This is a genomic window from Pseudomonas sp. F-14 TE3482 (genome assembly GCF_053629455.1).
On sequence record NZ_JBRJII010000001.1, the window covers coordinates 6,031,087 to 6,146,429 of the forward strand.

Below are 115,343 nucleotides of genomic sequence, written 5' to 3' on the forward strand. Positions count from 1 at the left end.
TGATTCTGGGCCGCGTGCCGTTCTAGGGGGCGTTCTCAATTAGTTTCCCCTCCCCTAGGCTCCATGGGCCACAAAAGCGTCTTGTGTAGCCAATGCAGCGTGGGATCCGAGTCCTACACTCAAAACATCCCTTTCGATCAGAACAAGAGGATAGCCGATGAATGCCCATGCCCGTTTTACCCATATGCAGGACGGCACGCAGGAAGACTGGGCGATCATCGCCGCGGATTTCAGCGCCTATGCCCGGCAATTGCCCAAACGGATCGTGGCGCACCTGAAGTTACTGGAGGGGGATTTCGGCGGTTTCCCGGTGGATCGTCTGACCCACTCCCTGCAAACCGCCAGCCGCGCCTGGCGCGATGGTCGCGACGAAGAATACGTGGTCTGCGCCCTGCTCCATGACATCGGCGACACGCTGGGCTCCTACAATCATCCGGACATCGCCGCGGCGATCCTCAAGCCGTTCGTCAGCGCCGAGAACCTGTGGATGGTAGAAAAACACGGGATCTTCCAGGGTTATTACTTCTTTCATCACTTGGGCATGGATCGGCATTTGCGCGAGCAATTCAGCGGTCATCCGCAGTATCAGGCGACCATCGAGTTTTGCGCCCGGTACGATGCGGCGGCGTTTGACCCGGCGTACGACACACTGCCGCTGAGCTTCTTCGAACCGATGGTGGAACGGCTGTTTACGCAGCCGAAGAACTCGATTTACAAGGCGGCGATGGAAGAGCATTCGCCGGCCTGATCAATGTCAGAGTTCTGTGGCGAGGGGGCTTGCCCCCGTTCGGCTGCGCAGCAGTCGTAAAAACCGAAAAATGCGGTCTGCCCGATACAACCGGGATGAATGGTTTTGGGGTCGCTTCGCGCCCCAACGGGGGCAAGCCCCCTCGCCACAAAGGCTAAACCTCTGGTTCATGCCGGCTCGGCGACCTTGACCGCCTTCAACTCGGCCTCCCGCGCCTGGGCATCGGCCAATCGATACAACTCGATCGAACCGTCCCAATGCTCGATCAGCGCCGTGCACGACTCCACCCAATCCCCGCAATTGAGGTAATCCACCCCGCCAACCTTGCGAATCTCGGCATGGTGAATGTGCCCGCACACCACCCCGTGCAACTCGCGTTTGACGCATTCGTGGGCGATGGCTTCTTCAAAATCGCTGATGAAGCTGACGGCGGTTTTGACCTTGTGCTTGAGGTACGCCGACAACGACCAGTAGCCGTAGCCATAACGGGCACGCCAATGGTTGAGCCAGCGGTTGAGCGTCAGGGTGAATTCGTAGGCCGAGTCGCCGAGGAACGCCAGCCAGCGGTGGTAGCGGGTAATTACGTCGAACTGGTCGCCGTGAATCACCAGCAGATGACGGCCATCGGCGGTCACATGCACGGCTTCGTCCACCAGCTGGATGTTGCCCAAAATCAGCTTCGAATAACGGCGCAGGAATTCGTCATGGTTGCCGGTAACGTAAATCACTTCTGTGCCGCGCTTGCTCATGGTCAGCAGGCGACGGATTACATTGGTGTGTGCCTGCGGCCAATACATGCCGCTGCGCAGTTTCCAGCCATCGATGATGTCGCCGACCAGGTAGACCTTGTCCGCGTGGTAGCCCTTTAGAAATTGCGACAGGTGTTCGGCCTGGCAGTCCCGGGTGCCCAAATGCACATCGGAAATCCACAAGGTCCGCACACGTTGCTTACGGCTGGGTTTGGCGAGCTCGGCGCTGGTCATGGGCAACCCTCAGGACAAGTTTTGGCAAGCTTGCGCCGGTCGAGTTAACTGCCCATGACAATCGCAAGTCAGTCCTGTGACAACGCGAGTCGGGCCGCACCCGGTGTAGACTGGCGACCTGCACAGGAGACCTGCGATGAGACCGATCCTCACGCTACGCCAATACACCCACGACCTGATCGTCCACAGCCATGACCACGCGCAACTGGTGTTCGGGCTGTCGGGTGCGCTGGATTTCGAGGTCGACGGTCGTGGCAGTCAGGTGGTGCAACAGAGTTTCATAGTCGTGCCGTCCGGTTTTCATCATGCCTGCGGCAGCGCCAACGGCAGTCGTTGCCTGGTGCTGGATGTGCCGAGCGACCAGTGGGTTTCGCAGTCCCTTGGCGATCACGCCGAAGCCAGCCGCCGCTTGCTCGACAATGCCGGTCGCCTGTCGCTGGACGCCGGGCAAAGCCAACTGGTGAGTTGGCTGGCGGGCAGTCAGATCAGTGATCCGCTGATTGCGCAGCAAGGCGCGGTGCTATTGCTGGCCAGCCTGAACAACGCCAAACCCGACAGTGTGGGCGGTCGGCGCCTGCCCTATGCGGCGTTGAATGCGCACATCGATCAATACGTGGCCTATCCACTGCAAGTCGCCGACCTGGCGCGCATTGCCGGCCTGTCCAGTGCCCGGTTGCATGCGCGGTTCGTGGCGGAATGCGGGCAAACGCCGATGGACTACATTCGCAGTCGTCGTCTGCACATTGCCGTGGGCCTGTTGCGCGATTCGGCGTTGCCCATTGGCGAAATCGCCTGTCGGGTCGGCTACAGCTCGCAGAGTGCGTTCGCCGCGGCAATGCTGCGTGAGTTCGGAGCCTCGCCCGGTAAATTACGCCGCGAGGCGAATACCGGTTGGCTAATAGATAGAACGAGCAATCAGTAACCTGTGGCGAGGGAGCTTGCTCCCTCGCCACAGGTACAGTGCCAGGCCTGACTGGCAGGTGTTAGGGCAAAAAATCCGTCAGGCGCGAGGCCGGCGACAAGAGACGATAGTTTGCCGACAGACACGGCAAGTCATTGCGCGGTTCAATGGTCTGGTCCAATACATTTATCAAGGATTGCAATGACTCCCCGTACCGCCCTTGGCGCTCTGCATATCGGTGCACTGATGTTCGGCCTGACCGGCGTATTCGGCAAACTCGCCGCCGCTTCGCCGGCCATCATCGTGTTCGGCCGTGCCGCGTTTGCCGTCCTCGCCCTGGCGTTTTTCGCACGGTTCGCAAGCGGTACCCGTTGGCAGAAACTCGACGCCGTGGACCTGCGTCGCCTGCTGCTCAGTGGCTTGCTGCTGACCGGGCACTGGGTGAGTTTCTTTATCGCGGTGAAGGTCGCCGGGGTGGCAATCGCGACACTGGGGTTTGCCAGTTTCCCGGCGTTTACCGTGATCCTCGAAGGGCTGATCTTCCGCGAGCGCATCCGCGCCAATGAAATCCTGCTGGTGGTGCTGGTCAGCATCGGATTGGTGCTGGTCACACCGGATTTCGATCTGGCCAGCGGCGCCACCACTGGCCTGCTATGGGCGGTGGCTTCCGGCTTGTTGTTCGCCCTGCTGTCCCTGACCAACCGTGCCAGTTCTGGACGAGTTCCGCCAGTGCAGGCTGCGCTGTGTCAGAACGTGGTGGTTGCGATCTGCCTGCTGCCGGTGGCGGCCCCCCAATTGAGCGAAGTGAGCACCATCGACTGGCTGTGGATCGGCCTGCTCGGGGTGTTCTGTACCGGCGTCGCCCACAGCCTGTTCGTCGCCAGCCTGGCGGTGATCAAAGCCCGTACCGCGTCAGTGGTGTTTGCTCTGGAGCCGGTTTACGGCATCACCCTGGCCTGGTTGTTGTTCGATGAAAATCCGACCCTGCGCATGTTGATTGGCGGCGCGCTGATCATCGTGGCCATCGTGGTTTCCAGCCGGTTGTCCGGCAGTTCAAGCAAGAACGCCGTGGCGGCGCAAGCCCCGTCTCACTGAGTGCGGTCGTTGTGGCCCAGGTCGCGGTCCGGATCGATCTGATCACGGACCCGCTGCTTGAGCACCTTGGCCTCGGGAAAACCACCGTCGGCCTTGCGCTCCCAGAGCTGCACATCGTCACAGAAAATGTGAAAAACCCCGCCGGTGCCGGGCACCAGAGATACTTTGCCCAGATCGTCGCCGAAGGTACTGAGCAGTTCCTGGGCCAGCCAGGCAGCGCGCAACAGCCATTGGCATTGCGTGCAATAGGTGATGACGATTTCCGGTTTACGTACGGTCATGATTGGCAAAACTCCTGGGCCTGGGGGCGTCGCCATGATAAACCGCATAACCGAAAATCTTCAGCGAATACCGGCCAACAGAGTCCGCGCTGTCTCTTTGAGCGGTTCGTCACCTTCTTTGAGCAGCTCGTTAAGCAGTTCGATGGCGCTGTCCAGATCGCCGTCGTCGATGCAGGTCTGGGCCTGTTCAAGTTTACCCGCACTGCTAGGCCCCGCCGGTTCAAGATCCATCAATTCAGCACTGAGCGGCTCAAGCTCCAGCGGCTGGCCGGGATCGCTGAATTCGTTGAGAAAGGTCTCGTCCAGAGATTGAGCGTCAGGTTCTGCGATCCATTCAAGCTCGGGCTCGTCCAGCGTCGGCTCCTCGGGCATTTCGAAAACATCGGGCAACACATGTAGATTCGAGGTGAACCCGGGGTCGTCTACCTGCTCTGGCTCATTCGACGGTTTAGCGCTGGATGATGAGTTTTCGAAGGGGCTGATCAGGTCCCAATTCGAATCCATCGACAGGTCATCGAGGTTCAACTGGAACTCATCGCTCGGTGCCGCTTCAGGGATTGCAAGCGTGGGAGGAACCACTGCCACGGCGGCGACCACCGGTGCGGCGCTGATCAGTTTCGGATGCCGGGCGCGGATGTCCTGAAGTTGCTGTGCATCGAACCCGGCGTCGCGCAGGCTACTTTCCTGCGCGTCATAAGCTTGCACATCACCCTGTTTACCGAGGACTTCCAACAACTGCACAGCCAGATCGGTGCGCTGGGGTTCCCTGACCAACGCATCTCGCAACAAACCGGCTGCCTCGGACAAACGGCCATATGCCAGATAGATGCCCACCCCTTCCAGCACGTCGCCTGCGGGAATCTCTTCGGCCGCTCCGGCTAGCGGTTGCGGCCGGGGCGCCGGACTGGCCGGTTCTGTTGCGCGGCTGAGCACCGGTTCATGACGCGACGGCAGCACGGGGAACGGCTCGGACTGGACCTGAGCCTGAGCCTGCTGTCGTTGGCGGCGAATGTAGACGGCGAGCGATAGCAACGCCACCAGTGCCAGCAACCCGATGATCAGCAGCCACGGAGTCGATTCAGATTCCTCTCCTACAACGGGCACCGGTGCCGTCACCTGGGGCACGACCGGCTCTACCGGCGCCTGTTTGACTTCCGCCAATTGGGTTTGCAGCTCGATCACCTGCTTTTTCTGGCCGGCGATCTGCTCGTCCTGAGCCTGAAGCTTGGCATTGAGTTCATCGATGGTCTTCTGCAACTGTTGGTTCTGCAGCACGCTGGCGGCCAGCTGTTCGGCAATAGCATCATTCCCGGGCACGGCAGCTGGTTTATCGATATCAGGCTTGGGCGTCGCCGCCTTCGCAGCAGGTGGCGGTGCAACAGCCGGTTCGACGGACGGGAACGCGGAAGACTGAGGGCGCGGCGCGGGGTCGTCGTTGACGGGAACAATGCCCGGTGACCCCGGAGGATCGATCAGCACTGTGTACTCGCGCAGCAAACGCCCGTTGGGCTGATTGAGCTGCACCAGAAAATTCAGGAAGGGTTCATTGACCGGTTTGCTGGAAGTTACCCGGATCAGGCTGCGGTTACCCCGCAGGATCGGTGTGAACTTCAGGTCGTTGAGGAAGAACACCCGCTCAACACCGGCGCGGCTGAACTCGTCCGCCGTCGCCAGGCTGACCGATAGCTCGCCCTCCGCCAGGCCGCCAGCGTCCACCAAAGCAATGTCGGCATTGAACGGCTGATTCAACGCCGAATGCTGGGTGATCTCACCCAACCCGAGCGCAGGGGCCAATGCCGAGTAAGTGACAGCACCACCGACCAGCAGCAGCCTGGTGCAACACCGCAATACAACGTGCCAACTCTCGAGCATGAGCATCCCTTAGATAACCTGAACCAACCTGTACGTATTCGCACATCCGGTACGAACACGATATTGCCTAGTAGTTCTTTATAGTCTGCCCAACGGGGTATCTCAAAAGTCCGGCGCGTGGTTATGCCTCAAGATTTTTCCAGGTTACCCAGGATGTGCCCGTGGACGCGCATGCAGATTTTCAAATCCGCCTCATCAACGCCTTCGAACAGTTCGTGGCGCAATTGAGTGGCAATGGTTTCAATTTGTTCGATCAAGGGCCGGGCCGGGGCACAGAGGACGATTTTTTTTGCCCGACGGTCTTCCAGCACGGATTGGCGTTGCACCAGGCCCTGACTTTCCAGGCTGTCGAGCAGTCGGGCCAGAGTGGGCCCTTCGACGCCGACGCTTTGCGCCAGTTCACGTTGGGTGGGGGCAGTCTCGAAACGTGCCAAATGCAGCAGCACCAGCCAGCGCGCCTGGGACAGACCCAGGCCAGCCAATCGGCGGTCCAGTTCGGCACGCCAGCCCCGAGACATCTGGGCCAGTTGCATGCCAAAGCGGTGTTGATCGGTTAACGGCATAAAACACTCATGGTTAGACTGAAAATAGAGAAAAGCTAATTATTAGTCAGCTAAGCATGACCTTTGGCTATAGGCAAGGCTTGCTCCTGTACTGAATCGTTACATCTATGCCGCAGGTCATTCAGACTTCGAATTCCGACTGCAGGGCGGCACGAACGCAATACAAAACGCCTTCCGGAACTCTTCCCGCGAACAGCGCGGCAATCTCTGACACCGATGGCAACTCGCCCTCGCCGTCGAGGAAAGCGTCCTGAACTTCACCCATCAACTCTTCAGGCAAGTCCAGCGCCTGTTCCAGTGACAGCTGCTGCTTGCCGATAGCCTCGGCAAGCATTGTGTAAACGTTCTTTTCCGAGCATTGCAACTGACCGGCGATCTGCAGCGGAGTCATGCCGGCCCGGGCCAGCGTGATCAACTCGTGACGCACATCGGCCACCACTTTCGGCGCCTCGACCTGGCCGCCGAGCACTTCGAGGAAGGCCTCGCCGTAACGTTCCAGTTTGCGCGCGCCGACACCGCTGACCGTGGCCATTTGCGCCAGCGAAGTTGGCTGGCTGCGGAGCATTTCCAGCAGCGTCGAGTCGGGGAAGATGACGTACGGCGGCACGCCATGCTCTTCGGCCAGTTTGCGGCGCAGTGCACGCAAGGCTTCCCACTGTTCGCGTTCTTCACCGCGAACCAGTTGGCTGGCCTGGCTCTTGCTGCTTTTGGCGGTGGTTTGCGGCTTGAGGTCGCGGCGCAGTTCCAGGGTCACTTCGCCCTTGAGCAATGGCCGGCAGGTATCGCTCAGGCGCAGGCCGCCGTAGCCTTCGAGGTCGATGTCCGCCAGACCACGGGCAACAAGTTGTCGGAACAAGGAGCGCCATTCGCTCTCCCCCATCGCTTTGCCTACGCCGTATACCGACAAATGCTGATGACCGAAGCTGCGGACCTTTTCGTTGTCCTTGCCCAACAACACGTCAACCAGATGACCGACGCCATAACGCTGACCGGTGCGGTAGATTGCCGACAGCGCCTGACGGGCCGGCTCGGTGGCGTCCCAGGTCTGCACGCCGTCGACGCAGTTGTCGCAGTGGCCGCAGGGCTCGGGCATGTCTTCGTCGAAGTACGCGAGCAGGGTCTGGCGGCGGCAGCGGGTTTCTTCGCAGAGCGAGAGCATGGCGTCGAGCTTATGCTGCTCCAGACGCTTGTGGCGCTCGTCGCCTTCGGAGTTTTGCAGCATCTGCTTGAGCATCACCACGTCTTGCAGGCCGTACGCCATCCAGGCATCCGCTGGCAGGCCGTCACGACCACCGCGACCGGTCTCCTGGTAATAGGCCTCAAGGGACTTCGGCAAATCGAGGTGCGCGACAAAACGTACGTTAGGCTTGTCGATGCCCATGCCGAACGCTACGGTGGCGACCATGATCAGCCCTTCCTCGTTGAGGAAGCGCTTCTGGTGATGGGCCCGCGTGTCGTTGGCCAGGCCGGCATGGTATGGCAACGCCGGAAAACCTTGCTCGCTGAGGAACACCGCTACTTCATCAACCTTCTTGCGCGACAGGCAGTAAACAATGCCGGCGTCGCTGCGCCGCTCGGCGAGGAACGCCAGCAACTGCTTGCGCGGCTGTTCCTTGGGCACGATGCGATAGAAAATATTGGGGCGGTCGAAACTCGAGAGGAAACGCTCGGCATCCTGCAAATGCAGGCGATCGACGATTTCTTCCCGGGTGCGCTTGTCGGCGGTCGCGGTCAGGGCAATGCGCGGAACGTTGGGGAACAATTGCGCCAATTGGCCCAGTTGCAGGTATTCCCGACGGAAATCGTGACCCCATTGGGACACGCAGTGCGCTTCGTCGATGGCGAACAGCGCGATTTCAAGGCTTTGCAGGAAGGCCAGCATCCGTGGCTGAACCAGGCGCTCGGGCGCCAGGTAGAGCATTTTCACCTCACCGCGCTTGATCCGCGCTGCCAGATCACGCTGTTGCTCAGCGCTCAGCGTGGAGTTCAATGCCGCCGCGGCGACACCCAGCTCTTCGAGGGTCGCGACCTGATCGTCCATCAGCGCAATCAGCGGCGACACCACCACCGCCAGGCCTTCGCGCAGCAGCGCCGGCACCTGAAAGCACAAGGACTTGCCGCCCCCGGTAGGCATCAGCACCAGGGCATCGCCGCCACTGGCCACGCGCTCAATGATTGCACCCTGACGGCCACGGAAACTGTCGTAGCCGAAGATGTCCTTGAGGACGCGTTGAGCCTGTTCGAGCATAAAAACTCCAAAAATCACCGAAACATCCCTGCAAGGCTGGTTCAGAATCATGAAAGCTGCACCGACAAATCGTAAGTGCGCATTGCATGACGCTGCATATCTCAGCCGTGACGCCAGCAGGGCATCACAAAACGCGCGAGTATACCCGAGCCCTCCCCTGCAAAGGGCGCCGCTGAGAAGAGGAACGCAATGCAATACCTGTGCGGGCTTGCCCGCGATGGCGGCGTGTCAGGCGAAAAATGTATTGGAAGTACCGGCCTCATCGCGGGCAAGTCGAATCGTCGCACCGCCGCTCCCACAGGGATTGGGCCAGACTGGCGGTATCGACAACCACAGAATCCCCCCGCAAGGCTGCAAATATGCCGCGCGGCTGGCCCAAGCGCTCAAGAAGGCCTAGAATTCCCGCATCGTATATTCCCCAAGGTAGCCCTTTAATGTCCTTCGCTGAGCAACTAACCCGCCTGCAAGTCTTCCTCGACGCCGACGAGCTGCATGACGAGGCGCTGGACTACGTGGCCGCCCACGGCTACCTCACCGCGCTGTCGATCTGTTCCGAGAGCGTTCCCGACCGTGAATGGATCGACGCGCTCTTCGCCGAAGAGCCGCATTACGCCGACGACACCGAGCGTGAAGCGATCGAATCCACCCTGCTGCTGCTCAAGGCACACATCGCCCGCCAACTGGCGTCCGACGAAGAGTTCGAGCTGCCATGCGAGCTCGACCTGGGCGACGACCCGGACGATTCCGACCTGCGCGGCTGGTGCATCGGCTTCATGGAAGGCGTGTTCCTGCGCGAAGCGGCCTGGTTCGAAACCGCCGAAGACGAAGTCAGCGAAATGCTGCTGCCGATCATGGTCGGTTCGGGTCTGTTCGACGAACAGCCTGAATTCTCCGACATCGCGGCCGACGCCAACCTGATGGACGACATGATCGTGCAGATCCCGGAAGCCCTGACCGCGCTGTACCTGCTGTGCAACGCGCCAGACGAAAAACCGGCGATTCTCAAGCCACGTCACCACTAAGGTTTTGCCTATGGACAACCCCATAGGCAACCGCCCCCTGATGTTGCGCTACGTGCTGCTGGCCATCGGCTGGCTGAGCGTAGCGCTGGGGGTGATCGGGATTTTCCTGCCGGTGCTGCCCACCACACCGTTCCTGTTGCTGGCGGCCGCCTGTTTCGCCCGCAGTTCGCCACGCTTCTATCAGTGGCTGGTGGAGCACCCACGGCTTGGGCCGTGGGTTCGCGATTACCTGGATGGCAATGGCATTCCGCTCAAAGGCAAGGTCTATGCGATCGGGCTGATGTGGGCGAGCATCCTGTTCTCTTGTTATCTGGTACCGCTGCCGTGGGCGCGGGGGTTCATGCTGACCAGTGCGGTGCTGGTGACGGTTTATATCCTCAAGCAGAAAACCCTGCATAAACCCTGATCCTTCTGCAATGAAGGACTTCTGTGGCGAGGGGGCTTGCCCCGTTGGGTTGCGAAGCGACCCCAAACCCTGCGACCCAATTTTTCCTGACACATCGCATGAGCTAGTTTTACGACTGCTGCGCAGCCGAGCGGGAGCAAGCTCCCTCGCCACAGTAAGCAAACTGCTGACGTCCTTTCGTCCGACGACCTGCCCTACCCCGCCCAAATCAACGCCTAGACTTCAGACATCTGCACTCGAGCAGCCAGACATGTCCCGCAGTCCGCGTAGCCCAGGATGGTCAACGCTCCGACTTCGGTTCGGCGGATGGCTGCTGCTGATGAGTTTTCTGCTGGTCGGGTTGGGCAGTGTCCGGGCCGACCGTGATTTTGCGCAGATTCTGCAAACGGCTGAAAAACGCTACGGCCCCCTTGGCCCGGCTCGGGGGCGGATCGAGGCCTGGAGTCAATTGCTGCAAAGCGAACTGAACCAGCCTGAGCGCGAACAACTGAACGCGGTTAATCGCTTCTTCAATCAACAACTGAATTTTCAGGATGACATGCGCATTTGGCGTCAGACTGATTACTGGGCCACGCCGGTGGAATCCTTGATCAAAGCCGCTGGCGACTGTGAAGACTACGCCCTGGCGAAATATTTCAGCCTGCGTCACCTCGGAATTCCCAGCGAGAAACTGCGCATCACCTACGTCAAGGCCCTGAACCAGAATCAGGCGCACATGGTGTTGACCTTCTACAGCAGCCCCACAGCCGATCCGCTGGTGCTGGATAACCTGATCGGCGAGATCCGCCCCGCGTCCCAACGCAAAGACCTGCTGCCGGTGTATGCCTTCAACGCCGAAGGCCTGTACTTGCCGGGAGCCCATGGCGGCAAACGCAGCAGCGACTCGAAAAAACTGTCGCGCTGGCAAGACGTGCTGCAAAAGATGCAAATCGAAGGGTTCGCCGTGGGCGAAGGCTAGCCGCTACAGCAAGGAGCGTTTTATGTCACTGCGCAAACAGTTGTTCCTGGCCATTTGCCTGTTCTTGCTGGTGGCTTTCAGCGGCAGTTTTTTTGTCAGCCTGGAGAGCTCCCGTGAGCAGGTGCTTAGCCAGTTACGCTCCCATGCCCAGGACGCCGCCACGGCGCTGGGCCTGTCATTGACGGCACAGATCGACGACCCGGCGATGATCGAATTGATGGTCAGCTCGATTTTCGACAGTGGTTATTTCAGCAGCATCCGGGTCATCGACATCGAAAATGAACAGGTGCTGGTGGAACGCAGCGCACCCGCACAAATAGAAGGCGTTCCGCAGTGGTTTGTGAGCGTGGTCAATCTGCGCCCGCAAGGTGGTGACGCACTGATCACCCGTGGCTGGCAGCAGGCGGCGCGAGTCGAAGTGTTGAGCAATCCGCAATTCGCCTTGGCCAAACTCTGGGACAGCACCCTCGGCAGCCTGATCTGGCTACTGATTTGCGGACTGCTCAGCGCTGTGTTCGGTGGCTGGTTGTTGCGCCGACAACTGCGCCCGCTCGACAACATGGTCAAACAGGCAGAAGCCATCAGCAAACGCGAATTCCGCAGTTTGCCGAAACTGCCGCGCACACCGGAGCTCAAACGCGTGGTGCTGGCCATGAACCAGATGGTCGAAAAGCTCAAAGCGCTGTTCGCCGAGGAGGCCGCGCGCAGTGAAAATCTGCGAGCCGAATCTTATCAGGACGCCCTGACAGGCTTGGCGAACCGGCGCTTGCTGGATGAACAATTGGCCGACCAATTACTGGTTTCCGAGCAAAGCCGCGACGGTCATTTGCTGATGCTGCGGATCAATGACCTGATCGGCCTCAACCAACGCTTGGGCGGCCAGCGCACCGATGCCCTGATCAGTGCCGTCGGCGAATTGCTCAAGCGCCTGACGCAACCGCCGGAGCGTCGAACCTGGCTCGCGGCACGCAATCGCGGCGGCGAATTCAGCTTGTTGACCCCAGGCCTGGACAGCAAGGATGCTGCACGCGTGGCCAGCGAAATCAGCGCCACCCTGGAAAACCTGCGTCTTACCGGCGCCAGCGACTGTATGCCGGTGGCGCACCTGGGCGTGGTCGCCTATCACCCCGGCGAACCGGCGAGTGAGGTGCTGCTACGCCTCGATCAGGCGCTGACCCAGGCCCGGCAACATCCCGAGCGCCCCTGGATATACCAGGCCCACGCCGATACCGCGCCGAACCATTCCCAACACGACTGGCGCAGCTGGATCGACGAGGCACTGACCGAGGGCAAGATGCAGTTGTATTTCCAACCGGTGGTGCAGTGCGCCGACACTAGCCAGGTGCTGCACCACAAAGTCCTCGCTCGCCTGCTCGATCCGCAGGGCGAGGCGATTGCCGCCGGGCATTTCCTGCCGTGGATCGAACGCCTTGGCTGGTCGGCGCGATTCGATCTGGCGATGCTCGAAACAACCCTCGAATACCTGGCCGCCAACCGTTGGCCCCTTGCGCTGAGTCTGTCCGGCAGTACCCTGCGCGATCAGGCGCAGCTGCAACATATCCTCGACCTGCTCGAATCACTGCCAGAACTCGCGCCGCTGCTGATCCTGGAAATCGACGAACGCCAACTGCCGCCCCCCGAAGAATTGCAACGCCTGAGCCACAGCCTGCTCAACACCGGTTACCGCATCGGGTTGCAGCATTTCGGCGGCAGCTTCAGCCAGATCGGCAACCTGACGCAACTGGGGCTGGCTTACCTGAAAATCGACGGAGCCTACATACGGGGTATCGATGAACAGACTGACAAGCGCCTGTTCATCGAGGCGATTTTCCGGGCGACCAACAGCATTGATTTGCCGTTGATTGCCGAGATGGTGGAAACGCAGGGCGAATTGGAGGTCATTCGGGAGCTGGGTTTGTTTGGGGTGATGGGAAGATTGATTGGGCCGCCGGAGCCGATGTGAGCCAGCCACAAGCAGGCTCCCATAGGTCAGGGCCGGCGATCCTCAACCCGAACCTGACTCTTGCTCCAATCGGTAAGCAGGCTGTAAGCCACGGCCAGCAATGTCGGGCCGATGAATAAACCGATAAATCCAAACGCGATCAACCCGCCAAACACCCCGAGCAGCACAATCACCAACGGCAAATTCCCGCCCCGGCTGATCAGGTACGGCTTAAGCACGTTGTCGACGCCGCTGATAATGAATGTCCCCCAGCATCCAAGGAACACCGCCATCCCGTACTCGCCCTTCCAGGCCAACCACGCCGTGGCCGGAATCCACACCAACGGCGGCCCCATCGGAATCAGGCTGAGCAGGAAGGTCACGACCCCCAGCACCAACGCTCCGGGCACACCGGCAATCAGGAAGCCGATCAACGCCAGAATAGCCTGAGCCGCCGCGGTGCCAATCACCCCATTGACCACTCGCTGCACGGTACCCGCCACCAGCTCGATGTAATAGCCGGCACGGTCACCGATCAGCCGCTCCAGCAGCCCATGAACAAACACCGCCAACCGTGGCCCGTCGCGGTAGAAAAAGAACACGAACACAATACTCAGCGTCAGCTCGAGAATTCCGCCGCCAATCTGCGCACTGCGCGCCAGTAACCAGTTACCGACCTGCCCCAGATAAGGCTTGATCGCCAGCATCATCGCCGCGCCTTGCTGATCGATGCTGTTCCAGATACCCACCAACCGCTCGCCGACCAAGGGAATACCGCCCAGCCAGGTCGGCGCCTCAGGCAGTCCATCGACCTGTATATCCTTGATGAGCACCGTGGCATCGCGCACATGGTCCGCCAGATTGAACCCCAGCCACACCAGCGGCGCCGCCACCAGCACCATCCAGCCGAGTGTCAGTACCAGCGCCGCCAGGGATTCACGGCCATTGAGCCAACGGGTCAACAAACGCATCAGCGGCCAACTGGCAAACGCCAGCACCGCGCCCCAGAACAGCGCCGACCAGAACGGCGCCATCACCCAAAAGCTCGCGCCAAACAGCACCAGAAGCAGAATTTGCACCAACAGCCGATCGTTATTGGGCATGTATGATCCTGAAAAAAGTCAGACGAAAAAGTCAGTCAGCAAAGAGTAGGCGAACGCGCAGAACGCGCTCGCCCAATGAAGCTTATCGCAACAGCTCGAAGTGCAGACCAGAGCCTTCGACGTTGCCGGTTTCCATCCGTGCCGCCCGTACGCCCTGGCCGATCAGCGCCTGACGCCAGGTTTCGGCATTGGGCCCCGAAACATTAACGCGCAGAGTGGTGTCCAGGTTCAGGCCTCGGGAAATCAGACGCAGCCAGGTTTCGTCCGGGTCGCCGCCGAGTTTGGGGAAATCGAGTTTTCCAGTGCTTTTTAGCTGTCGCAGCAAGGTCGCGGAAGTGGGCACCAAATCGCCCAATGGTGCAGCAGCGTCGAACTGCTCGACGTGCAGATAGGCTTTGCGATTGCCGCGAGTGATGCTGTAGAGCGCCACCAGTGTGTTGTCTTGAGGGGCTGCCAGACGCAGCAGTAGATAAGCCTGCTGATTATCGGCGCCATACAGCTTGGCGTTGCCGAAGACTTCATTGGCCCACAGACTGCTTTCGCCACAATCCCGGGCCTGGCACCAGAACAGCAACTCGGCGCCCTGTTTCTGCAAGGCTTCGCGAGCGGTGGTGAAGGCATCGGTCGAGGAATGCTCCGGTGGCAACTCGTAAGTCACCGAGGTGGTTTGACCCCGGGCGGTGACTTGGCCGTCAAAGCGCAGCTGGCCACTGATCTTGCGGATCGAACCCAGCGGGTAGATCCGCTCAAGCTCGACAGCCGGGCGATAGTCGACGATCTGCGCATCGGCCATACGCGGCACGATCGGCAAGTCCTGACTGCCAGGGATATCAGCGGCAAATAACAGAGGACTGAAACAACACAGCGCCAGAAGACTGAGAGAACGCATGGATAGACTCATCGAATCAGCATGGCCTGGGCGCCCTTGATGACACTGTCGTCATCGATGCGCTCGGGCACCAGTAGACCGCGTTGTACCGCAGGGCGCGCCTCCATGGTCGCCATCCAGCGCTGCAAGGCTGGCAAGCCATCCACCGCGACACCGGACCATTCATGGCCACGTATCCACGGAAAAGTCGCGATGTCGGCAATGCTGTATTCGCCCGCCAGGAACTCTACGGCTTGCAGACGGGTGTCGAGCACTTCATACAAGCGCCGGGTTTCATGTTGATAGCGGTCGATGGCGCCCTGGAGCTTTTCCGGAAAATAGCGGAAAAACACATTGGCCTGGCCCTGCATCGGGCCGATTCCGCCCATCTGGAACATCAGCCACTGCAGCACCACCGAGCGCCCTTTCGGGTTCTGGGGCAGCAGTTTGCCGGTCATCTCGGCGAGGTAAATCAGGATCGCACCGGACTCGAACACGGCGAAATCGCCATTGGCGCGGTCGACAATCGCCGGAATCCGTCCATTGGGATTGATCTTGAGAAAGTCCGGGGACTTCTGTTCCTTTTTGTCGAAACTCAAGGCATGCACCGTGTAGGGCAGGCCGAGTTCCTCGAGCACGATAGAGACCTTGTGGCCATTCGGGGTCGCAGCGGTGTACAGATCTATCATGGTTGTCTCCCATTTCAACCCGCCCAGCCTCGACAGTTGCCCGACGCAAGTCAAGGAATGGCGAAGAACCGATTGAAACAGTCTGCGACAAGGTCTGCACCGGATTCGTCATTCAGGTGCAAATGATGGCCGCCAGGCAACTGTTCCCGGCTAAAGGGTAGACGCTCCAGCAACTCTGGATGTTTGGCGAGCATTCCGTCAGCTGCAACCACCAGGTGTGCGGGACAACCGACGCGCTGGACGAAGGCCATAGCCTGTTCCGTGGTCAGACGTAGCGGCGATGGCAGGGTCAGGCGGTTGTCGGTGCGCCAGGTATAACCGCCGGGCACCGGCATCAAGCCGCGCTGGGCCAGCAGTTCGGCGGCTTCGCGACTGACCGCCACCAAGCCTTTCATTCGTGCTTCGATGGCGCGGTCGAGGGTGTTGTAGACCGGCTTGCGTTTTTCCCGCAGATCCAGCTGCGCTTGCAGGGCCATGCCCATGCGCTCGGCGGCGTTTTCGCCTTTGTCTGTAGGAGGAATGACGCCATCGATCAAGGCCAGATGCGTGACCCGCTCCGGCAACGACCCGGTCAGCACCAGCGAGACGATCGCCCCCAGGGAATGTCCCAGCAGCGCAAAACGTTTCCATCCCAGCTGCTCGGCTACTTGCAGCACATCGTGGGCGTAGTCCCACAACGCATAACCGGCGCCGTTCGGCCGATGCCCCGAGTGACCATGCCCGGCCATGTCCAGCGCGATGATGCGCAAGCCTTTGAGCTTGGGCGCCAGCCGGGCAAAGCTGTTGGCGTTGTCCAGCCAGCCGTGCAAGGCGATCACCGGCAAGCCGTCCTCGGGACCGAACAAGTGCGCCGCCAACTCGATATGCGGCAGGCTCAGGCGAACTTCTTCGACGACGCTGTTCATGCGCAATCCTGTTGGCGGCGACCTTCCCAGCGACTGAACAGATTCTTCAGCAGCGTGGCCGTGTCTTGTGGACGTTCGAGGGGAAACATATGGCCACCGGGCATGGTCAAGGACTCACCCAGGGGCATGCGCCCGACGGAACGGGCGTGATGACGCATCACCACGCGGCTCTTGTGCCCGCGAACCACCGCCAGCGGCACTTTCAACTGCCGTGCACGGCCGGGGCTGGTATGGGGCACACCGCGGTAGATGCTGATTTCCGTGGCCGGGTCGAAACGCAGGCGCAGCTTGCCGCCGACAGTGTGCAAACCATGTTGAAGATAGGCGTCGAAGCATTCCGGATCAAAGCCACGAAACAGGGTTTTACCGGCGAAATACAGGCGGGCCGCGTCCAGATCGGCGAACTCTTCCCGTCGTCCCAATGTGCGGCCGGCCGGAGTGAGGCGATCGATGAAACCGAAGCGCTTGGCGGCGCGGATTACCCATTGATCGGCGCGGGTCAGCACCGGCGAATCGAGCATCACCACGCCGCGATACAGCTCGGGGCAACGTAACGCGGCGTGTAAATGCAAGACGCCGCCAAAGGAATGGCCGACGCCCCAGACCGGTTCCGGTTGCTGCTTGAGGTGATGGATCAGTTCGTCCACCAGATTGTTCCAGTTGTCGTCCGCCGGAAAACGCGGGTCATGGGCGTGCTGCTCCAGATGCGTCACCTGATACTCGGGCGCCAGCGCCGCGAACAACTTGCCGTAGGTCCCCGAAGGAAAGCCATTGGCGTGGGCGAAAAATATCTGTTGCGACATACCTGCAAATCCATGAGCGAGAACGGGGGTTGATTGTCCGTAAGACGGAGTCCTACAGCAATGACCGTAACTGACAGGAATGATGACAGTCGGGTCAGGGCTATGACCATTCAGCATTCACTGAAAATCTTGTGGCGAGCGAGCTTGCTCGCGCTCGGTTGCGCAGCAGCCGCAAAACCGGCGAATGCGGTGTGACCAGAGAGCGGTGTATTCCGGGTTGGGGCCGCTTCGCGACCCAGCGGGAGCAAGCTCCCTCGCCACAAAAATTTTCCAGCCATGAGTCTTTGACTTGATCAGGAATCAACGCGCCGGCGGGTTCTCACCCAATGGCACCACCGCCATGGTCAGCCGCGACACGCAACTGGCCTTCCCTTCATCACTGCTCAAACGGATATCCCAGACATGAGTGGTGCGACCAATGTGAATCGCCTTGGCCACCGCCGTCACTCGCCCACTGCGCAGGCCGCGCAAATGGTTGGCGTTGATTTCCAGGCCCACGCAATAAAACTTGCTGGCGTCGATGCACAGGTAACTGGCCATCGAGCCGACGGTTTCGGCCAACACCACCGAGGCGCCGCCGTGCAGCAAACCAAAGGGCTGATGCGTGCGATGGTCGATGACCATACTGGCAGTCAGGGACTCGTCATCGAAGGCTTCAAAGCGAATATCCAGCACTTCGCTGATGGTATTTTTTCCGATTGCGTTCAACTGCTCGACGTTGGGAATGGTGCGCCACAGACTCATCGTTACGTTCCTTTGCTGGAGTTGTTCGTGGCTCAATCCTGCCACAGCACCGCCTCGCTACGCTCGCTCCATTCTTCAAAGCGCGCACCGTAAGCCGCTTCGATCATGTTGCGCTTGATCTTCAGGGTCGGTGTCAGGAAGCCGTTTTCCACCGCCCAACTGTCCTTGACCACCACCAATCGACGCAAGCGCTCATGCCTGTCGAGGACGCCGTTGACTTCCTCCAGCAATTTTTCCAAGCTTGAATGCAAGCCTGCCCGGGCCGATCCCTTCGCGTCCTGTTGACCGACCGCCGACAACACGCACAACCCCAGCGGGGCGCTCAGCCCATCGCCAACCACGCACACTTGTTCGATCCGCGCATGCACCGCCAGGCGATTTTCAATCGGTGCCGGGGCGACGTATTTGCCTTTGCTGGTTTTGAAAATTTCCTTCAGGCGCCCGGTCAGGCGCAGGTTGCCTTCGGCATCTTCCTCGCCCTTGTCGCCGGTACGCAGGAAACCGTTCTCGGTGATCGCTTCGGCGGTTTTCCCGGGTTCCTTGAAATAGCCGAGCATGGTCGCGCCGCTGCGTACCAGAACTTCGCCAGACGGTTCGATGCGCACTTCGACTTCCGGGCATGGCTTGCCGATCCAGCCGGGTTTGTTCTGACCCGGCAAGCCGATGTGGGAATAACCGCAGCTTTCGGTCATGCCGTACACCTCCAGCACATCCAGCCCCAGTTTTCGGTACCAGAGCAGCAAGGTCTGCGGCACTGGCGCCGCACCGGACAAGGCGATGCGCAAGGCGTCCAGCCCCAGCCCGGCAAGGACTTTGTGCCCTACCCGTTTGCCAATGAAGGGCAAGCCGAGCAGGAAGTCGAGGCGTTTAGCCGGGATCTTGCTGTAGACGCCCATCTGGAATTTGGTCCAGATTCGCGGCACGCCGAACAGCGCGGTCGGCCGGGCACGTTTTAGATCAGTGAGAAAGGTATCGAGGCTCTCGGCAAAAAATACCGTTTGCCCGGTATAAATCGACGCCAACTCGACAAACATCCGTTCGGCGACGTGGCACAGCGGCAGGTAGGACAGCAGACGATCCGACTCATTCAAGCCAAACAACTGCGTGCCGCGAGTGGTGGCAAATCCCAGCGTGCCGAAACTGTGCATCACACCTTTGGGCTGACCCGTGGTGCCGGAGGTGTAAATGATGGTCGCCAGCTGATCGGCGGCGGGTTTTGGGTCGTCCTGAATTGGCGAACTGCGCTGCAGATCGGCCCAGCTGAAATCGAAGGGGCCGGCCGGGCACAGCGGCAGGCTGATGGTTGGCAGGTCGGATCGGACCCCGGCGGACATGCCCGGCCAGTCATCCAGCTTGCCAATGAATGCCAGCGCAGCTTCGGAATGATCGAGCACCTGGGCCACGGAATCGGCGGTCAGATTGGGATACAGCGGCACCGAGACATGCCCGGCCATCCAGATCGCCAGGTCGGCGATGATCCAGTGGGCGCAGTTTTTCGAGATCAGCGCGATGTGGCTGCCTTGCGGCAATTCGCGAGCCCGCAGCCAGTGGGCGGCACAGCGCGCCTGATGGCCGACGTCGGCCCAGGTCAGCGTCTCGACCTGACCGCCCCCCGTCGGCTGCACCAGAAAGCGCTGGCGGGGATGACGGGCTTCACGCTCGTAGAAGGCGTCCAATGGCAAACGGGAAGCAGCAGACATGCGACTTGCTCCATTATTTTTTGTCTGGAGCAAGCGTAGTCAACCAAGCAAGTGCTTGGTTAAATTATTTGAGGGTGGAGCAAGATCAAAAGATCGCAGCCTGCGGCAGCTCCTACAGGGGAATGCAAAACCCATGTAGGAGCTGCCGCAGGCTGCGATCTTTTGACGTTAAGGGTGCTTGATGCCGTTGAGCTTCATCGACCCGATCAGCAGTTCATTGTTCTCAAGCTCAGCCAGGCCGGCGGTGCTGACTTTTTCCGGTGGATGGCCGGCGCCATGCTGCAGATAGCTCAGCAAGTTGCCCACCAGCGGATTGTGACTGACCAACAGGACTTCACTCACCGATACGAGCTGCTCCGCCACCTTGTCCGGATCGGTATCCGGGGTCAGCCAGTCGACGGTGCGAATCTCCGGCGCGAAACCGAGCGCCGTGCGCACAATTTCTGCCGTCTCCTGCGCTCGCTGATAAGGACTGGCATAAATGGCGGTGAGCGGCTGGCCGATCAATTGGGCCGCAGCACGCAACACCTCTTCACGGCCGTGGGCGGTCAATGTCCGCTCGGAGTCGGGGCGAGTACCGTGAGGCTCGGCTTCACCATGACGCAATACCCAGAGTTTCATAGTTTCGGTTCCTCATCTCGAGCCGGATGCGGTGCTGGCGCCACAACGTGCGGGGCTTCACCTTCCGGTGTACGCGGCGTCGGCCAATCGGCGAACGGCCAAGGCTTCTGGTCGCTGTGAAAGCTGCCGAAACGACCGATCTGCGCCAGGAACTGGCTCAGGCTGTCGCCGAAGTTCATCAGGCTGGCGCTCGGGGCGCCATAAATCAAACGATAGATCAGCTGCACAAACACCACCGCACCGAGGATCAATTGCGCCACTTGCCAGACCAGCACATAGACAATCATCCACAGCACCCGCAGCAGGATGGATTCGTACTTGGCTTCTACCTTCGGATCATTCATGTTTCGCTCCCTGCCCTGTAGATGGGGTATTTAGTTGAAACCGCTGGTGGAGATAAAATCGACGTCGGTTTTAGGCTCGGCACGCATCAGTAGACCGATGACCTGCTCCAGCGTGCGCCCTTCGAAGAGGATGGCATGCAATCCGGCGACCAGCGGCATATACACGCCTGCTTCCTGCGCCTTGGCCTTGAGTACCTTCAGGGTGTTCACGCCTTCGGCGACTTCGCCAAGACGCGTCACCGCATCCTCAAGGCTCAAACCCTGACCGAGGGCAAACCCGACCTGGTAATTCCGGCTTTTGGGCGAGGAGCACGTCACGATCAAGTCGCCCACGCCCGCCAACCCAAGGAACGTCATTGGGTTGGCGCCCTGATTCACCGCGAAGCGGGTCATTTCCGCCAATGCCCGGGTGATCAGCATGCTCTTGGTGTTTTCACCCATGCCCAACGCCACCGCCATGCCGGCGATGATCGCGTAAACGTTTTTCAACGCCCCGCCCAACTCCACGCCATAGCGGTCGGCGCTGGCGTACACACGAAAGGTCTTGCCGTGCAGCGCTTCCTGGACTCTTTGGCAAAGCGCTTCGTCTTCGCTGGCGACCACCGTGGCGGTCAGCGCGTGCTCGGCGATTTCACGGGCCAGATTCGGGCCCGACAGCACGCCGATGCGCGCTTGCGGGGCGATCTCTTCGAGGATTTCGCTCATCAGCTTGAACGTATGGGCTTCGATGCCTTTGGTCAGGCTCACCAGCAGTTTGCCGCTCAAACGTTCGGCGTGAGGGACCAATACCGAGCGCAGCGCGCTGGACGGCAGCGCGACGAAGCACAGGTCGCAGGCCTCCAGGGTGGCTTGCAGGTCTGTGACCGCTTCCACTGCCGGAAGAATCTTGATGCCTTTGAGGTAACGCGGGTTCTCACGATTGACCCGAATGGCTTCGGCCTGTTCGGGGTCGCGCATCCACAGCCGGACCTGATGCCCATTCTCGGCCAACAGATTAGCCACGGCGGTACCAAAACTTCCGCCTCCCAGGACCGCAATTGGGCGCTGTTCAGTCATATGCAATCCGTTAATCCATACCAGTGGCGATGCCGGCATTATACGGAGCGGCCCGGTCGCGGCCAGCCCCAGCGTCAATTACCGACACTTGTAGGAAGAAGACCAAGAAAACCGAGGAAAATGCCCATAACGTGACTGGAAAAGTCTTTGCGCTCGGTTAACATGCGCGCCAACTAACCGCTATCAAGGCCGTGCCGTGTCTTTTGGCTTTCCCCGTGCTCGCTCGCCGCTGGTATTGGCGCTGATCTTCAGCTCGCCATTGCTGGCCGACGATCTGTTCCTCGACAATGATCCGCTGCCGCAAGTGCTGACCGCGACGCGCCTGAAGCAATCGCCTGCGGCCGTGCCGGGAAGCATGACGGTGATCGACAGTGAACTGATCAATGCCAGCGGCGCGCGGGATATCAGCGAGCTGCTGCGGCTGGTGCCGGGAATGATGGTCGGCAATATCAGCGGCAATCAGGCGGCGGTGAACTATCACGGCACCAATGCCAGCGAAGCGCGGCGCATGCAGGTGTTGATCGACGGCCGCTCGGTGTACCGCGCCGGCCTGGCCACGGTGGACTGGAGTGATATTCCGGTGGCCATGGAAGACATCGAACGCATCGAGGTTTTCCGTGGCCCGAACACCGTCAGCTACGGCGCCAACGCGCTGATGGCGGTGGTCAATATCATCACCCGCAAACCGGCCGACAGCCACGGCACGCGGCTGAAAGTCACCCGTGGCCAGCGCGGTATCAATGATTTCTACGCCAGCCAGGGCATGGGTTGGGACAGCGGCGACTTGCGTCTGTCGTTGTCCGGCCAACAAGACGACGGCTTCGACTCGGATCGCACCGGCGCCGATTACCGCGACAGCCGTCGCTTGAACCGTTTCAATCTCGCCGTCAGCCAGACGCTCAACGAAAACCAGAGCATCGACTGGCAATTGAACGCCAAGGACGGGACTAACCAGCGGCCCTATACCTACCGTCCGGTGTTCTCAGGAATTACCGCCGCCGGGGACAATTCCGACGTCATCGCCAAGGACTATGCCGGCTCGTTGCGCTGGAACCTGGACATCAACCCCAATCACAGCCTTTATATTCAAGGCTCGGCGCAACATTGGGATCGTCAGCAGACCTGGCGCGCCTGCGATGCCGAGATCTCGTTCAGCCCGGAACTGACCCAACTTTGGCAGCTCAATCCCAATTACACCGAACGTCTGGCGCGCAACATGGACCGCTACACCGCTTCGGGCGCACCGGCAGGAACTGCGGCTGAACGTGCGCTGGGCAATCAGGTACTGAGGCAATGGCAAAACGGCGCCCGGCAAACCCTCTGCGGCGACATTGACCAGAGCGCCAGGGAATCGCGCTACGACCTCGAGCTGCAAGACACGCTCAGCCTGTCCGACAGTCTGCGGCTGGTCAGCGGCATGAACTATCGTTACGACCGGGCCAACTCCGAGACCTACTTCAATGGCACGCTCGACGACACCACCTGGCGGGCGTTCGGCCAACTCGAGTGGCGCGCCACCGAGCACTGGTTGTTGCAGGGCGGGGCGATGTACGAAGACACGCAATTGACCGGCGACTCGCTGACCCCGCGGGTGGCGGTCAATTACTTGATCAACCCACGCCACGGCTTGCGCGCGGTGTATTCGGAAGCCATCCGTTCGCCGGACATGTTCGAGAACAACGTCAACTGGAGCTACCAGGTCACCAACCTGAAGCCCAGTGCCTACGGCCAGTCCAGCGCCCGTTATTTCGTCAAGACCCGTGGCCCGGGCGACCTCGAACAAGAACGCATGCGCTCCCGGGAATTGGGTTACAACGGCTACTTCGCAGAGTGGGGGCTGGCGGTCGACGTGAAGCTGTTCTACGACGAAATCACCGGCATGATCAGCGAACCGCTGCGCAACAACCAATACATCGCCAGCAACTCGAACAGCTCACGCTTCACCGGGACTGAAACCCAGCTGGATTGGCGCGTCAGCAGCGCCGATCGTCTGCGCCTGACCTATGCCTACGTCGATGCCGAGGCCAGCAACCCGCTGGATGCACAACAGACTGCGCGCAACAGCGGCTCCGCCGGTTGGCTTCGCAACTGGGGCCTGGGCTGGAACAGCGCCCTCTTCTACTATGGTGCCGACGCCCTCAACGGTTATCGCTTCGAACGGGTCGACACCCGCATCGCCAAACGCATCGGTCTGGGCAAGGCCAATCTGGAGCTGGCCGGGGTCCTCCAGCAACGCCTCGACAATCAGCCCACCACCTTCGTCGACAACAACTACGACGATCGCCGGGTGCTCTACTTCAGCGCGGAGCTGGAGTTCTAAGATGCAGCATCGCCCGTCACCAAAGACGCCAACCCTTGGCCGCCTGCTGGCGGGGTTGTGCCTGGTGTTTATCGGGCTGCTGTGCCATCTGCCGGCACGGGCCGCCGACATTCTGCTGACTGGCGCCGAGGACAATCCCGGCGTGCAGTCTTTCGTTCAAGCCCTCAGCGAGTTGCGCCCCACCGACAATGTGCGCTTCCAGCCTGTCGCCAGCCTGCCGGCGCCAGGCCAATTGCCCGTCGGCACCCGCCTGGTTCTACTCGACTTGCCCAGCCTCGACTGGCGCTTGCAAGACGCCCAAGGCCCGGCGACGCTGGTGTTGCGCATCAGTCGTTTGCAAGCCCATCAACGCTTGGGCAATGACTTGCCATCGCACCTGAGCCTGCTCTGGAGCGATCCGCCGCTGGAGCGACAGTTGCGCCTGACCCGACTGCTTCTGCCTGAGGCCCGCCGGGTCGGTGTGCTTTTCGACAGCCACAGCGAATTCCTTTTGAAAGAACTGCGTCAGGCTGCCCTGCCCCTGGGCCTTGAAGTGGTCACCGAGCGTTGGGATAACACCCATGACAGCCGCCCCTTACAGGCCCTGCTAAAAAACAGTGACGTGCTGTTGGGCCTGGACGACCCTGATCTGTACAACCCGAAAACCGTGAAAAACTTGCTGCTCAGCAGCTATGCCCGGCAACTGGCGTTGATCGGTCCCAACGCAGCCTTTGTCAGGGCCGGTAGCCTGGCCAGTACTTACAGCGACCAGAACGATTGGCTGAAGATTCTCGACGAACTGCTCGACCGCCCCTCGAGCACCTGGCCACGCGCACTTTATCCGCAACACTTCAAGGTCTTAAGCAACCCGCAAGTGGCTCGTTCACTGAGTATTGAACCGATGAATGAAGCCTCTGTCGCAACACAGCTGGCCGAAGGAGAACGCCGCCCATGACCTTCCGTCGCGGTTGGGACATCAATACCCGCACCCAGATCATCAGCCTCGGCCCGGCCCTGTTGCTGACCTTGCTGCTGATCAGTTTTTTTACCTTCGTGCGAATCCAGGACCTGCGCCAGGAACTCAATCACACCGGTCAGCTAATCGCCAATCAACTGGCGCCGGCCACCGAATACGGGGTGATTTCAGGCAACAACGAGGTGCTCGAAAGTTTGCTCAAGGCCACCCTGGCCACGCCCAACGTACGCTTTCTGGAAGTACAGGACAGCGCCAACCGGATTCTGGTGTATGTCGAGCAACCGTCGGAAGCACACAACCGCTCGCATCAAGTCGAAGTGTTCCAGGCGCCGGTGCGCCTGCAACGCATCGCGCTCAACAATGACTTTTTCCAGAACAGTCGTACTGTTGCCAGTGCACCGGGTGAGGATTATCTGGGCCGGGTGATCGTCGGCCTGTCCAATGACGCGTTCAACCAGCGCCAGCAGGAAATCCTCTTCAAGGCCGGGATCCTGGCCTTGTTCGCTCTGCTGTTTACATTTCTGCTGGCCCGGCGCCTGGCCAGCAGCCTGTCTCAACCGATCCACGACATCGGCAATGCGGTCAAGGCGATCCAGGAAGGCGACTACAAAACGCCCCTGCCGATTGTCGACGACACCGAACTGGGCGCCCTGTCGCAACACATCAACAACCTTGCCCAGGGCCTTGAGCAAGCCAGTCGCGAACAGCATCAGGCCATGGCGCAATTGATCCAGACCCGCGAAGAAGCGGAAAAGGCCAACAACGCCAAATCCGATTTCCTGGCGATGATGAGTCACGAGTTGCGCACGCCGATGAATGGCGTGCTGGGCATGCTGCAACTGCTGGAAACCACCGAGATGACCGAGGAGCAGATCGAGTACGCGGCGCTGGCCTCGGAATCCACCGAACACCTGCTCAAAGTGATCAACGACATTCTCGATTTCTCGCGCATCGAGCGCTCGGAACTGGAGCTGGAACATATTCCGTTCAACCTCGCAGACCTGATCAGCAGCTGCGCCCAGTCGTTCCAGCACAGCGCGGTGCAACGCGGCCTGGACATGCAACTGCGCATCCCCGAGGACATGCGCGCCCTTCAGGTTCAGGGCGATCCAACGCGAATCCGGCAGATTCTGGTCAATCTGGTCGGCAACGCGCTGAAGTTCACCGAACGGGGCCGCGTCACGATCGAACCGCAGTGGCAGTCCCTGGATCATGAACTGCTGTGGTTCACCTGCACCGTACGCGACAGCGGAATCGGCATCCCGCCCGCTAGCCTGGAGTTGATGTTCAACGCGTTCCAGCAGGCCGACAGTTCTATTTCAAGACGTTACGGCGGAACCGGGCTGGGGCTGCCGATTGCCCGCACCCTGGCTGAGCGGATGGGTGGCACCTTGCGCGCGCAGAGCGAAGAAGGCGTTGGCTCGGTGTTCACCCTGGAAATCCCTTTGGCGTTGTATAAGCAGCCAATGCCGGTACTGACCCCGCGAGGGCATACCGGCGATGACCACGGCGAAGGTCGCAATGTGCTGCTGGTGGAGGACAACCCGGTCAACCGCACTGTTGTCGAAGCAATGTTGCGCAGTCTGGGCTTTACTGTCAGCGTCGTCACCGATGGTGCACAGGCAGTGCGCAGTGCCGAGAGTCTGACTTTCGAAGCGATTCTGATGGACTGCCGATTGCCGGTCATTGATGGCTACGAGGCCACCCGACAGATTCGTCGATTGCCCGGCTGTGCTGACGTGCCGATCATCGCCCTGACGGCCAATGCGTTGCAGGGCGATCGCGAAGCCTGCTTATCGGCGGGAATGAACGATTACCTGGCCAAGCCCTTCAAACGCACTGATCTGCAGCAAATTCTGCAGCGATGGGTGCAGTAGAACAGGCCATTCGGCTATCTGCGACTGGCGTGAACGACGAAAGTGCGGCAGTCTTAGGCACCCGAACAGGCCCGAAAAGGGGCTTGAATAATAATTTCAGTGCACAAGTGTACATTCATGTCCTTGGTGCTGTGACTTTCACCACAACGCAATAGTCTATGAGTAGGCTGCTGACTCGAGGCATGAACGCTTCGATCGGCCGGGAAGATTCGCCCCACCCTGCCGCATGGACTATTGAGGAGCTCGCATGACCAAACAAAACGCCTTTACTCGGGAAGACCTGCTGCGCTGCAGTCGTGGTGAGCTGTTCGGCCCAGGTAACGCGCAATTGCCCGCCCCGAACATGCTGATGGTCGATCGAATCACCCATATCAGCGAAGAGGGTGGCAAGTACGGCAAAGGTGAATTGGTCGCCGAGCTGGATATCACTCCGGACCTATGGTTTTTCGCCTGCCACTTCGAAGGTGATCCGGTGATGCCGGGCTGCCTGGGCCTCGACGCCATGTGGCAACTGGTCGGCTTCTTCCTCGGCTGGCAAGGTCTGCCGGGCCGCGGTCGCGCCCTGGGTTCCGGCGAAGTGAAATTCTTTGGCCAGGTACTGCCGACCGCCAAGAAAGTCACCTATAACATCCATATCAAACGTGTCCTGAAGGGCAAGCTGAACATGGCTATCGCCGATGGTTCGGTGACCGTTGACGGCCGCGAAATCTACACCGCCGAAGGCCTTCGGGTCGGCGTTTTCACCTCCACTGACAACTTCTAAGGGTTATTCGCATGCGCCGCGTCGTTATCACTGGTCTGGGCATCGTTTCGTGCCTGGGCAATGACAAAGAGACCGTCTCCGCTAACCTGCGTGCAAGCCGCCCTGGCATCCGGTTCAACCCGGAATATGCTGAAATGGGTCTGCGTAGCCAGGTTTCCGGCTCCATTGACCTTCCCCTCGAAGAGCTGATCGATCGCAAGATCTATCGCTTCGTCGGCCATGCGGCGGCTTACGCCTACCTGGCCATGAAAGATGCCATCGCAGACTCCGGCCTGACCGAAGAGCAGGTTTCCAACGTGCGTACCGGCCTGATCGCCGGTTCCGGTGGCGCGTCGACCTTGAACCAGATGGAAGCGCTGGACATCCTGCGCGAAAAAGGCGTCAAACGCGTAGGCCCGTACCGCGTCACGCGGACCATGGGCAGCACCGTTTCGGCTTGCCTGGCGACGCCGTTCAAGATCAAGGGTGTGAATTACTCGATCTCCTCCGCGTGCGCCACCAGTGCTCACTGCATCGGTAACGCTGTGGAGCAGATCCAGTTGGGCAAGCAGGACATCGTGTTCGCCGGCGGCGGTGAAGAAGAACACTGGAGCCAGTCGTTCCTGTTCGACGCCATGGGCGCACTGTCCAGCCAGTACAACGAGACCCCGGAAAAAGCTTCCCGTGCCTACGACGCCAAGCGTGACGGTTTCGTCATCGCCGGCGGGGGCGGCATGGTCGTGGTCGAAGAGCTGGAACACGCTCTGGCCCGCGGCGCGAAGATCTACGCGGAAATCGTTGGCTACGGCGCGACCTCCGACGGCTACGACATGGTCGCCCCAAGCGGCGAAGGCGCCATCCGCTGCATGCAGATGGCCATGGCCACCGTCGACACTCCAATCGACTACCTGAACACCCACGGCACCTCGACTCCGGTCGGCGACGTCATGGAAATGAAAGGTGTGCGTGAAGTGTTCGGCGACAAGGCTCCAGCCATCAGCTCCACCAAGAGCCTGTCGGGTCACTCCCTGGGCGCCGCCGGCGTTCACGAAGCGATCTACTGCCTGCTGATGATGGAAGGCAACTTCATGGCGGGTTCCGCCAACATCGACGAACTGGACCCGGAAGTGGCAGACATGCCAATCCTGACCAAGACTCGCGAAGACGCCACCATCAACACCGTAATGAGCAACAGCTTCGGCTTCGGTGGCACCAATGCCACGCTGGTACTGAAGCGCTGGGCCGGTAAGTAATACCTCCCCCGCTACGCTGCACACAAAAACGCCCCGACTGGTTCGGGGCGTTTTTGTGTGCCTTGAAAATGACCTCACCGTCGCTCCCTTGTAGCAGCTGGCGTGTCGACCGCGGTTTTTTTGCCTCTTGAACATGAAACATTTGTCATGAAACTCAACGGTCTGCGACTGAATGTCGCGTATTTCGCGGGCTGCAGGACTTTTGCCGATTCTGCAAGAATGGGTTGCCGAACTCTGCCGTTTACTTAGCCAGCTAACAAAACATATAACGGAGGCCTGCACACGCCGTGCTGCAGATAACAGAGATTGGAGCTAGCAGATGACTGTAAAAGTAACTGAACGCGACGATTCACATATGTCCCATGAAGGCATCGCCGCCGGTATCCGCATCTGGGATGTACATCAACAAGACCTGTTGGTCGGGATGTTTCACTCCGAGACCGAAGCCCATAAATACAAGGCCGAACTTGAAACACAGGAGCAGCAGCGCGAAGCGCGTTCTGCATAATGACCGCATTGAAAACGACAAACCCCGCCATGAGCGGGGTTTGTCGTTGTTGCATTCTCTAACGGCTTACCACATCAGATCGTCAGGAATCTGATAGGCCGCGTACGGATCGTCTTCGGTGCTGACTTCTTCTGTCTTCACATTCAGCTGCACGATGCGCTGTGGATCGCGCTCCTGAATCTTCAGGGCCGCTTCACGAGGGATCACTTCGTAACCGCCAGCGTGATGCACGATCGCCAGCGAACCACTGCTGAGCTTGTTGCGCATCAGCGTGTTGACGGAGATGCGCTTGACCTTCTTGTCGTCAACGAAGTTGTAGTAGTCCTCGGTGGTCAGCTTGGGCAGGCGCGAGACTTCGATCAATTGCTTGACCTGGGCGGCGCGGGCCTTCGCCTCTGCTTTCTCCTGCTGCTGGCGGTTCAGCTCCTGGTCGCGCTTGACCTTCTCGGCCATGGCTTCCTGAGCGGCACGCTGCTGGGAGTCATCGAGTTCAATCTGACCTTTGTGGGCCAGACGTTGCTGCTTCTGCTTCTCTTTGCCGACCTGTTTGGCCTGCTTTTGGTTGACCAGCCCTGCTTTGAGCAACTGGTCGCGAAGGGAAAGGCTCATGGTGCTTATTTCTCACTTAGGCAACTGCTCAACCGCAGCTGGGCAAATTCTTTTCCTGACGTTTGGCTTCGCCCCACAAGGCGTCCAACTCTTCGAGGGTGCAATCTTCTATGGGACGGTGGGTGTCGCGCAATGCCTGTTCGATAAATCGGAAGCGTCTTTCAAACTTTGAGTTCGCGTTGCGCAGTGCGGTTTCCGGATCGACCTTGAGGTGTCGCGCCAGATTGACCACGGAAAACAGCAGGTCGCCGACTTCATCGGCAATCGCCGTCGAGTCATTGTCGGCCATGGCTTCGAGCACTTCATCGAGCTCTTCGCGAACCTTGTCGAGTACCGGCAAGGCGTCCGGCCAGTCAAAACCGACCTGCCCTGCGCGCTTCTGCAGTTTTGCCGAACGGGACAGCGCCGGCAACGCAGCAGGCACATCGTCGAGCAAGGACAACTGCTGTGGCGCCGAAGACTTCTCGGCGCGCTCTTCAGCCTTGATCTCTTCCCAGCGCTGCTTGACCTGTTCTTCATTCAGACGCGGAATGTCCAGCGGCGCATACAGATCACCGGAGGGGAACACGTGAGGATGACGGCGGATCAGTTTGCGCGTGATGCTATCGACCACACCATCGAACTCGAAGCGCCCTTCTTCCCTGGCCAGCTGGCTGTAATACACCACCTGGAACAACAAGTCGCCCAACTCCCCCTGCAAATGATCGAAGTCCCCGCGCTCGATGGCATCGGCGACTTCGTAGGCTTCTTCCAGGGTGTGGGGGACGATGGTCGCGTAGGTTTGCTTGATGTCCCACGGGCAGCCGTATTGCGGGTCGCGCAGACGGTTCATCAGGTGCAATAGATCTTCAAGTGAATACATCAATTAGTCTCTGCGAGAACCTGTGGGAGCTGGCTTGCCTGCGATGCAGACGACTCGGTTATCAGTGAAAACCGAGGTGATGCCATCGCTGGCAAGCCAGCTCCCACAGAGGACCGGTGGCCACAAAAAAAACAGCCGCTTTATGGAGTACGGTTACGGCGGGTTTCAATGATGTTCGGCAACTGGGAAATCCGCCCCAGTAACCGCCCCAGCGCATCCAGCCCCGGAATCTCGATGGTCAGGGACATCAACGCCGTGTTGTCCTCTTTGTTCGAACGGGTGTTGACCGCCAGCACATTGATCCGCTCGTTGAGCAGCACCTGCGACACGTCACGCAGCAGACCGGAACGGTCGTAGGCGCGAATGATGATGTCCACCGGATAGGTGAGCACCGGCACCGGGCCCCAGCTGACCTGGATGATCCGCTCCGGCTCGCGCCCGGCCAGTTGCAGCACCGAGGCGCAGTCCTGACGATGAATGCTCACCCCACGGCCCTGGGTGATGTAACCGACGATCGCATCCCCCGGCAGCGGCTGGCAGCAGCCGGCCATCTGGGTCATCAGGTTGCCGACGCCCTGGATCTGAATGTCGCCACGCTTGCCCGGTTTGTAGCCGGTGGCTTTGCGCGGGATCAGTTCCAGCTGTTCGTTGCCGCGTTCCGGCTCGACCAGTTGCTGCGCCAGATTCACCAATTGCGCCAGGCGCAAATCGCCTGCGCCCAATGCAGCGAACATGTCCTCGGCGGTCTTCATGTTGGCCTTTTCGGCCAACTTGTCGAAGTCCACTTGCGGCAGACCGAGGCGATTGAGTTCGCGCTCGAGCAAGGTTTTACCGGCCGCGACGTTCTGATCGCGGGCCTGCAATTTGAACCAGTGAACGATCTTCGCCCGCGCCCGTGAGGTGGTGATGTAACCCAGGTTCGGGTTCAGCCAGTCGCGGCTCGGCGTGCCGTGCTTACTGGTGATGATCTCGACCTGTTCACCGGTTTGCAGGCTGTAGTTGAGCGGTACGATCCGCCCGTTGATCTTGGCGCCGCGGCAGTTGTGACCGATTTCGGTGTGTACGCGGTAGGCGAAGTCCAGCGGTGTCGCGCCCTTCGGCAAGTCGATGGCGTGACCGTCCGGGGTGAAGATATAGACCCGGTCCGGTTCGATATCGACCCGCAGTTGTTCGGCAAGGCCACCAATATCACCCAGCTCTTCGTGCCACTCGAGCACCTGACGCAGCCAGGAGATTTTCTCTTCATAGTGGTTCGAGCCGGACTTGACGTCGGTGCCCTTGTACTTCCAGTGCGCGCACACGCCCAGCTCGGCTTCTTCGTGCATGGCATGGGTGCGGATCTGCACTTCCAGCACTTTGCCTTCAGGGCCGATCACCGCGGTGTGCAGCGAGCGGTAGCCGTTCTCTTTCGGGTTGGCGATGTAGTCGTCGAACTCTTTCGGGATATGCCGCCACAGGGTGTGGACGATGCCGAGCGCGGTGTAGCAGTCGCGCATTTCCGGCACCAGCACGCGAACCGCGCGCACGTCGTAGATCTGGCTGAACTCCAGCCCCTTGCGCTGCATTTTGCGCCAGATCGAATAGATGTGTTTGGCCCGACCGCTGATGTCCGCATCGACGCCGGTGGCCTGCAACTCTTCTTTGAGTTGGGTCATCACGTCGGCGATAAAGCGCTCGCGATCCAGCCGTCGCTCGTGGAGCAACTTGGCGATCTGCTTGTACTGGTCAGGCTCAAGATAGCGGAAGGACAAGTCCTCCAGCTCCCACTTGATGTGACCGATACCGAGGCGGTGGGCGAGCGGCGCGTAAATGTCGAACACTTCACGGGCGACGCGGTTGCGCTTCTCGTCGTCGGCGGTTTTCACCGCGCGGATCGCGCAGGTGCGTTCAGCCAGTTTGATCAGCGCGACGCGCACGTCGTCGACCATGGCCACGAGCATTTTGCGCAGGTTCTCGACCTGGCCTTGAGTACCCAGCACCAGGGATTGACGGGGGCTCAGGCTGGCGCTGATCGCCGCCATGCGCAACACGCCGTCGATAAGTTTGGCGACCACCGGACCGAAGCGCTGGCTGACCGCCGGCAACTGGATCTGGCCTTCGCGCACGCCGCGGTACAAGACTGCCGCGACCAACGAATCCTGATCGAGTTTGAGGTCGGCGAGAATCTCGGCGATCTCAAGGCCCGTGCGGAAACTCGAGGTCCCTTCGGACCACAGATTCTTCGCCGCATTGGCTTGTTGTTCGGCCTCGCGAGCGAACTCGCAGGCTTCCTTCAAGGCTTCGCGATCCAGTGCCAGATCGACACTGACCGCATGATCGAGCCAAGCCTCGAGGTTGATACTGCCGTCAGTATTGATCGGCTGGTGTGCTCTCACCTGTACCATCTTGCTTTACCTTCCCTACGACGCAGATTCAATGCGTCAAATCGCTGACCTTCGCTGCCCGTGTGCACTCGCGGGGCTAAGACGAATGCGCTTTGCACGAGCGGGTCAGTCGGACCAGACGAGCCGTCCTAGCTCGCTTCAAATAACGCCATGGCCTCGACATGTGCCGTCTGAGGAAACATATCGAGAATCCCGGCACGTTTTAACCGGTAGCCCTGCTTGATCAATTCGACTGTGTCGCGCGCCAGCGTTGCAGGGTTACACGACACATACACCAATCGTTTGGCGCCCAAAAACGCCAGCTTGCGCACCACCTCAAAAGCACCGTCGCGAGGTGGGTCCAAGAGTACCGCACAAAAGCCTTCATCGGCCCATTCAGCATCGGCCAAAGGCTGGGATAAATCGGCCTGAAAAAACTTCGCGTTATGCAGATTATTGCTGACAGCATTCGCGGCGGCACGCTCGACCATCGCCTGCACCCCCTCCACCGCCACCACTTCGCGAACGGTTTTGGCCAGCGGTAAAGCAAAGTTGCCCAACCCACAAAACAGGTCCAGAACCCGCTCATCAGGTTTCGGCGCCAACCACGCCAACGCCTGGGCGACCATCGCTTCGTTGACCCCGGCGTTGACCTGAATGAAATCTCCCGGCCGATACGCCAGGTTCAAGTCCCACTGCTCAAGGCGATAGCCCAGCGACTGATCGGCCTCGACCGGTTGCGGCTCGCCGTCACCATGCAGCCACAACTGGGCTTCATGGAACGCGCAGAAGTCCTTGAGGATGGTCATGTCGGCTTCGGACAACGGCGCCATATGCCGCAGCAATACCGCCAATGACGAACCGCTGAACAACTCCACATGCCCCAGCGCCTGAGGTTTGCTCAAGCGCCGCAGCATCTCCGGCAAGCGGGTCATGATCGGTTGCAAGGGCTGTACCAGCACCGGGCATTCGTTGATGGCGACGATGTCCTGACTGCCAGCAGCACGGAAGCCGACTTCGAGTTTTTTCGCTTTCATGTCCCAACGCACCGCCACTCGGGCGCGACGACGGTAGCCGAATTCCGGACCGCTCAACGGCGCGGCCCACTCTTCAGGTTCGACACCGGCAACCCGCGACAATTGCTCGGCGAGCATGCGCTGTTTCAGGGCGAGCTGTTCGTTGTGGGGCAAATGCTGCACGCTGCAACCGCCACAGCGAGCGGCATGAGCGCACGGTGCCGGGCGGCGCAATTCACTGGCCTGGAACACGCGCTCGGTGCGCGCCTCGACCACTTTGCCGTGGGCACCCAAGACCCGCGCCTCGACCTCTTCACCGGCCAATGCGCCGATGACGAACCAGGTGCGACCTTCGAAAAACGCGATACCGCGACCGTCATTGGCCAGGCGCTCAATCGTCAAGCGCTGCTTTTTGTCGGTCGGGACTTGCGGGGCCTTGCTGCCGCCTGTGGGCTGGAAGCGCAGGCCTCTCTCTTGCCTGGCCATCAGTTGGGCGCGTCGAAAATGCCGGTCGACAAGTAACGGTCGCCACGGTCGCAGATGATCGCGACGATCACCGCGTTTTCAACTTCTTTGGACAGGCGCAGCATCGCCGCCACGGCACCGCCCGAAGACACACCGCAAAAGATGCCTTCTTCGCGTGCCAGACGACGGGTCACGTCTTCGGCTTCGCTTTGCGCCATGTCGACGATCCGGTCCACGCGCTCGGCCTGGTAGATCTTCGGCAGGTATTCCTGCGGCCAGCGACGGATGCCCGGAATCGCCGAACCTTCCATCGGTTGCAGCCCGATGATCTGCACGTTGTCGTTCTGCTCTTTCAAGTAGCGCGAAACGCCCATGATGGTGCCGGTGGTGCCCATCGAGCTGACGAAATGAGTGATGGTGCCTTCGGTCTGACGCCAGATTTCCGGACCGGTGGTGGTGTAGTGCGCTTCAGGGTTGTCACCGTTGGCGAACTGATCCAGCACCTTGCCGCGGCCTTCGGCTTCCATTCGCTGGGCGAGGTCGCGAGCGCCTTCCATGCCTTCTTCCTGGCTGACCAGAATAAGCTCGGCGCCATAAGCCGTCATGGCGGCTTTACGCTCGGCGCTGGAGTTGTCCGGCATGATCAGGATCATCTTGTAACCCTTGATCGCCGCAGCCATGGCCAAGGCAATCCCGGTGTTGCCCGAGGTCGCTTCGATCAGCGTATCGCCGGCGTGGATCTGCCCGCGCAATTCGGCACGGGTGATCATCGACAGCGCCGGACGGTCCTTGACCGAACCCGCCGGGTTATTCCCTTCGAGCTTGAGCAAAAGGGTATTGCTGGTGGCGCCAGGCAGGCGCTGCAAACGGACCAGCGGAGTGTTGCCGACGCAATCGGCGATGGTTGGGTACTGCAAGGTCATGGCGTATTCGCAATCCAGACTGCGGGGGCGCCTATCATACCGGCAAACGTGCGCAGGCCATATCACGCAAAGTAAGGGGCTTATGGCGAATGGGAATAAGAGGAAGATTACCCGCTCTTCTCCTGCTCAAAATCCAACGCATAAAACTCATGCAATTTAGCCTGCAACAACTGCTTGTCCGGCAGGCGAGTCTGGTATTCGGCAATTAACGCTGGCGACAGGCTGCGGTTAAGGGCGTATTCGACCACCTCGTCATCCTTGCTGGCGCAGAGCAACACACCAATGGCAGGATTTTCGTGGGGTTTGCGCTCATTGCGATCCAGCGCTTCCAGATAGAAATCCAGCTTGCCCAAATACTCCGGCTCAAACCGACCGACCTTGAGCTCAATGGCTACCAGACAGTTGAGCCCACGGTGGAAGAACAGTAGATCCAGGGCGAAATCACGCCCACCGACTTGCAGCGGGTATTGGGAGCCGACAAAGCAGAAGTCACGACCCAGTTCGATCAGAAACTCCTTGAGACGCGCCAGCAGTCCCTTATGCAGATCGGTTTCGGCATGGCCGCCGGGCAGGTCGAGAAACTCGACCATGTAGGCATCGCGGAAAATCTCAAGCGCCGCAGGGTGAGTATGTCTTAGCACTGCGGTTTTTGCCGGTTGGGTCACGCTACGCTCGAACAGTGCAGTTTTGAACTGACGCTCCAACTCGCGCTTCGACCACTTCTCCTGAACCGCCATTCGTAGATAAAACTCCCGCTCTTCCGGGAGTTTGCCCTGACTGAAGATGACCAGATTATGGGTCCAGGGTATTTGTCTCACCAGTGGTGAGACTTTCTCGTCACCCCGGTAAGTCTCGTAGAACTGACGCATGCGGAACAGATTGGGGCGAGTAAAACCACGCAACCCTGGTTGAGTCTGGGCCAGATGCTCAGCCAATTGACTGACCACAGAATCGCCCCATTCGGCTTTTTCCAGCTTGCGACTGATGTAAGCACCCACCTGCCAATACAGCTCGATCAACTGGGTATTCACCGCCTGCATGGCTTGCTGTTTGGCACTTTGAATCAGCGCAAGCACTTCATTGAAACGGTCGTCGGTTACGTTGCCGGGGACGCTGGATGCATTCATGCCGAACTCCTTGAGGACGAGGAAAAACGCGAGTCTATTCCGTCGAATCAGGCATAAGGTGTCGGCAATACCCTTTAGGAAAGGTCGTACAAATAAACGGGAACGCTCCGGCAAAAGCTGAACGGCGGTGACCGGGAGCCGCATCGCGAGCAGGCTCGCTCCCACAGGAGTCAAGGTTGATCACACAATGTGTGGCAGACACACATCAACTGTGGGAGCGGGCTTGCCCGCGATGGCGTCATCACTAACACCGTCATCATCCGCCAATAACCGCATATTCAATCGCAACCCTGCCCCGCTGTTCTCCGCCCACAAACGCCCGCCCTGGCGCTGCACCGCATTCCTGGCGATGCTCAAACCCAATCCAAATCCGCCATCCCCCGGTCGCGATCCATCAAGCCGAATGAACGGCGAGAAGATCCGTTCAAGATCCTCGTCCGCCACTCCACCGCCCTCGTCCTCCAGCCACAGGTGCCAGAAGTCGCCATCGCGCCGACCAGCGAGCGTCACGACACCTCCCGCAGGTGAATGACGAATGGCGTTGCGCAGTATGTTTTCCAGCGCTTGGGCCAGCGTATTGAGATGGCCGCGCACCCAGCAGGATGCATCCACGGCACAGTGCAACTGACCCGCCGGCCAGCCACTTTCATAGCAGGCGTTTTCCGTGAGCATTTCCCACAAGGCCTGGACCTGGATCGCTTCATCGGGCAACGGCGCGCGCTCGGTGTCGAGCCAGGCGAGTTGCAGGGCGTCCTCGACCAGACGTTGCATGCCGTCGACTTCCCGGCCAATGCGTTCGCGCAATTGCCCCAGGTCTTGCTCGCTATCGCTGGCCACCCGCAGCCGGCTCAGTGGCGTACGCAATTCGTGGGAAAGGTCACGCAGCAATTGTTGTTGCAGAGCCACCGTGCTTTGCAGGCGCTCGGCCATGTGATCGAAGGCCCTGCCCAGTTCACCCAATTCATCCGAGCGGTTGGTGGTGCGACTCGATAAACGCACAGTCAGTTGGTCGGCGCGCCAGGCATTGGCTTGTTCGCGCAGGCTGTTCAGCGGGACGACCAGCAATCGATACAGCCCCACGCACAGCAGCAGCGTGAACAGCCCGGGAATCACCCCATTGGTGATCACCCGCCAAAACACCCGGTAGCGTCCGGGCATAAAACGCTGAGGCAACTCGATCACCAGGCTGCCGGCAGACGGGTCATTGGGAAACGGGATCTTCAGCCACGGCCGGCCCTGGTGGCGCCGACTCACCGGCCAATCCAGACCGCGCAAAAAGGTCAGGCGCTGGATTTCCTGATGGGTCAGCGGGTAGCTGCTCAGGGATTGCAAGTCGCCACCGATGACACCAACCCAGGTCGACTCGCGCTCGCCGACACGCTGCAACCAGGCATCAATGCCTGCACTCTGCTGTTCGTTCCACGCCCGCTCCGCCTCGGCGGCGTAGCGCGTCAGGGTGCCCCGGGCCTCGTCGGACAGGAACAGGTTTTTCTTTTCCATGTAGCGACCCCAGGACCAGCTCAACCAGATCATCAGCAGACAGAACGCTACCAACAGGCAAGCCAGTTTCCAGAACAGTGAATGCTTGCCCGGCACGTCAGACCATTTCATCGGCCGCACTCAATACATACCCCTTGCCCCAGACAGTACGCACTTCACGCTCGGTGTAACCGATGGCCTTGAGCTTGCGGCGAATCTGGCTGATGTGCATGTCGAGGCTGCGGTCATGGGGCGCATAACCGCGCTGCAGTACCTGCTGATAAAGGAACGCCTTGCTCAGTACTTCATCACCGTTGCGATTCAATGTATCCAGCAACCGATATTCGCTGCGAGTCAGGCCGGCCGCGTGTTCGCCCAAAAAGACCTCGCACCGTTCATCGTCGAAATGCAGGTTGTCCATCGCAGGGGCACTCGATGCCGACGCTGGCCGCCGATCGAGCGCCACCCGCCGCAGGATCGCCTCGATGCGTACTCGCAGCTCGGCCATGCTGAAAGGTTTGGGCAGGTAATCGTCGGCGCCGAGGCGAAAGCCACTGATGCGATCCGCCTCCGCCCCCAGCGCCGACATCAGCACCACTGGCGTGGAGTGGCTCTGGCGCAGTTGGGTCAGCACCGCCAGGCCATCCAGCCCCGGCAACAGAATATCCATCAACACCACATCGAAGGCTTGCCGGCGCGCAATGGCCAACCCTTCCTGGCCGTTCTGACACCAGGTCACCTGAAAACCACAGCGCCCCAGATGCTCATGGACATAAGCACCGAGCACCAGATCGTCTTCGATGGAGAGGACGCGGGGGGGAACAACGGAGATGGGAGTCATGAGTATCTGCAAATAATTCTCAGTTGCCGATTATTCAAGATCGCCTCGCCAGGGGCAACCCATGGTTTGCTCCCCAAGACCAAAGCGCGGAACTGGCCGACGAATGACGACATCAATTTTACGAGGATTGCCTGCATGCAAATCGCTACACTGCGCAAGTGGCGCGTGCCGGACGCATGTGCAGGTCAATAAACAGCTGGATGCGGGAGAGATGCGTGCTCAAGAAACTGGGAATTAAAGGCCGCGTGCTGTTGCTGACCCTGTTACCGACCACCCTGATGGCGCTGGTTCTGGGCGGCTATTTCACCTGGATGCAGCAATCGGACCTGCAATCGCAACTCATGCAACGCGGCGAAATGATTGCCGAACAGCTGGCACCGCTGGTGGCCCCGGCCATGGGTCGCAAAGACAACGACCTGCTGGAACGCATCGCCACCCAGTTCCTGGAACAGACCGACGTGCGCGCGGTGACTTTCCTCGCCCCCGACCGCACTCAGCTGGCCCATGCCGGCCCGACCATGCTCAATTCGGCGCCTTTGGGCAACGGTTCACAGCTGCTGCGCCGCAGTGGCAATGACGCCACGCGTTACCTGCTGCCAGTGTTCGGCAAGCACCGCAACCTGGCCGGCGACCTGATCCCCGATGAAGCCGACCGTCTGCTGGGCTGGGTCGAACTCGAGCTGTCGCACAGTGGCATGTTGCTGCGCGGTTACCGCAGTCTGTTCGCCAGCCTGCTGCTGATCGGCGGTGGCCTGGTCGGTGCGGCGCTGTTGGCGTTGCGCATGGGGCGGACCATCAACCGGCCATTGAGCCAGATCAAACAAGCCGTGGCACAGCTCAAGGACGGTCACCTGGAAACCCGCCTGCCGCCCCTCGGCAGCCAGGAGCTGGATGAACTGGCGTCCGGCATCAACCGAATGGCCGGAACCCTGCAGAACGCGCAGGAAGAATTGCAAAACAGCGTCGACCAAGCCACCGAAGACGTGCGTCAGAACCTGGAAACCATCGAGATCCAGAACATCGAGCTGGACCTTGCGCGCAAGGAAGCCCTGGAGGCGAGCCGGATCAAGTCCGAGTTCCTGGCCAACATGAGCCATGAAATCCGCACGCCGCTCAACGGCATTCTCGGCTTCACCCATTTGCTGCAAAAAAGTGAATTGACCCCGCGCCAGCTCGATTACCTGGGCACCATCGAAAAATCCGCGGACAGCCTGCTGGGGATCATCAACGAGATTCTCGACTTCTCGAAAATCGAGGCCGGCAAACTGGTGCTCGACCATATTCCGTTCAACCTGCGCGACCTGCTGCAAGACACCTTGACCATCCTCGCCCCCGCCGCCCATGCCAAAGAGCTTGAGCTGGTGAGCCTGGTATATCGCGATACGCCGCTGTCGCTGGTGGGCGATCCGCTGCGACTCAAGCAGATTCTCACCAACCTGGTGAGCAACGCGATCAAGTTCACCCGCGAAGGCACCATCGTCGCCCGAGCCATGCTCGAAGAAGAGTATGAAGACAGCGTGCAATTGCGCATCAGCATTCAGGACACCGGCATTGGCCTGTCGAATCAGGACGTGCGCGCCTTGTTCCAGGCCTTCAGCCAGGCCGATAACTCGCTGTCCCGGCAACCTGGCGGCACCGGCCTGGGGCTGGTGATTTCCAAACGCCTGATTGAACAGATGGGTGGCGAGATCGGCGTCGACAGCACACCAGGCGAAGGCTCGGAATTCTGGATCAGCCTGAGCCTGCCCAAAACCCGCGACGACGCCGAGGACCTGCCCGGCCCACCCTTGCTCGGACAGCGGGTGGCGGTTCTGGAAAACCATGAGCTGGCCCGTCAGGCCTTGCAGCATCAACTGGAAGACTGCGGCCTGGCAGTCACGCCGTTCAACACCCTCGAAAGCCTGGCCAATGGTGTGACCGGTGCCCATCAGACCGATCAGGCCATCGGCCTGGCAGTGCTCGGCATCACCAGCAACGACATGCCGCCGGAGCGCCTCAACCAGCATATTTGGGACCTCGAACACTTGGGCTGCAGAGTGTTGGTGTTGTGCCCGACCACCGAACTGACGCTGTTCCACCTCTCGGTGCCCAACCCCCACAGCCAGCTGCAGTCCAAACCGGCCTGCACGCGCAAACTGCGTCGGGCCCTGTCCGACATGGTCAACCCTCGCCAGCAGCGCAGCGACCCCGGCGAGCCGCTTTCGAGCCGCGCACCGAAGGTCCTTTGCGTCGATGACAACCCGGCCAATCTGCTGCTGGTGCAAACCCTGCTCGAAGACATGGGCGCCAAGGTGCTCGCGGTGGAAAGCGGTTACGCCGCGGTCAAGGCCGTACAGAACGAGACCTTTGACCTGGTGCTGATGGACGTCCAGATGCCCGGCATGGATGGTCGCCAAAGCACCGAAGCCATTCGTCAGTGGGAAAGCGAACGACATTGCACACCACTGCCGATCGTCGCCCTCACCGCCCACGCGATGGCCAACGAAAAACGCGCATTGCTGCAAAGCGGCATGGATGACTACCTGACCAAACCCATCAGCGAACGGCAACTGGCGCAGGTGGTGTTGAAATGGACCGGCCTGGCGTTGCGCAATCTGGGGCCGGAGCGCTCCAGCGAAAACAACAACGATAATGACTTGCAGGTGCTTGATCACGACGAAGGCCTACGCTTGGCGGCGGGCAAGGCCGATCTGGCGGCGGACATGCTAGCCATGCTGCTGGCTTCCCTGGAAGCCGACCGCGAGGCCATCCGCGTCGCCCGTGAAGCCAATGACCAGAACGCGCTGATTGAGCGAGTCCATCGCCTGCATGGGGCGACCCGTTATTGCGGCGTCCCGCAATTGCGCGCCGCCTGCCAGCGCAGTGAAACCCTGCTCAAGCAACAGGACCCCAAAGCCCCCGGCGCGCTGGAAGAACTCGAACGAGCCATCAATCGCCTGGCAGCCCATGCGCGTATCAATGCCTGATGCAGCGCAATAACGCTGGGCGCCTTGAAAGCTAAGCTAAAGGCCTGTAGCAGCTGCCGAACGCAGGCTTCGCCAGCTGCTACAGGTAAACTCCAGGAGGACAGCATGCGCACGATTCTTTTCAGCAGCCAGACCTACGACCGCGACAGTTTTCTGAGCGCAGACCTGCCCGCCGGCATCGAGCTGTATTTCCAGTCGGCACGACTGAGCCTCGACACAGTGGCGCTGGCGGAGCATCACGAAGTGGTCTGCGCCTTTATCAATGATGACCTCAGTGCTCCGGTACTCGAACGTCTGGCCGCGGGTGGCACACACCTGATCGCCCTGCGCTCGGCCGGTTACAACCATGTCGATCTGGCGGTAGCGAAGCGCCTGGGGTTGGCGATTGTGCGGGTTCCGGCCTACTCGCCTCACGCGGTGGCCGAACACGCGGTGGCGCTGATTCTGGCGCTCAACCGCCGACTGAACCGTGCCTACAACCGTACCCGCGAGGGCGATTTCAGCTTGCACGGGCTGACCGGTTTCGACCTCGTGGGCAAAACCGTCGGCGTGGTCGGCACCGGTCAGATCGGCGCGACCTTCGCGAAAATCATGAGCGGCTTCGGCTGCCGGTTGCTGGCCTGTGATCCTTACCCGAACCCGCAGGTCGAAGCGCTCGGCGCGCGCTACCTCAGCTTGCCGCAATTGCTGGCCGAGTCGCAGATCATCAGCCTGCATTGCCCGCTCAACGAACAAAGCAAACACTTGATCAACAGTGAATCACTGGCGCACATGCAGCCCGGCACGATGCTGATCAATACCGGGCGTGGCGGTCTGGTGGACACGCCGGCGCTGATCGACGCGTTGAAGGACGGCCAATTGGGCTATCTGGGGCTGGATGTGTATGAAGAGGAGGCGCAGCTGTTCTTCGAGGATCGCTCCGACTTGCCGCTGCAGGACGATGTGCTGGCACGCCTGCTGACCTTTCCGAATGTAATCATCACTGCGCACCAAGCCTTCCTCACGCGCGAAGCCCTGGGCGCGATTGCCGCAACCACCCTGCAGAACATCGCGGCCTGGGCGGCCGGTTCGCCACAGAATCAGGTCGAGAGCTGATCGGCTCAGGCCTTGGACAAAAGGATCATCAGGGCCAGCCAGCCGAAGCCCAGCAAGCGCTGCCCCAGCGAATGCCCGCGACGCAGCAGGAACCAGACAAAAAACGGCGGCAGTAAGAAAATCATCAGTTTCAGCCAGAGTTCCACCGGACGCGGCCCGCCGGGTGCCGGCGCCGGGATCTCGGCCTCGACTTCAACTTTACGTTTGCGCCCGAAAGCGGCCGGGGTCACCCTGGGTACGTTCTCATTGGTCGGTAAGCGCCCGAAAGAAAGAGGCGCCTGCGTTGCCGTCGATGTAGCCGCTTCTGCTACAGCAGGTGCACCGCAATGAATACAAGCAGGCGCCGTGGAGCTGATGCGTTGCTTGCACTCAAAACATTCGATCAACGCCATTTCCGTTCCTTAGAGATGCAAAAGCGGCATTGTGCCATGACTCGGCAGGTCATTTGAACCAGATCGAAGGTTACATGCCCGCGCCATGCTGCGTTCATGCCCGTGCTAGCATATCGCGCATATTTGGAGGACCCATGGTCGAACACGATTTCCGCTATAGCCTGATGAACCCGCAACACACCCTCACCGAATGCCGCGCCCTTGTGCCGGGGCGTTATCAAGTCACCGGCAACGGCGGCTCGATTCGTAATAACGACGTGTTGGTAGTGACCCTTAAAGGCAGCAAGGACTTGTCCATGCGCCTGACCGTCGAAACGGTTCGCCACTTGATCAACCCGCCGGGCCAATGGGTCGCGGTGGCCAGTGGTCCGGTGTTCGGCGAATTGGCGATCCACACCTGGAAGGTCAACTGCGACAGCTGCGCCAAAGAGCTGAGCTTTGAATTCGCGGTCGACGCCAAGCTGGGCAACAAGGCGGAAAAACCGGCGGCCACTGCACGGATTGCCGAGCTGGGCTGGGCCACCGTTGCCGACAAGCACCTGTGCAAGAAGTGCCAGGAGCCTGCGTGATGAAACGCCTTGCTCTGACCGCCATGGCCGGCGCCAGCCTGTTGGGCTGCGCCGCCGAGCCGGTGCAATTGCAACACAACCGCAGCTACATTCTGGAATGGATCGGCGAGCGTCCGCTGATGGACTACAGCCATCTGACCATCACCCTCGATGAAGATGGTCGGGCCTACGGTAATGGCGGCTGCAATCACTGGTTCGCGCCGTATACCCTGCAAGGCGACAAGCTGAGCTTCGGCAAGATCGGCAGCACCCGCAAAATGTGTGCGCCAGCGTTGATGGAGCAGGAAAAACGCTTCCTGCAGGCGCTGGAAAACGTCCAGCGCTGGGACGTTTCACCGATCGACCAGATGCGCTTCTGGCCGGCGCAAGGCAAACCACTGCGTTGGTGGCTTGAAGAGGGTTGATCACCACGGCTGTAGCCAAGTGAATGACTGTGGCGAGGGAGCTTGCTCCCGCTGAGCTGCGAAGCAGCCCTAAACCCAGTCACCTTGTTTTGTCAGGTGTTCCGCGCATACCGTTTTTGCGACTGCTGCGCAGTCGAGCGGGAGCAAGCTCCCTCGCCACAAAAGCCGCCCTGCGCAATCAGTTGGTTGCCTGCAACGCCTCAAGCTTCGCCATCACCCCCGCCGCCGTCTGCTCGCCCATCAACTGTTCCCGCACCTTGCCCTTGTCATCGATGATGTAAGTCACCGGCAGCGCCTCACTGCGCGGTAATTCGAAAAGGTCGGCCGGGTCCTGGGCCAGCACGGTGAAGGCGATCCCCAGTTTCTCGCTGGCACTTTTCAGCTCTTCGCCCTGCACATTGTCGAAGTTGACCCCGAACACACCGATCTTCTTGCCCTTGAGCTGTTCGGCCAGCACGTTCAACTCGGGAATCTCGGTACGGCACGGGCCACACCATTCGGCCCAGTAATTGAGCACCAGCCATTGTTTGTCCAGACGTTCAGCGGCAACTTTATGGCCATTTTGGTCGGTGCCATAGTCGTTGCCGCAGCCCCCCAACAATAACGCCCCCATGATCGCCAATGCCGCTGCCAGTCGCCTTGTCATGTCTCGATCCTTGTCAAAAATGGAATGCACCTGCGACCCATCGCCTCCCAAGGTTCTGGATTACGCGCCGCCCAGTTAGAATAGCCGCCACCTTACGCAAGATGCGACCCGCACATGACCGATCTGACGCTTTATCACAACCCGCGCTGCTCGAAATCCCGCGGTGCGCTCGAACTCATCGAAGCCCGTGGCCTGACGCCAACGGTCGTCCGCTACCTGGAAACCCCGCTGGACGCCGCGCAAATCCAGAGCCTGCTGAGCAAGCTTGGTATCAGCGCCCGGCAATTGCTGCGCACCGGCGAGGACGAGTACAAAACCCTCAACCTGGCCGACAGCACCCTCGGCGAGGCGCAATTGATCGCTGCTATCGCCACGCACCCGAAACTCATGGAGCGGCCGATTCTCGAAGTCGGCGACAAAGCCATCATCGGCCGTCCGCCGGAGAATGTGCTGGAGTTGCTGCCGTGAGTGCCCCATACATTCTGGTGCTGTATTACAGCCGCAGCGGCTCGACCAATGAAATGGCCCGGCAGATTGCCCGTGGTGTCGAGCAGTCCGGTATGGAAGCGCGCCTGCGCACCGTGCCGGCGATCTCCACCGAGTGCGAAGCCGTGTCGCCGGACATTCCCGATGAAGGTGCGCTGTACGCCAGCCTCGACGACTTGAAAAACTGCGCCGGCCTGGCCCTCGGCAGCCCGACCCGGTTCGGCAACATGGCCGCACCGTTGAAGTACTTTCTCGATGGCACCAGCAATCTGTGGCTGACCGGCGCCCTGGTGGGCAAACCGGCCGGGGTCTTCACCTCCACCGCGAGCCTGCACGGCGGCCAGGAAACCACGCTGCTGTCGATGATGTTGCCGTTGCTGCACCACGGCATGCTGATCACCGGCCTGCCTTACAGCGAGTCGGCGCTGCTGGAAACCCGCGGTGGCGGCACGCCTTACGGCGCCAGCCATCACGCCGGGGCCGATGGCAAAAGCGGTTTGAATGAACACGAAGTTGCGCTGTGCCGCGCCTTGGGTCTGCGGTTGGCGAAGACTGCGCAAAAGTTGGTGAGCTGAAATGGCCAAAAAGCCGAAGATTCTGCCTTCCATCGAATGGCTCGAACCGCGAGTACGGGCGATGCGTATCATCAGCCTGCTGTGCTTTTTCGGCCTGGTGGGACTGCTCTGCGCCTACTACCTGGTATTCGCCGACCTGCATGGCGCGCGGCCGTGGGTGATTCTGCTGATCGAACTGGTGCCACTCTTGTTGCTGGCGCCGGGGATGATCGTTGGCAGCGCCCGCGGGCATTCGTGGATGTGTTTTGTGGTGAACCTGTATTTCATGAAGGGCGCATTGGCCGCGTATGACCCGAACCGCCAGCTGTTCGGTTTACTGGAGATGGGCGCGAGCCTGGCGGTGTTCTGCTCGGCAATGTTGTATGTGCGGTGGCGGTTTCAGTTGAACCGCAAGTTGGCGGGTGAAGGCGAGATCTCTATCGCCTGACCTATCGCCATCGCGGGCAAGCCCGCTCCCACAGTGACCGGGGTCGTTCACACATTTTGTGCTCAAAACCAATACCTGTGGGAGCGGGCTTGCCCGCGATGGATTCGACTCGGTCTCAATGATTCACTGTGTAAGCCAGCATCATCGAAATCTGGCTCATCGGCCGCCCACCGCTCTCTTCGTGCCACTGGTTGAACGCATTTTGCACCGTGGCCATGTCCCGCAGGCTGGTTGGCACCTTGTCGACGATCTTCTGCGCACTCAGCGCTGCCACCACGTCGTAGCTCGGCACGAACGTATCCTTGCCGACCATGCGCAAGAATCGCGGTGCCGATAACCCGCCCAACTGATGCCCGTGTTTTTTCAGGTAGGTCCACAAGCCGACAATATCGGTCACCGGCCATTCGGCGATCAACGCGCCAAAACTGCCCTTCTCATGGGCCACGTCCAGAATGAACTGTGCATTGCGCGGCACGCTCTTGAGCTTGCCCAGGTGGCGGATGATCCGAGCGTCCTGCATCAGGCGTTCCAGGTGTTCGGCGCTCATCAGCACGACTTTTTCCGGGTCGAACTTGAAGAACACTTCTTCGAACGCCGGCCACTTGGCGTCCACCAGGCTGTGCTTGAGCCCGGCGCGGAATACCCGCAGCGCCATGGTCGAGAGGTAGCGGTCGTCGCTGATCTTGCGCAATTGCGCCGGGGTCTTGGGAACGGGCAGATGGGCTTCCAGTTCAGCCGCCGAACCGAAGCGGTTCAAGCAGTATTCGTGCAGCCACTTGTAATCGCGCATGCCCTTTCCTGATGAGTAAGTGAATAGACTCATGTGGGAGCCAGCCTGCTGGCGATAGCGGAGGGTGAGTCAACAATGATGTGTCTGACCCACCGCTATCGCCCGCAGGCTGGCTCCCACCGTGATTGTGTTTAGAGGTTTACAACGTTGACGAAGCGCGAAGCGGCGGTTTCATCGATGCGCAGGTTGGTGAAGTCGAACAGGTTGCGGTCCGCCAGTTGCGACGGGATCACGTTCTGCAAGCTGCGGAAAATGCTTTCGGTACGGCCCGGGGTCTTGCGTTCCCACTCCTGCAGCATCTCTTTAACCACCTGGCGTTGCAGGTTTTCCTGGGAGCCACAGAGGTTGCACGGGATGATCGGGAATTGCTTGAAGTCCGAGTAAGCCTGAATGTCTTTTTCGTTGCAGTAGGCCAGCGGCCGGATCACCACGTTGCGTCCGTCATCGGCGCGCAGCTTCGGCGGCATGGCCTTGAGCGAGCCGTTGAAGAACATGTTCAGGAAAAATGTCTCGACGATGTCGTCGCGGTGGTGACCGAGGGCCATTTTGGTCGCGCCGATTTCATCGGCAAAGGTGTAGAGCGTGCCGCGACGCAGGCGCGAGCACAGCGAGCAGGTGGTCTTTCCCTCAGGAATAAGCTCCTTGACCACCGAATAGGTGTCTTTCTCGACGATGTGGTACTCGATGCCCAGTTCTTTAAGGTAAGCCGGCAGCACGTGCTCGGGAAAGCCTGGCTGCTTCTGGTCCATGTTCACGGCCACGATCTCGAACTTGATCGGGGCGACCTTCTGCAAATGCATCAGCACGTCGAGCATGGTGTAGCTGTCCTTGCCACCGGACAGGCAGACCATGACCTTGTCGCCGTCTTCAATCATGTTGAAATCGGCGACAGCCTCACCGGCCTGGCGGCGAAGGCGCTTTTGCAGTTTGTTCTGGTTGACCGTAAGAGTGCCCATGACGCGAAATCCGTGAGGTGTGACGAAAGGCCGGCATTTTACGCAAAAACCCTTTCGGGGCGAAGCCTGCACTTATATGACTTGAGCATACCCCTGTGGCGAGGGAGCTTGCTCCCGCTCGGCTGCGCAGCAGTCGCAAAACCTGCCGACACGGTTTGCCTGACACAACATCAGGGCCGCTTCGCGCCCCAGCGGGAGCAAGCTCCCTCGCCACAGGTTTCATTCGGCACAGACCTGGCGGCGATTAACAATAGTGTTTACAGCGCGATTTGCTCTAAGCCCCTAGCACTATTCCCGGTAACTCCTTTCTATACTGCGGCATAAGGTCGCACGCATATTCAGACCTGTACTTACCTGGCCACTTTGGCCCGTAAGCGCTCCGCTGGGGGGCGATGGCAACAACAAGAGGAGTGACTGGCATGATCCATCACGTAGTGGGGCTCTTCACCCACCCTGACCAGGAATGGAAAGAAATCCGTGGCGACCAGGAGGAAAGCATCAGCCACATGTACCTCACGCACACCCTGATTCTGGCGGCGATCCCTGCCGTGTCGGCGTTTATCGGCACCACGCAGGTCGGCTGGGTCATTGGTAATCGGGCGCCGGTGATGCTGACCATGGAAAGCGCACTGTGGATGACCATCATGTCGTATCTGGCGATGCTCGGCGGTGTCGCGGTGATGGGCGCGTTCATCCACTGGATGGCCCGCACCTATGACGCCAACCCGAGTCTGGCACGCTGCGTTGCATTTGCGACCTACACCGCGACACCGCTATTTATCGGCGGTCTGGCGGCGTTGTACCCACACATGTGGCTGGGAATGATCGTCGGCACCGCCGCCATCTGCTACACGGTGTACCTGCTGTATGTGGGCCTGCCAACCTTCATGAACATTCCGTCGGACGAGGGATTCCTGTTTTCAAGCTCGGTGCTCGCCGTAGGACTGGTGGTACTGGTAGCCATCATGGCGTTCACCGTGATTGTCTGGGGCCTGGGCGTGGGTCCCGTCTATACCAACTGACAACCGACCGCCCACATAACAATCAAGATCTGCCAATACAAGGCCGCCGCAAGGCGGCCTTCTAATGCTCAGCATAAAGAACTCCGGGATAGAGGGCTCGACGATAGGAAGCGGCGACGACCATTCGGCGCCTCGACGATTCGCAAGCCCCGAGGGTTGCGGCATACTCGACGTCTCTGGAGATCCATCAAGCATGCCCGAGCAACTCAATACCCGCGTCGAAGACTGTTTTCAACAAGCCGAATCCTTTTTCAAACGACCTTTCAAACGCCCCGTGGTGAGCCTCAAGCTGCGCGGGCAAAAAGCCGGTGTCGCGCATTTGCACGAGAACCTGCTGCGTTTCAATCCGCAGCTGTACCGGGAAAACACCGAAGACTTTCTCAAGCAGACCGTGGCGCATGAAGTCGCGCACCTGATCGCCCATCAACTGTTCGGCGACCGCATCCAGCCTCATGGCGAAGAGTGGCAACTGATCATGCGCGGTGTGTACGAACTGCCGCCCAATCGCTGCCACACCTACGACGTCAAACGCCGTAGCGTGACCCGCTACATCTACAGATGCCCGTGCCCCGACAGCGACTTCCCGTTTTCGGCGCAGCGACATGGTTTGGTGAGACAGGGGCGGCGGTATTTGTGCAGGCGGTGCAGGAGCACATTGGTGTTCAGTGGCGAGATGCGGGTCGAATAAGTCAGATTAGTAGTGTTTGGGCCGGCCTCATCGCGGGCAAGCCCGCTCCCACAGTGGTCGGAGTCGTTCACACATTTTGTAATCAAAGCTGATCCCTGTGGGAGCGGGCTTGCCCGCGATGAGGCCGGGACAGACGCTAGATAATCACCCCGGCACGCCGCAATTCCTCGATCCGCTCAACACTGAACCCCAACTCCCCCAACACCTGATCGGTATGCGCTCCCAGCGTCGCGCCAATATGCCGAGGCTCAGGCAAGCCGTCCGAAAACTTCAACGGGCAAGCCATCTGCGCCTGAGTCGAACCATCGCCCCTCGGCACCTCCGTCACCAATTCCCGCGCTTTCAACTGCGGATGCCGCACCGCTTCGCCCAGGCTTAATACCGGCTCGACGCACGCATCGACCCCGGCGAACAGCTCACACAACTGGGCAAAGTCGTATTTTTCGAATTCAATTTTCAACGCCTCCTTGAGCGCCTGTTGCCGGGCCGGCTCGGGTGACAGCCCTTGGGCCGCCAATTCCGGCCGGCCCAGCGCCGTGCAGAGTTGCTGCATGAACACCGGCTCCAGACTGCCCACCGACAACCAGCGTCCATCGCGTGAACGGTAGTAATCGTAGAAGCTGCCACCATTGAGCATCTGATCTTCCCTGCCCGGCTCCACGCCACAGGCCAGGTACCCGGCACCGGCCATGGCATTCAGGCTGAAGGCGCAGTCGGTCATGCTCACATCCAGATACTGCCCCTGCCCGGTCTGCTGTCGCGCGATCACCGCCGCCAGCAGGCCGATCACCCCATGCAGCGAGCCGCCCGCGACATCCGCCACCTGCATGCCCAACGGCACCGGGCCGCTGTCGGCGCGACCGGTGTAGCTCGAAAGCCCCGCCAGCGCCAGGTAGTTGATGTCGTGGCCGGCGCGATCCTTGTAGGGGCCAGTCTGGCCATACCCGGTGATCGACACATAAATCAGCTTCGGGTTGATCGCTTTCAAGGCTTCATACCCCAAACCCAACCGGTCCATCACGCCGGGACGAAACTGCTCCAGCACGATGTCGTGGTCCTGCAGCAATTGCTTGATCACCTCCAGCGCCTCGGGCTGCTTGAGGTCCAGCGCCAGGCTGCGCTTGTTGCGATTGAGGTACGCGTGGCTGGCCGAGACGCCTTGATCATGCGGCGGCAGCACTCGCAGCAGGTCCATGCGGGTCGGCGACTCGATGCGCAGCACCTCGGCGCCCATATCTGCCAGCAGCAACGAAGCGAACGGCCCCGGCAGCAGGGTCGAGAAATCCAGAACCTTGAGTGATGCCAGTGGACCGAGCATAAGTGTTCTCCAGTGCGATTCCTCAAGCCTAGGCAGCCGAGGACATTGCAGCAATCACCTTATGTGCCAGTGGCGGTGACCGTTGCGCTCAAACTGCCTATATGAAAAAACCCGCCGAAGCGGGTTTTTCATGCAGCCAAAGTACTTACTTGACGCTGGCTGGGGTTGGGCCTTCAGCCACACCCAGGTCGTCTACTTCCCGCTCGTCGGAGATACCGCGACCGCCGGAAGCCAGCTCGACTTGCAGCTTGTCTTCGTCCAGCTCTTTCACCCACTTGGCGACCACGAGGGTGGCCACGGCGTTACCCACAAGGTTGGTCAGCGCACGGGCTTCGGACATGAAGCGGTCGATACCGAGGATCAGCGCCAGGCCGGCCACCGGCAGAGTACCCACGGCCGACAGAGTGGCTGCCAGCACGATGAAGCCACTACCGGTCACACCCGCCGCACCTTTGGAGGACAACAGCAGCACCAGCAGCAAGGTGATCTGGTGAGTCAGGTCCATCGGGGTATCAGTCGCCTGAGCGATGAACACAGCCGCCATGGTCAGGTAGATCGACGTACCGTCGAGGTTGAACGAGTAGCCAGTCGGGATCACCAGACCCACAACCGATTTCTGCGCACCCAGGCGTTCCATCTTGATCAGCATGCGTGGCAGTGCGGATTCCGAAGAGGAAGTGCCCAGCACGATCAGCAGTTCTTCACGGATGTAGCGAATCAGTTTGATGACGCTGAAACCGTGTGCGCGGCAGATGGCGCCCAGAACCAGAACCACGAACAGGATGCAGGTGATGTAGAAGCAGATCATCAGCTGACCGAGTTGCACCAGCGAACCGACACCGTAGGCGCCGATGGTGAAGGCCATCGCACCGAACGCGCCGACTGGAGCGAGCTTCATGATCATGTTGATGATGTTGAACATCACGTGAGCAAAGCGATCGATGAAGTCCAGCACCGGTTTGCCGTAGGCACCCAGGCGATGCAGGGCGAAACCGAAGATCACCGAGAACATCAGCACTTGCAGGATGTCGCCGTTGGCGAAGGCGCCGACGATGGTGTTCGGGATCACGTTGAGGACGAAAGCAATGATGCTCTGGTCTTTACCAGCCGAGATGAAGCCAGCGATTTTGCTGGTGTCCAGGGTCGTCACGTCGATGTGCATGCCGGCGCCCGGTTGCACGACGTTGACCACGACCAGACCGATCAGCAAGGCAATGGTGGAGACGATTTCGAAGTACAGCAGCGCATAGCCGCCGGTCTTGCCGACCGATTTCATGTTCTGCATGCCGGCGATACCACTGACGACGGTACAGAAGATGATTGGCGCGATGACCATTTTGATCAGTTTGATGAACCCGTCACCCAGCGGCTTGAGGGCTACACCAGTCTGCGGGTAGAAGTGACCGAGCAGGATGCCGATAGCGATGGCAACGATCACCTGGAAGTACAGGGATTTATACAGTGGCTGACGAGTCGTCATTGTAAATTCCTCAAGAGTGCCTCAGTAACAACATCCATCTGTTGCCCCTGACACCTCAATTGCGAACCCTCCTGCACTGGAGGGATTTGTTTTGTCGAGCTGCACTGCCGGCAGACCTCTGCGGCTTGTATCGCAAGCGCCGTGCCACCTTCGAAAAAAACCCCGCCAGCCTTGTGACATCAAGGGTTACAGGTTTTTTTGGGTCACTGACCCGTCACAACGATGTGGCGGATTTCCGCCCATCAGCCAAACCTCGTCCTGCAATTTGGCGGATATCCGCCTTGTTCATTCTCGACAGGCACCGCTACCATCCATTGCTCAGTGGACGGACCTGCCCCCTATGCGCGAACGCACCATCGCCAGCCATTTCGCCCGCGCCGCCCTCGGTGGCGCGCGTCGGCGTGGCTACGACTATTGGAGTCTGTTGCAGCAACTGGGGATCAGCCCCGAGCTGCTCGAGGAGCCGCGCGCCCGAATCGCGCCCGAGCAGTTCGCTCAATTGATCCAGGGGCTGTGGCTGGCCCTGGACGATGAATACCTGGGCTTCGGGCAGGCCCCGAGCAAACCCGGCAGCTTCGCGATGATGTGCCATGCGGTGATTCACTGCCGCACGCTGGAGAAAGCGCTCAATCGCGGTTTATTGTTTTACAGCCTGTTCCCCGGCGCGCCGCGTCTGACGCTGAGCCACGAAGGCGACAGGGTTCGCCTGAGCCTGGACGATTCGTCGCTGTGGGATCCGGACCACTTCCTCAGCGAAAGCCTGTTGGTGATCTGGCATCGGTTCGGCAGTTGGCTGATCGGCCAGCGCATTCGTCTGGAGCAGGCCACGTTCAGCTACCCGAGGCCCGAACACGGGGCCGAATACGACTTGCTGTTTTCCTGCCCGCTGAGCTTTTCCACCGTAAAGAGCACGACGGCGCAAAGCAGTCTGCTGTTTCACAGTCGCTACCTGAACATGCCGCTGTTGCAGGACGAACGAACCCTCAAGCACTTTCTCGAGCGCTCCCCCGCCGACCTGCTATCGCGCCCCGACGAAGGCGACAGCCTGAGCAGCCAGTTGCGGCGCTTGCTCAGCCGCGACAGCGCGCGCTGGCCAGACCTGGAAGCCGTGGCCGCGCACCTGCACATCAGCCCGCAAACCTTGCGGCGGCATTTGCGCGAAGAAGGCACGAGTTTTCAGGAATTGAAGGATCAGTTGCGGCGGGACATTGCGATTTATCACCTGGGGCGCGCGGATCTGTCGTTGCAACAGATTGCCGAGCAGCTGGGGTTTTCCGAGCCGTCGGCGTTTCACCGGGCGTTCAAGAAGTGGACGGGGTTGACGCCGGGGGCTTACCGGGCCCAGGAGAACTGATATTTCGGTTGAATTGACTGGCCTCATCGCGGGCAAGCCCGCTCCCACAGGAGGCTGTGTTGTTCACAAATTTTGTGTCAGAAGTCGAAACCTGTGGGAGCGGGCTTGCCCGCGAAGAGGCCCGAAAAAACACCACAGAACTTTGCAGACAGCCATGCTGTTGTGGCGAGGGAGCTTGCTCCCGCTGGGCTGCGAAGCGGCCCCAAATCCGGCAGTCACGGTTTTTCAGATGCACCGCACGCTCAGGTTTTGCGACTGCTGCGCAGCCGAGCGGGAGCAAGCTCCCTCGCCACAGGTTCTTCGCTAGCCTCGCGGATCGAAGTTATCCAGCACCCGGTTCACGGCCAGCTCCCCGAGCATGACCACCGATTGAATCCCTAACATCATGTTGCGATGTGGCATGTCCATCAATCCGGCGAATTCACTGAGCATCATGCTCGCTGACGCCAGGGATTCGCAGGCGTTGACCAGCAGGGTTTCGTTATCGACCTCGGCACCGACATGGTAAATGGTGCTGGGCTTGCGCTTGGTGTCTTTGGGGATGTCCGGCTTGAGGTAGTAATCGAGGGCGCGGTCGGCGGCTTCGTTGAGTTTTTTCGAATCGAGGGACTCGTAGGGGGAGGTTGGGTCGGTTTCCGGAGGATTTGGCGTTGGTTTGAACATGGATGAAACTCCTAAAGCACTTTAAAGGAGCCATCACTCTCGCTACCAAACGAAGGGTGGTGGCCAGACGCAGGTTGGTAGACCGGGCTCTAGGAAAACGGCGCGCCCGAAGGCGCCCTGCGCATGACCACCATAAAGACGAGACGAAACATCTCAGCAAAAGGTAGTGCTTTGCGAAAAGAGACCCGGGCTACCAAACCCGATCGCTGTTTTTCAGCGACAGGGAAACGATATAGCCCACGCCCCAGGCGCACTAGCCGGCGGATTCTGGCGTAGTCGTAGGCAGCGGCGCAAGAATGTGTAGCCTGGGAGAGTATCTGGAAGTGTCGTTTAAACAGTGCTTGTTTATCAGTCTGACACCAAGACTTGTGGTGGCTGTACCGGCCTCATCGCGGGCAAGCCCGCTCCCACAGGTATCTACTTTGATCAAAAGATTTGTGAACGACACCGATCACTGTGGGAGCGGGCTTGCCCGCGATGAGGCCCGAAAGAACACCATCAATCCAAGGGATCACACCACCGGAAAATGAACCCGGAACGCCGCCCCGCCCATTGGCGAATCCCCCAGCGTCAGCTTGGCGCTGTAGCTTTCGATGATGTCCTTGACCACCGCCAACCCAATCCCCTGCCCCGGATGCTGACGATCAAGCCGTTCGCCCCGCTGCAAAATCCGCGCACGCTGATCCGGTGGCACGCCCGGCCCATCATCTTCGACGCACAACTCAATCCCACTGAGGGTTTCGCGCACGCTGATGCGCACTTCGCCGAGGCACAGGCGATAGGCGTTTTCCAGCAGGTTGCCCATCATTTCCAACAAGGCGCCCTGCTCGATCGGCACGTAACACTGCTCCGGCAGATCGAAAGCGACCCGCACGCGTTTGTCGCGATAGACCTTGTCCAGCGTGTCGCAGAGGCTTTTCAGTACCGGGCGCAGGCGCACCTGGTGGCGCACCAGACCGCTTTTGCGCAGGCTCGCACGTTGCAGTTGATAGCCGATCTGCTGGCTCATGCGCTCAATCTGGGTTTGCAGCACCCAGGCCTGATCGCGCTCTTGCGGCTTTTGCGCCATGTCTTCGCTGACCCCTTGCAATACCGTCAGCGGGGTTTTCAGGCTGTGGGCCAGGTCGTCGAGGGAATCGCGATAACGGCTGCGCTGCTCGCGTTCGCTGTGCAATAAACGGTTGAGCGAGCCGGTCAGGCGCAGCAATTCACGCGGGTGTTGTTCGCTGAGGCTTTCCCGGGTGCCGCTTTCGATCTGGTCCAGCTCCTGGCTCAGCCGGCGCAACGCCTGCAAGCCCCAGGTCAGGCCGATCCACAGCAAGGCGAGCAACACCAGCAAGGCTGCGCCAAAGCCCAGATAAAGGTTTTCCCGCAGGCCTTCGAGGGTGATTTCGTATTCGCGCACCGGTTGCAGGGCGACGATGCTGAACGCTGCGCTCTGGCCGCCCAGCAGTTTGACCTCGACGTCATAGACGAAGAACTCTTCACCATTGGCTTCGAGAATCCTTGCGAACTCATTACCGCGTCCGTCGTAACGCGGTTTGTAGTTGATCTTCTCTTCCTGGGTAGCTTTCGAGCGCCAGACCAGATGACCTTCGCGGTCAAAGATGTAGCCGAGCAAACGGCTGTCGGTGAGGTTGAAGCGTTCGTCGGGCAGCTGCGTCGGCATCTGTAGGGTGTTGTTTTCCACCCGCGCGGCGGAGATCAGCGTGGTGACGTCCGACGCCAGGCGCTGCTCGATGGAATCCTGCAACGCCAGGCTGAACGCGCCCTGCATCGCCGGCAGCAACGCCAGCATGAACAACACCGCCAGGAGGGTGGCGGCGAGCATCAACCGGACGCGAAGGGAACGAATCAAGTGCAGCGCTCATTAAACAGGTAGCCAAGGCCACGCACGGTATCGATCGGTTTGAAGCCGGCCGGGCCTTCGAGTTTGCGGCGCAAGCGGCCGACCAGCACTTCGATCACATTCGGATCGCGCTCGCCGTCATCCGGATAGAGCTGCTCCATCAAGCGGTCCTTGGCCACCACTTGCTGGTGATGGCGCATCAGGTACTCGAGGATCCGGTACTCGTAGGCGGTCAGCGCCAGCGGTTGTTCATCGAGGGACGCCTGTTTGCGATTGAGATCGAGCAGCAAGGGGCCAGCGACGATGGTCGACTGGGTGAAACCGCTGGAGCGGCGCAGCAAGGCATTGAGCCGGGCGTCCAGTTCTTCGAACTGGAACGGCTTGACCACGTAATCGTCGGCACCGGCGGCGAGGCCTTCGACCTTGTCCTGCCAGTTGCCGCGCGCGGTGAGGATCAGGATCGGAAATGTCTTGCCCCGGGAGCGCAATTGACGAATCAGATCTAGCCCGCCCATGCCCGGCAGACCGAGGTCGATCACCGCCAGGTCATGGTTGAACTGCTCGGCCTGGTACAACGCTTCCTCGGCGTTGGCCACGGATTCGACCACGTGGCCGCTATCCGTCAGGCGGGTTTGCAGGTGATGGCGCAACAGCGCTTCATCTTCGACGACCAGCAATTTCATAACGCTCTCCTGGGCAAATCAACATCTCCAAAGGCGCAACATATGCAAAGGCACAGCACCTCAATGGCTGACAGGGCGACGCCAGCAATCAAGCCGCAGAACCTGTGGGAGCGGGCTTGCCCGCGATAGCGATCGGTCTGACACATCAATGGTGAATGTGCTGCCGTCATCGCGGGCAAGCCCGCTCCCACAGGGTGCGCGGCTTAACCGACTGGCCGCGAAACGCTTTTTAGAAAGCGTAGTTGGCGGACAGGTAGGTCTGGGCGCTGCTGGTCAAATCCAGCGAACCCTGTTTGCTGCCGCCGCGCTCGCTCATCTCGGTGCTGGCGTTGCTGCGCAGGTAACGGTAACCCAGCTCGACCGAGGTGTTTTGCGAAACTTGCTGCAATACACCGACCTGGCCGCCAATGGCGTAACCGATGTCGCTGTCGCGGCTGAAGCCTGGCGAATCCTGGGTCAGTTTGGTCAAACCAGCCGTGGCACCGCCGAACAGTTTGGTGCTGCCGCCCACCGGGTAGAACAGATCGTAGCTGCCCAGCAGGTTTTCCTGACGCAGTTTAATGCCATTGTGCGAGCCCGATACGTTGTCGTAAGTGGCGTAGTAGCGGCCCTTGCTGTCTTGCTGGCCCAGACGCACGCCCCAGGTGTTGTCCTTGCCGATCACACCGTCGGCGTTCGGGTGGTTGAGGTTGTCGTTCAAGGCGCTGGATTTTTTAACCTTGTCGCTGGTCTGGCCAAAGGTCAGGCCGGCGAAATTGGTGGTGTCGGCGTGGGCCGCCACACTGGCGCCCATCACGGTGAAAGCCAGAAGCAGTTTTTTAAAAGTAGTCATTGGGGAGTTTCCTCATGCGCTATGTGCTTTTTGGGTACGGGGCAAGGTTACTGCCCCCTCCCTGTACGGCCCCTGAACGCACTCTGAACCTGAGCTGAATCAAATCGACTACGCTGTTCTCACGATTACTAATATGGAGATTTGATCATGCGTGTGTTCCTCGCCCTCGTGTTACTGGCTCTGAGCGGGGTCAGCCAGGCCGCCATCCAGACCCAGGAAATTCCCTACCAGAGTGCCGACGGCACCAAGCTGATCGGCTATTACGCCTACGACGACGCCATCAAAGGCCCGCGCCCGGGCGTGGTGGTGGTGCATGAGTGGTGGGGCCTCAACGACTACGCCAAGCGCCGCGCCCGTGATCTGGCCGGTCTGGGCTACAGCGCGCTGGCGATCGACATGTTTGGCGACGGCAAGAACACCGAACACGCCAAGGACGCCATGGCCTTCATGCAAGCAGCTTTGAAGGACAGCGCAGCAGCCAGCGCGCGGTTTCAGGCCGGGCTCGACTTGCTGAAGAAACAACCACAAACCGATCCGAATAAACTGGCGGCCATCGGCTATTGCTTCGGCGGTAAGGTGGTGCTGGATGCGGCGCGTCAAGGCGTGCCGCTGGCGGGCGTGGTGAGTTTCCACGGCGCGCTGGTGACCAATACGCCAGCGACGCCTGGCAGCGTGAAGGCGAAAGTCCTGGTGGAGCATGGAGCTCTGGACAGCATGGTCACGGCGGAAAACGTGGCAGCGTTCAAGACGGAAATGGACAAGGCCAAAGCCGACTACACGTTCGTCACCCTCGAAGGCGCCAAGCATGGGTTCAGCAATCCCGAGGCGGATCGTCTGAGCCATGGCGACCACGGCGGGCCGGACATTGGTTACAGCAAGACCGCGGATGAGAAGTCTTGGGCGGACATGCAGGCGTTTTTCAAGAAGATATTTGGCTGACACACCAACAGCATTGAGCCGAGCATTGCTCCCTGTGGCGAGGGAGCTTGCTCCCGCTGGGCTGCGAAGCGGCCCCAAACCCGGCAATCACGTTTTTTCAGACACACCGCATTCACCGGTTTACGACTGCTTCGCAGCCGAGCGGGAGCAAGCTCCCTCGCCACAAAAGCGCTCAGCCACTACCCAGCCCCAAGGCAACCCGGCAAAATGCCCGTCATGAATCCCGTCCCCGCCCTACCCGTCTGCTGCACCCCACTCGACGCCCATTGGCCGCTGCCGTTTGTGCTGCCCGATACGGTCCTGTTGGGTACCCACTTCGATACCAGGCAACTGGCCAGTGATGATTTCCAGCGCAGCGCCATCGATCCGCCGGCGAGCATCCAGCGTTCGGTGGCCAAGCGCCAAGCCGAGTTTCTCGCCGGGCGAGTCTGCGCTCGGGCGGCGTTGCAACAACTGGAAGGGCTGAGTTTCATTCCGGCCATCGGCGAAGACCGCGCACCGGTATGGCCGGCGCACATCACCGGCTCGATCACCCACAGCACTGGCCGGGCCGCAGCAATAGTCGCGAACAAAGCCCATTGGCGTGGCTTGGGAATGGACCTGGAAAACCTGCTCGACGCAGAGCGCGCCGAACGCCTGGCCGGGGAAATTCTCACCGGGCCTGAAATGCAGCGCATGGCTGCCGGGGCTCGCGATCAATTGGCAATGCTGGTCACGCTGACATTTTCGGTGAAGGAGAGCCTGTTCAAGGCGCTCTACCCGATTGTCCAGAAGCGCTTCTATTTCGAACACGCCGAAGTGCTGGAGTGGAGCGCGGACGGTGAAGTGCGGTTGCGGTTGCTGACTGACCTGTCCGGTGAATGGCGTAACGGCACTGAGCTGGATGCGCAGTTTGCGGTGATGGATGGGCAGTTGTTGAGTCTGGTCAGCATCAAGGCCTGAAGGCTTTCAGTGTTTGGGATGGCTCATCGCGGGCAAGCCCGCTCCCACAGTTTCAGTGGTGTTCACAGATTTTGTGTACGACACGGACCCTGTGGGAGCGGGCTTGCCCGCGATAGGGCCCTAAAGGACACCAACAATCTCAACGCCGCTCCTGATTCCTCGGCCAGCTCAAACTGAAACAGGCCCCGCCCAGGCTTTTGCTCTTGCCGATCAATGCTCGCCCGTCATGCCAATGGATGATTCGCCGCACAATCGATAACCCCAACCCATGCCCGCCCGAAGCGCGAGTGCGGCTGTCATCGAGGCGCAGGAACGGCGTGAAGATTTTCTCCCAGGCCGTTTCCGGCACGCCCGGCCCATCATCCTCGACATCGACCCGACAGCGCTGCTGTCCGACCTGATAACTGACGGTCACCCGTGAATGGGCGTGGCGCATGGCGTTGCTCACCAGGTTCTGCAACGCCCGGTGCAAGTAGCGCGGTTCGGCCTCGACCCAGGCGTCGTCGCAATCGGCGGCCGACAGACACAAACCGCGCTGCACCGTGATCTCGGCGCGCAACGGCGCCAGTTCTTCGATCACCTGATTGACCAACGCATCCAGATCGATCCGCTGAAAATTCAGCGCCGGCGAACCCTGCTCCAGCCGCGCATAGGTGAGCATCTCGTCGACCAGCCGATCAAGGTCCTCGATGTCGTGGTCCATCCCCTCGCGGTATTTTTCCAGCGCCTCAGGCGTGGTGGCCGAGCCGATCATCTCCAGGCCAAAACGCAAGCGCGCCACCGGCGTGCGCAATTCATGGGACACGGCACGCACCAGTTCTCGCTGAATCGCCAACAATTGCTGCAAGTGCTCGGCCATGCCGTTGAACGCCGAGGCCAGGCGCCCCACAGAGTCCGCGCCGCGTGCCGGTACGCGGGTTTCCAGGCTGCCCTTGGCGATGCGCGTGGCAGCGGCTTCCAGCCCGCGCAAACGGCGCTCCAGCTGACGCACCAACAGATAGACAATCAAACCAATCAGGCTCAGGCCGAGGGCCGCGATCAGCACCAGCCACTCGGGCGGATAAGGATTCATCTGATACAGCGGGCCGATTTCCAGTACCCACGGCGTACCGACCATGCCGGCAAACACCCGGATGGAATCGCCGCCCTTGCCCAGCGCCATCACCGTGTCGCCTTCGGATACGCGGCGGCTCTGATCTTCGTCCATGTCGGCCTGATCGATCGTGACCAGCCGCAGATCAAAGCCGAAACCCTTCTCTTCCTTTAACTGCGCCAGACGCTTGGGCTGCTCGGCCACCGGGTAGCGCACCAGTTCATCGGCCAACAGGTAAATGGTCGCTCGCGCCAGTTGCTCGCTGATCTGCTGGACTTCCCCGGTGAGCACCAGTTGTTCCTTGTCGCTGACCAAGCGGTAAACCTTTGCCGCGTGCGGGCCGGTCTGTTCCACCAGTGCCTGACCGCGCAGCACGCGGGTGCGCTGGGTCAGGTCGAGGTCGGTCTGGGGGAATGTCTTCAGCGCCAACGGAATCCCGAGCAAGCGCTCCCATACCAGCAAGGCCCGGTGACGCTCGGTTTCGTTCATCGGTTGCAGGTTATCGGCCATCAACGAGAACGTGCCGTGGGCCAGACGCTCGCGGTATTGCTCGCTGCGCACCTGGTTAAGCAGGTGCAAGGCCAGCACGCCGAGCACGGCCACCAGAATCAGCGCCGCGCACATGCCGCCATAAATGCGCAGGAAGATCGAGTTCACAGCGACAAGTCTGCGCAGGCTTCGGGAACGAACAGGTAGCCTTTGCTGCGGATGGTTTTGATCAGCCGCGGATGCTCCGGGTCATCGCCGATCTTCGGGCGGATGCGTGAGATGCGCACGTCGATGGAGCGGTCCTGGCCGTCATAACCGATACCGCGCAGCGCCGTGAAAATTTCTTCGCGAGACAGAATGCGCCCGGCGTTGGCCACCAGCAGCCAGAGCAAATCGAACTCGGCGCTGGTCAACTCGATGCCTTTGTCATGCAGCCAGGCCTCGCGCAACGCGTTGTCCACCACCAACGGGCCGAACTGCAGACGCCGCTGTATTTCCGGGGCTGCTTCAGGCGCTTCGCTACGCCGCAACAAGGCCTGGATGCGCGCCAGCAGCAGGCGTGGGCGCACCGGTTTGCACACGTAGTCATCCGCGCCGAGGTCGAGGCCGAGGATTTGATCGGTGTCATCGGTGCGTGCGGTGAGCATCAGAATCGGGCCGTCATACTTGTCGCGAACCTTGCGGCAAATGCTCAGGCCATCTTCGCCAGGAAGCATCAGGTCGAGGATCACCAGGTCCGGTTTCTCCTTGATGATGCGTGCCGCGGCAAGGGCACCGTTGCCCTCAATCGAGACGCGCAGGCCATTGGCTTCGAGGTAGTCGCGGGTCAGTTCGGCCAGACGCTGGTCGTCCTCGACAATCAATACCTGCCAGACTTCTTGCTCCACGGTGACCTCTGCTTGCCAACATCACTTTAAGAAAGGATCCGCCCGTCTTTTTGTAATGATTGGGGAGGATAAGAATGCATCTGCATTGGCCGATTGTATAAACGGCGCACGTCTGGAACACAAGCGGGTAAATGCGTTCGGACACAGCGGTTTTTTGTGATAGGGTTCGCGCCCTTAAAAATCCGAACGACTGTTTTCAATCGCTGAAAATCAGTGAAAAACGGTCCGCTCCAGCTAGGTCGCGGCCTACACGCTCGTTCCACCTTTCACACACAATTTACGCACAGGTTTATCCACAGGTAGTACGTTGCAACACCCTCAAAAACGCATTATCTTGTACCTCGGCGCTAAAAAAACCCTACATGTAGGGTTTTAGCTTAAAAGCCCAACCACATTTCAGACCAGAAACTCAAGTGCTTTATTGCCTGTTTATGGTTGAACCAAGCACGTTTTTACAAGCCCAAACCGCATGCGCGGATGGCACCGTTTTTTCAGGCCAGAACAGCCAGAACGGTACGGGTGTTGCAGTCAAAACTGGCACCCCAGAAAGGAATCCGGTTTCGAGCCCTGGCTCGCGGCCAAAGACTTCGGCAAGGAAGCGGCATCATTAGCCTTTTTCCTACTGTCCCGAAGTTGTTATGCCCGACGCCACGTCGGTTGTAGTGCTTCAGGACAGAACGGTGGGCACCGTGATGGTGCCCAAACAAACATAGAGAATGTGGAGACAACCCCCCATGCAAACCGACACAACTCGCGAGAACCCGCAGGGTACCTTGCCGCAGGCCGCCGATTCGAATTCGGATCTGTCCGCCACCGCGCCTGGCCAGCTGCGCGTGATCAAGCGAAACGGGACTGTCGTTCCTTACACCGATGACAAAATCACCGTCGCCATCACCAAAGCGTTTCTTGCAGTTGAAGGCGGCACCGCTGCCGCTTCGTCGCGCATCCACGACACCGTTGCCCGCCTGACCGAACAAGTCACCGCCACCTTCAAGCGTCGCATGCCATCGGGCGGCACCATCCACATCGAAGAAATCCAGGACCAGGTCGAACTGGCCCTGATGCGTGCCGGCGAGCAGAAAGTGGCGCGCGACTACGTGATCTACCGCGACGCCCGTTCCAAGGAACGCGCTGTACGCGCCCCTGCCGAGGACGCGGTACAGGCTCACCCGTCGATCCGCATCACCCGCGCCGATGGCAGCCTTGCACCTCTGGACATGGGTCGCCTGAACACCATCGTCACTGAAGCGTGCGAAGGCCTGGAAGAAGTCGACGGCGACCTGATCCAGCGCGAGACCCTGAAGAACCTGTACGACGGCGTGGCCCTGACCGACGTCAACACCGCTCTGGTGATGACTGCCCGTACGCTGGTCGAGCGTGAGCCGAACTACTCGTTCGTGACCGCCCGCCTGCTGATGGACACCCTGCGTGCCGAAGGCCTGAACTTCCTGGGCGTCGCCGAGAGCGCGACTCACCACGAAATGGTCGATCTGTACGCCAAGGCACTGCCGGCGTATATCGCCAAAGGTATCGAATTCGAATTGCTGAACCCGGTTCTGGCGTCCTTCGACCTGGAAAAACTCGGCAAGGCAATCAACCACGAGCGCGATCAGCAGTTCACGTACCTGGGCCTGCAAACCCTGTACGACCGTTACTTCATCCACAAGGATGGCGTGCGTTTCGAACTGCCGCAGATTTTCTTCATGCGCGTGGCCATGGGCCTGGCAATCGAAGAGAAGAACAAAGAAGACCGTGCGATCGAGTTCTACAACCTGTTGTCGTCCTTCGACTACATGTCGTCGACCCCGACCCTGTTCAACGCCGGTACCCTGCGTCCACAGCTGTCGAGCTGCTACCTGACCACCGTGCCGGATGACCTGTCGGGCATCTACCACGCGATCCACGACAACGCCATGCTGTCGAAATTCGCTGGCGGCCTGGGCAACGACTGGACGCCGGTTCGTGCACTGGGCTCGTACATCAAGGGCACCAACGGCAAATCCCAGGGCGTTGTACCGTTCCTGAAAGTGGTGAACGACACCGCCGTCGCCGTTAACCAGGGTGGCAAGCGCAAAGGCGCTGTGTGTGCCTACCTGGAAACCTGGCACATGGACATCGAAGAGTTCATCGAGCTGCGCAAGAACACCGGTGATGACCGTCGTCGTACCCACGACATGAACACCGCCAACTGGATCCCTGACCTGTTCATGAAGCGCGTCTTCGATGACGGCCCGTGGACCCTGTTCTCGCCATCCGAAGTGCCGGATCTGCACGACCTGACCGGCAAGGCCTTCGAAGAGCGTTACGAGTACTACGAAGCCCTGTCCCAGTACCCAGGCAAGATCAAGCTGTTCAAGACCATCCAGGCCAAAGACCTGTGGCGCAAAATGCTGTCCATGCTGTTTGAAACCGGCCACCCATGGCTGACCTTCAAAGACCCGTGCAACCTGCGCAGCCCGCAGCAGCACGTGGGCGTGGTTCACAGCTCGAACCTGTGCACCGAGATCACCTTGAACACCAACAAGGACGAGATCGCCGTTTGCAACCTGGGCTCGATCAACCTGCCGAACCACATCACCAACGGCAAGCTGGACACCGCCAAGCTGGAACGCACCGTGAACACCGCCGTTCGCATGCTCGATAACGTTATCGACATCAACTACTACTCGGTGCCACAAGCGAAGAACTCCAACTTCAAGCACCGTCCGGTCGGTCTGGGCATCATGGGCTTCCAGGACGCTTTGTACCTGCAGCACATCCCTTACGGTTCCGACGCTGCCGTCGAGTTCGCCGACAAGTCGATGGAAGCGGTCAGCTACTACGCGATCCAGGCGTCCTGCGACCTGGCCGACGAGCGCGGCGCCTACGAGACGTTCCAGGGTTCGCTGTGGTCCAAAGGCATCCTGCCGCTGGATTCGCAACAGATCCTGATCGAACAGCGTGGCCAGAAGTACATCGATGTCGACCTGAACGAATCCCTGGACTGGGCACCGGTTCGCGCCCGTGTGCAGAAAGGCATTCGTAACTCCAACATCATGGCCATCGCACCAACCGCGACCATCGCCAACATCACTGGCGTGTCGCAGTCGATCGAACCGACCTACCAGAACCTCTACGTGAAATCGAACCTGTCGGGCGAATTCACCGTGATCAACCCGTACCTGGTTCGCGACCTGAAGGCTCGCGGTCTGTGGGACTCGGTCATGATCAACGACCTGAAGTACTACGACGGTTCGGTGCAGCAGATCGAGCGCATCCCGCAAGAACTCAAAGAGCTCTACGCCACCGCGTTCGAAGTGGACACCAAGTGGATCGTTGACGCGGCCAGCCGTCGTCAGAAGTGGATCGACCAGGCTCAGTCCCTGAACCTGTACATCGCCGGCGCATCGGGCAAGAAGCTGGACGTGACCTACCGCATGGCCTGGTACCGTGGTCTGAAAACCACCTACTACCTCCGTGCCCTGGCCGCGACCAGCACCGAGAAGTCGACCATCAACACCGGTAAGCTGAACGCTGTTTCCAGCGGCGGCAACCACGGCGACGACTCGGTCCTGGCAGCCCCTGCCGGCCCCGCTCCAGTGCCGAAGGCGTGCGCCATCGACGAGCCGGATTGCGAAGCTTGCCAATAAGCTGAGCGGGTGAGCGCTGAAAGGCGCTTACCTCGATAACCCCCGATCAGTCCTCTGGATTGGTCGGGGGTTTTCTTTTGCCTTGAGGAATGTGGTGGCCGATCTGACGCCTTCGCGGGCAAGCCTCGCTCCTACAGGATATACGTTGATCATATGGGCGACGTATATCCTGTGGGAGCGAGGCTTGCCCGCGAAGAGGCCGGCACAAACAACCAAAACCTCAACTCCCGACAAAAAACCAAGCCATAAAAAAACCCCTCCTGCGAGGGGTTCTTTATGCAGCACTATCAAGCATCAGGTCATCTGAATGATGGTCTGCATGATGGTGCTCTGGGTGGAGATGGTCTTGGCGTTTGCCTGGTAGTTGCTCTGGGCCTTGATCAGCTCGACCAATTCATTGGTCAGGTTGACGTTGGACTCTTCCAGGGAGTTGGACACGACCGAACCCAGAGTGCCGGTTGTCGGCGCATCGACACCCGCCACGCCCGAGGCGAAGGTTTCTTTCCAGCGGGTACCACCGATCGGCTGCAAGCCTTGCTCGTTAGCGAAGCTGGCGACTGCAACCTGGCCGATGGCCTTGGTTTGCTGGTTGCTGAAGTTGGCGGTCATGACGCCGGTGGCGTCGATCGTCAGGCTGGAGATCTGGCCGGTGGCGTAACCATCCTGGAACTGGGCGGTACGAGCGGTTGGCGAGTTGTAAGAAGTGGTCAGCGCCATGTTGAACGCGATACCGCCAGTGGCAGCGACAGAACCGTTCGGCCCCCAGGTCACAGGAGTCGTTGCGGCGTTGGTAATGGTACCTGGCACCCAACCGGTCATGGTCAACGTGTTGCCGGTCTTGGTCCAGCCAGCACCCGCCGTCAGCGTATTGATGCTGCCATCGGAGTTGAAAGTGATGTCGGCGGTAATCGCCACTGGTGGCGTGGTAGCAGGGTTGGCCGGGGAACGACCATCCATGTAGGTGTGGACACGCCAGGCGTTGGTACCCGTTTTCACGTAGTACTGATCCATGGTGTGCTCGTTACCCTGGCTATCGTAGACCTTGGTGGAAATGGTCTTGTTATAGCTGTTGGTATCGGTCGGGCTGAACGTGGCCACGGTCGGTAATGTTTCCGCCGAGTTCAGGTTCATCGTCTGATCGACTTTGGTGGTCGGGTTTGGCTTGAGGCTCGACGTATCAATCTTCAAGTCAGTCAACACACCGTTGATGATCTTGCCGTTGGCATCAACACCATAACCCTGCAAACGGTTGCCGTTGTTATCAACCACATAGTTTTCAGCATCAGTCTTGAACGCACCGGCACGGGTGTAGCTCAGGGAGCCGTTGTCGCTGAGGATGAAGAAGCCGTTGCCCTGGATGCCCATGTCCAGCACGTTGCCGGTGTTGTTCACGTCGCCCTGGCCGAACTGCTGGGACACGTTGGCCAGGCGCACGCCGTTGCCGACGGTCTTGCTGCCGGTACCCAGGCGAGTGGCCGAGTACACGTCTTCGAATTCTGCACGGGAGGATTTGAAACCGGTGGTCGCGACGTTGGCGATGTTGTTGCCGGTCACGTCCAGTTGTTTGTTGGCTGCATAGAGACCGCTAAGGCCGATATTGAAAGACATATTCCACTCCTTGTGCCGTGTTAGTCGGCTCTATATACCAATGGTTTGTACTTTGGACAGGGCAACGCTGCCCATGCCTGCCAGGTTCAGCATCAACTCACCGCCGGTCTGGCTGATGGTCACGCTGTTAACGGTCGCTGGCAGATAGGTAATCAGCGATGTCGCCTTGCTGTCGATGGTGGCCGTTGCGCCGAAGGTGTAAGTACCCGCCGGTGCCACCGCGCCTGCATCGTCCTTGCCGTCCCAGATAAAACTGGCGTTACCGGCACTTTGACTGCCCAACTCGAGCGTACGGATAGTCTTGCCTTCCGAGTTGGTGATCTTGACGGTGGCGGCGGAAACCGAGGTGGGCACCACGACGGTACCGTTGAGGCTCTTGGAAGTGTCGACCATGGTTTTGTCGGTCTGCGCAATGACGGAGCGCCCCACCAGCGAAGAAGCCTGCAAAGCTTGCGAGGAGCTGTAGCTGCTGGCAAGGCCGCTGACCGTATCGTTCAGCGTGGTGATACCTTCCAGGCTACTGAACTGCGCCAACTGTGCCACGAACTCGCTGTTATCCTGAGGATCGAGCGGGTTCTGGTTTTTCAGCTGAGTCACCAACAGTTGCAGGAACGCGTCCTTGCCCAGCTCCTGGCCGCCGGTAGCGGCGGAGGTCAGGCTGTCTTTGTTGGTCGGGGTCTGGACCGAGGAGTTGGCCAGAACATCGCTGATAACGCTCATATGAATCGCCCCTTATCACTGACCGAGGGTCAGGACCTTCTGCATCATGGTTTTGGCGGTGTTCATCATTTCGGCGTTGGTCTGGAACGAACGGCTCGCGGAAATCATGTCGGCCATTTCTTCGACGACGTTGACGTTCGGGTAGTAGACGTAGCCCTTGCCATCGGCAGCCGGATGGTTCGGCTCGTAGCGCGCTTCAAGGTTGCTCTGGTCTTCGACCACGCCCAGCACTTGCACGCCTTGACCGGCAGCGTCCTGGTTCTGGAACAGCGAATCGCTGCCGCCGCTCTGGCCGCCCTGGAACATGGTGGCGAATACCGGGTGGCGGGCACGGTAGGTCTGGTCGATGCTCGACGAGACGGTCTCGGCGTTGGCGATGTTCGAGGCGACGGTGTTCAAGCGAGTGGTCTGGGCACTCATGCCGCTACCGGCAATGTTGAAAACACTGGCAAGGGACATGACTTACTCTCCACGCAGGGCTGATACCAGCCCTTTGAATTTACTGTTGAGCAGGGTGAAGCTGGCCTGGAAGTTGACCGCGTTTTCGGCGTAGTTCGACTGTTCCAGTTGGGCGTCTACGGTGTTCTGGTCGATCGACGGTTGCATCGGCGTGCGATACATCAGCGACTCGTCGCCATTGCCCATGCCTTCAGCTTCGATGTGACGGCTGTTGGTCATGTTCAAGGCGAACTTGCCGTTTTTGGTTTTCTCGTTCTGCTCGGCGAGCACTTTCGAGAAGTCCAGATCCCGAGCCTTGTAGTTCGGGGTGTCGGCGTTGGCGATGTTGTTGGCCAGGACTTCGGCACGCTGAGCGCGGAAGCCCAGGGCTTGTTCATGGATACCGAGCGCTTTATCGAAGCTGATGCTCATGTCGGGAAACCTTCGGGTGACCTGATTTTTCGTAACAGGGACATAGCAAGCGCCGTGCCAATTCAAAAAATCCCGTAAACCGGGGCTTTGCGCGCGGTGGCAAGCCGGCAATGCCAGAAAAGCGGCAACCGATTTCCGCCGCCTGCCGCTTTTCTGCCGCTTTCCCACAGTCGGAAGAACACCACCCGCTCCCACAGGGGTTGTGGTGATTTTTAGAGATAATTACAGGCACAAAAAAACGGGAGCCCCTGAGGACTCCCGTTTTTTTATGCCGTCAACGAATCACTTCGCCTGATAAATGATCCCCGGACTGCACTGGACCATCTGGTAATGGTCCGGCAAACCGTTCAGCGCCTCGGACGCACCAAGGAACAGATAACCGCCCGGCTTCAGCGTGCTGTGGATGCGCAACAGGATGTCTTTCTTCACCTCGGCGGAGAAGTAGATCAGCACGTTGCGGCAGAACACGATGTCGAACTTGCCCAGGCTCGCGTAGCTGTCCAGCAGGTTGAACGAGCGAAATTCCACCCGACTCTTGATCGGCGCCTTGATCGCCCAACGTCCCGGCCCTTTCGGGTCGAAGTAACGCTGAAGGCGCTCGGGCGACAGACCGCGGCCGATGGCCAGGCTGTCGTACTCGCCGGTCTTGCAGTTGGTCAGCATGGTGCCGGACAAGTCAGTGGCAACGATCTGCACGCCCATCTTCAACTGACCCATGTTGACCCGTTCGAACTCATCGATGGACATCGACAGCGAATACGGTTCCTGACCCGACGAACACGCCGCCGACCAGATCCGCAGGCGCTGGCCGGGGCTTGCCTTGATCGCTGCAGGCAAGACCTTGTTCTTCAAGACTTCAAACGGATAGGTGTCACGAAACCACAGGGTTTCGTTGGTGGTCATGGCATCCACCACCATCTCGCGCAAACCACTGCGCGGCTGGGTCTGGATGCGCTGAACCAGCTCACCCAATGATTTGATGCCCTGCTGCTCCATCAGTTTGTTGAGACGGCTCGAGACCAGGTATTGCTTGTTTTCACCGAGCAAAATGCCACAGGCTTTTTCCAGGAAGACCCGGAACTGTTCGAAATCCAAATTACCCGTAGACAAAGATGCCGCCTCTTAAATCGTTTTGACCGCCAGGGACAGAAGGCCCCTAGCTGTTATCTGCTGCTTTGATCCGGTCGACTACCCGGGATGCCAGGTCATCAGGACGGAATTTGGCCAGGAAGTCATCGGCCCCGACCTTCTTGACCATCGCCTGATTGAACACACCCGACAACGAAGTATGCAGGATGATATGCAGCTTTTGCATGCGTGGGTCGTTGCGGATCTCGGCCGTCAGGGTGTACCCGTCCATCTCCGGCATCTCGATGTCGGAGATCATCATCAGGAACTCTTCTTCCGGCTTCTTGCCCTCGTCGACCAGCTTGCGCAGGTAATCCAGCGCTTGCCGGCCGTCGTTCAACGCCACCACTTCGACGCCGACGGTTTGCAGGCAACGGGTCACTTGCTTGCGCGCCACCGATGAGTCATCGACCGTCAGCACGCGCAAGGACAACGCCTTGTGCTGAGTCTCGACATCCACCACGCCCACCGAAATCGCTTCCGGTGTCGGTGACACTTCCGCCAGCACCTTCTCGACGTCGATGATTTCGACCAACTGATTGTCGACCCGAGTCACCGCCGTCAGGTAGTGATCGCGCCCGGTGCCCTTGGGTGGCGGATGAATCTCCTCCCAGTTCATGTTGACGATGCGCTCTACCGATCGAACCAGGAAACCCTGAGTCTTGGTGTTGTACTCCGTGATGATCACGAAGGGATTGCTTTGATCTTTGAGCGCTCCGGAGCCGGTCGCCATCGCCAGATCCAGAATCGGAATGGTCGCCCCCCGAATATTCGCCACACCGCACACGACAGGACTGGACTTGGGCATCAGGGTCAGTTTGGGGCATTGCAGCACCTCACGAACCTTGAACACGTTGATCCCATACAGCTGCTGGCCGTCGAGACGGAACAACAACAGCTCAAGGCGATTCTGCCCCACCAGTTGCGTGCGCTGGTTCACCGAATCCATTACACCAGCCATGCCCAGACTCCTACACCAACGCTAAGTGTGTTGCGACGCACATTCTTCACTAAACGGCACGGCGCTTGCTTTTTAACTCTTATGAACACAGAACCGACATTTTCCCGACGCTTGACATCAACGTATCGCAGATTGCTCTGCGCGATGTCGGCCGTTTGCCTGTTCAACGCTGGCAGCCCTGCCCTTGCTGACGCGGTTACCTTGCCTGACATGCTTATCGGCGTCACTCAGGGCTTTCTTGAATTCACCGTAGAAGACTATCTGGCCACCAGTCAAACGCAAGGACGCTACGAAATCGAGGTCAACCAGCTCGATCCGCGCCTGCGCATGCCGATGTGCGACAAGGAATTGACAGCCACCCTTGAGAGCCCCGCGAGGCCTCTGGGCCGGGTTACGGTCAAGGTTCGCTGCGACGGTGCCTCCCCCTGGACAGTCTTCGTACCCGCTCAAGTACGGCTGTTTCGCGACATCGTGACCACCACTCGTCCGCTCAAGCGCACAGGGATTATCGAACCTCAGGACGTGACCCTTCGTGAACGCGATATCAGCCTGATAAATCAGGGTTTTCTGACTTCCGTTGATCAAGCGATCGGACAAAAACTGACCCGACCAATGGTCGCTGATCAGGTGATTACCTTGGTGCATCTCGAACAGGCGGAAGTCATTCGCAAGGGCGATCAGGTGGTGATTACCGCCCGCAGCGGTACGCTCAGTGTGCGTATGCCGGGTGAAGCGCTGTCCAATGGCGGCATGAGCGAACAGATTCGCGTGAAAAACCTCAACTCCCAGCGGGTCATCAAGGCGCAAGTCACCGCACCCGGCCAGGTGGAAGTTTCCATGTAAGCGGCCATTAGTTTGTGAAGAGATGGCGCGCCACTGGGCTGTTGCCTAAACTGTGCCGCATGCAGGACACACGCTGGCGCATGCACGCTCATTGATAAATGGGCCTAAAGTTTTCACAAGAAGAGCCGAAAACATGGCAAGCGTCCAAATACCCAGAGGTTTTTTGTCATGGTCATCGATTTCAGTCGTTTAAACAGCTCCTCGTCACTTACGGGCAGTACACGTACCAGCGCCGCGAAGGAAACCGCCGAAGCCGGCCAATCCGCGCCGCTGAATACCCCGGCCGAACAGGCCAGTACCACCAAAAGCGGGGAATCGGTACACCTCAGCAATGAGGCTCAACAGTTGCAGAAGGTCACTGACAAGCTGCGCGATCAGCCTGCCGTCGACAACGCCCGCGTGGCCGAGTTGAAAGCAGCGATTGCCGATGGCAGCTATAAAGTCGACAGCAACCGTGTAGCCAGCAAACTGCTCAACTTCGAAGCCCAGCGCTAGGCCCCGGCCGCGCCAGGCTTTTGGACGCTTAAAACCCAAGGCCAGCCATGCACGACACTAATTTACTGCAACTGATCATCGACGACTTTGCCCCGGCGCAACACTTGCTGGAGCTGCTGCAAACCGAGTCCCTCGCCCTGCACGGTCGCGACATGCCACTGCTCGAAGAGATTCTGGCGCAGAAACAGGCATTGATCATTTTGCTTGAGCAGCATGGCCGCAAGCGCAGTGAAATCCTCGCCAGCCTCAACCTGCCGACCAATCGCCAGGGACTGGAGCAACTTGCCAGCCATTCGAGCATTGGCGATCAGTTGCTGGCACAGAGCGATGTGCTGACCGACCTCCTGGCCCAGTGCCAGGCCGCCAACGTTAACAATGGCCAGTCGATTCTGGTGCAGCAGGCCGCCACGGCCAATCAGCTGAAAATCCTCACCGGCGGCGAGCCGCCAGCGCTCTACGATGCCCGCGGATCAACCTCCAAACTCGCAAAACCACGCCCGCTCAGTCAGGCTTGAGCCTTTCAATGAGCACGCTCTATCAAGACGCGAAACATGCTGGCAGAATGCTAGCCAGTAGTCATATTTGTCTGGAGATTGATGCCCCGTGTTCAATGCCTTAAACGCGGAAGATGCTCCGCAGCCACCCAAGGTGCTCACTACGCCCCTGGAAATCTCCGGCAATTTGCGTCAGCTGCAAGACAGCCATGACCCGCTGATCATCACGTTCCACGAGCGCAGCCAGCGCTTCCAGAGTTATCTGGTGGACATCGATCGTGACAGCAACATGATCGCCCTGGACGAAATGATCCCGCGCGATGGCGAACGTTTTCTGCTGGCCGGCGAACCGTTCAAGGTCGAAGGCTTCCACGACGGCGTGCGCATCGCCTGGGAAAGCAATGGCCCGCTCACCATCGACGACTCCGGCGATGGCCGCTGCTACCGTGGCGCGCTGCCCGATGAGGTGGTTTATCACCAGCGCCGCAATGCTTTCCGCGCCGCGTTGAAGCTGGCGCAACTGGTCAACGTCGATCTGGGTGGCGACAAACTCAAATCGGCCATCAGCGGCAAACTGCTGGACATCTCCGCCACCGGCTGCAAATTGCGCTTCGAGGGCGACATCACCGCTAGCCTGCAACTGGGCCAGGTCTACGACCGTTTCGTCGCTGCCCTGCCCTTCGGCAGCATGACGGCACCGGTCGAACTGCGTTACCTGCATTTCGAAGAAAAGATCAACACCACCTTCGCCGGCGTGCGTTTTCACAACATGAGCGGCCTGGTGCAGCGCCAGGTCGAGCGGTTCGTCTATCAGCTTCAGCGCGAAGCGCGGCGTTTCGATAAAGACGACTTCTGATACGCCACGCCCATAAAAAACGGGCAGTCCCTTGCGATGACTGCCCGTTTTTTATGCCTTGGTCAAGGCCGCGCTTCGGTAAAACTTTGCTCGCGACCTGTGTCAGGGTCTTCGGGTTCCGAATCTGTTTCAGCTTCGGTTTCCGGCTCGGCATCCGGATTGAAATCAGCCTCCGGGTTGACCGGGTTCTGCATCTGATCCTGCACTACCTGTTCATCGACTCGCGGGTCCAGGCAAGCGACCAATGGCGAGCTCGACATGCTGTCCGGCATGGCCACGTGATGCAGCGGAGCATCGTCCACCTGATGCAGGTTGGTGACCGCTTTCGGGCGAATTCGCCACACCAGCACCAGCGCAAAGAAGCTGAAGAAGGCATAGAGCATCTGACTGCCGAACAGCTTCATCAACACCCCGGCCACCAACGGTCCGATACTCGCGCCGACTCCATAAGTCACCAGCAGCATCGCCGTCAGCGACACCCGGCGATCACCCTCGACGTGGTCGTTGGAGAACGCCACCGCCAACGGGTACAGGCAGAACTGCACCAACGAGCAGAGGAACCCGGCAATGAATAGCACCTCCAGCGGCACCTGCTGCATGATTGCCAGCGGCAACGCAGCCAGCGCCAGGCTGAACGCGAAACAGCGGATCAACAGCGCCCGGTCATAGCGATCCGACAGCCAACCCAACGGCCACTGCACCACCAGGCCGGCAAAAATGCAGCTACCCATGAACAGACCGACCTGTTCAGTGGACAATCCTTGCTGCGAGGCATACAGCGGCGCCAGACCGTAGAACGAACCGACGATCAACCCCGACCCCAACACCGTGCTCAACGACTGCGGCACACGCTTGATGAAGAAGCGTGGTTCCATCGGCGCCGGGTGCAAAGGCGCCGGGTGAATCCGCCGCGTCAGGGCCACCGGTACCAGGCACAGGGCGAAACACAGTGCGACCAGCATCAGCAGTTCCAGGCCCAGGCCCGGGTGCATGACCAGAATCAGCTGACCCAGCACCAGCCCCAGGTACGAAGCGATCATGTAGCCGCTGAACACCACGCCACGCTTATTGGCTTCTGCCTGCTCATTGAGCCAGCTTTCGATCACCATATACTGGCACATCATGCCCAGGCCGACGATCACCCGCAGGAACAGCCACGCGGGCAGCCAGTCCACCAGGCCATGGCCCAGCACTGCCGCGCCGACGATCCCGGCGCAGGCTGAATAAGCTCGAATATGCCCGACCCGGGCAATCAGCCGATGGCCGATCTTGCCACCCAGCACCAGGCCGAAATAGTTGGCCGCCATCAACGCACCGACCCACAGGCTGTCGACTTTATCGGCCGCCAGGCGCAGGGCAAGGTAAGTACTCAACAGGCCCGAGCCGATCAACATCATCAGCGAGGCGAAATAAAGCCCCCGAAAAGATTTCAAGATTTGGCGCATCGGCGTTCCGAGCGGCTCCTTGCAGTGAGTATCGGGCTATCGACAAACGATAGCCCGACGGCGACGGGTCGTCAGGCCTGGGCTGCTAGAACACGCCGTTCCCAGGGAGTAATTTCATCAAAGAAGCTGGTCAACTCCATGGTCTTCGAAGCGATGTAGCCTTCGATGAACTCCTTGCCGAACAGTTCCTTCGCCAATTGGCTACGTTTCAGACGTTCGAGAGCGGCATGCAAGGTACACGGCAATGAAAGATTATCCGGCACAACGAACTCACCCTGGATCGGCTCGCTCGGCTCCAGTTTGTTCTCGATGCCATACAACCCCGCGGCCAGGCTCGCGGCGATCGCCAGATACGGATTGGCATCGGCCCCCGGCAAGCGGTTTTCGACCCGACGAGCGACCGGTGAACTGGCCGGAATGCGCAGCCCGGCCGCGCGATTGTCGTGGGACCAGCAGGCATTATTTGGCGATGCGAAAGGATGGCATAGGCGCTGATAGGAGTTCACGTTCGGCGCAAACAGCGCAGTGAAATCCGCCAGACCGGCCTGCTGGCCACCGATGAAATGACGGAAGGTCGCGGTCGGCTCGCCGGCCTTGTCGCTGAACACGTTACGCCCGGTGTCGATCTCGACGATGCTCTGATGAATATGCATCGAACTGCCCGGTGTGTGCGCCAACGGCTTGGCCATGCAGACCACGGTCAGGCCATGCTTGAGCGCCACTTCTTTGAGCAGATGCTTGAACAGCAAAGTCTGGTCGGCCAACAGTAGCGGATCACCGTGCAGCAGGTTGATCTCGAACTGGCTGACACCCATCTCGTGCATGAAGGTATCGCGCGGCAAACCCAGCGCCGCCATGCATTCGTAGACTTCATTGAAGAACGGCCGCAAGCCGTTATTGGAACTGACGCTGAACGCCGAATGACCATCCTCGCGACGACCGTCCAGGCCCAGTGGCGGCTGGAAGGGATGCGTCGGGTCAGGGTTGGGCGCAAAGACGAAGAACTCCAGCTCGGTCGCCACCACCGGCGCCAGACCGAGGGCGGCATATCGAGCGATCACGGCCTTGAGTTGGCCGCGGGTCGACAACGGCGAGCTCTCGCCAGTCAGTTCGTCCGCATCACAAATGGCCAGCGCCCGAGGCTGCTGGCTCCAAGGCAAACGGTGGATCTGCGCGGGATCAGGCACCAGCGCCAGATCGCCATCATCGCTGCCATAAAAGCGCGCCGGCGGATAACCGCCCATGATGCATTGCAGCAGCACTCCCCGCGCCATCTGCAAACGCCGCCCTTCAAGAAATCCTTCGGCGGTCATCACCTTGCCGCGTGGTACGCCGTTCAGGTCCGGCGTGACACATTCAATCTCATCAATGCCCGTCAATCGCTGCGCGAGTGAACGATGGCCATCGGTTGTCATGACGCAATCCTTGTTGTTGTACGAGCCGCGAACGGCGACCCGTACAAAATAGGCTTCGGCTGTTCGGAATATCAAGCAGCGTCAAACAAAAAGGTGCAATCCTTGAACAGAAGTGTGATTCAGGGGAGATACAGTCTGAACACGCCACCGCCCAACGGGCCGCCATTGCTGATTTCGGTGCGTCCGCCCACGCCGTTGCGCTGATGCAAGGCGGCAATCCGTCCGGCAAAGTACAGGCCCAGGCCGGTGCTGCCACTGCTGTGGTTGATGCCCTGCACGTAATCGGCCTGACGCTCGATCATCTCGGGCGGATAACCCTCGCCATCGTCATTGATGGTCAGCACCAGTTGCCCGGCCTCATCGCTGACGCTGATCAACAAGGCATCGCGGGCGTAACGCATGGCATTGTTGATGCAGTTGGCGAGTACCGAGGCAATCAGTTCCCGGTCAAAGAAACCCAGCGGGCTCAACGGGTCCACTTCATAGCTCGCGATAATGCCGCGGCTGGCGAACACTTCCTGGTGAGCCGCCAGTTGCGCCTCGATGAAATCATCCAGCTCATGGTAGGCCGGCTGCAACGGCATCTGGTTGACACCGAGTTTGTACAGCCCCAGCAATTGCACCAGCATGCCATTGAGGTGGGCGAACTCGAAGTCGATCACGCCCTGCTCCGGGGTGTGTTGCTCGGGATCGGGCAAGCGCGCCAGCCATTGGCTGTGCGCCTGCATCAGCATGGCCAGGGAGTTCTTCATGTCATGCACGGTGGAGGCAATCACCGTGGAAAAGTCGAGTGACGGTTCGCTGTCGATCATTCGCCGAACGCCTTGATTTTCAGTTTCTGGTAGCGCGGATAACGCGCGTCGGTATCGGGCATCAGGCCGACGGTTTTCAGGCAGGCCCGGCATTCTTCCAGTTCGGCCGACGGCACGCTGGTGTCAGTGCCATGCAACAGCGACTGCGCCATGTTCAGGGCAATACTGATGTTCTTCGGCTGCAACGCCAGGGCTTTGCGGAATACATCCCGGGCTTCCACCAGGTTCCCGGTCTTGTACACCCGCACGCCCTGACGGTTAAGGTCGGCGGCTGCGTTGCCGGAGTTGAGGATGGTCGGGTCGTCGGTCAGTTTGGCGATGCCTTTCATCACGGTCGGATCGTCGCCGTAGATTTCCGCACAGTTTTTCAGCATCGAAGCGCCGGCACTCGCCTGCCCCAACATTTGCAGCTGCTTGGCCACCAGCAGCGCCGCTTCGGCGCTCATGAACTGCTCCATGCCATCGAGACGCATCATCGCCTGCTCGGTGAGCTTCTCGGCGGTTTCGGCATCGTTGAGCAACAGGCTGGTGGCTTTCATCAGGCGCGCACGAATCTGCAGGCCGGGGTCGGAAGGGTTCTCCTTCGCCACCGCACTCAGCGTGGTGTTGATTTCGAGGCGGGTCCGGGTGTCCAGGCCTTTCTCACTGCCCTTGCTGATCAAGGCATGGGCCAGGCCGAGGTTGCTTTCCGCATCCTTGAAACGTGACTGTGCCCCTTGGGCCACCGCCTGACGATAGGCTCTGGAGGCGGTGTCGAAATCTTCGTTGGCCATCGCCAGCTTGCCCAGCAACGCTTGCCGGCGCACCGCCAGCGGCGACAGGCGAATAGCCTCTTCCAGGACTCTCTGCGCTCCCTTGGTGTCCCCTTCGGCGACCAGCACATCGGCCATGCCGTCGTAGAGGGCCGGCATCATCGGAAAGACTTTCAGGGCCTTTTCATAAATGCCTTTGGCCTGGCTGACCTGGCCGCGCTTGAACAGCAACTGGCCCAACCCGGCAAATGCCCATGGCAAAGGCCGATCAGCAATGATGCTGTCATAGAGACGCTCCAGCGCTTCGTTCTGGTTCAAATCGCGCAACGCATCGGCGCGGTAACGCAGGCACAGCGGCGAATACCGAATGTCCTGTTTGCACAGGGCAATGCAGGCATTGAGCACTTCAACCGGTTTGCCCCGGTCAAGGGCTTGCAGGATCGGTTTGAGCAACGTTTTGCGCTGCTCCAGCCGTTCCAGGCGCTGGGCCAGGCCCGAACGGTTGAACGGCTTGGTCAGGTAAGCGTCGGGCTCATGCTCCAGTGCGCTGAGTACCATGGCCTGGCTGGTTTCGGCAGTGACCATGACAAACACGCTTTCATGGCTGATCAGCTTCTCGATCATCAGGTCTTCAAGCACCTGTTGACCGTTCTTCTTGCCGTCGCCCAGGTGGAAATCCTGCAGGATGAAATCGTAGGACTTCTGCGAGCACATGCGCAGCGCCTGTTCACCGGTATCGGCGGTGTCCACGTCCTTGACGCCCAGCTCCCGCAGCATGGACCTGACGGAACTGCGGAAATCCGAGAAATCATCGACGATCAGGAAGCTTTTTTGGTGATACGACAGCATCGAAGATTTCCAGGCAATTTAAGAAGAACAACCTAAAGGCAGTTACACGGATGAACTCAGCGTCGCGGCCGTTTTTCGGGCGCGCAGATGATAGCGGGAGGCCATAGGCTATCAAGCGATTTCGCACAATTCCGCGATCACACGTGCCGACCGTCAGCGACGAAACTCACACAGCCGATCGGGTTATCGGCCAGTAGTCGCGTTCCCTTGAAGCGACGGGAATGCAATCGCACGTTGGGTGGTCAAAAACTTATATAACCCCACAAATGCGCGCTAAATAATTGAAGGCCTTATTGAAAAACGGGATTATTCTGAATTGACGCGCGTTTTATACCCGCTTGAACTCAATACGCTTTACATCGCCAGCAAAGGCAAAAGAAATGACCACCAACCCCAAGCACTCGGCCACCGCTCCTGAGCAAAAGGCCCTGAGCCCCAGCACCCTGGACTTTCCGGTGGTGGGTATTGGCGCGTCAGCGGGCGGGCTGCAAGCCATTAAATTGTTCTTCGAGAACATGCCTCACGATAACGGCATGGCGTTTGTGATCATTCTCCACCTGTCGCCCGACCATCAGAGCATCGCAGACAAGATCATCCAGGAATCGACCCGGATGCCGGTTCTGCAGGTCACCGAAACCGTGCCGATCGAAAAAAAAAACCGGGTGTACGTCATCTCACCGGCGCAGCGGCTGACGATGAATGACGGCAACCTTGAGGTCAGTGAAAACGATCCACAGTTGGGACGCCACGCCTCGATCGATCTGTTCTTCCGTGACCTGGCCGAAGTACACCAGGAACACGCCTTTTGCCTGGTACTTTCCGGCAGCGGTTCCGATGGCGCGGTCGGCTTGTCACGTATCAAGGAACACGGCGGCATCACCATGGCCCAAGTGCCGGAAGATGCCGAGTTCGACGGTATGCCACGCGCAGCCATCGAGACCGGCATGGTCGATCTGGTGTTACCCGTGGTCGAAATGCCGCAAAAGTTGCTGGATCTGTGGCACAACTCCCAGGAAATCAGCTTGCCCACCGCCAACGACCCGGAACTGCAAACCATCGCCTCGGTGTCCGAGCGTGATGCAGCGCTCGCCGAACAAATGCTGCATGACGTGCTGATCCAGTTACGCACCGGTACCGGCCATGACTTCAAGCACTATAAACGCGCGACGGTATTACGTCGGATCGAGCGCCGGATGCAGGTCACGGCCCAGCCGGACCTGGTGGCTTACTACCGCTACCTGCAAAGCAATCCCGAAGAAACCAAGGCGCTGCTGGGGGACATGCTGATCGGCGTGACCAACTTCTTCCGCGATCGCGAAGCCTTCGAAGCGCTGGAGCGCGATATCGTGCCGCAACTGGTCAGCGCCGCGGTCTCGGCGCAGCCTGAGAAAGAAGAAATTCGAGTGTGGTCGGCTGGCTGCTCCACCGGCGAAGAAGCCTACAGCCTGGCGATGCTGGTCAACGATCAGCTGCAACTGGAATCCAGCAAGGCCTCGCTGCAAATTTTTGCCACCGATATCGACGAACGCGCCATCAGCATCGGCCGGGCCGGTCTGTACCCGCAAGCGATCGTCACGGATGTGCCGCCGACGCGGCTGCGGCATTACTTTATCAAGGAGGATGACCACTATCGGATTCGCAAGGAAATCCGCGAGAAGGTGCTGTTCGCCAAACACAGCCTGTTATCCGACCCGCCTTTCTCGCAAATCGACCTGATCGTTTGCCGCAACCTGCTGATCTATCTGGATCGCGAAGTACAGCGCGAAATCCTTCAGATGTTCCACTTTGCATTGCGCCCTGGCGGCTTCCTGTTCCTGGGGTCTTCAGAAAGCGCAGACGCTTGCCATGATCTGTTCACGCCGGTGGACAAACGCAACCGGATCTTCCGCGCCAAGACCGGCACCGCCAATAGCCGACGCACGCCGACCGTGCCGCGCGGTGGTTATGTACGCAGCAACGTTTCCCGCCAGACACCGCAAAACGCAGTGCCGCGCAAGCTGTCCTTCGCCGACATCCACCAGCGCGCCCTCGAGCGCGCCGCCCCGCCGAGCATGATTGTCGATGCTAACGCCGACATCTTGCACATGAGTGAAAGTGCCGGGCGTTTCCTGCGGCATGTGGGCGGTGAGCTGTCACGCAACCTGCTGACGCTGATCCTTCCGGAGCTGCGCCTGGAGATCCGCACCACATTGTTCCAGGTCCAGCAGAGTGGCCTGGCGGTCAAGTCCCGCGAGGTGCCGATCAAGCGCGAAGACCGGCGCTACAAGGTCAGCCTGGAGGCACAGCCTTACAAGGATGAAGAATCGGACGGCGAGTTCGTCCTGGTGATTTTCGAGGAGGTCGAAGTCGATCCTTCGCAAGTGACGACCACGACCCTGCTGCAAACCGAGAGCCAGGTACTGTCCAACCTGGAGCGTGAACTGCAACGCACCAAGCTGCATTTGCAGGACACCATTGAACAATCGGAAATCTCCAGTGAAGAACTGAAAGCCTCCAACGAAGAAATGCAGGCGATCAACGAAGAATTGCGCTCGGCCACCGAAGAGCTGGAAACCAGCAAGGAAGAGCTGCAGTCGATCAACGAAGAGTTGCTGACGGTCAACTACGAGCTGAAAACCAAAGTCGAAGAAACCGACAAGATCAACGACTACCTGACCAACCTGATCGCCTCCACCGACATTGCCACGGTCTTTGTCGACCGCAGCATGCGGATCAAATGGTTCACCCCGCGCGCCACAGACATTTTCAGCATGTTGCCGATGGATACCGGCCGTTCACTGCTCGACATCACCCATCGCCTGCACTACGAAGAGCTGGCGAGTGATGCCGCCCAGGTATTCGAATCATTGAACATGATCGAGCGTGAAGTCAGCAGCACCGACAAGCGCTGGTACATCGCCCGCCTGCTGCCCTACCGCTCCAGCGAAGACCATATCGACGGTACGGTGTTGACCTTCATCGACATCACCAAACGCCGCGCGGCCGAAGAAGAACTGCGCCTGGGCGAAGAACGCATGCGCCTGGTGGCCGAAAGCACCCGCGACTACGCAATCATCACCCTCGATAAGCAAGGCGTGATCACCAGCTGGAACAAGGGCGCCGAGCTGATTTTCGGCTACAGCAAGGCCGAAGCCGAAGGCGCTTACTACGACTTCATTTTTTCCGCCGAAGACCGCGCCTCCGGCGTGCCCGAAACCGAGCTGCAAGGGGCTCGTACCCATGGCCGTTCCGAGGATGAACGCTGGCACCTGCGCAAGGACGGCAGCCGTTTCTATTGCAGCGGCGAGGTGACCCTGCTCAGCGGTGACAACCTGCGAGGCTATGTGAAAATCGCCCGTGACCTGACCGGCCACAAACGCCAGCATGAAGAGCAGAGTCAACAACTGGCCGAGACGCTGAACACCAATTACCTCAAGGATGAGTTCTTCGCGGTCATGTCCCACGAACTCAAGCATCCGCTGAACCTGATCCAGCTCAACGCCGAACTGCTGCGGCGCTTGCCGGTGACCAAGTCTGTGGCGCCGGCCGCCAAAGCCGTCAGCACCATCTGCGATGCCGTCAGCAGCCAGGCACGGATCATCGATGACCTGCTGGACGTTGCCCGTGTGCGTACCGGCAAGCTCAAGCTAAAACCGGTGGCCGTGGACCTGACCAGTGTGCTGCACGATATCCACACTGTCGTGCTCAATGATCGGCATAGCACCACCGTCGAATTGCAAGTACCGTCGGAGCCGTTGATGGTGTGCGCCGATCCGACGCGCCTGGAGCAGATCATCTGGAACCTGGTGAACAATGCACTGAAATTCACCCCGCCCAACGGCCACGTGCAATTGATCGCCCGGCAGGCAGGAAATATGGCTCGCCTGGACGTCAAGGATGATGGCATCGGTATCGCGGCCGAGCACCTCGAACACGTATTCGACCTGTTTGGCCAGGCAGAAACCCAGCACGCCAACCACCAACGCGAGGGGCTTGGCATCGGTTTGTCGCTGGTCCGCCAGTTGACCGAGGCCCAACGGGGTACGGTGGAGGTGAGTTCGCCGGGCGTCGGGGAAGGCTGTACCTTCAGTGTCTACTTGCCACTGGCCAGCACCAAAGGCGAAACCCGAACCGAGGCTCAAATCGACGATGTGTCAGGAAGACTGAGCGGCTTGACGATTCTGCTGGTCGACGACTCTGCCGAGGTACTGGAAACCCTGAAAATGCTGCTGGAAATGGAAGACGCCGAAGTCATTGCCTTCGATCGCCCGGTGGCCGCCCTGGACGCGGCGAAAAACACCCGTTTCGATCTGATCATTTCGGATTTGGGCATGCCGGTCATGAACGGCCATGAGCTGATGAATGCATTGCGTCAGTTGCCGCTTGCCAAGGATGTGCCGGCCATTGCCCTGACCGGCTATGGCGCCAGCAGCGACATTAAAAAGGCCCGCCAATCGGGTTTTAACCAGCACATTGGAAAACCGGTTTCCTACGATGACCTGATCACAACCATCGAGTCCCTGCGGCAATCCCAGGCCTGAGGACCCGGCAATGGCTCAGCGTAAATAGGCGCGTTGTACACAGACGCGCCGGTCAATCGCCTGTTTCAGTCGCTCCTTGTGGTCTGCCCAGACCTTGGGATCGACCTTGGGCGCGCGCATGAGGTTCAACATGGCCGCTTTGGCGGCCAGGTATTCCGACCATGCGTCTTCGCAACTGAGCTTGAAACGCTCATGTTCGTTCATTTCCATGCGCCGCAGCGCCAGTACCGACTCATCAGTGATGACCGGGCTTAGCGTCAACTGCACCCGATGCGGTGCGACGAACCCTTGCGCGTCCGCCACAATATCCCTCGCGCGCTGAGCGCCCCATTTCAACGCCGCGCAGTAAGGCTCATCGCGATCCGTGTCGTGAAACTCCTCGCACAGCATGATCCCATGGTGATCGTAAATACCTATGAACACTTGGGTGACACCTTCGAGATTCACCTGCGCACGAACTTCCACTTGCACCCCATCGCTGAGCACTTCTTCATGGATGTGCAGCGATAACCGATTGTCGGTCCATAACCAGAACTGCGCGCCTCTGTGTCGCATGGCTTGGCTCCTTGTGGAATGAGCAGTAAGGCATAGCAATGACTGACTTTCCATGTAGGTCGTCGGCTGGTTTTAGCCATGAAAAACCTGCCACAGCAGACGCGGGACCGCTTTTCGCAGGAGCCAGGCTTGCCGGCGAAGGCGTCCTTAAGAGCGCCTTCGCCGGCAAGCCTGGCTCCTACATGTCCGATTTATCCTTAACCGACCTGCATCAGGCTCTGGCAGGGCCTTTTTAACACTGAACGCTGAAATTTCAGGGGCGTCCCAGCATCGATAAAACACAGCCAGCCCATGCCGCATAAGGGTTTCAGATCGTTTGAGCCGCACCAGTGTTGAGTGCCTGCGGCCCCTTCGCCAAAAACAAATCGACATAATATTGACACCGAAATACCCGCCCGTCGGAATATTGGCACGTCGTACTGTTAGCTGCGGTTAACACCTTTACAAAGCCTGCCCCCACAACTAAACACACATCAAACTGATATCAGGAAAGGCCGTACCCCTGAGTCGGTGCTCTCTCAAAACACGGCCTCATCCAGCCATTATTTCAGGAGTCCCTGCCACATGGGTGCTCTCAGTCTATTGCGTGCCATGTGCAGCGCAGCCCCAGCCTCGGGCTCACATTCGCCCGACCTGCCCTGCGATCCGCGCCTCAAGCGCGGCGAACTTTTCCATCTTCGCAATACCCGCGCGCCTCTGCCGGCAGCGCCTGGCCCGTCAGGCCGGCGATGTCCGGCGGCCGCCTCGCACCACTCTTGAACGACCTGAGCGGTGCAAGAACGGGACTTCTTCCTGCTAGCAGTCCCTAGCGATTCTAAAAACAAAAAAATGGCATTTCCGGGAGAAAGACATGGCAACCACCACAACGACTAGCGACGGCACCGTTACTTCGCTTTCCAACACTCCGCAGGCGCAGGAGGACATTTTCACTGCTGGAGTTATTGGCACGAGCACCGCGGCCATCACCGAAGACCTGCTGGGCGTCGTGTACCTGGACGTCATGTCCAATGACCTCGGCGGCAGCGCAAAGACACTGTGGTCACTCGATGACGCGACCAGTCTTTCTACCGCCACCAAGATTTATGCGCCGGCCGACCTCCTGATCCAGGACACGGGCAGAATTGAGGCGACAAGTACTGACACCAGTTTCAACGGGGCAAAGATCTGGATTACCTCGGATGGCAAAGTCGGCTACGACGCCGCTACGTTGTCGACTGCTTTCAAGGCACAACTTCAGGCGCTGGCGGGTGGAGGGACTCTGACGGACACCTTTACCTATGCGATTCGTCTCGGCAACGGCACGCTCAGTTGGGCCACTGCGCAGGTGCAGTTCGCAGGTGCGAATGACAGCGTGACGATGGGCACAGGTGTGCAGGCCGGCACAGTAACCGAAGATGCGACCACGACATCGAGCCCGACCGATTCGCTGAGTGCGACAGGCACTATTGCCTTTAGCGATGTTGACCTGAGCGACACGCATACCGCTTCTTTCGTGGCTGCGGGAGACAACGCCACCGCGCTGGGCAATTTCACCCTTGCATCAGTAACTGAAGCGGCCAACGCAGCCGACGGCACGGTTAACTGGACTTACACCCTGAATAATGCGGCAGCCCAATCCCTGGCCCAGGGTCAGACGGCTACCGAAACTTATGTAGTCACCATCAGTGACGGGCATGGTTCGTCGACCACGCAGAATGTGATGATCACCATCACCGGCACCAACGATCAGGTGCAGATCACCAGCGGCGTGCAAGCCGGCGATGCCGGGGAAGACAGCGGCGACTACTCAGCCAGCGGCAACATCACCTTCACCGACGTCGACCTGATCGATACCCACAGCGTCACCGTCACACCGGGTGCTTCCGGCTATCTGGGCAGTTTCACCACTAATCCACTGAGCGACAGCACCGGCACGGGCAGTGGTTCGCTGGGTTGGAACTTCGCGGTGAACAACACCGACCTGCAGTTCCTCGGCGAAGGCCAGATCGTCACCCAAACCTATAACGTGGCGATTGGCGACGGCGCGGTGCAGACCGTGACTATCACCATTACCGGCACCAACGATCAGGTGCAGATCACCAGCGGCGTGCAAGCCGGCGATGCAGGGGAAGACAGCGGCGACTACGCAGCCAGCGGCAGCATCACCTTCACCGACGTCGACCTGATCGACACCCACAGCGTTACCGTCACGCCGGGCGCTTCCGGTTATCTGGGCAGTTTCACCACTAATCCACTGAGCGACAGCACCGGCACGGGCAGCGGTTCTCTGGGCTGGAACTTCGCGGTGAACAACACCGCCCTGCAGTTCCTCGGCGAAGGCCAGAGCGTCACCCAAACCTATGACGTGGCGATCGGCGACGGCGCGGTGCAGACCGTGACCATCACCATTACCGGCGACAACGACCAAGTGCAGATCACCAGCGGCGTGCAAGCCGGCGATGCAGGGGAAGACAGCGGCGACTACGCAGCCAGCGGCAGCATCACCTTCACCGACGTCGACCTGATCGACACCCACAGCGTTACCGTCACGCCGGGCGCTTCCGGTTATCTGGGCAGTTTCACCACTGATCCACTGAGCGACAGCACCGGCACGGGCAGCGGTTCGCTGGGCTGGAACTTCGCGGTGAACAACACTGCCCTGCAGTTCCTCGGCGAAGGCCAGAGCGTCACCCAAACCTATGACGTGGCGATTGGCGACGGCGCGGTGCAGACCGTGACCATCACCATTACCGGCGACAACGACCAAGTGCAGATCACCAGCGGCGTGCAGGCCGGCGATGCCAAGGAAGACAGCGGCGACTACGCGGCCAGCGGCAACATCACCTTCACCGACATCGACTTGATCGATACCCACAGCGTTACCGTCACGCCGGGCGCTTCCGGCTATCTGGGCAGTTTCACCACTAATCCACTGAGCGACAGCACCGGCACGGGCAGCGGTTCTCTGGGCTGGAACTTCGCGGTGAACAACACTGCCCTGCAGTTCCTCGGCGAAGGCCAGATCGTCACCCAAACCTATGACGTGGCGATCGGCGACGGCGCGGTGCAGACCGTGACCATTATTATCACTGGCACCAACGACCAGCCGACGCTGACAATTACCGACACCACCGGCACGATGAACGAAGGCAACGGCACGGCCACCCTGAGCGACAGCGGCGCACTGAGCTTTGCCGATCTGGACAGTACCGACACGGTGATCGTGTCGCAGACCGCCAACGGCGACATCACCTGGAGCGGCGGCGCGCTCAATGTCGGTGTGGCCTCGGCACTGGTGGCTGGTTTTTCGGTCGACCAGAACAGCTGGGACTACAGCAGCAATCAGAACCTCGACTTCCTCGGTGCGGGTGAAACCATCACCTTCTCGTACGCGGTGGTCGCCACCGACGACAGCGACGCGGCTAACGCTGTCTCGGCGACGCAGACCGTCACCATCACTATCACCGGCACTAACGATGCGCCCGTGCTCAGCTTCGTGACGGGCAACGATGCCGGCGCGGTAAAGGAAGACACCACGCTCAGCGTCAGCGGCCAGTTCAGCTCGGCCGACATCGATCACGATGCCACGACCAGTTGGAGCATTGTCGGTAGCAATACCGGCAGCTACGGCTCGATCGCCGTCGACAGCACTGGCCAGTGGACGTACACGCTGGCCAACGGCACCGATGGCATCGCCAGTGCCGTGCAGTCGCTGAAGGCTGGCGAAAGTCATAATGAAGTGTTCAGCGTGCAGGTCAGCGACGGCCTCGGTGGTGTCGATACCCAGCTGGTGACCGTCACCGTCAGCGGCACTAACGATGCACCCGTGCTCAGCTTCGTGACGGGTAACGATGCCGGCGCGGTAAAGGAAGACACCACGCTCAGCGTCAGCGGCCAGTTCAGTTCGGCCGACATCGATCACGACGCCACGACCAGTTGGAGCATTGTCGGTAGCAATACCGGCAGCTACGGCTCGATCGCCGTGGACAGCACCGGCCAGTGGACGTACACCTTGGCCAATGGCACCGATGGCATCGCCAGTGCCGTGCAGTCATTGAAGGCTGGCGAAAGTCATAATGAAGTGTTCAGCGTGCAGGTCAGCGATGGCCTCGGCGGCATCGATACTCAGCTGGTGACCGTTACCGTCAGCGGCACTAACGATGCGCCCGTGCTCAGCTTCGTGACGGGCAACGATGCCGGCGCGGTGCGGGAAGACAGCACCCTCAGCGTCAGCGGCCAGTTCAGCTCGGCCGACATCGATCACGATGCCACGACCAGTTGGAGCATTGCCGGTAGCAATACCGGCAGCTACGGCTCGATCGCCGTCGACAGCACCGGCCAGTGGACGTACACCCTGGCCAATGGCACCGATGGCATCGCCAGTGCCGTGCAATCGCTGAAGGCTGGCGAAAGTCATAATGAAGTGTTCAGCGTGCAGGTCAGCGATGGACTCGGCGGTGTCGATACTCAGCTGGTGACCGTTGCCGTCAGCGGCACTAACGATGCGCCCGTGCTCAGCTTCGTAACCGGCAACGATGCCGGCGCGGTGCGGGAAGACAGCACCCTCAGCGTCAGCGGCCAGTTCAGCTCGGCCGACATCGATCACGATGCCACGACCAGTTGGAGCATTGTCGGTAGCAATACCGGCAGCTACGGCTCGATCGCCGTCGACAGCACTGGCCAGTGGACGTACACGCTGGCCAACGGCACCGATGGCATCGCCAGTGCCGTGCAGTCGCTGAAGGCTGGCGAAAGTCATAATGAAGTGTTCAGCGTGCAGGTCAGCGACGGCCTCGGCGGTGTCGATACTCAGCTGGTGACCGTTGCCGTCAGCGGCACTAACGATGCGCCCGTGCTCAGCTTCGTGACGGGCAACGATGCCGGCGCGGTAAAGGAAGACACCACGCTCAACGTCAGCGGCCAATTCAGTTCGGCCGACATCGATCACACTGCTACGGCCACTTGGAGCATCGCGGGTACGAATACCGGCACCTATGGTTCGATCGCGGTGGATAGCACTGGCAAATGGACTTACACCCTCGCCAATGGCACCGATGGCATTGCCAGCGCGGTGCAATCGCTGGGGGCTGGCGAAAGTCACGATGAAGTGTTCACCGTGCAGGTAAGCGATGGCCTTGGCGGCGTGGACACTCAGCTGGTGACCGTTACTGTCACCGGTACTAACGATGCCGCCGTGTTGTCCGCCGACATCGCCAACCTGACCGAGACCAATGCCCCACTCACCACCAACGGCACCTTGACCATCAGCGACATCGACAGCGCCGCGACCTTCGTCGCCCAGACCAACACCGCCGGCAGTTACGGCCAATTCTCCATCGGCACTAATGGTGCCTGGAGCTATGTCGCCAATAGCGCTCACAACGAGTTCGTCGCCGGCACCACCTACACCGACACCTTCGTCGTGAGCAGTGCCGACGGCACCCTCACTTCGGTCACCGTCCATATCCTCGGCACCAACGATGCCGCCGTGTTGTCCGCCGACATCGCCAATCTGACCGAAACCAATGCCCCACTGACCACCAACGGCACCTTGACCATCAGCGACATCGACAGCGCCGCGACCTTCGTCGCCCAACCCAACACCGCCGGCAGTTACGGCCAATTCTCCATCGGCACCAATGGTGCCTGGAGCTATGTCGCCAATTCCGCCCACAACGAGTTCGTCGCTGGCACCACCTACACCGAAACTTTCTCAGTGAGCAGCGCCGACGGCACCCTCACTTCAGTCACCGTGCATATCCTCGGCACCAACGACGCCGCCGTGTTGTCCGCCGACATCGCTAACCTGACCGAGACCAATGCCCCGCTGACCACCAACGGCACCTTGACCATCAGCGATGTCGACAGCGCCGTGACCTTCGTCGCCCAACCCAACACCGCCGGCAGCTACGGCCAGTTCTCCATCGGCACTAATGGTGCCTGGAGTTATGTCGCCAATAGCGCCCACAACGAGTTCGTCGCCGGCACCACCTACACCGACACTTTCTCAGTGAGCAGTGCCGATGGCACCCTCACTTCGGTCACCGTGCATATCCTCGGCACCAACGATGCCGCCGTGTTGTCCGCCGACATCGCCAACCTCACCGAGACCAATGCCCCGCTGACCACCAACGGCACCTTGACCATCAGCGACATCGACAGCGCCGCGACCTTCGTCGCCCAACCCAACACCGCCGGCAGTTACGGCCAATTCTCCATCGGCACCAATGGTGCCTGGAGCTATGTCGCCAATTCCGCCCACAACGAGTTCGTCGCCGGCACCACCTACACCGACACCTTCGTCGTGAGCAGTGCCGACGGCACCCTCACTTCGGTCACCGTGCATATCCTCGGCACCAACGATGCCGCCGTGTTGTCCGCCGACATCGCCAACCTGACCGAAACCAATGCCCCGCTGACCACCAACGGCACGCTGACCATCAGCGACATCGACAGCGCCGCGACCTTCGTCGCCCAACCCAACACCGCCGGCAGTTACGGCCAATTCTCCATCGGCACCAATGGTGCCTGGAGCTATGTCGCCAATAGCGCTCACAACGAGTTCGTCGCCGGCACCACCTACACCGATACCTTCGTCGTAAGCAGTGCCGATGGCACCCTCACCACGGTCACAGTCCGCATCACCGGCAGTAACGACGCCGCCGTGTTGTCCTCGGCCAACATCGTGCTGACCGAAACCAATGCCCCACTCACCACCGGCGGCAGTCTCACCGTTAGCGACATCGACAGCCCGGAAACCTTCCAGGCCCAATCCGGTACCGCCGGCGCCAACGGAACCTTCGCCATCGATGCCGCGGGTAACTGGAGCTATACCGCCAACTCGGCCTTCGACGCACTCAATGTCGGCGACAACCTGAACGATACCTTCACGGTACTCAGTGCCGACGGCACCGCGACCTCGGTGACCGTCACCATCAAAGGCAGTAACGACGCCGCCGTGCTGTCCTCAGCCAGCGTCACGCTGACCGAAACCAATGCCCCGCTGACCACAGCTGGCACCCTCACCATCAGCGATGTCGATAGCCCGGAAACCTTCCAGGCCCAATCCGGTACCGCCGGCGCCAACGGAACCTTCGCCATCGATGCCGCAGGTAACTGGAGCTATACCGCCAACTCGGCCTTCGACTCACTTAATGTCGGCGACAGCCTGACCGACACCTTCACGGTACTCAGTGCCGACGGCACCTCGACTGCAGTGACGGTGACCATCAACGGCAGCAACGACTCGCCAACAATCACCTCCAACGGCGGTGGTACGACTGCTTCGGTCAGCTTGGCGGAGAACACCACGGCAGTTACAACGGTGGTAGCAACCGACGTTGATCTTCCGGCACAAACCCTGAGCTACAGCATCGTCGGCGGAGTGGATGCCGCGAAGTTCTCGATCGTTTCAGGCACAGGCGCGCTGAGCTTTATCTCTGCACCTAACTTTGAGTCCCCAACTGATTCGGGAACCAACAACATCTATGACGTGATTGTGCGGGCATCGGACGGCACGCTGTTTGACGACCAGGCGATCGCGGTGACCGTGACGGGCGTCAACGACAACAGTCCGGTGATCACCTCCAACGGCGGTGGTGCGACGGCTTCGGTCAGCGTGGCGGAGAACACCACGGCGGTCACGACAGTAACGGCGACCGATGCTGATCTTCCGGCGCAAACCCTGAGCTACTCGATCCTGAATACGGCCGGGACGGACTTCAGCAAGTTCTCGATCAGTTCAAGCGGGGTGCTGACGTTCAATTCGGCGCCGGATTACGAGAATGCCCAGGATGTCGGTGGTGTTGACGGTGACAACGCCTATGTTGTGGACGTTCTGGTGGTGGACGGTAATGGCGGAACCGACACGCAGACAATGACGGTAAACGTGCAGAACGTAGTGGAGACTCCGGTTGATACCGTGGCGCCGACTGTGACAGTGACGGGGACAGCCTTAGGGAATGTGATCACCCCTTCCCCTTCAACGTCGACAGTCACATTCCAGTTCAGTGAGGTTGTGAGCGGTTTCGACCTTTCGGACGTCACGATGAGTACAACGAACGAAACGCCCCGCGGAACCTGGAGTAACTTCACGCAGGTAGACGGCGATACCTATACGGCGACGCTGACTAGAACGCTGGGCGGTAGCGTGAAAGTCGACGTTACAGCGAACAGCTATACCGACCTGGCGGGTAATGCGGGTGCTGCCGGAAGCAGTGCAAACCTTCCGGCAGGCGTTGCCGGCGAACCTATCAATCTAGCCCTCACTACTCCGTCGAGCGATATCAGCGGCCCGATAACGGTTTCAATCAGTGGTGTTCCCTCGGGATGGATATTCAATGCGGGAACCGACAACGGCGATGGCACCTGGACCGTGCAGACCAGTGATCCTGGCGCATTGACGGTGACAACCCCAAGCGACTTCGCGGGAGCGTTGGTGCTTGATGTCAATATGTACTGGAGCAATAGTGACGGCAGCGACGGTAGCGCTTATGTGTTCAACAACATCGAAGTCTATGCACCCGACGCGCCAATCTTCGCCTTGTCCGCTGACGACAACCTGTCTGGCTCGTCCGGTGCCGACACTTTCGTCTTCGCCCAGCCGATCGGCAACAACCAGATCTACAGTTTCGATGCCACGGCGGACAAAATCGACTTGATCGGCTTCCCGGGCATCAACAGCTTTGCTGACTTGAGCATCACTAACGACGCCAACGGCAATGCACTGGTCAGCATCAGCTCCGGCCAGACAGTCACCCTCAAAGGGGTGGATGCCGCTGACTTGAGCGAAGCGAACTTCCAGTTCGATGTGGATCCGGTCATGACCAATACCGGTACCCTCACCATTGCCGACGGCGCGATCATGCCGTTCGGTGGCAGCATTCATAACAGCGGCACCATCGAACTCCGCTCCACCGGAAGCGAAACCGAGCTGGAAATTCTTTTCCGCGGTGCGACCTTGACCGGTGGCGGCCAGGTACTGTTATCCGACAGCGCGCAGAACGTGATTTTCGGTGGCAGCGCCGACACCGTGCTGACCAACGTCGACAACCGCATTTCCGGTGCCGGCCAGTTGGGCGCCGGGCAGTTGGTGCTGGTCAATGCGGGGTTGATCCTGGCCAGCGGGCTGAACAGCCTGGTGCTCGACACCGGCACCCACACCATCACCAACAGCGGCGTGCTGGAGTCCACGGGTGAAGGCGGCATGACGGTGGCCAGTGCGGTCGAAAACTCCGGTCACTTATGGGCCAACGGTGGCGACATGCGCCTGCTGGCCGACGTGATGGGCAACGGCAGCGCCACCATCGACGGCGACGCGACCCTGACCTTTTCCGGCGCAGCACACGGGTCCGTCGCCTTCCACGGCGAAGGCGCGGGCACACTGGTAATCGCACAGGCCGAAGCGGCGGGTTCCTTGGTCGGCATCCTCGGTCTGGAAAGCGATGACATGCTGACCTTTGGCGATCTCGCCTTCGGCGCCAACACCCAGCTCAGCTACAGCGCCAACGCCTCTGGCAGCGGCGGCCTGCTGACGGTGGACGACGGCATGCACCGGGCCGAGGTGAACCTGCTAGGGCACTACACAGTGGAGGACTTCCAGGTCACCGACGGCGAGGCCGGTACCCAAGTCAGTTACAACGGAGCATCCAGTGGCACACTCGTGGGCAGCATGGCGGCAGACGTACTCAGTGGCGGCGACGGCAACGACATCCTCGCAGGTCGTGGTGGGGAGGACACGCTCAGCGGTGGCGCGGGAGCCGATATGTTCGCCTATCTCAACGCGGCGGAAGGCGGGGACACCATCCTCGACTACAACTTCGCCGAAGGCGACGCACTCGACCTCTCCGCACTGCTCAGCGCCAACTTCGTTAGCGGTATCAGCCAGGCGTCCGACTTCGTCCAACTGGCTCAATCAGGCAGCGACATCACCGTGAAGGTGGATGCCGACGGGGCAGCCAATGGTACGAACTTCGCCGATGTGGCGGTCCTTGCCAACACGGGCACAAGCGGTACCGATCTGGTGCGCACCTGGTTTGGGGAGGCTGACCATACGCTGACGGCTTGATGTTGGGCTGGAGACGAATCCACCGCTGCAGACAGCCACAAAAAAGCCCCACCAGATCACTCTGCGTGGGGCTTTCAAATAGGTGGTGTCCCAGGGCAGGTTCGAACTGCCAACCTTCCCCTTAGGAGGGGGATGCTCTATCCAATTGAGCTACTGAGACACAAGTCGCCCGCAAAGGAATGCGCAGCGATGGACGGCGTGCATGTTAACGGGCAGGCCCGCTTTTGTCATGTCGTCCGTAGGGCTTTTTAAGTGTAGGCAGACGCCTCAGGGTGGCGTGGCTTTGTTTACCGTGCAAATTGCATCACCGCAAAATGCCATCATTGCAAAATGCAATGTGGGCTTTTTGCAAAAATACCTTAATTCGTTGTTTTTAAAGGATTTAATAGCCGTTAGACTTTTGGCATGCGGGCTGCTTCGGCTGTTCTCACAGAACACAGGAGGTCAGCCCCATGAACAGCGCTCTGTTAGTCGCGAACGCGGTCGCTTTGGCGGTTCTGGTGGGTTTTCATTTCTTCCCCGAAAACGACGCTACGACAATTGCTCAACGCATACCTCATTACCTGCAGCTGCAAAAAACGCCTCAATTGGCCGTCACGAACGATCAACGCAGTGTTCTCGGCCAAGAGGTGAGCCAAGAGACTATTCAGCTGCGCACACAGTCTTTCGAACGCTTGGTATTTTGAAATCACCCCATCAGGAGCACAGCATGTCTAAATCAGCCGCAGGATTTTTCGTCCTCGCCTTACTGAGTGGCATCCTTCATTTGTCATTGGTCGGGGACACGGTCGTCACCCTGCCCCTGATTGCTTGCGGCGTGTTCGGTGCGGTGTTTGTGCTGGCGTTGATCGCCGGGCGCAAGATCAAGTTCGATCCGGTTTTGCGCTGAGGTTCAGCAGTTCCAGAAGATTGGCGACAGTTACAGTAAGGTCGCCGGAGTTATCGAGTCGACAGATCTGCATCCCATCGATTGACTCATCAGCCGCAAACAGCGCATTACGGCGCAGTCTTGCTTCAATTTCTGCCGGGCTCTCACGCCCCCGCCGTAAAAGGCGCTCGCGCAGGGCTTCATCCTTGACCGTCAACAGCACCGGCAATAGCGTGGGATAGCGCTGTTGCGCTTCTGCCAGGTGCCCGCGCGAACCGTTGATCAACACATCGCGACCGTCCGCGAGCCATTGGTCTACGCGCACAGGAATACCGTAATTGAGCCCATTGGCCTGCCACGACAGCGCAAAATCCCCTTCGGCCCTGCGTTGTTCGAACTCTTCGCGGGACACCTCGATGGCGTCTTCACCCAACGATTCCGCCGAGCGTGTGATAACGCGACGCACGACTTCACAATTGCGTGCGCGCAGCGGCTCGCGAGCAGCTTCGATAAGGCTGTCCTTGCCGGATCCCGAAGGCCCCATTAAATAAATTAGCCTGCCACCCATCCTGAAATCATCCCGCGCCATATGCCCAGACTAGTAAATCGGCCATTTGCCACTATCCTGTATAAGATAAGGAACAAGGATCGACCCCGCATAGCATGCACCTTCAGGCGTCTTCGGGCATCACCTGTCGGGCAAGAGGACGCGGTCAGTAATTCGGACTCATGGATTATTTTCAAACCAGTCCGCATTTCTGGTAATAGGTGCTGGCATTAAGCCTTTACCCAGATCAATATTTGTCACAGAATTGACGCCAATGATCTGGCTAATTTGAGGCATGATGCGCGCCTCTATCAATTCAGGTTGAACATTTGGCCGGAGTGCTTGTCCTATCTGACATCCTGCGGCCTATCCCGAGAACCGCTCCCCTGAACTAACCGGTTAAATATATGCGCCCATTGAAACAGGCAATTTATTCCAGCCGTACGGCTGACAAGTTCGTCGTACGTCTGCCAGACGGAATGCGTGAACGCATTGCCGAGGTGGCTCGCAATCATCATCGCAGCATGAACTCCGAAATCATCGCGCGCCTTGAGCAAAGCCTTATTCAGGAAGGCGCGTTGGGTGAAGAGTTGAGCATGCGCCTGGACAGCCCCGAACTGTCTTTGCACGAACGCGAACTGCTGCAGCGCTTCCGCCAGCTCTCCCACCGCCAGCAAAACGCTCTGGTTTCGCTGATCGCCCATGACGCCGAAATGGCCGCAGACGCTTCCTGATTCATCCCGAAAGCTCAAGCCAGCGTAATTGCTGGCTTTTTTTTGCCTGAAATTTGGCTAAAAAAAACCCGCCGATTGGCGGGCTCTTTTAAAACAGGACATCAAAGCAGGAAAATCGTCGCCAGCCCGAGGAAGATGAAAAAGCCGCCACTGTCAGTCATGGCCGTGATCATCACACTGGCACCCATTGCCGGGTCGCGCCCAAGCCGCGCCAGGGTCATCGGAATCAAAACCCCCATCAACGCCGCAAGCAACAGGTTAAGCGTCATGGCGGCGGTCATCACCACGCCCAGGGACCAACTGCCATAAAGCAGATAGGCCACCACACCAATCACGCCGCCCCAGACCAAACCATTGATCAAACCAACCGCCAACTCCTTGCGCATCAGCCGCGACGTATTGCCAGTACTGACCTGGTCCAGCGCCATGGCCCGAACGATCATGGTGATCGTCTGGTTACCCGAGTTGCCACCGATACCAGCGACGATCGGCATCAATGCCGCAAGGGCTACCAGTTTCTCGATCGAGCCTTCAAACAGGCCGATCACCCGCGATGCAATGAACGCGGTGATCAGGTTTATCGCCAGCCAGGCCCAACGGTTGCGCAGGGACTTCCAGACTGATGCGAAAATATCTTCTTCTTCACGCAGACCCGCCATGTTGAGAACTTCGTTTTCGCTCTCTTCACGAATCAGGTCGACCATTTCATCGATGGTCAGACGACCGATCAGCTTGCCGTTCTTGTCGACTACGGGGGCCGAGATCAAGTCGTAACGCTCGAATGCTTGAGCGGCCTCATAAGCGTCTTCGTCCGGATGAAAACTCACCGGGTCGCTGGCCATGACTTCCGCCACCTGCTTTTCCGGGTCGTTGACCAGCAGACGCTTGATCGGCAACACACCCTTGAGCACGCCGTCGTAATCGACCACGAACAGTTTGTCGGTGTGGCTTGGCAGTTCTTTGAGACGACGCAGGTAACGCAAAACCACTTCGAGACTGACATCCTCACGGATAGTCACCATCTCGAAGTCCATCAGCGCACCGACCTGCTCCTCGTCATAGGACAACGCGGAGCGGACGCGCTCACGCTGTTGATTATCGAGGGTTTCCATCAGCTCGTGGACGACGTCTCGCGGCAGCTCGGAGGCCAGGTCAGCGAGTTCGTCGGCATCCATGTCCTTGGCCGCCGCCAGGAGCTCGTGATCGTCCATGTCGGCGATCAGGGTTTCACGAACCGAATCGGATACTTCGAGCAGAATGTCGCCGTCGCGATCAGCCTTGACCAGTTGCCAGACCGTCAGGCGATCGTCCAGCGGCAAGGCTTCAAGGATGTAGGCAACGTCGGCGGAGTGCAGATCATCGAGCTTGCGTTGCAACTCGACGAGGTTTTGCCGGTGAACCAGGTTCTCGACCCGGTCGTGATGCGGACCTTCCTGGCGATGAGTCAGGTCTTCGACCACTCGCTGGCGCTGCAGCAGCTCAACGACTTGAGCGAGGCGGTCCTGCAAGCTTTCCTGCGTTTTCTTTACTTCAACTTCAGACATAGGCGAACTCCACTCCCAGCAGCGGGGCACGCCGGAAGGATCAATCAGTCAATTCATGATTGTAAAAACGGGGTAACGAGTAACTACTGGGTAAGTCCATGGAGGTATTCCACAAGCCCCGGCGGGGCTGACGGGCGCAATGATAACACCGCCTGACGGTTTTAAACGTTAAAAAATAGCGGCTGAAACAAGTGCTTGCGAGATAAACCTGAGCGCCATCCTGATCCATGAAACTGCGACGACTCATCCTGAAAAGAAAACACACCGCCGCTTGAAAATGTAATGACTACCCTTGATGAAGACCGTCATGGAGGACGTCGAATGCCATCGATTGCTCAATATTTGCTAGCCGCCCTGCTCTGCCTGCCGCCCCAGGTGCTCGCCACGACCGTTCACCGGTGCGAAGCCGCCAATGGGCACATCACCTTCACAACCTTGAGCTGTACGGCAGGAGAAAGCCTCTCAACACACGACGTACGCACGTTCCTGCCAGGCAGCGTGACGCCCCTGATGCCTGAGGCCGAGTCTCGCGAAACATCAGGTACGAAATTGCAAAGGAGAGAGCCGACGGTCGCTGGTCAATCCGAAGGCAGATGTGGAGATCTGCTCAGCGCGAAGGAACGCCGCATAGCGATCATCAATCAGCGGGTCGTTGCCGGCATGAGTCAGCAGGACGTCGAAAGCGCCCTCGGCAAACCCGACAAAATCACCACCCGCAATTCAGCCGTAAGCTATCGCTACGACAACAAGCGAGGGCGCAGTGCTCATGTCGAGTTCGACGAGAAAGGTTGTACTAAAGGAAAAGCCAAATCGCAGACGGCAAAAAGCCCGCGTTAAACGCGGGCTTTTTGGTGTTTGGTGCACTCGACAGGATTCGAACCTGTGACCGCTCGGTTCGTAGCCGAGTACTCTATCCAGCTGAGCTACGAGTGCATTTGTGTTTTTATACCAGATCACAACTGGTTGAAGCCAAGTTATTCACATTACTGCAAACAACTCTTAAATGGTGCACTCGACAGGATTCGAACCTGTGACCGCTCGGTTCGTAGCCGAGTACTCTATCCAGCTGAGCTACGAGTGCATTTGTTGCCGCGCATTATAGGCCGTTAAATCTTTTTGTAAAGCACTTTTTCTAGTAATTTCAACAACTTACCGAAGAAGCCAGATTACAACGTACTACGCAAATAATGGCGGAGAACGGGGGATTCGAACCCCCGACACCCTTTTGAGGTGTACTCCCTTAGCAGGGGAGCGCCTTCGGCCACTCGGCCAGCTCTCCGCAACACGGGGCGTATCTTAACCAACCTTTTCCCCGTTTGCAAACATAAAAAACGATAAAAATTAATGGCTTGGTTCTTCGTCCTTCTCTTTCTTTATACGCAGGTAAATTTCTTCACGGTGCACAGCAACCTCTTTCGGGGCATTCACACCGATACGCACTTGATTTCCTTTTACGCCGAGCACGGTCACAGTGATTTCGCCATCACCAATAATCAGGCTTTCTGCGCACCGACGAGTCAGAATCAGCATACCTTTCTCCTCACGCATTTCATTTCAGGGACAACAGTCTGCAAAAAAAAGGCATTCGACCTACAACCAGAACGATCGCAGCCCTACATGCCTGAGTATTGACTAGCGCGAGCAAAAGAACAGTTTTGGTACGCGCCATTCAAAAAAACGAAGGGCGCGGTCAGACCGCGCCCTTGGGGGAACGTATTACTCGCCCTGTCGGGCTGGCGCATCCAGTTCAAAAGCCGTGTGCAGAGCGCGCACAGCCAGTTCCAGGTACTTCTCTTCGATCACCACGGACACCTTGATTTCCGAGGTCGAGATCATCTGGATGTTGATGCTCTCTTTCGCCAGGGATTCGAACATACGGCTGGCCACACCTGCGTGGGAGCGCATGCCGACGCCGACGATCGAGACCTTGGCGATCTTGGTGTCGCCAATGACTTCACGGGCACCGATCTCGCGAGCAGTGTTTTCCAGCACGGTTTGCGCCGCCTGGAAGTCATTGCGGTGCACGGTGAAGGTGAAGTCGGTGGTGTTATCGTGCGCAACGTTCTGCACGATCATGTCGACTTCGATGTTCGCGGCACTGATCGGGCCGAGAATCTTGAACGCCACGCCCGGGGTGTCTGGCACGCCACGGATGGTCAGCTTGGCTTCATCGCGGTTGAAAGCGATGCCGGAAATGATCGGCTGTTCCATGGTTTCCTCTTCATCAATAGTAATGAGGGTGCCCGGACCCTCCTTGAAGCTGTGCAGTACGCGCAGCGGAACGTTGTACTTGCCGGCGAATTCCACCGCACGGATCTGCAACACCTTGGAACCGAGGCTGGCCATTTCCAGCATCTCTTCGAAGGTGATCTTGTCCAGGCGCTGAGCCACGGACACCACACGTGGGTCAGTGGTGTAGACGCCGTCGACGTCGGTGTAGATCTGGCATTCGTCAGCCTTCAGGGCTGCCGCCAGCGCCACGCCGGTGGTGTCGGAACCGCCACGACCGAGGGTGGTGATATTGCCGTGCTCGTCGACGCCCTGGAAACCGGCGACAACCACCACACGACCGGCCTTCAGGTCACCGCGAATCTTCTGGTCATCAATCTGCAAGATACGCGCTTTATTGTGCGCGCTATCCGTCAGAATCCGTACCTGATTGCCGGTGTACGACACCGCTGGCACGCCACGCTTGATCAGCGCCATGGCCAACAGTGCAATCGTCACCTGCTCACCGGTGGATACGATCACATCCAGCTCACGAGGAACCGGCTGGCCGTCGCCACTGATTTGCTTGGCCAGATCGATCAGACGGTTGGTCTCGCCGCTCATTGCGGACAGCACAACCACCAGGTCATCGCCCGCCTCGCGGAATTTCTTAACCTTGTCGGCGACCTGCTCGATTCTCTCGACAGTGCCGACTGAGGTGCCTCCAAATTTCTGTACGATCAAAGCCATTTCAAAGCCGCCTCTGCCCATGAAGGGCGCCCAATAATCACTCAAACAGCGTTCTGGCCCGCCACTAGACCGCGGGCCAGGCACACTGCCTTATAAACCCTGCTCTACAAATGGAACGGTCAGGGCCAATGCGGTATCCAGTGCGCCAGCGTCAATACCACCGCCCTGCGCCATGTCTGGACGACCACCGCCCTTCCCGCCCACTGCCGCAGCAGCCTGTTTCATCAAATCACCGGCTTTGAGTTGGCCAGTCAGGTCTTTGGTCACGCCTGCAACCAGAACGACCTTTTCCTCATGGACACTGCCGAGCAGGATCACTGCGCGGCCGAGTTTGTTTTTCAATTGATCGACCAGCGCCAGCAGCGCTTTGCCGTCCTGACCGTCCAGACGCACGGCCAGCACTTTCACGCCTTTGACGTCCAGGGCAGAAGCCGACAGATCGTCGCCCGCCGCGCTGGCCGCTTTGGCCTGCAACTGCTCGAGTTGCTTCTCCAGCAGACGGTTGCGCTCCAGCACAGCCGACAGCTTGTCGATCAGGTTATCGCGGCTGCCCTTGACCAGGTTGGCCGCTTCCTTGAGTTGTTCTTCTGCCGTGTTCAAGTAGGCCAGCGCAGCTGCACCGGTCAATGCCTCGATACGACGCACACCGGAGGCTACACCGCCTTCACTGATGATTTTCAGCAGGCCGATGTCGCCGGTGCGGGTGGCGTGAATACCGCCGCACAACTCGACAGAGAAATCGCCCATGCTCAGCACGCGCACGCTGTCGCCGTACTTCTCGCCGAACAGCGCCATGGCGCCTTTTTGCTTGGCGGTTTCGATGTCGGTTTCTTCGGTTTCAACTTCGGAATTCTTGCGAATCTCGGCGTTGACGATGTCTTCCAGTGCCTTCAACTGCTCAGGCTTGATCGCCTCGAAGTGGCTGAAGTCAAAGCGTAGACGCTGACTGTCGACCAACGAGCCCTTCTGCTGAACGTGCTCGCCCAATACCTGACGCAATGCAGCGTGCAGCAAGTGAGTGGCGGAGTGGTTCAGCGACGTCGCGTGACGCACGTCGGCATCGACATGAGTCTCGACCGGAGCACCAACGATCAGGCTGCCCGAATCCAGTACACCGTGGTGCAGGAACGCGCCGCCGGTCTTGGTGGTGTCGCGCACGTCGAAACGCGCAGCGCCAGCCTGGAGGAAGCCGCAATCACCAATCTGACCACCGGATTCGGCATAGAACGGGGTCTGATTGAGAACGACCACGCCCTCTTCGCCTTCGCTCAGCACGTCAACCGATTGCCCGTCTTTATAGAGAGCAACGATTTTGGCGGAACCGCTGTGAGCGGTGTAACCGGTGAACTCGGTGGCCACATCAACCTTGACCAGGCTGTTGTAGTCCATGCCAAAGGAGCTGGCGGAGCGAGCACGGACGCGCTGGGCTTCCATTTCGCGCTCGAAACCTTCTTCGTCGATGGTCAGGCTGCGCTCGCGAGCGATGTCGCCGGTCAGGTCCATCGGGAAGCCGTAAGTGTCGTAAAGCTTGAACACTACATCGCCCGGCACCACGTCGCCTTTGAGTTCGGCCAGATCCTGCTCGAGGATCTTCAGACCCTGCTCCAGGGTCTTGGCGAATTGCTCTTCTTCGGCTTTCAGGACGCGTTCGATGTGCGCCTGTTGGGATTTCAGCTCAGGGAACGCTTCGCCCATCTCGGCGACCAGGGCCGCAACGATCTGATAGAAGAAGCTGCCCTTGGCGCCCAGTTTGTTGCCGTGACGGCAAGCGCGACGAATGATCCGGCGCAGCACATAACCGCGACCTTCGTTGGATGGCAGCACGCCGTCGGCAATCAGGAAACCACAGGAACGGATGTGGTCAGCCACGACTTTCAGCGAAGCCTGAGCATCGTTGGTGCAACCGATGGCTTTGGCCGATGCGCTCAGCAGGCTCTGGAACAGGTCGATTTCATAGTTCGAGTGAACGTGCTGCAGCACGGCACTGATCCGCTCCAGGCCCATGCCGGTGTCCACCGACGGCGCTGGCAACGGGTGCAACACGCCATCGGCGGTGCGGTTGAACTGCATGAACACGTTGTTCCAGATTTCGATGTAACGGTCGCCGTCTTCTTCCGGCGAGCCCGGTGGGCCACCCCAGATGTCGGCGCCGTGATCGTAGAAAATCTCGGTGCAAGGACCGCATGGGCCGGTATCGCCCATGGTCCAGAAGTTGTCGGACGCGTACGGCGCGCCCTTGTTGTCGCCGATGCGAACCATGCGCTCGGCCGGCACGCCGATGTCTTTGGTCCAGATGTCGTACGCCTCGTCATCGCTGGCGTAGACGGTGACCCAGAGCTTTTCTTTGGGCAGGTTCAGCCACTTTTCGGAGGTCAGGAAGTTCCAGGCGTAGGTGATGGCGTCACGCTTGAAATAATCACCGAAGCTGAAGTTACCCAGCATTTCGAAGAAGGTGTGGTGACGGGCGGTGTAACCGACGTTTTCCAGGTCGTTGTGCTTGCCGCCGGCGCGCACGCATTTCTGGCTGCTTACAGCGCGGGTGTACGCGCGCTTTTCCTGGCCCAGAAAGCAGTCCTTGAACTGGTTCATCCCCGCGTTAGTGAACAGCAGGGTTGGGTCGTTGCCCGGAATCAAAGAGCTGGAGGCTACACGGGTGTGGCCTTGCTCTTCGAAGAAGCGAAGGAAGGCTTCACGGATTTCTGCGCTTTTCATTAGGTTCTTCCACGGAGGCTGCGGCCAAAGGCCTGTGCGAAACGTCAACAGACGAAGCGACGGCAAAGGGCCGCATTATATCGGCCCTGCGCGCGGGGTACAGCGTGTTTATACGATAGAAACAGTCAATTGGACGGCTAACACGGTCAGTTGTGAGAAAAGTCGGCAAATGTGGCGACGACTTGCTCGATTTGCGCACGACTGACGTCCATGTGCGTGACCATTCGCAGACGACCGGCAGCGCTGAGCTTGATCCCGCGTGTCGCGGCAAAAGCCTTGATCGCTTCGGCCTTGTCGCCCATTTGCACGTAAACCATGTTGGTCTGCACCGGCTCGACCTCATAGCCCGCTGCTCGCAGGCCGTCGGCCAAAAAATGCGCATTGGCATGGTCATCCGCCAGGCGCTGAACGTTGTTGTCCAGCGCATAAAGCCCCGCCGCGGCGAGAATCCCGGCCTGGCGCATGCCGCCGCCGACCATTTTGCGCAGACGCCGCGCCTTGGCGATCAACTCGACCGAGCCGCACAGCACCGAACCGATCGGCGCCCCCAGACCTTTGGACAGGCAAACCGAAACCGAATCGAAATGCTGAGTGATCTCTCGGGCATCGACACCCAGCTTGACCGCCGCGTTGTAGAGCCGCGCGCCATCCAGGTGCAGCGCCAGGTCATTTTCATGAGTTAAACGGCGAGCCCGGGCCAGATACTCCAGCGGCAAAACCTTGCCCTGCATGGTGTTTTCCAGCGCCAGCAAACGGGTGCGGGCGAAGTGGAAGTCATCCGGTTTAATTGCCGCGGCGACCTGCGTCAGGTCCAGCGAACCATCGGCCTGCACTTCCAGCGGCTGCGGCTGGATCGAACCGAGCACTGCCGCGCCACCCCCTTCGTACTTATAGGTGTGAGCCTGTTGTCCGACAATGTATTCGTCACCGCGATCGCAGTGGGCCATCAGGCCGAGCAAGTTGCTCATGGTGCCCGTCGGGACAAACAGTGCCTGGGCAAAACCCAGTCGTTTTGCCAGTTCGGCTTCCAGACGGTTGACCGTCGGATCTTCGCCATAAACGTCGTCACCGGTGGCTGCATTCGCCATCGCGTCGAGCATCCCTGCGGTCGGTTGGGTGACGGTGTCGCTGCGAAGATCGATAACGCTCATGAATCTGGCCTCGGTAAGCAGGGGGAAATCCCTTTCAGGAAGGAATTACTGCGGTCATGCCGATGATTAATCAACCCTTCGGCTAGGAAAAGGTGGTTCAAGCCAACGAAAAAGTCGATAACAATCATCAGATAGCAGCAATGCACAGGTGAGAAATATGTGTTAAAAACGCTTCGCCGCCAAACAATCTGGCGGCAAAACGTTCTCAGGGCGGGGTGTAACTCCCCACCGGCGGTAATTGCGCGCAATGCGCATAGCCCGCGAGCGCTTGGCGGCAGCACGGCAATGGCTGTGATGGCGGCAAGGTCAGCAGACCCGGTGTGATCCCGGGGCCGACGGTCATAGTCCGGATGAAGAGAGAACGGGATTGGCGCCGCCTAGGCTCTGTACCAAAGCGCCGTCCGCAGGCACTTGTGCCTGCGTACCCTTAAATCCCATTCGATTCATAACGCCCTGTTTTTCACACAAACAGGAGTCAGAACATGCAACCCACCGCAATCGATAGCAAAAGCAAAAACCATCAGGGCGAGCGCGTCGCGTTCATCCAGGCCTGCTGGCACAAGGAAATCGTCGATCAGAGCCGTAAAGGCTTCGTCGCCGAAATGATTGCTCAGGGTTATCAGGAGTCGGACATCGATTTCTTCGAAGTCGGCGGCGCCTTTGAAATCCCGCTGCACGCCAAACTGCTGGCCAAGTCGGGTCGTTATGCCGGCATCGTCGCAGCCGGCCTGGTGGTCGACGGCGGCATCTATCGCCACGAATTCGTCGCCCAGTCAGTGATCAGCGGCCTGATGCAGGTGCAGCTGGAAACCGAAGTGCCGGTGTTCTCGGTGGTTTTGACCCCGCACCACTTCCATGCTGGCGAAGAACATCAGAAGTTCTTCTTCGAGCATTTCGTGCACAAAGGTCAGGAAGCGGCAAAGACTTGTGCGGATACGCTGCACAAGATGCGGGCGTTGCGTCGTAGTGAGCCTCGCGCGGTAGCGGTTTAAAACACAAAACCTGTGGGAGCGGGCTTGCCCGCGATGGCAGTGTGTCAGTCACCATAGTTTTCGACTGATCATCCGCTATCGCGGGCAAGCCCGCTCCCACAAGGATCTATGTCGAGCCTGATATCGCAGTCAGGCGAGGTTTTCGTCGGTGGTCGGCACGATCAGAATGCCGGCGCGCAGGCCGTTCTTGACCTTGGGGTTGGGGAAGATGATCCGGGCGCCCTGCTCTTCGATGACCCAGCGGGTATTGGCGATATCCTCGGCCAGTACATAACCCACTTTCAACTCCGAAAAATTTTCGATATCCGCCGGCAGGTTCAGGCGGAAGCTATCGCTATGCTTGATGACTTCCCGCGCGACGCTGAACAATTGCAAGCCATCCAGCCCGTCGTCGGTCATTGGCGGCTCAGTGCCTTCGATGATCTGCTTCAGGCGGGTTTCAAGAAGATCGACGTTGACCCCGTCGTTCTGCCCGAACGGCCGGGCCTTGCCCAGTTCCAGGGTGAAGGACTCGGCATCGAGCTTGTCGTAGGTGTAGGAACTGAAGACGATGGAGGATTTGTTCTGCAACAGCACCGCTTCCATGCCGGCGGCGCGCAGGCGAGCCAGTTCCAGGCGTGAATGCTGACGACCTTCTTTCCAGGGGTACAGGGCGAACTGCTCGATTTTCGAGCCACGGATCGCCGTGTGCAGGTCGTAGTGCAGGCGATTGCGGTCCGGCAGGCTGAAGAAAGTCGCCGCCAGCCGCTCCAGCTCACAAGCGCGCAAGGCCTCGGAACCACTGGTTTGTTCGTGCCGGCCGTTGAACAGCCGATTGACGTCCTGCTCGATGAAACGCTCGCCTTTGCGAATCGCTTCCGGGTTCCCGAACAGGAACAGAATACGTGCGCGGGGCTTAAGATCGCCGCGGGCAATATCGTGCAACAGGCGATCAAGCAATTCGATCGGCGCTGTCTCGTTGCCATGGATGCCGGCCGATAGCAGCAGGTCCAGGCCGTTGTCGCGAGCTTCAGGTGGCCGGACTTCCAGCGCACCTTCGCTCAACCAGCGCATGCGCACGCCTTCGACAGTCAGTTGAGTCTTCTCCGCCGGTTCGCGGCCGGCGAGGGTCAGTTCAAGCAGTTTGCCGAGGGCGAGCATAGAGCGGTTTCCTTAGTGGTCGTGATTGCAATCCGGGCCGTGTACGTGGTCCTCATCATCACCGACGTCGGCCGGTTCCATCTCCAGTTGCAAACTTACCAGATTAGTCGCCAATGGGCGCAGCAGCAGGTTGGCGTATTCAGCGTCACCTTCTTCAACGTCTACGCCGATCAGCAACTGGCCGCGGCCGTCCTGCTGGATCCACAGCTCTTTGCCTTGCCACATGACCGCGACGCGGGTGCAGGAAGTTTCCAGTTGCGTGCCGTCGGTGTCTTCAAGGATCAGCTGCAGGGTATCGCTCATGTGTTTTACGCTCTCGACGTTCAATTGATCTGGAATGGATAAACCGCGCCCAGTTTAAGGATTTGCGTCAGTTCATCCAGTGCCGTCCGGCACTCAAGCAGCAATTGCGGGTCCGCCAGATCGTTTTCGGTCATGCGGTCGCGATAGTGCTTGTCGACCCATTCGGTCAATGTGCCGTACAACGGTGCCGTCATGATAACCCCTTGGTTGACGGCCGCCAGTTCGGTTTCGTTAAGTGCGACGCGCAACCGCAGGCAAGCCGGGCCACCGCCGTTCTGCATGCTCTGCTTGAGATCGAAAACTTTCACTTCGCGGATCAGGCCGCCAGAGCTGGTCAGGCCTTGCAGGTACAGCCAGACACGCTCGTTGCCACGGCATTCTTCCGGCACGATCAATAGCATGGAGCCGTCAGGACGCGACAGCAGCTGGCTATTGAACAGGTAGGAACGTACCGCGTCTTCCACGGTGACCGCGGAACGCGGTACGCAGATCGACTGAAATTTCCCACCGACTTTTGCGAGTTTGCCTTGCAGTTCAGCCAGCATCTGCTCGGTGTCGAGGAAGGCGTCCTCGTGATAGAACAGCACCTCGCCGTTACCCACTGCGATCACGTCGTTATGGAACACGCCCTGATCGATCACCGAAGGGTTCTGCTGGGCATAGACCACGCCGTCATCACTCAGGCCGTGCAGACGCGCGACGGCCTGGGACGCTTCGAGCGTCTGGCGTGCCGGGTACTTCTGCGGATTCGGGTAACGGGTGTCGAACGCGCTGCGACCGAACACGAAAAACTCGACGCCGGCTTCACCGTATTCACGGCAGAAACGGGTGTGGTTGGCCGCCCCTTCGTCACCGAACTGCGCCACGGCTGGCAAAGCGGCGTGGTGAGCAAAGTGCTTCTGATCGGCGAACATCGCTCCCAGTACGCGGCTGGTGGTCGGGTGTTCGATGCTGCGGTGGTATTTGCAGTTCAGGTTGGCGGCGGTGAAATGCACGCGGCCATCGGCGGTGTCGGCGCTCGGGCTGACCGTGGCGGCGTTCGCCACCCACATGCTCGACGCCGAGCAACTGGCAACCAGCAGCGGCATGGCCTCTTTGGCGGCGCGCTCGATCACCTGAGCATCGGTACCGCTGAAACCCAGTCGGCGCAATGCGGCGACGTCCGGACGTTCTTGTGGCGCCAAAACGCCTTGTTGAAAGCCCATTTCCATCAGCGCTTTCATCTTCGCCAGGCCTTGCAGCGCGGCTTCCTTCGGGTTCGAAGACTGCTGGCTGTTGCTCTGGGACGCGACGTTGCCGTAAGACAGGCCGCCGTAGTTATGGGTCGGCCCCACTAGACCGTCAAAATTGACTTCATAGGATTTCATCAGCGAGGCTCCACGAGAATCTGTTGTTATAGGCTTCAGTAACTAACTGTTCAGTGCGACCGAGTCGCGGCCATCGCGGGCAAGCCCGGCTCCCACAGGTTCGGAGGTGTTCACACATGTTGTGACCGACGCAAATCCTGTGGGAGCGGGCTTGCCCGCGATTGGGCGTTACACCATCTTCACGCCAGGCGTGAGGGTGGCTGGCAACACCAGGCTCGGGGTTTCCAGCGAGGCCACCGGGTACGCGCAATAATCCGCGGCGTAGTAGGCGCTGGCGCGATGGTTGCCCGATGCGCCGACACCGCCGAATGGCGCGCTGCTCGCCGCACCGGTCAGCTGCTTGTTCCAGTTGACGATACCGGCCCGGCTTTCCAGCCAGAACTGCTGATAACGCGCTTCGGAATCCGACAGCAAACCAGCCGCCAGGCCATAGTCGGTGTCGTTGGCTTCAGCGATCGCCGCTTCAAAATCAGCGTAGCGGATCACTTGCAGCAGCGGACCGAACAGCTCTTCGTCCGGGCGATCGGCAACCGCCGTTACGTCCAGAATGCCCGGGGTCAGCAAGGCTGCCTGGGCCTGGGGCTGAGTCATCTCCAACAGCGCCACGGCGCCGTTGGCCAGCAGATGTTCTTGCGCATCCATCAGCGCTTTTGCAGCGCCGAGGGAAATCACCGAGCCCATGAACGGCGCCGGTTGCTGATCGAACGCACCGACTTCAATCGTCGAGCTGACCGCCACCAGACGCGCCAGCAGCGTATCGCCCCAGGCGCCTTGCGGCACCAGCAAGCGGCGGGCGCAGGTGCATCGCTGACCGGCAGAAATGAAGGCCGACTGAATAATGGTGTAAACGGCGGCATCGAGGTCCGCGACTTGATCCACCACCAGCGGGTTGTTACCGCCCATTTCCAGCGCGAGGATCTTGTCCGGACGACCGGAAAACTGCTTATGCAGGTGATTGCCGGTACGGCTGGAACCGGTGAAGAACAGGCCGTCGATGCCCGGGTTCGCCGCCAGGGCGATACCGGTTTCGCGGGCGCCTTGCAGCAGGTTCAGCACGCCAGCCGGCAGACCGGCTTCGATCCAGCACTTGACCGTCAGCTCGGCCACTTTCGGGGTCAGCTCACTCGGCTTGAACAGCACGCTGTTCCCGGCCAGCAGCGCCGGCACGATGTGACCGTTCGGCAAGTGACCGGGGAAGTTGTAAGGACCAAACACCGCCACCACACCGTGCGGTTTGTGGCGCAATACCGCCGTGGCGTCGCCCAACGGGCCGCTCTTCTCGCCGGTACGTTCGCGATAGCTCTGCACCGAGATGGCAATTTTGTTGACCATGCTGGTAACTTCAGTCGCCGCTTCCCACAGGGGTTTACCGGTTTCTTCACCGATGGTGCGAGCCAGCTCGTCGTGATTCTTCAACGCAGCGGCAAAGGCTTCCAGCACGCTGATGCGCTCTTCCAGGGTACGGCGAGCCCAACCCGGGAACGCTTGACGCGCAGCTTGCACAGCCGACTCGACCTGACCGGCCGTGGCGCCTTCGCCAGCCCACAGCACTTGCTGCGTCACCGGGTTTACCGATTGAAAGCTTTCACCCTGACCAGCCAGCCATTCACCGGCGATGTATAGCGAATTCATTATTTCGACTCCCGAGCAGCGGACAACGGAACGGCGCGTACTTGATCGCCGGCGTTGAGTTGAAGGCGTTTGGCCGTCAGCGGATCGACCACCAACGTGCCGGCGGCGAAGCGTGCTGGTGCGGCAGTGATCCGGCAGTCTTCGCGCTTGCGGTTATGAATCAGGAACGGCGTGGCATCGTCACCCGGCGTGCCGATGGCCAGCACCAGCGCCTGGCTGTCGCGCACCGCGCGGATCTTGGTGGTTTCGCATTCCACCGCAGGGCCGGCATCGAAGATATCGACGTAGCCTTGATAGCTGAAACCTTCGCTCTTGAGCATCGACAGCGCCGGCTCGGTGTCCGGGTGAACCTGGCCGATCACGTTGCGCGCATCCGGCGACAGGAAGCAGGTGTACAGCGGGAATTTCGGCATCAGTTCGGCGATGAACGCCTTGTTGCCCACGCCGGTGAGGTAATCGGCCTGGCTGAATTCCATCTTGAAGAAATGCCGACCCAGGCTTTCCCAGAACGGCGAACGCCCGGCCTCATCAGACACACCGCGCATTTCGGCGATGATCTTGTTGCCGAACAGCTGCGGGAACTCAGCGATGAACAGCATCCGCGCCTTGGCCAACATGCGGCCGTTTAGGCCACTGCGGAAATCGGCATGCAGGAACAACGAGCACAACTCAGAGTTACCGGTCAGGTCGTTGGCCAGGAACAGCGTCGGGATTTCGCGGTAGATGTTCAGCTCTTGCGAGGCGCTGACCGTCAGGCCGACCCGGAAGTTGTACCAAGGCTCACGCAGGCCGACGGCACCGGCGATAGCAGAAATACCCACCACGCGGCCATTGTCGTCTTCGAGTACGAACAGGTAGTCCGCATCACCGCGCCCTGCTTCGCCGCGGAAGGTCTTCTCGGCCCAGCCGACCCGATGGGCCAGACGTTCTTCGTTGGCCGGCAAGGTGGTCAGGCCGGTACCGGTGCTGCGGGCCAGGTCGATCAGAGCGGGTAAATCGCTGCTGCGTACGGGACGAACAATCATGCTATCTCCTCAAACGGGCCGCTGACGCCACCCGTGAAACTCGCTGCTTTACTCAGCATTCACTCTTTATAGGCATAGCAGCAGGCGTTAAACCGCCACCAGGCGCACGCTGGCACCTTCACCGACGCCCAGGGCTTCGGCCGCTTCAAGATCCAGGGTGACGGGTTTGCCCGGCGCGTAATCGAGCTCAAGCAAAACGGCGCGGTAATCCTGCAATTGGGCATTGGCCACCAGATATTGACGACCCGCGCCTTTGACCGGCTCGCCGATTTTCACCGGCACGACACGGCTCTGGGCGATCGAACGGATCCCCGAGACGCGGGCATGCAGCGTCGGGCCACCGTCGAAAATGTCGATGTAGTGATCCGTCTCGAAGCCTTCGCGCATCAGAATGTCGAAGGTGATCTGTGCACGTGGGTGCACCTGGCCCATCGCCTCTTGAGCGGAATCCGGCAACAACGGCACGTAGATCGGGTAATGCGGCATCAGCTCGGCCAGGAACGTACGGCTTTTCAGGCCACACAGACGCTCGGCTTCGGCGTAGTTGAGGTCGAAGAAGTTGCGACCGATGGCATCCCAGAACGGCGAATCGCCATTTTCGTCGCTGTAACCGACGATCTCGGTCACCACCGAATCGGCAAAGCGCTCCGGATGGCTGGCCACGAACAACAGGCGACCACGGGAATTGAGCTCAGCCCAAGGCGAACCCACCAACTCCGGCTTCACGTAGAAACTGGTCAGCAAGCTGTTACCAGTCAGGTCGTGGCACTGGGAGAGCACGTGGATCTTGTTGTGAATCTTCAGCTCGCGAGAGGCGTGGACGAAGGTTTCGTTACGAAAGCTGTAAAACGGCTCGGAATAACCGGCCGAGGCAACGATGGCCGAACAGCCCACCAGTTTGCCGGTGGCCGTGTCTTCGAGGACGAAGAAATAGCTCTCTTCGCCGTTGAAGCTGACTTCAGCGGCGAACGAAGCTTCGCTTGCGGCGATCTTGTCGCTCAGGCGTTCAACGTCATCCGGCAAGGAAGTGACACCAATCGGGCTGTCCGCAGCCAGACGCTGTACCTCGCCCAGATCAGCCATTTGCGCGGGGCGCATCACCAGCATGGTGTCACTCCTATCTCGAAAAAACTCATTAGAAAAATGCCCGGCTCATGTGGGAGCGGGCTTGCCCGCGATAGCGTCCTGTCAGATAACAATGAAGTCGGCTGTCAGGCCCTCATCGCGGGCAAGCCCGCTCCCACACGTATGTGCCCGGCACATAAAATTGGGTTCGACGCCTGAAATCATCAGGCGTCGAAAGGTCTATCAGGCTTGCGTCAGCTTCGCCGCGGCGCGCTCGAAACGGTCCAGACCAGCATCGATATCGGCGTCTTCAACCACCAGGCTTGGGGCGAAACGAATCACGTCCGGGCCGGCTTGCAGAATCATCAGGCCTTCACGCTCGGCGGCGTTGAAGATGTCTTTGGCCTTGCCTTTCCAGGCATCGCTCAGCACGCAACCGAGCAGCAGGCCCAGACCGCGGACTTCAGTGAACAGGCCATACTTCTCGCCGATCTGCTCAAGACGGGTCTTGAACTTGTCGTGCTTGGCATTGACGCCGTTCAGCACTTCGGGCGTGTTGATCACATCGATCACCGCTTCAGCGACAGCGCACGCCAGCGGGTTGCCGCCATACGTGGTGCCGTGGGTGCCGACGACCAGGTGTTTGGCCAGGTCTTCGGTGGTCAGCATCGCTGCGATCGGGAAACCGCCGCCCAGGCTCTTGGCGCTGGTCAGGATGTCCGGGGTCACGCCGTAATGCTGGTAGGCGAACAGCTTGCCGCTGCGGCCCATGCCGGTCTGAACTTCGTCGAAGACCAGCAGCGCGTTGTGCGCATCGCACAGCTCACGGGCGCCTTGCAGGTAAGACAGCTCGGCCGGCAGTACGCCGCCTTCGCCCTGGATCGGCTCCAGAACCACCGCGCAGGTCTTGTCGGAAACAGCGGCTTTGAGCGCGGCCAGATCGTTGTAAGGCACGTGGGTGATGCCAGTGATCTTCGGACCGAAGCCGTCGGAGTACTTCGACTGGCCACCGACGTTCACGGTGAACAGGGTACGGCCGTGGAAGCTGTTGAGCGCGGCAACGATTTCGTACTTCTCGGTACCGAAACGGTCATGGGCCACGCGACGGGCCAGCTTGAAAGCGGCCTCGTTGGCTTCGGCGCCGGAGTTGCAGAAGAACACGCGCTCGGCAAAAGTGGCGTCGACCAGCTTATGGGCCAGGCGCAAGGCCGGCTCATTGGTGAACACGTTGGACACGTGCCACAGCTTGTTCGCTTGCTCGGTCAATGCAGCGACCAGCGCCGGGTGCGCATGGCCCAATACGTTAACGGCAATCCCGCCGGCGAAGTCGATCAGCTCGCGGCCAGACTGGTCCCAAACACGGGAACCGGCACCACGCACAGGAATGAAAGCGGCTGGCGCGTAGTTGGGAACCATTACCTGGTCGAAATCGGCGCGTTCTACCGCAGCGTGCTCAACGGACATCGGAGTCTCCTGAAAAGGAACACTCGCCTGAAACTGGCGAGCGATGGGGGGATTGTAAGGACAGTTTTCAGCCCGGCCTTGCCGCCAAGCGACAACTTCTTATAGCGCAAACACAGGTTTTGCCCGGGTTTACGGCAATGCGACAAATAGCGTCGCAAAGGCGCAGTTTAAACTGCTGGCGGGGTTTGCGGCAGGCGTGCTCAGTTCTATCTGATGCGGTGTTGCCGATGGCGGTAAATATGTACCGCACGCCGTTCAGGCTGATGGGTTTTGCTAGAGGTCTTTCGAACCCAGATGACCTCTTCCATGAACATGAACACCGAACACCCAGACGCTTCGATGCTACCTTTCAGGCCGGATGCGCACTATCAGCACCTGATGAGCGTCATTCCTTCCTGGCTGATGCAGGCGAACGCACAAAAGCGAGAAGCCTTGCTGAAGGTCAAACCGCAGCTACCCGCTGAACTCAAGGCAGCCTCCAGGGCACAGCACGTCGAACTGGGCAAACTCAATGCACGGCATTGGGAGGCGCAAAACCGTGTCGATCGGGCCTTGGCGCGCCTACAAAACGCCAGCACCTTTGCCGAGCCAATACTTGCAGCCCAGATCAAGAAACGCTTTGGGCTGGAACTGGATGTCAGCCATACCTTTTTGCGTCTTTATATTCCTGCCCGCATTCCCTGGCTGCGATTGAAATCCGGGGCAGCACGCATCTGGACCGTGTCGCTGCTGGATGCCGCCCTGCACAATTTTGAAAGCAGCGAGACGACAGACCAGGCCTTTGAGTCCGCGTCCACCTATATCACCCCGCCTTCTGCCACCGGGCAATTCAAACAACTGCCGCATATCCTGCAAAAAATGCCCATCGCTGCATTCACCCGATTGTGCCGGGAACTGGATATTGGCGAGCGCTACAAAGAGTACCTCGAAGAAAACCTGGGCCTGCGCAATCCGGTGGCGACGGCGGTCATGCAATCCAAAGTTCGCAACAGCCAGAAAGCGGCACTCACCTCCGCCCTGCAAATGGCGTACATGCAAAACAAGCTTGGCGGTGATGTTCATCAACTGATCCTTGGCTTATTGGATGGCTTGCAACACTTGCGCCTG

Annotated in this window: 98 protein-coding genes, 4 tRNA genes and 1 riboswitch (2 of these 103 only partly in view); of the genes, 39 read left to right on the forward strand and 63 right to left on the reverse strand. The window is 59.6% G+C overall.

The genetic code is table 11. The features are described 5' to 3' along the window. Positions 1-26, forward strand: the end of a protein-coding gene (locus AB7M26_RS27395) for a DUF962 domain-containing protein (protein WP_123495952.1). It extends 286 nt beyond the left edge of the window; only the last 26 of its 312 coding nucleotides appear in the window; its start codon lies beyond the left edge, outside the window; the stop codon is at positions 24-26. Between the two features lie 131 nt (positions 27-157). Next, entirely contained in the window at positions 158-748 is a 591-nt protein-coding gene (locus tag AB7M26_RS27400; protein ID WP_429377555.1) for an HD domain-containing protein, read from the forward strand. 167 nt (positions 749-915) lie between these two features. On the opposite strand, the gene AB7M26_RS27405 is transcribed toward AB7M26_RS27400, so the two are convergent. Continuing rightward, on the reverse strand, positions 916-1,731 hold the full coding sequence (locus tag AB7M26_RS27405) for a UDP-2,3-diacylglucosamine diphosphatase (RefSeq protein ID WP_095051704.1): 816 nt from the start codon (positions 1,729-1,731) through the stop codon (positions 916-918). A gap of 136 nt (positions 1,732-1,867) precedes the next feature. Here AB7M26_RS27405 and AB7M26_RS27410 point away from each other — a divergent pair, with 136 nt between their 5' ends. Beyond that, positions 1,868-2,653, forward strand: coding sequence for a helix-turn-helix transcriptional regulator (locus tag AB7M26_RS27410; RefSeq protein ID WP_429387037.1), 786 nt, complete (start codon positions 1,868-1,870; stop codon positions 2,651-2,653). Positions 2,654-2,833: 180 nt separating this feature from the next. After that, on the forward strand, positions 2,834-3,727 hold the full coding sequence (locus AB7M26_RS27415) for a DMT family transporter (protein ID WP_429387040.1): 894 nt from the start codon (positions 2,834-2,836) through the stop codon (positions 3,725-3,727). Here the strand turns inward: AB7M26_RS27415 and AB7M26_RS27420 are convergent. The 4 genes from AB7M26_RS27420 to recQ form a co-directional block, all read right to left on the reverse strand. After that, positions 3,721-4,008 (reverse strand): SelT/SelW/SelH family protein, encoded by a 288-nt coding sequence (locus AB7M26_RS27420; protein ID WP_123495945.1) that lies wholly within the window; start codon positions 4,006-4,008, stop codon positions 3,721-3,723. The two genes, AB7M26_RS27415 and AB7M26_RS27420, sit on opposite strands and share 7 nt — an antisense overlap. 60 nt (positions 4,009-4,068) lie before the next feature. Then, entirely contained in the window at positions 4,069-5,880 is a 1,812-nt protein-coding gene (locus AB7M26_RS27425) for a FimV/HubP family polar landmark protein (RefSeq protein WP_429387044.1), read from the reverse strand. A gap of 128 nt (positions 5,881-6,008) precedes the next feature. Continuing rightward, entirely contained in the window at positions 6,009-6,443 is a 435-nt protein-coding gene (locus AB7M26_RS27430) for a MarR family transcriptional regulator (protein ID WP_429377564.1), read from the reverse strand. A gap of 121 nt (positions 6,444-6,564) precedes the next feature. After that, complete coding sequence (gene recQ, locus AB7M26_RS27435; RefSeq protein ID WP_429387047.1) at positions 6,565-8,691, reverse strand: DNA helicase RecQ; 2,127 nt, start codon at positions 8,689-8,691, stop codon at positions 6,565-6,567. Positions 8,692-9,125: 434 nt separating this feature from the next. On the opposite strand from recQ, the gene AB7M26_RS27440 reads away from it, so the two are divergent. The 4 genes from AB7M26_RS27440 (at position 9,126) to lapD (ending at position 13,040) form a co-directional block, all read left to right on the forward strand. Next, positions 9,126-9,713 (forward strand): UPF0149 family protein, encoded by a 588-nt coding sequence (locus AB7M26_RS27440; protein ID WP_205887150.1) that lies wholly within the window; start codon positions 9,126-9,128, stop codon positions 9,711-9,713. Between the two features lie 10 nt (positions 9,714-9,723). Beyond that, positions 9,724-10,119: a YbaN family protein gene (locus AB7M26_RS27445; RefSeq protein ID WP_123495942.1), complete on the forward strand. Its 396-nt coding sequence runs from the start codon at positions 9,724-9,726 to the stop codon at positions 10,117-10,119. Positions 10,120-10,369: 250 nt separating this feature from the next. Then, complete coding sequence (gene lapG, locus AB7M26_RS27450; protein WP_123495939.1) at positions 10,370-11,077, forward strand: cysteine protease LapG; 708 nt, start codon at positions 10,370-10,372, stop codon at positions 11,075-11,077. A 22-nt stretch (positions 11,078-11,099) separates the two neighbouring features. Next, positions 11,100-13,040, forward strand: coding sequence for a cyclic di-GMP receptor LapD (lapD, locus tag AB7M26_RS27455; protein ID WP_429387050.1), 1,941 nt, complete (start codon positions 11,100-11,102; stop codon positions 13,038-13,040). 26 nt (positions 13,041-13,066) lie between these two features. On the opposite strand, the gene AB7M26_RS27460 is transcribed toward lapD, so the two are convergent. The 10 genes from AB7M26_RS27460 to AB7M26_RS27505 form a co-directional block, all read right to left on the reverse strand. Further along, positions 13,067-14,122, reverse strand: coding sequence for an AI-2E family transporter (locus AB7M26_RS27460; RefSeq protein ID WP_429387052.1), 1,056 nt, complete (start codon positions 14,120-14,122; stop codon positions 13,067-13,069). An 82-nt stretch (positions 14,123-14,204) separates the two neighbouring features. After that, the gene (locus AB7M26_RS27465; protein WP_192345661.1) at positions 14,205-15,011 is read right to left on the reverse strand and encodes a DUF4892 domain-containing protein; all 807 of its coding nucleotides are present in this window, start codon (positions 15,009-15,011) and stop codon (positions 14,205-14,207) included. An 8-nt stretch (positions 15,012-15,019) separates the two neighbouring features. Continuing rightward, positions 15,020-15,679, reverse strand: coding sequence for a glutathione S-transferase family protein (locus tag AB7M26_RS27470; protein ID WP_429387055.1), 660 nt, complete (start codon positions 15,677-15,679; stop codon positions 15,020-15,022). A 50-nt stretch (positions 15,680-15,729) separates the two neighbouring features. After that, positions 15,730-16,584 carry an alpha/beta hydrolase gene (locus tag AB7M26_RS27475; protein WP_429441052.1) on the reverse strand — a complete coding sequence of 285 codons (855 nt, stop codon included), beginning with the start codon at positions 16,582-16,584 and terminating at the stop codon, positions 15,730-15,732. Continuing rightward, positions 16,581-17,387: an alpha/beta fold hydrolase gene (locus AB7M26_RS27480; protein ID WP_123495927.1), complete on the reverse strand. Its 807-nt coding sequence runs from the start codon at positions 17,385-17,387 to the stop codon at positions 16,581-16,583. Before AB7M26_RS27480 ends, AB7M26_RS27475 begins: the two co-directional genes overlap by 4 nt. Before the next feature lie 300 nt (positions 17,388-17,687). After that, positions 17,688-18,131 (reverse strand): hotdog fold thioesterase, encoded by a 444-nt coding sequence (locus AB7M26_RS27485; protein WP_123495925.1) that lies wholly within the window; start codon positions 18,129-18,131, stop codon positions 17,688-17,690. Between the two features lie 32 nt (positions 18,132-18,163). Then, the gene (locus AB7M26_RS27490) at positions 18,164-19,831 is read right to left on the reverse strand and encodes an AMP-binding protein (protein ID WP_429387060.1); all 1,668 of its coding nucleotides are present in this window, start codon (positions 19,829-19,831) and stop codon (positions 18,164-18,166) included. A gap of 168 nt (positions 19,832-19,999) precedes the next feature. Continuing rightward, positions 20,000-20,452, reverse strand: coding sequence for a phosphohistidine phosphatase SixA (gene sixA, locus AB7M26_RS27495; protein ID WP_429387063.1), 453 nt, complete (start codon positions 20,450-20,452; stop codon positions 20,000-20,002). Continuing rightward, positions 20,449-20,796 carry a DUF4389 domain-containing protein gene (locus AB7M26_RS27500; RefSeq protein WP_008011673.1) on the reverse strand — a complete coding sequence of 116 codons (348 nt, stop codon included), beginning with the start codon at positions 20,794-20,796 and terminating at the stop codon, positions 20,449-20,451. The genes sixA and AB7M26_RS27500 overlap by 4 nt, the downstream gene beginning before the upstream one ends. Before the next feature lie 30 nt (positions 20,797-20,826). Further along, on the reverse strand, positions 20,827-21,852 hold the full coding sequence (locus AB7M26_RS27505) for an NAD(P)H-dependent glycerol-3-phosphate dehydrogenase (RefSeq protein ID WP_123495919.1): 1,026 nt from the start codon (positions 21,850-21,852) through the stop codon (positions 20,827-20,829). A gap of 196 nt (positions 21,853-22,048) precedes the next feature. Between AB7M26_RS27505 and AB7M26_RS27510 the strand changes: the two genes are divergently transcribed. From AB7M26_RS27510 to AB7M26_RS27535, 6 genes are all read left to right on the forward strand, one after another. Further along, positions 22,049-24,172: a TonB-dependent receptor plug domain-containing protein gene (locus tag AB7M26_RS27510; RefSeq protein ID WP_429387066.1), complete on the forward strand. Its 2,124-nt coding sequence runs from the start codon at positions 22,049-22,051 to the stop codon at positions 24,170-24,172. 1 nt (position 24,173) lies between these two features. After that, positions 24,174-25,106, forward strand: coding sequence for an ABC transporter substrate-binding protein (locus tag AB7M26_RS27515; protein WP_123495915.1), 933 nt, complete (start codon positions 24,174-24,176; stop codon positions 25,104-25,106). Further along, complete coding sequence (locus tag AB7M26_RS27520; protein ID WP_123495912.1) at positions 25,103-27,004, forward strand: ATP-binding protein; 1,902 nt, start codon at positions 25,103-25,105, stop codon at positions 27,002-27,004. Before AB7M26_RS27515 ends, AB7M26_RS27520 begins: the two co-directional genes overlap by 4 nt. A 247-nt stretch (positions 27,005-27,251) precedes the next feature. Further along, positions 27,252-27,767, forward strand: coding sequence for a 3-hydroxyacyl-[acyl-carrier-protein] dehydratase FabA (gene fabA, locus AB7M26_RS27525; RefSeq protein ID WP_007899046.1), 516 nt, complete (start codon positions 27,252-27,254; stop codon positions 27,765-27,767). An 11-nt stretch (positions 27,768-27,778) separates the two neighbouring features. Next, on the forward strand, positions 27,779-28,999 hold the full coding sequence (gene fabB, locus AB7M26_RS27530) for a beta-ketoacyl-ACP synthase I (RefSeq protein WP_123495910.1): 1,221 nt from the start codon (positions 27,779-27,781) through the stop codon (positions 28,997-28,999). Positions 29,000-29,318: 319 nt separating this feature from the next. Continuing rightward, positions 29,319-29,507, forward strand: a complete 189-nt coding sequence (locus tag AB7M26_RS27535) for a hypothetical protein (RefSeq protein ID WP_192345651.1) — start codon at positions 29,319-29,321, stop codon at positions 29,505-29,507. A 66-nt stretch (positions 29,508-29,573) separates the two neighbouring features. Here the strand turns inward: AB7M26_RS27535 and AB7M26_RS27540 are convergent, their stop codons facing one another. The 8 genes from AB7M26_RS27540 to AB7M26_RS27575 form a co-directional block, all read right to left on the reverse strand. Continuing rightward, complete coding sequence (locus AB7M26_RS27540) at positions 29,574-30,116, reverse strand: DUF2058 domain-containing protein (RefSeq protein WP_008074959.1); 543 nt, start codon at positions 30,114-30,116, stop codon at positions 29,574-29,576. Between the two features lie 28 nt (positions 30,117-30,144). After that, entirely contained in the window at positions 30,145-30,978 is an 834-nt protein-coding gene (mazG, locus tag AB7M26_RS27545) for a nucleoside triphosphate pyrophosphohydrolase (RefSeq protein ID WP_123495906.1), read from the reverse strand. 140 nt (positions 30,979-31,118) lie between these two features. Next, entirely contained in the window at positions 31,119-33,362 is a 2,244-nt protein-coding gene (gene relA / locus AB7M26_RS27550) for a GTP diphosphokinase (protein ID WP_123495904.1), read from the reverse strand. A gap of 128 nt (positions 33,363-33,490) precedes the next feature. Continuing rightward, positions 33,491-34,843 carry a 23S rRNA (uracil(1939)-C(5))-methyltransferase RlmD gene (rlmD, locus tag AB7M26_RS27555; protein ID WP_429387073.1) on the reverse strand — a complete coding sequence of 451 codons (1,353 nt, stop codon included), beginning with the start codon at positions 34,841-34,843 and terminating at the stop codon, positions 33,491-33,493. Next, positions 34,843-35,745, reverse strand: a complete 903-nt coding sequence (gene cysM / locus AB7M26_RS27560; RefSeq protein ID WP_007899067.1) for a cysteine synthase CysM — start codon at positions 35,743-35,745, stop codon at positions 34,843-34,845. Before cysM ends, rlmD begins: the two co-directional genes overlap by 1 nt. A 107-nt stretch (positions 35,746-35,852) precedes the next feature. After that, on the reverse strand, positions 35,853-36,872 hold the full coding sequence (locus AB7M26_RS27565; protein ID WP_429387076.1) for a PDDEXK nuclease domain-containing protein: 1,020 nt from the start codon (positions 36,870-36,872) through the stop codon (positions 35,853-35,855). Between the two features lie 180 nt (positions 36,873-37,052). Further along, positions 37,053-38,483 carry a sensor histidine kinase gene (locus AB7M26_RS27570; RefSeq protein WP_123495896.1) on the reverse strand — a complete coding sequence of 477 codons (1,431 nt, stop codon included), beginning with the start codon at positions 38,481-38,483 and terminating at the stop codon, positions 37,053-37,055. Then, positions 38,470-39,192 (reverse strand): response regulator transcription factor, encoded by a 723-nt coding sequence (locus tag AB7M26_RS27575; RefSeq protein ID WP_123495894.1) that lies wholly within the window; start codon positions 39,190-39,192, stop codon positions 38,470-38,472. Before AB7M26_RS27575 ends, AB7M26_RS27570 begins: the two co-directional genes overlap by 14 nt. A gap of 215 nt (positions 39,193-39,407) precedes the next feature. Between AB7M26_RS27575 and AB7M26_RS27580 the strand changes: the two genes are divergently transcribed. Together AB7M26_RS27580 and AB7M26_RS27585 are read left to right on the forward strand one after the other, a co-directional pair. Beyond that, the gene (locus AB7M26_RS27580; RefSeq protein WP_429387080.1) at positions 39,408-42,158 is read left to right on the forward strand and encodes a response regulator; all 2,751 of its coding nucleotides are present in this window, start codon (positions 39,408-39,410) and stop codon (positions 42,156-42,158) included. A gap of 105 nt (positions 42,159-42,263) precedes the next feature. Next, complete coding sequence (locus tag AB7M26_RS27585; protein WP_429387083.1) at positions 42,264-43,253, forward strand: 2-hydroxyacid dehydrogenase; 990 nt, start codon at positions 42,264-42,266, stop codon at positions 43,251-43,253. A 5-nt stretch (positions 43,254-43,258) separates the two neighbouring features. Here AB7M26_RS27585 and AB7M26_RS27590 read toward each other — a convergent pair whose 3' ends face one another. Then, complete coding sequence (locus AB7M26_RS27590; RefSeq protein WP_123495888.1) at positions 43,259-43,645, reverse strand: hypothetical protein; 387 nt, start codon at positions 43,643-43,645, stop codon at positions 43,259-43,261. 134 nt (positions 43,646-43,779) lie between these two features. On the opposite strand from AB7M26_RS27590, the gene AB7M26_RS27595 reads away from it, so the two are divergent. Continuing rightward, complete coding sequence (locus tag AB7M26_RS27595) at positions 43,780-44,214, forward strand: hypothetical protein (protein WP_007899088.1); 435 nt, start codon at positions 43,780-43,782, stop codon at positions 44,212-44,214. After that, on the forward strand, positions 44,214-44,618 hold the full coding sequence (locus AB7M26_RS27600) for an META domain-containing protein (RefSeq protein ID WP_008074973.1): 405 nt from the start codon (positions 44,214-44,216) through the stop codon (positions 44,616-44,618). Before AB7M26_RS27595 ends, AB7M26_RS27600 begins: the two co-directional genes overlap by 1 nt. Positions 44,619-44,796: 178 nt before the next feature. On the opposite strand, the gene AB7M26_RS27605 is transcribed toward AB7M26_RS27600, so the two are convergent. Further along, on the reverse strand, positions 44,797-45,264 hold the full coding sequence (locus AB7M26_RS27605; RefSeq protein ID WP_123495886.1) for a TlpA family protein disulfide reductase: 468 nt from the start codon (positions 45,262-45,264) through the stop codon (positions 44,797-44,799). A gap of 114 nt (positions 45,265-45,378) precedes the next feature. Between AB7M26_RS27605 and arsC the strand changes: the two genes are divergently transcribed. Genes arsC through AB7M26_RS27620 form a run of 3 tightly spaced genes read left to right on the forward strand, consistent with a single transcriptional unit; the run spans position 45,379 to position 46,752 of the window. After that, positions 45,379-45,732: an arsenate reductase (glutaredoxin) gene (gene arsC / locus AB7M26_RS27610; RefSeq protein WP_123495884.1), complete on the forward strand. Its 354-nt coding sequence runs from the start codon at positions 45,379-45,381 to the stop codon at positions 45,730-45,732. Then, on the forward strand, positions 45,729-46,325 hold the full coding sequence (wrbA, locus tag AB7M26_RS27615; protein WP_008011647.1) for an NAD(P)H:quinone oxidoreductase: 597 nt from the start codon (positions 45,729-45,731) through the stop codon (positions 46,323-46,325). Before arsC ends, wrbA begins: the two co-directional genes overlap by 4 nt. 1 nt (position 46,326) lies before the next feature. Next, positions 46,327-46,752 (forward strand): DUF2069 domain-containing protein, encoded by a 426-nt coding sequence (locus AB7M26_RS27620; RefSeq protein WP_429377600.1) that lies wholly within the window; start codon positions 46,327-46,329, stop codon positions 46,750-46,752. A 115-nt stretch (positions 46,753-46,867) separates the two neighbouring features. On the opposite strand, the gene AB7M26_RS27625 is transcribed toward AB7M26_RS27620, so the two are convergent. Next, positions 46,868-47,542 carry a DNA-3-methyladenine glycosylase I gene (locus AB7M26_RS27625; protein ID WP_063342855.1) on the reverse strand — a complete coding sequence of 225 codons (675 nt, stop codon included), beginning with the start codon at positions 47,540-47,542 and terminating at the stop codon, positions 46,868-46,870. A gap of 131 nt (positions 47,543-47,673) precedes the next feature. Beyond that, entirely contained in the window at positions 47,674-48,498 is an 825-nt protein-coding gene (gene ttcA / locus AB7M26_RS27630) for a tRNA 2-thiocytidine(32) synthetase TtcA (RefSeq protein ID WP_008074984.1), read from the reverse strand. 419 nt (positions 48,499-48,917) lie between these two features. Here ttcA and AB7M26_RS27635 point away from each other — a divergent pair, with 419 nt between their 5' ends. Both AB7M26_RS27635 and AB7M26_RS27640 read left to right on the forward strand, forming a co-directional pair. Continuing rightward, complete coding sequence (locus tag AB7M26_RS27635; protein ID WP_030131100.1) at positions 48,918-49,520, forward strand: Yip1 family protein; 603 nt, start codon at positions 48,918-48,920, stop codon at positions 49,518-49,520. Positions 49,521-49,713: 193 nt separating this feature from the next. Beyond that, entirely contained in the window at positions 49,714-50,208 is a 495-nt protein-coding gene (locus tag AB7M26_RS27640) for a SprT family zinc-dependent metalloprotease (protein WP_030131101.1), read from the forward strand. A 136-nt stretch (positions 50,209-50,344) separates the two neighbouring features. On the opposite strand, the gene AB7M26_RS27645 is transcribed toward AB7M26_RS27640, so the two are convergent. Beyond that, on the reverse strand, positions 50,345-51,526 hold the full coding sequence (locus AB7M26_RS27645) for a CaiB/BaiF CoA transferase family protein (RefSeq protein ID WP_123495880.1): 1,182 nt from the start codon (positions 51,524-51,526) through the stop codon (positions 50,345-50,347). Between the two features lie 145 nt (positions 51,527-51,671). After that, positions 51,672-53,006, reverse strand: coding sequence for a dicarboxylate/amino acid:cation symporter (locus tag AB7M26_RS27650; RefSeq protein ID WP_123495878.1), 1,335 nt, complete (start codon positions 53,004-53,006; stop codon positions 51,672-51,674). Between the two features lie 340 nt (positions 53,007-53,346). On the opposite strand from AB7M26_RS27650, the gene AB7M26_RS27655 reads away from it, so the two are divergent. Next, the gene (locus AB7M26_RS27655; protein WP_123495876.1) at positions 53,347-54,360 is read left to right on the forward strand and encodes an AraC family transcriptional regulator; all 1,014 of its coding nucleotides are present in this window, start codon (positions 53,347-53,349) and stop codon (positions 54,358-54,360) included. 303 nt (positions 54,361-54,663) lie between these two features. On the opposite strand, the gene AB7M26_RS27660 is transcribed toward AB7M26_RS27655, so the two are convergent. The 4 genes from AB7M26_RS27660 to AB7M26_RS27675 all read right to left on the reverse strand — a co-directional run bounded on the left by AB7M26_RS27660 (position 54,664) and on the right by AB7M26_RS27675 (position 58,387). Further along, complete coding sequence (locus AB7M26_RS27660) at positions 54,664-55,023, reverse strand: DUF6124 family protein (RefSeq protein ID WP_063342851.1); 360 nt, start codon at positions 55,021-55,023, stop codon at positions 54,664-54,666. Between the two features lie 511 nt (positions 55,024-55,534). After that, on the reverse strand, positions 55,535-56,881 hold the full coding sequence (locus tag AB7M26_RS27665) for an ATP-binding protein (RefSeq protein WP_123495874.1): 1,347 nt from the start codon (positions 56,879-56,881) through the stop codon (positions 55,535-55,537). Continuing rightward, the gene (locus AB7M26_RS27670) at positions 56,878-57,555 is read right to left on the reverse strand and encodes a response regulator (RefSeq protein WP_007899104.1); all 678 of its coding nucleotides are present in this window, start codon (positions 57,553-57,555) and stop codon (positions 56,878-56,880) included. The genes AB7M26_RS27665 and AB7M26_RS27670 overlap by 4 nt, the downstream gene beginning before the upstream one ends. Before the next feature lie 229 nt (positions 57,556-57,784). Then, positions 57,785-58,387, reverse strand: a complete 603-nt coding sequence (locus AB7M26_RS27675; protein ID WP_123495872.1) for a hypothetical protein — start codon at positions 58,385-58,387, stop codon at positions 57,785-57,787. A 147-nt stretch (positions 58,388-58,534) separates the two neighbouring features. Here AB7M26_RS27675 and AB7M26_RS27680 point away from each other — a divergent pair, with 147 nt between their 5' ends. Both AB7M26_RS27680 and AB7M26_RS27685 read left to right on the forward strand, forming a co-directional pair. Next, positions 58,535-59,326: a dienelactone hydrolase family protein gene (locus AB7M26_RS27680; protein WP_123495870.1), complete on the forward strand. Its 792-nt coding sequence runs from the start codon at positions 58,535-58,537 to the stop codon at positions 59,324-59,326. A 216-nt stretch (positions 59,327-59,542) separates the two neighbouring features. Next, the gene (locus AB7M26_RS27685; RefSeq protein WP_221178758.1) at positions 59,543-60,268 is read left to right on the forward strand and encodes a 4'-phosphopantetheinyl transferase family protein; all 726 of its coding nucleotides are present in this window, start codon (positions 59,543-59,545) and stop codon (positions 60,266-60,268) included. 139 nt (positions 60,269-60,407) lie between these two features. Here AB7M26_RS27685 and AB7M26_RS27690 read toward each other — a convergent pair whose 3' ends face one another. Beyond that, positions 60,408-62,018, reverse strand: coding sequence for an ATP-binding protein (locus AB7M26_RS27690; RefSeq protein ID WP_123495864.1), 1,611 nt, complete (start codon positions 62,016-62,018; stop codon positions 60,408-60,410). Further along, positions 62,015-62,737 carry a response regulator gene (locus AB7M26_RS27695; RefSeq protein WP_123495862.1) on the reverse strand — a complete coding sequence of 241 codons (723 nt, stop codon included), beginning with the start codon at positions 62,735-62,737 and terminating at the stop codon, positions 62,015-62,017. Before AB7M26_RS27695 ends, AB7M26_RS27690 begins: the two co-directional genes overlap by 4 nt. Positions 62,738-63,471: 734 nt before the next feature. On the opposite strand from AB7M26_RS27695, the gene AB7M26_RS27700 reads away from it, so the two are divergent. Continuing rightward, positions 63,472-66,366, forward strand: coding sequence for a ribonucleoside-diphosphate reductase subunit alpha (locus tag AB7M26_RS27700; protein WP_123495860.1), 2,895 nt, complete (start codon positions 63,472-63,474; stop codon positions 66,364-66,366). Positions 66,367-66,660: 294 nt separating this feature from the next. Here the strand turns inward: AB7M26_RS27700 and flgE are convergent, their stop codons facing one another. The 6 genes from flgE to AB7M26_RS27730 form a co-directional block, all read right to left on the reverse strand. After that, positions 66,661-67,974, reverse strand: a complete 1,314-nt coding sequence (gene flgE / locus AB7M26_RS27705; protein ID WP_123495858.1) for a flagellar hook protein FlgE — start codon at positions 67,972-67,974, stop codon at positions 66,661-66,663. Positions 67,975-68,004: 30 nt separating this feature from the next. Next, positions 68,005-68,694, reverse strand: a complete 690-nt coding sequence (flgD, locus tag AB7M26_RS27710; protein WP_123495856.1) for a flagellar hook assembly protein FlgD — start codon at positions 68,692-68,694, stop codon at positions 68,005-68,007. Positions 68,695-68,709: 15 nt separating this feature from the next. After that, a complete protein-coding gene (flgC, locus tag AB7M26_RS27715; RefSeq protein WP_008071781.1) occupies positions 68,710-69,153 on the reverse strand; it encodes a flagellar basal body rod protein FlgC in 444 nt (147 codons plus the stop codon). Between the two features lie 3 nt (positions 69,154-69,156). Further along, complete coding sequence (gene flgB / locus AB7M26_RS27720; RefSeq protein WP_095634357.1) at positions 69,157-69,564, reverse strand: flagellar basal body rod protein FlgB; 408 nt, start codon at positions 69,562-69,564, stop codon at positions 69,157-69,159. 282 nt (positions 69,565-69,846) lie between these two features. After that, positions 69,847-70,674, reverse strand: coding sequence for a protein-glutamate O-methyltransferase CheR (gene cheR, locus AB7M26_RS27725; protein WP_008071786.1), 828 nt, complete (start codon positions 70,672-70,674; stop codon positions 69,847-69,849). Between the two features lie 46 nt (positions 70,675-70,720). After that, positions 70,721-71,653, reverse strand: a complete 933-nt coding sequence (locus AB7M26_RS27730) for a chemotaxis protein CheV (RefSeq protein ID WP_123495854.1) — start codon at positions 71,651-71,653, stop codon at positions 70,721-70,723. 81 nt (positions 71,654-71,734) lie between these two features. Here AB7M26_RS27730 and flgA point away from each other — a divergent pair, with 81 nt between their 5' ends. The 4 genes from flgA (at position 71,735) to AB7M26_RS27750 (ending at position 74,341) form a co-directional block, all read left to right on the forward strand. Beyond that, positions 71,735-72,496, forward strand: a complete 762-nt coding sequence (gene flgA / locus AB7M26_RS27735; protein ID WP_123495852.1) for a flagellar basal body P-ring formation chaperone FlgA — start codon at positions 71,735-71,737, stop codon at positions 72,494-72,496. A gap of 168 nt (positions 72,497-72,664) precedes the next feature. Further along, entirely contained in the window at positions 72,665-72,991 is a 327-nt protein-coding gene (flgM, locus tag AB7M26_RS27740; RefSeq protein ID WP_123495850.1) for a flagellar biosynthesis anti-sigma factor FlgM, read from the forward strand. A 47-nt stretch (positions 72,992-73,038) separates the two neighbouring features. Next, complete coding sequence (locus AB7M26_RS27745; RefSeq protein WP_008071798.1) at positions 73,039-73,506, forward strand: flagella synthesis protein FlgN; 468 nt, start codon at positions 73,039-73,041, stop codon at positions 73,504-73,506. Between the two features lie 88 nt (positions 73,507-73,594). Then, positions 73,595-74,341: a flagellar brake protein gene (locus tag AB7M26_RS27750; RefSeq protein ID WP_008071799.1), complete on the forward strand. Its 747-nt coding sequence runs from the start codon at positions 73,595-73,597 to the stop codon at positions 74,339-74,341. A gap of 62 nt (positions 74,342-74,403) precedes the next feature. Here AB7M26_RS27750 and AB7M26_RS27755 read toward each other — a convergent pair whose 3' ends face one another. The 4 genes from AB7M26_RS27755 to AB7M26_RS27770 form a co-directional block, all read right to left on the reverse strand. Continuing rightward, entirely contained in the window at positions 74,404-75,786 is a 1,383-nt protein-coding gene (locus AB7M26_RS27755) for an MFS transporter (protein ID WP_123495848.1), read from the reverse strand. A 71-nt stretch (positions 75,787-75,857) separates the two neighbouring features. Next, positions 75,858-77,099, reverse strand: coding sequence for a glutamine synthetase family protein (locus AB7M26_RS27760; RefSeq protein ID WP_185022110.1), 1,242 nt, complete (start codon positions 77,097-77,099; stop codon positions 75,858-75,860). A 221-nt stretch (positions 77,100-77,320) separates the two neighbouring features. Continuing rightward, the gene (locus tag AB7M26_RS27765; protein WP_123495843.1) at positions 77,321-78,013 is read right to left on the reverse strand and encodes a sensor histidine kinase; all 693 of its coding nucleotides are present in this window, start codon (positions 78,011-78,013) and stop codon (positions 77,321-77,323) included. Next, positions 78,010-79,614 (reverse strand): tetratricopeptide repeat-containing response regulator, encoded by a 1,605-nt coding sequence (locus AB7M26_RS27770; RefSeq protein WP_123495840.1) that lies wholly within the window; start codon positions 79,612-79,614, stop codon positions 78,010-78,012. Before AB7M26_RS27770 ends, AB7M26_RS27765 begins: the two co-directional genes overlap by 4 nt. A 380-nt stretch (positions 79,615-79,994) precedes the next feature. Here AB7M26_RS27770 and AB7M26_RS27775 point away from each other — a divergent pair, with 380 nt between their 5' ends. After that, positions 79,995-84,134: a CheR family methyltransferase gene (locus tag AB7M26_RS27775; RefSeq protein WP_429387105.1), complete on the forward strand. Its 4,140-nt coding sequence runs from the start codon at positions 79,995-79,997 to the stop codon at positions 84,132-84,134. A 15-nt stretch (positions 84,135-84,149) separates the two neighbouring features. On the opposite strand, the gene AB7M26_RS27780 is transcribed toward AB7M26_RS27775, so the two are convergent. Continuing rightward, the gene (locus AB7M26_RS27780; protein WP_123495836.1) at positions 84,150-84,689 is read right to left on the reverse strand and encodes a hypothetical protein; all 540 of its coding nucleotides are present in this window, start codon (positions 84,687-84,689) and stop codon (positions 84,150-84,152) included. A gap of 850 nt (positions 84,690-85,539) precedes the next feature. Between AB7M26_RS27780 and AB7M26_RS27785 the strand changes: the two genes are divergently transcribed. Beyond that, complete coding sequence (locus AB7M26_RS27785) at positions 85,540-94,734, forward strand: beta strand repeat-containing protein (protein ID WP_429387108.1); 9,195 nt, start codon at positions 85,540-85,542, stop codon at positions 94,732-94,734. A gap of 83 nt (positions 94,735-94,817) precedes the next feature. On the opposite strand, the gene AB7M26_RS27790 is transcribed toward AB7M26_RS27785, so the two are convergent. Continuing rightward, positions 94,818-94,894, reverse strand: a tRNA-Arg gene (locus AB7M26_RS27790). 292 nt (positions 94,895-95,186) lie between these two features. On the opposite strand from AB7M26_RS27790, the gene AB7M26_RS27795 reads away from it, so the two are divergent. Further along, positions 95,187-95,420 (forward strand): hypothetical protein, encoded by a 234-nt coding sequence (locus AB7M26_RS27795; RefSeq protein ID WP_123495834.1) that lies wholly within the window; start codon positions 95,187-95,189, stop codon positions 95,418-95,420. A 23-nt stretch (positions 95,421-95,443) separates the two neighbouring features. Next, entirely contained in the window at positions 95,444-95,623 is a 180-nt protein-coding gene (locus tag AB7M26_RS27800; protein WP_123496651.1) for a PA3371 family protein, read from the forward strand. Here the strand turns inward: AB7M26_RS27800 and phnN are convergent. Next, positions 95,598-96,170 carry a phosphonate metabolism protein/1,5-bisphosphokinase (PRPP-forming) PhnN gene (phnN, locus tag AB7M26_RS27805; RefSeq protein WP_123496649.1) on the reverse strand — a complete coding sequence of 191 codons (573 nt, stop codon included), beginning with the start codon at positions 96,168-96,170 and terminating at the stop codon, positions 95,598-95,600. The genes AB7M26_RS27800 and phnN overlap by 26 nt on opposite strands. Positions 96,171-96,556: 386 nt before the next feature. Between phnN and AB7M26_RS27810 the strand changes: the two genes are divergently transcribed. Continuing rightward, positions 96,557-96,883 (forward strand): Arc family DNA-binding protein, encoded by a 327-nt coding sequence (locus tag AB7M26_RS27810; protein ID WP_003178899.1) that lies wholly within the window; start codon positions 96,557-96,559, stop codon positions 96,881-96,883. Between the two features lie 101 nt (positions 96,884-96,984). On the opposite strand, the gene mgtE is transcribed toward AB7M26_RS27810, so the two are convergent. Then, positions 96,985-98,427, reverse strand: a complete 1,443-nt coding sequence (gene mgtE, locus AB7M26_RS27815) for a magnesium transporter (protein ID WP_123495832.1) — start codon at positions 98,425-98,427, stop codon at positions 96,985-96,987. Positions 98,428-98,748: 321 nt separating this feature from the next. On the opposite strand from mgtE, the gene AB7M26_RS27820 reads away from it, so the two are divergent. Further along, positions 98,749-99,264 (forward strand): cell envelope protein SmpA, encoded by a 516-nt coding sequence (locus tag AB7M26_RS27820; RefSeq protein WP_123495830.1) that lies wholly within the window; start codon positions 98,749-98,751, stop codon positions 99,262-99,264. 19 nt (positions 99,265-99,283) lie between these two features. Here AB7M26_RS27820 and AB7M26_RS27825 read toward each other — a convergent pair. The 7 genes from AB7M26_RS27825 to ltaE form a co-directional block, all read right to left on the reverse strand. Continuing rightward, a tRNA-Arg gene (locus AB7M26_RS27825) sits at positions 99,284-99,360 on the reverse strand. 71 nt (positions 99,361-99,431) lie between these two features. Continuing rightward, positions 99,432-99,508, reverse strand: a tRNA-Arg gene (locus AB7M26_RS27830). Between the two features lie 107 nt (positions 99,509-99,615). Then, a tRNA-Ser gene (locus AB7M26_RS27835) sits at positions 99,616-99,706 on the reverse strand. A gap of 62 nt (positions 99,707-99,768) precedes the next feature. After that, positions 99,769-99,957 carry a carbon storage regulator CsrA gene (csrA, locus tag AB7M26_RS27840; protein ID WP_002554426.1) on the reverse strand — a complete coding sequence of 63 codons (189 nt, stop codon included), beginning with the start codon at positions 99,955-99,957 and terminating at the stop codon, positions 99,769-99,771. Positions 99,958-100,143: 186 nt separating this feature from the next. Then, positions 100,144-101,385 (reverse strand): aspartate kinase, encoded by a 1,242-nt coding sequence (locus AB7M26_RS27845; RefSeq protein ID WP_038979429.1) that lies wholly within the window; start codon positions 101,383-101,385, stop codon positions 100,144-100,146. A gap of 90 nt (positions 101,386-101,475) precedes the next feature. Beyond that, positions 101,476-104,097, reverse strand: a complete 2,622-nt coding sequence (alaS, locus tag AB7M26_RS27850; RefSeq protein WP_123495828.1) for an alanine--tRNA ligase — start codon at positions 104,095-104,097, stop codon at positions 101,476-101,478. A gap of 146 nt (positions 104,098-104,243) precedes the next feature. Beyond that, positions 104,244-105,248 (reverse strand): low-specificity L-threonine aldolase, encoded by a 1,005-nt coding sequence (ltaE, locus tag AB7M26_RS27855; protein WP_123495826.1) that lies wholly within the window; start codon positions 105,246-105,248, stop codon positions 104,244-104,246. A gap of 197 nt (positions 105,249-105,445) precedes the next feature. Further along, positions 105,446-105,615: riboswitch (FMN riboswitch) on the forward strand. 115 nt (positions 105,616-105,730) lie between these two features. On the opposite strand from ltaE, the gene AB7M26_RS27860 reads away from it, so the two are divergent. Continuing rightward, positions 105,731-106,240, forward strand: coding sequence for a 6,7-dimethyl-8-ribityllumazine synthase (locus AB7M26_RS27860; protein WP_008071834.1), 510 nt, complete (start codon positions 105,731-105,733; stop codon positions 106,238-106,240). A gap of 129 nt (positions 106,241-106,369) precedes the next feature. Here the strand turns inward: AB7M26_RS27860 and astE are convergent, their stop codons facing one another. The 7 genes from astE to AB7M26_RS27895 form a co-directional block, all read right to left on the reverse strand. Continuing rightward, positions 106,370-107,380 carry a succinylglutamate desuccinylase gene (astE, locus tag AB7M26_RS27865; protein WP_123495825.1) on the reverse strand — a complete coding sequence of 337 codons (1,011 nt, stop codon included), beginning with the start codon at positions 107,378-107,380 and terminating at the stop codon, positions 106,370-106,372. 12 nt (positions 107,381-107,392) lie between these two features. Next, on the reverse strand, positions 107,393-107,683 hold the full coding sequence (locus tag AB7M26_RS27870; RefSeq protein ID WP_007904718.1) for a hypothetical protein: 291 nt from the start codon (positions 107,681-107,683) through the stop codon (positions 107,393-107,395). A gap of 20 nt (positions 107,684-107,703) precedes the next feature. Next, positions 107,704-109,050, reverse strand: coding sequence for an N-succinylarginine dihydrolase (astB, locus tag AB7M26_RS27875; protein ID WP_123495824.1), 1,347 nt, complete (start codon positions 109,048-109,050; stop codon positions 107,704-107,706). Positions 109,051-109,218: 168 nt separating this feature from the next. Then, positions 109,219-110,685 carry a succinylglutamate-semialdehyde dehydrogenase gene (gene astD / locus AB7M26_RS27880; RefSeq protein ID WP_185022108.1) on the reverse strand — a complete coding sequence of 489 codons (1,467 nt, stop codon included), beginning with the start codon at positions 110,683-110,685 and terminating at the stop codon, positions 109,219-109,221. After that, positions 110,682-111,707, reverse strand: coding sequence for an arginine N-succinyltransferase (gene astA, locus AB7M26_RS27885; protein WP_123495822.1), 1,026 nt, complete (start codon positions 111,705-111,707; stop codon positions 110,682-110,684). The genes astD and astA overlap by 4 nt, the downstream gene beginning before the upstream one ends. 87 nt (positions 111,708-111,794) lie before the next feature. Then, positions 111,795-112,814 carry an arginine/ornithine succinyltransferase subunit alpha gene (aruF, locus tag AB7M26_RS27890; protein WP_095634598.1) on the reverse strand — a complete coding sequence of 340 codons (1,020 nt, stop codon included), beginning with the start codon at positions 112,812-112,814 and terminating at the stop codon, positions 111,795-111,797. A gap of 201 nt (positions 112,815-113,015) precedes the next feature. Then, on the reverse strand, positions 113,016-114,236 hold the full coding sequence (locus AB7M26_RS27895; RefSeq protein ID WP_007904683.1) for an aspartate aminotransferase family protein: 1,221 nt from the start codon (positions 114,234-114,236) through the stop codon (positions 113,016-113,018). Positions 114,237-114,542: 306 nt separating this feature from the next. On the opposite strand from AB7M26_RS27895, the gene AB7M26_RS27900 reads away from it, so the two are divergent. Beyond that, positions 114,543-115,343, forward strand: the start of a protein-coding gene (locus AB7M26_RS27900) for a dermonecrotic toxin domain-containing protein (protein WP_429387121.1). The gene runs 4,233 nt beyond the window's last position; the window shows 801 of its 5,034 coding nt (coding positions 1-801); its start codon is at positions 114,543-114,545; its stop codon lies off the right edge, out of view.

Coding starts and splice junctions, on each gene's coding strand:
- AB7M26_RS27400 (WP_429377555.1), top strand. CDS start 158: ATGAATGCCCATGCCCGTTTTACCCATATGCAGGACGGCACGCAGGAA.
- AB7M26_RS27405 (WP_095051704.1), bottom strand. CDS start 1,731: ATGACCAGCGCCGAGCTCGCCAAACCCAGCCGTAAGCAACGTGTGCGG.
- AB7M26_RS27410 (WP_429387037.1), top strand. CDS start 1,868: ATGAGACCGATCCTCACGCTACGCCAATACACCCACGACCTGATCGTC.
- AB7M26_RS27415 (WP_429387040.1), top strand. CDS start 2,834: ATGACTCCCCGTACCGCCCTTGGCGCTCTGCATATCGGTGCACTGATG.
- AB7M26_RS27420 (WP_123495945.1), bottom strand. CDS start 4,008: ATGACCGTACGTAAACCGGAAATCGTCATCACCTATTGCACGCAATGC.
- AB7M26_RS27425 (WP_429387044.1), bottom strand. CDS start 5,880: ATGCTCGAGAGTTGGCACGTTGTATTGCGGTGTTGCACCAGGCTGCTG.
- AB7M26_RS27430 (WP_429377564.1), bottom strand. CDS start 6,443: ATGCCGTTAACCGATCAACACCGCTTTGGCATGCAACTGGCCCAGATG.
- recQ (WP_429387047.1), bottom strand. CDS start 8,691: ATGCTCGAACAGGCTCAACGCGTCCTCAAGGACATCTTCGGCTACGAC.
- AB7M26_RS27440 (WP_205887150.1), top strand. CDS start 9,126: ATGTCCTTCGCTGAGCAACTAACCCGCCTGCAAGTCTTCCTCGACGCC.
- AB7M26_RS27445 (WP_123495942.1), top strand. CDS start 9,724: ATGGACAACCCCATAGGCAACCGCCCCCTGATGTTGCGCTACGTGCTG.
- lapG (WP_123495939.1), top strand. CDS start 10,370: ATGTCCCGCAGTCCGCGTAGCCCAGGATGGTCAACGCTCCGACTTCGG.
- lapD (WP_429387050.1), top strand. CDS start 11,100: ATGTCACTGCGCAAACAGTTGTTCCTGGCCATTTGCCTGTTCTTGCTG.
- AB7M26_RS27460 (WP_429387052.1), bottom strand. CDS start 14,122: ATGCCCAATAACGATCGGCTGTTGGTGCAAATTCTGCTTCTGGTGCTG.
- AB7M26_RS27465 (WP_192345661.1), bottom strand. CDS start 15,011: ATGCGTTCTCTCAGTCTTCTGGCGCTGTGTTGTTTCAGTCCTCTGTTA.
- AB7M26_RS27470 (WP_429387055.1), bottom strand. CDS start 15,679: ATGATAGATCTGTACACCGCTGCGACCCCGAATGGCCACAAGGTCTCT.
- AB7M26_RS27475 (WP_429441052.1), bottom strand. CDS start 16,584: ATGAACAGCGTCGTCGAAGAAGTTCGCCTGAGCCTGCCGCATATCGAG.
- AB7M26_RS27480 (WP_123495927.1), bottom strand. CDS start 17,387: ATGTCGCAACAGATATTTTTCGCCCACGCCAATGGCTTTCCTTCGGGG.
- AB7M26_RS27485 (WP_123495925.1), bottom strand. CDS start 18,131: ATGAGTCTGTGGCGCACCATTCCCAACGTCGAGCAGTTGAACGCAATC.
- AB7M26_RS27490 (WP_429387060.1), bottom strand. CDS start 19,831: ATGTCTGCTGCTTCCCGTTTGCCATTGGACGCCTTCTACGAGCGTGAA.
- sixA (WP_429387063.1), bottom strand. CDS start 20,452: ATGAAACTCTGGGTATTGCGTCATGGTGAAGCCGAGCCTCACGGTACT.
- AB7M26_RS27500 (WP_008011673.1), bottom strand. CDS start 20,796: ATGAATGATCCGAAGGTAGAAGCCAAGTACGAATCCATCCTGCTGCGG.
- AB7M26_RS27505 (WP_123495919.1), bottom strand. CDS start 21,852: ATGACTGAACAGCGCCCAATTGCGGTCCTGGGAGGCGGAAGTTTTGGT.
- AB7M26_RS27515 (WP_123495915.1), top strand. CDS start 24,174: ATGCAGCATCGCCCGTCACCAAAGACGCCAACCCTTGGCCGCCTGCTG.
- AB7M26_RS27520 (WP_123495912.1), top strand. CDS start 25,103: ATGACCTTCCGTCGCGGTTGGGACATCAATACCCGCACCCAGATCATC.
- fabA (WP_007899046.1), top strand. CDS start 27,252: ATGACCAAACAAAACGCCTTTACTCGGGAAGACCTGCTGCGCTGCAGT.
- fabB (WP_123495910.1), top strand. CDS start 27,779: ATGCGCCGCGTCGTTATCACTGGTCTGGGCATCGTTTCGTGCCTGGGC.
- AB7M26_RS27535 (WP_192345651.1), top strand. CDS start 29,319: ATGACTGTAAAAGTAACTGAACGCGACGATTCACATATGTCCCATGAA.
- AB7M26_RS27540 (WP_008074959.1), bottom strand. CDS start 30,116: ATGAGCCTTTCCCTTCGCGACCAGTTGCTCAAAGCAGGGCTGGTCAAC.
- mazG (WP_123495906.1), bottom strand. CDS start 30,978: ATGTATTCACTTGAAGATCTATTGCACCTGATGAACCGTCTGCGCGAC.
- relA (WP_123495904.1), bottom strand. CDS start 33,362: ATGGTACAGGTGAGAGCACACCAGCCGATCAATACTGACGGCAGTATC.
- rlmD (WP_429387073.1), bottom strand. CDS start 34,843: ATGGCCAGGCAAGAGAGAGGCCTGCGCTTCCAGCCCACAGGCGGCAGC.
- cysM (WP_007899067.1), bottom strand. CDS start 35,745: ATGACCTTGCAGTACCCAACCATCGCCGATTGCGTCGGCAACACTCCG.
- AB7M26_RS27565 (WP_429387076.1), bottom strand. CDS start 36,872: ATGAATGCATCCAGCGTCCCCGGCAACGTAACCGACGACCGTTTCAAT.
- AB7M26_RS27570 (WP_123495896.1), bottom strand. CDS start 38,483: ATGAAATGGTCTGACGTGCCGGGCAAGCATTCACTGTTCTGGAAACTG.
- AB7M26_RS27575 (WP_123495894.1), bottom strand. CDS start 39,192: ATGACTCCCATCTCCGTTGTTCCCCCCCGCGTCCTCTCCATCGAAGAC.
- AB7M26_RS27585 (WP_429387083.1), top strand. CDS start 42,264: ATGCGCACGATTCTTTTCAGCAGCCAGACCTACGACCGCGACAGTTTT.
- AB7M26_RS27590 (WP_123495888.1), bottom strand. CDS start 43,645: ATGGCGTTGATCGAATGTTTTGAGTGCAAGCAACGCATCAGCTCCACG.
- AB7M26_RS27595 (WP_007899088.1), top strand. CDS start 43,780: ATGGTCGAACACGATTTCCGCTATAGCCTGATGAACCCGCAACACACC.
- AB7M26_RS27600 (WP_008074973.1), top strand. CDS start 44,214: ATGAAACGCCTTGCTCTGACCGCCATGGCCGGCGCCAGCCTGTTGGGC.
- AB7M26_RS27605 (WP_123495886.1), bottom strand. CDS start 45,264: ATGACAAGGCGACTGGCAGCGGCATTGGCGATCATGGGGGCGTTATTG.
- arsC (WP_123495884.1), top strand. CDS start 45,379: ATGACCGATCTGACGCTTTATCACAACCCGCGCTGCTCGAAATCCCGC.
- AB7M26_RS27620 (WP_429377600.1), top strand. CDS start 46,327: ATGGCCAAAAAGCCGAAGATTCTGCCTTCCATCGAATGGCTCGAACCG.
- AB7M26_RS27625 (WP_063342855.1), bottom strand. CDS start 47,542: ATGCGCGATTACAAGTGGCTGCACGAATACTGCTTGAACCGCTTCGGT.
- ttcA (WP_008074984.1), bottom strand. CDS start 48,498: ATGGGCACTCTTACGGTCAACCAGAACAAACTGCAAAAGCGCCTTCGC.
- AB7M26_RS27635 (WP_030131100.1), top strand. CDS start 48,918: ATGATCCATCACGTAGTGGGGCTCTTCACCCACCCTGACCAGGAATGG.
- AB7M26_RS27640 (WP_030131101.1), top strand. CDS start 49,714: ATGCCCGAGCAACTCAATACCCGCGTCGAAGACTGTTTTCAACAAGCC.
- AB7M26_RS27645 (WP_123495880.1), bottom strand. CDS start 51,526: ATGCTCGGTCCACTGGCATCACTCAAGGTTCTGGATTTCTCGACCCTG.
- AB7M26_RS27650 (WP_123495878.1), bottom strand. CDS start 53,006: ATGACGACTCGTCAGCCACTGTATAAATCCCTGTACTTCCAGGTGATC.
- AB7M26_RS27655 (WP_123495876.1), top strand. CDS start 53,347: ATGCGCGAACGCACCATCGCCAGCCATTTCGCCCGCGCCGCCCTCGGT.
- AB7M26_RS27660 (WP_063342851.1), bottom strand. CDS start 55,023: ATGTTCAAACCAACGCCAAATCCTCCGGAAACCGACCCAACCTCCCCC.
- AB7M26_RS27670 (WP_007899104.1), bottom strand. CDS start 57,555: ATGAAATTGCTGGTCGTCGAAGATGAAGCGCTGTTGCGCCATCACCTG.
- AB7M26_RS27675 (WP_123495872.1), bottom strand. CDS start 58,387: ATGACTACTTTTAAAAAACTGCTTCTGGCTTTCACCGTGATGGGCGCC.
- AB7M26_RS27680 (WP_123495870.1), top strand. CDS start 58,535: ATGCGTGTGTTCCTCGCCCTCGTGTTACTGGCTCTGAGCGGGGTCAGC.
- AB7M26_RS27685 (WP_221178758.1), top strand. CDS start 59,543: ATGAATCCCGTCCCCGCCCTACCCGTCTGCTGCACCCCACTCGACGCC.
- AB7M26_RS27700 (WP_123495860.1), top strand. CDS start 63,472: ATGCAAACCGACACAACTCGCGAGAACCCGCAGGGTACCTTGCCGCAG.
- flgE (WP_123495858.1), bottom strand. CDS start 67,974: ATGTCTTTCAATATCGGCCTTAGCGGTCTCTATGCAGCCAACAAACAA.
- flgD (WP_123495856.1), bottom strand. CDS start 68,694: ATGAGCGTTATCAGCGATGTTCTGGCCAACTCCTCGGTCCAGACCCCG.
- flgC (WP_008071781.1), bottom strand. CDS start 69,153: ATGTCCCTTGCCAGTGTTTTCAACATTGCCGGTAGCGGCATGAGTGCC.
- flgB (WP_095634357.1), bottom strand. CDS start 69,564: ATGAGCATCAGCTTCGATAAAGCGCTCGGTATCCATGAACAAGCCCTG.
- AB7M26_RS27730 (WP_123495854.1), bottom strand. CDS start 71,653: ATGGCTGGTGTAATGGATTCGGTGAACCAGCGCACGCAACTGGTGGGG.
- flgA (WP_123495852.1), top strand. CDS start 71,735: ATGAACACAGAACCGACATTTTCCCGACGCTTGACATCAACGTATCGC.
- flgM (WP_123495850.1), top strand. CDS start 72,665: ATGGTCATCGATTTCAGTCGTTTAAACAGCTCCTCGTCACTTACGGGC.
- AB7M26_RS27745 (WP_008071798.1), top strand. CDS start 73,039: ATGCACGACACTAATTTACTGCAACTGATCATCGACGACTTTGCCCCG.
- AB7M26_RS27755 (WP_123495848.1), bottom strand. CDS start 75,786: ATGCGCCAAATCTTGAAATCTTTTCGGGGGCTTTATTTCGCCTCGCTG.
- AB7M26_RS27760 (WP_185022110.1), bottom strand. CDS start 77,099: ATGACCGCCGAAGGATTTCTTGAAGGGCGGCGTTTGCAGATGGCGCGG.
- AB7M26_RS27765 (WP_123495843.1), bottom strand. CDS start 78,013: ATGATCGACAGCGAACCGTCACTCGACTTTTCCACGGTGATTGCCTCC.
- AB7M26_RS27770 (WP_123495840.1), bottom strand. CDS start 79,614: ATGCTGTCGTATCACCAAAAAAGCTTCCTGATCGTCGATGATTTCTCG.
- AB7M26_RS27775 (WP_429387105.1), top strand. CDS start 79,995: ATGACCACCAACCCCAAGCACTCGGCCACCGCTCCTGAGCAAAAGGCC.
- AB7M26_RS27780 (WP_123495836.1), bottom strand. CDS start 84,689: ATGCGACACAGAGGCGCGCAGTTCTGGTTATGGACCGACAATCGGTTA.
- AB7M26_RS27785 (WP_429387108.1), top strand. CDS start 85,540: ATGGCAACCACCACAACGACTAGCGACGGCACCGTTACTTCGCTTTCC.
- AB7M26_RS27795 (WP_123495834.1), top strand. CDS start 95,187: ATGAACAGCGCTCTGTTAGTCGCGAACGCGGTCGCTTTGGCGGTTCTG.
- AB7M26_RS27800 (WP_123496651.1), top strand. CDS start 95,444: ATGTCTAAATCAGCCGCAGGATTTTTCGTCCTCGCCTTACTGAGTGGC.
- phnN (WP_123496649.1), bottom strand. CDS start 96,170: ATGGGTGGCAGGCTAATTTATTTAATGGGGCCTTCGGGATCCGGCAAG.
- AB7M26_RS27810 (WP_003178899.1), top strand. CDS start 96,557: ATGCGCCCATTGAAACAGGCAATTTATTCCAGCCGTACGGCTGACAAG.
- mgtE (WP_123495832.1), bottom strand. CDS start 98,427: ATGTCTGAAGTTGAAGTAAAGAAAACGCAGGAAAGCTTGCAGGACCGC.
- AB7M26_RS27820 (WP_123495830.1), top strand. CDS start 98,749: ATGCCATCGATTGCTCAATATTTGCTAGCCGCCCTGCTCTGCCTGCCG.
- csrA (WP_002554426.1), bottom strand. CDS start 99,957: ATGCTGATTCTGACTCGTCGGTGCGCAGAAAGCCTGATTATTGGTGAT.
- AB7M26_RS27845 (WP_038979429.1), bottom strand. CDS start 101,385: ATGGCTTTGATCGTACAGAAATTTGGAGGCACCTCAGTCGGCACTGTC.
- alaS (WP_123495828.1), bottom strand. CDS start 104,097: ATGAAAAGCGCAGAAATCCGTGAAGCCTTCCTTCGCTTCTTCGAAGAG.
- ltaE (WP_123495826.1), bottom strand. CDS start 105,248: ATGAGCGTTATCGATCTTCGCAGCGACACCGTCACCCAACCGACCGCA.
- AB7M26_RS27860 (WP_008071834.1), top strand. CDS start 105,731: ATGCAACCCACCGCAATCGATAGCAAAAGCAAAAACCATCAGGGCGAG.
- astE (WP_123495825.1), bottom strand. CDS start 107,380: ATGCTCGCCCTCGGCAAACTGCTTGAACTGACCCTCGCCGGCCGCGAA.
- AB7M26_RS27870 (WP_007904718.1), bottom strand. CDS start 107,683: ATGAGCGATACCCTGCAGCTGATCCTTGAAGACACCGACGGCACGCAA.
- astB (WP_123495824.1), bottom strand. CDS start 109,050: ATGAAATCCTATGAAGTCAATTTTGACGGTCTAGTGGGGCCGACCCAT.
- astA (WP_123495822.1), bottom strand. CDS start 111,707: ATGATTGTTCGTCCCGTACGCAGCAGCGATTTACCCGCTCTGATCGAC.
- aruF (WP_095634598.1), bottom strand. CDS start 112,814: ATGCTGGTGATGCGCCCCGCGCAAATGGCTGATCTGGGCGAGGTACAG.
- AB7M26_RS27895 (WP_007904683.1), bottom strand. CDS start 114,236: ATGTCCGTTGAGCACGCTGCGGTAGAACGCGCCGATTTCGACCAGGTA.